Source organism: Achromobacter sp. NCFB-sbj8-Ac1-l (assembly GCF_052695805.1).
Genome location: NZ_CP199812.1, coordinates 1,300,230 through 1,415,572, shown reverse-complemented (window position 1 = coordinate 1,415,572; position 115,343 = coordinate 1,300,230). Strand labels below are relative to the sequence as shown.

Below are 115,343 nucleotides of genomic sequence, written 5' to 3'. Positions count from 1 at the left end.
ACCAGACCCAGGCCATGAAGTGCATGGCCCCATAGAAAAATGCGAACAGTCCGCACATGCGGCGCAGGCGCACCAGCGCCGGCTGGCCGCTCAAGCGGCGCAAGGGCGTGATGGCCAGCGTGACGAGCAGGCAGACCAGCGTCCAGGTGCCCGACGATCGGGTCAGGAACTCCACCGGATTGGCGGTCAGGCCGTTGTTGAACCCCAGCCAGATCCAACGGAGAAATGGCGCCAGCCCCAACAGGAACAGGAAGGGCTTGAACCGCCCCACGGCCCGGGCCGACCACTGCGGCTTGCGGGCGGCTGCCGTGCGGCTCACGTCGGTCATGGGCGGATCAGTAGTTGGCCTTCAGGTCCATGCCCTGGTAGAGCGAGGCGACCTGATCGGCATAGCCGTTGAACATCAAGGTCTTGCGCTTAGGCGAGAACAGGCCGTCTTCGCCGATGCGGCGCTCGGTTGCCTGGCTCCAGCGCGGATGGGGCACCGTGGGATTCACGTTGGCGTAGAAACCGTATTCCTGCGGCGCGGCCTTGATCCACGACGACACCGGCTGTTTTTCCACCAGGCGGATCTTGACCAGCGACTTGCCCGACTTGAAGCCGTATTTCCAGGGCACCGCCAGGCGCACGGGCGCACCGTTCTGGTTGGGCAGCACCTTGCCGTAGACGCCGAATACCAGCATCGCCAGCGGGTTCATGGCCTCGTCGATGCGCAGCCCCTCGACATAAGGCCAATCCAGGATCGCGGCGCGCACGCCCGGCATATTCTCGCGCTGCACCGCGGTGACAAATTCGACGTACTTCGCGTTGCCGGTGGGTTCGACCTGCTTGAGCAGCGCCGACAGCGAATAGCCGACCCAAGGGATCACCATCGACCAACCCTCGACGCAGCGCAACCGGTAGACACGCTCTTCCATCGGCGCCAGCTTGAGCAGCTCTTCGATGCCGAACGTGCGCGGCTTGCCGACCTCACCCTCGACGCTGACGGTCCAGGGACGGGTCTGCAGCTTGCCGGCATTGGCGGCGGGCTCGCCCTTGTCCACCCCGAATTCGTAGTAGTTGTTGTACGACGTCACATCCGCCAGCGACGTCTGCTTGTCCATGACGCTGAACGCGGCATTGGCCTGACCGGGCAACGCCCCGGCATCCTGCGCGAACGCGCTGCGGGTCGCCCACCCAGGCAGGCCCAACCCGGCCGCAGCCACGCCTGCGCGCAGGATCAGTTCGCGGCGCGAGCGCCACACCGTCTCGGGAGTAATGTCGGACGGAAGGATGTCATCGGGCTTGCGTATCAGCATCGGGGTCTCCTGGGGGGCCGGCACGGGCCGCTGCCGTTCCGCGCGCAAACCATGGACGTTGCGCGGCCCCATGATATTCCGCCGGCGCTGCCGGCGGGCATCTGGAATAGACCTGGACCCGACAAAGGCGTTCCCAGCCAGATGGGCAGCCCGCCCGCCTTCCGGCACGCGGCAAGCCCCGGTTCAGCGGCAAGGCCGCGTCAGGCAGCGGCCGCCAGGGTCCGGCTGAGCAGCCATTCGCGCACCCGGGGCACGCTTTCCAGCACGGCCTGCGGCGAGCAACCCTCAAGTTCTTTCAGGGTATGGGCGCCATAGGTCACCCCCAGCCCGTGCACACCGGCGTTGATCGCCATCTGCAGGTCATGCGAGGTATCGCCCACCATCACGACCCGAGTCGGGTCGACGTCCAGTTCCTGCATCAGCTCATGCAGCATGCCGGGGTGCGGCTTGCTGAAGGTTTCGTCAGCGGTACGGGTGGCATCGAACATCGGGCCCAGGCCGGTCGCGGCCAGGGCGCGGGTCAGGCCGACCCGGCTCTTGCCCGTCGCCACGGCCAGACGCACGTTCCGCCCGGCCAGTTCGGTCAGCAGTTCAGGAATGCCGTCGAACAAGCGCAGCTCAGGGTCACGCAGCAGGTAATGGGTGCGATAGCGCTCGAGAAAGCGCGGCAGCATCGCCTGGGTCAGCTCGGGCACGGCGCGGCGCAATGCGCTTTCCAGGGACAGACCAATGACCCAGCTGGCATCCGACGCCGACGGCACGGGCAGCTCCAGGTCGCGGCAGGCGCCCTGGATGGCGGCCACGATGCTGTGCGTGGAATCCATCAGGGTTCCGTCCCAGTCAAAAACGACCAGCGAATACGACATATCAGACCGACTCCAGTTGTTTCAGTATTTTCCGGCACGCGGGCGGCAATTCGGCCGTGAGCGTCATCGGTTCGCCCGTCAGGGGGTGGGCCAGGGTCAATTGATGGGCATGCAGGAACATCCGACCAAAGCCCATGCGCGAGAATTCGGCGCGCACCTCGTCATGGCCGTACTTGTCGTCACCCACGATAGGGAAGCCGCTGGCGGCCAGATGCACCCGGATCTGGTGGGTGCGGCCGGTTCGCAGCTCGGCGTCGACCAGGCTGTAGCGGCCGAAGCGCTGTTTCAGGGTGATGATGGTGTGGGCCGACTGGCCGTCAGGATCGACCTTGACCCGACGCTCACCCGACTGGGTGGTCCATTTGGACAGCCCCAGCTTGATGTGCTGGCGGTCATTGACCCAGTCGCCCTCGACCAGTGCAAAGTAGTGCTTGTCGCTGCGCCCTTCGCGCAGCATGGCATGCAAGGCCAGCAGCGCACTGCGCTTCTTGGCCACCATGAGCAGGCCGGAAGTCTCGCGGTCGAGCCGGTGCACCAGTTCCAGGAATTTGGCCTCGGGGCGCGCGGCGCGCAGTTGCTCGATGACGCCGAACGACACGCCGCTGCCCCCGTGGACGGCCACGCCGGCGGGCTTGTCCACCACCAGCATCGCGTCATCTTCGAACACCACGGGAAATTCCGCGGCCGGCACCGGTTTGGGCGTACCGGGATCCGGCAGCCGCAGCGGCGGGATGCGGACCATGTCGCCCTCCGCCACGCGGTAGTCGGCCGAGATGCGTCCCTTGTTTACCCGCACTTCGCCGCCACGGATGGCCTTGTAGATGTGGGTTTTGGGGACGCCCTTGCACAGGCGCATCAGGTAATTGTCCAGGCGCTGGCCGGCATGCTCGGCACCGACCTCCACCATGCGGACGGAAGGGGGTGCCATAGGGGAGGAAGTTTCTTTGCGCATTGCGGAAAGCGACATATAATCGGGACAGCCTTAAGGGGCTGAATCAGCCGCTGGCGTAGAGATGCAACTCAAGTACGCAACTCCGTCGAGCGCGTGGGCCGCCATTGTACTGCCTGCTCATTCAACCCCTGGGTCATTTGGTCGCCGGCGCAACCGCGCCCTGCCGGATAGTGGTGTGGCATTCATTTTGCCCGCTGTCCCAGCAGGTCCGTTGCATGCCGCAAGCGGCTTGAAGCACCGCAAGAATCGTCGCATATTTAAAGCACCAGCTGCGTGTAGGCAACCAATCCGACCGCAACTGCCGTTCACAGCACATTTCCGTCAAACCACATTCAGTGAAGCTGACCCTCCTGCTGAAAGAACCCCGTGCCCCACGGCACGACGTGCCCGCCTGACCCGCGGCGGATACGCCTGGGCGCCGCCCAGGTACGGTCCGCATCTTCTTGCCCGCTTCAGCCGCAGCCCGAGTGGCCCGAGGTCACGCGCCGATATCGGCGCGTCATGACAACGGAGAAACCCTCTCATGAAGCGCATGCTGTTCAATGCGACGCACCAGGAAGAATTACGCGTCGCTATCGTCGATGGGCAAAAACTCATCGACCTCGACATCGAGACTGCCGGCCGCGAACAACGCAAAGGCAACATCTACAAAGGTGTCATCACCCGGATCGAACCCGGCCTTGAAGCGTGCTTCGTCAACTACGGCGAAGACCGCCACGGCTTTCTTCCCTTCAAGGAAGTGGCCCGCAGCTTCTTCAAGGAAGGCGTCGACGTCCGCACCGCCCGCATCCAGGATGCCCTGCGCGAAGGCCAGGAACTGATCGTCCAGGTCGAAAAAGAAGAACGCGGCAACAAGGGCGCAGCCCTGACCACGTTCATCTCGCTGGCCGGCCGCTATCTGGTCCTGATGCCCAACAACCCCCGTGGCGGTGGCGTTTCGCGCCGCGTCGAGGGCGAAGACCGCCAGGAACTGCGCGACACGATGGAGCAGCTCGAGCTGCCCCAGGGCATGAGCATCATTGCCCGCACCGCCGGTATCGGCCGCAACGTCGAAGAGCTCCAGTGGGACTTGTCCTACCTGTTGCAACTCTGGACGGCCATCGACGGCGCCGCGCGCGACAATTCCGCACCCATCCTGATCTACCTGGAATCCAGCCTGGTCATCCGGGCCATCCGCGATTACTTCTCGCCCGAAATCGGCGAAATCCTGATCGACACGGACGAAATCGCCGACCAGGCGACCGCGTTCATGAGCGTCGTGATGCCGGACAACGTCCAGCGCGTCAAGCGCTACCGCGACGATATCCCGCTGTTCTCGCGCTTCCAGATCGAACACCAGATCGAAACGGCCTACTCGCGCACGGTCACGCTGCCCTCGGGCGGCGCCATCGTCATCGACCACACCGAAGCGCTGGTGTCCGTGGACGTCAACTCGGCCCGCTCCACCCGCGGCGCCGACATCGAGGAAACCGCCCTGCGGACCAACTCGGAAGCCGCCGACGAAGTGGCCCGCCAGTTGCGCTTGCGCGACCTGGGCGGCCTGATCGTCATCGACTTCATCGACATGGAAGACAGCAAGAACCAGCGCGCCGTCGAACAGCGCCTGCGTGATGCCCTCCATTTCGACCGCGCCCGCGTCCAGATGGGCAAGATCTCGCGCTTCGGCCTGATGGAACTGTCGCGCCAGCGCCTGCGTCCGGCCCTGAACGAAGGCTCGCACATCACCTGCCCGCGCTGCAACGGCACCGGCGTGATCCGCGACGCCGAGTCCAGCGCGCTGCACGTCCTGCGCCTGCTGCAGGAAGAAGCCATGAAGGAAAACACCGCGGCGGTCCACGCCCAGGTGCCGGTCGACGTGGCGACCTACCTGCTGAACGAAAAGCGCGCCGACATCACCAAGATGGAAGCCCGCCTGAAGGTCAACCTGATGCTGATCCCCAACAAGCATCTCGAGACCCCGCATCACCACATCGAGCGCCTGCGCCACGATGACCCGCGCCTGGAAGAAGTGAAGACCAGCTTCGAGCTGGTCGAAGCCCCGGCCACCGACGCCCCCTGGCAGCCGCGCGAAAGCGAAATCAAGGCTCGCCCCGAAGCGCTGGTCAAGGGCATCACGCCGTCGCAGCCCGCCCCCGTGTCCACGCCCGCGCCGGCGCCCGCCCCCGTGGCAGCCCAAGCACAGCCGGCCGGCCTCGGCGGCCTGTTCAAGCGCCTGGTCGGCTGGCTGACCGGCAACGCCGAACCCGCCAAGACGGCGCCTGCCGCCCAGGAAGACGCGAGCGCCAAGCGCGCCTCGTCGCCGTCGCGCGGCGGCAAGGGCCGTAGCGGCCACGATGGCCAGGAACGCCGTGGCGAACGTCATGGCTCCGACCGCAACCGCAACCGTCGCGGCGAAGCCCGCACGGAAGGCGCCGAGGGCAGCGAAGGCGGCCGCCACCACATCCGTGGCAACCGTCGCCCTGAAGGCGAACGCGGCGAGCGCCAGGAACGTGGCGAACGCAACAATCGCAACGAGCGTGGCGATCGCGCCGAACGCGACCAGGCCGTGCAGGCCGCGCAAGCATCGAACCGCCCTGACGTCGCCGTGGACGCCAACGGGGATGACGCCGGCGCCGGCCGCAACCGCCGCCGTGGCCGTGGCCGCAACCGCCGCGAAGAAGGCCAGTCCGACGCCCCGATGAGCGAACAGGAAAGCATGGTTGCCGCGCTGGCCCAGACGGTTGCCACCGCCCTGCCTGAAGCCAAGCCGCCCGTCGACGCGTCGGCCGAGCAAGCCGAGGCCGCCGAGCAATCCGCCGATGGCGTCCCCGTTTCCGCCGAAGGCGCCGAAGCCGGTGCCGATCCGGAACGCAAGCGCCGCCGCCGCCGCAGCCGTCGTGGCCGCCGCAGCCAAGAAGAATCTGGCGTGGCAGGCAGCGACGAGCAACTGGACGACGGTTCGGACGACGACGCTGGCGAACAGCCCGACCAAGTGACCGCCGCCCCCGCGCCGGTCGCCGCCCAGGCCGAAGCCCAACCGGCTCCCGTGTACACGCAAGCCGTGCAAGCCGACGCCCAGCCTGACGCCCAACCGGTTCAAGCCCGCCCGGCTGAAACCGCGGCGGTGGCCCAGGCGGAGCCGGCCGCAACGCCGGCCGCTCCGGTCGCCGAGCCTGTGGCCGAGCAGCCCGTGCAGACCACCGCTCCGGTGGTGACGGCGCCCGTGGCTGTCGAGCCTGCCAGCCAGGTTTCCGAAGCGGCAGCGCCCGTCGCTCCGGCCCCCATTGTGGAACCGGTCGTGACCCCGGCCCCTGTTGTGACCGCAGCGCCCGAGGCCGCTCCGGCCCCGGCCGTGGCCACGCCTGCTCCCGTGGCTGCCCCTGTGGCCGCCACGCCTGCGGCGCCGGTCAGCGCCCAACCCATCGTGGTGCCGGCAACCGCTCCGTCCGCCAAGGCCCAGGCCCTGCACGACGTGGTGAACGCCGCCGGCCTGCAATGGGTGGAAACCGACCCCGAGCGCCACGCTCAGACGCAAGTGCGCATCGCTGCCGCGCACACGCCGGTCCGCCTGGGCCGCGAGCGCAAGCCGGTGGCCGCCGTCTCGAACGAACCGCTGGTTCAGGTCGAAACCCGCCACTAAGCCGCCCCGCGCGAGCAAAAGCCCCCATCTTGCGATGGGGGCTTTTTTATGCGCCGCATTTTCAGGCGCCGATTCGGCGGGCCGAAAAAAAACCCTCGCTGCCGAGGGTTCTCTTGATGCCGATGGGGTAAGGATCAGAACTGGTAGGTGTAGGTCAGCTGAACCGTGTCCAGGCCCGGGTTCGGGCGCTTGATGCTGGCATTGGAGAAGTGCGAATAGCGCACGCCGATACGGTTGTTCGGGGTCAGGAGGAAACCCAGGCCGACGTGGTCGCCGAACTGGAAGGCCGTGCTGATGTTCTCGTTGGCAAAACGGGTGCTGGAGAACACCGTGGCGCCGATACCGGCTTCGAGGTAGAAGCGATCGCCGGTCCACCAGCGGAACATCGGGATGGCGTTCAGTTGCCAGACGTGGCCCGGCGAGCGGCCGCTATTGGCCCACCAGTACGACGCGCCGAATTCGGGGGTCAGGTCCAGACGCCCCCAGTTGCCGCCGAACTGGTACGTCCAGATCGACGGGGTTTCGTAGTTCAGGGTGAAACGTTGGTAGTGGTCACCAATGCCATAGTGGGCGCTTACGCCGCCCTGGGTACCCTCGGACGACTGCGCGCTGGCAAAGGTAGCGACGCCGGCCAGGGCCAAACCGACAAGGCGCGTGAGCATTTTCTTCTTCGTCGACTGCATTGGGAGGAACTCCGTATTTATTGGGACAAGACTCTCGGTCGAATCACGAGATTTTCCGGTACTTCACAACATAGCAAAAACCGGGCCAGAAGGCTCGCAATGTGTCGCAATATGGCAACAATCCGCGCGGAAAACACTGTTCCGCCAACGCGGTGAAATGAGGGCGTCACCCGCCCTCATCGCAGGCAAAGAAAACGCCGCTGGCACACGATGGCGCGAGCGGCGATTGGCAGCAGGCGCACCCAGGACGACAAGACCTGGGCGAGCCGGTGCGGCAGGTCAGGCGGCGGTGACGACGTCAGCCGGCTGGTTGGTCAGCAGCGCCAACAGGCGGGCAATTTCCTCACGCAACTGACGGCGGTCGATCACCATGTCGATGGCGCCCTTTTGCAGCAGGAACTCGGCGCGCTGGAACCCTTCGGGCAACTTTTCACGCACGGTCTGCTCGATCACGCGCGGGCCGGCAAAGCCGATCAGCGCCTTGGGTTCGGCGATGACCACGTCGCCCATGAAGGCGAAGCTGGCCGACACGCCGCCCATGGTGGGGTCGGTCAGGACGCTGATGAAAGGCAGGCCGGCGGCCGACAGGCGCGTCAGCATGGCATTGGTCTTGGCCATCTGCATCAGCGACAGCAGGCTTTCCTGCATGCGCGCCCCGCCCGAGGCGGCCACGCAGATGAAGGGCGTCTTGTTGTCCAGCGCAGCCTGGGCGCCACGCGCGAAGCGCTCGCCCACCACCGAGCCCATGGATCCGCCCATGAATTCGAATTCGAAGCAGGCCAGCGTGGCGGGCACGCCGCGGATCGAGCCGCTGACCACCACCAGCGCGTCGGTTTCACCGGTTTGCTTGACGGCTTCCTGCAGGCGCTCGGGGTACTTGCGGGTGTCTTTGAACTTCAGCGTGTCGACCGAGCGCGTGGTCTGGCCGATCTCGACCCGGCCTTCAAGGTCGAGCAGCGAATCGATACGGGCACGGGCCCCGATGCGCATGTGATGGTCGCACTTGGGGCAGACGTGCAGATTGGCAGCCAGGTCTTCGCTGTACAGCACCGTCTCGCATGACGGGCATTTCACCCACAGGCCTTCAGGCACGCGGCGGGCGCCGCTGTCGCTGGTCTTGTTGATGCGAGGAGGCAGGAGTTTTTCGATCCAGCTCATTGTTGTTTCATCCCGTTAGGAGGTCGCGCCAAGCCGCTCAGGCCGACGCGTTTTGTCGTTTTACTTGATCCAGCGCTTGCCGGATGGTGCGCAGCCAGCCGCTGGCGGCGGCGACTGCAGCGTCGGTTTGCTGGGCCGCGGGGACGTTGGCCACCGCCTGCTCCATGGTTTCAATCAGCTTGCTGCCGATGACGACAGCGTCGGCCACGCCTGCCACGCGCTGGGCGCTTTCGGCATCGCGGATGCCGAAGCCCACGCCGACCGGAATGTCGCGCACGTAGCGACGGATGACGGCCAGACGTTCAGCCACGCTGTCGGTGTTGAGCGAACCGGCACCCGTGACACCCTTGAGCGACACGTAGTAGACGTAACCGCGGGCGACCTTGGCGACGGCCTGGATGCGTTCGTCGGTGGACGTGGGGGCCAGCAGGAAGATCGGAGCGATGCCGTGGCGGCCGAGGACGTCGGCAAACTCCACGATCTCTTCGGGTGGATAGTCGACCACCAGGACACCGTCCACGCCCGCGGCTTCGGCGCGGCGGGCGAATTCGGCCTGGCCCATGCTTTCGATGGGATTGGCGTAGCCCATCAGCACCACGGGGGTGGCCGTGTCCTGCTGGCGGAAGTCGGCGACGAGCTCAAGCACACGAGCCAGGCCCACGCCCTGGGCAATGGCCCGGTCGGCGGCGCGTTGAATCACGGGGCCGTCGGCCATGGGATCGGAAAACGGCACGCCCAACTCAAGGACGTCGGCGCCGGCCTGGACCAGTGCGTGCATCAGCGGCACGGTGGCGGCGGGCGACGGATCGCCTGCCGCAATGTAGGGGATCAGCGCCGCGGCGCGGCCGGATTCGGCGGTGCGCGCAAAGGCGGCGGCGATGCGATCAGAGCGGGTTGTCGTCATGTTAGAGCTCGATACCGGCACGTTCGGCGACGGTATGCATGTCTTTGTCGCCACGGCCCGACAGGTTGACCAGGATGACGGCGTCGCGCGGCAGCGTGGCGGCCATTTTCACGGCCTGGGCAATGGCGTGGGAAGACTCCAGCGCCGGCATGATGCCTTCGATGCGGCAGCAGTCGTGGAAGGCCTTCAAGGCTTCGTCGTCGGTGATGCCGACGTACTCGGCGCGGCCGGAATCCTTGAGCCAGGCGTGCTCGGGGCCGACGCCGGGGTAATCCAGCCCGGCCGAGACCGAATGGGTTTCCTGGACCTGGCCGTCGGCATTCTGCATGACGTAGGTGCGGTTGCCGTGCAGCACGCCGACCTGGCCGGCAGCCAGGGAGGCCGCATGCTTGCCGCTTTCCATGCCCTCGCCCGCCGCCTCGACGCCGATCAGGCGCACGTTTTCGTAGGGGATGTAGGGGTGGAAGATGCCCATGGCGTTGGAACCGCCGCCCACCGCCGCCACGACGTAGTCGGGCTGGCGGCCGATGGCTTCGGGCATCTGCGTCAGGCATTCGTTGCCGATGACGGTCTGGAAGTCGCGCACCATGCGGGGATAGGGGTCAGGACCCGCCACCGTGCCGATGATGTAGAACGTGTTCTCGATGTTGGTGACCCAGTCGCGCATCGCTTCATTGAGCGCGTCTTTCAGGGTGCGCGAACCGGAAGTGACCGGCACGACCTTGGCGCCCAGCAGCTTCATGCGATAGACGTTGGAGGCCTGGCGGCGGATATCTTCGCTGCCCATGTAGACCACGCATTCCATGCCATAGCGGGCGGCCACGGTGGCCGAGGCCACGCCATGCTGGCCGGCGCCGGTTTCGGCGATGACGCGGGGCTTGCCCATGCGCTTGGCCAGCAAGGCCTGGCCGATGCAGTTGTTGACCTTGTGCGCGCCGGTGTGGTTCAGGTCTTCGCGCTTGAACCAGATCTGGGCGCCGCCAACCAGGTCCGACCAACGCCGGGCATGGTAGACGGGGCTGGGACGGCCCACGAAATGCTTGAGTTCGTAGTTGAACTCTTCCAGGAAGGCGGGATCGACACGGTAATGGTCATAGGCCGCACGCAGCTCGTCGAGCGCGTGCATCAGCGTTTCCGCCACGAAAACACCGCCATAAGGGCCGAAATGGCCCTGGGCATCCGGAAAGTCGTAAGGTTTCACCAAGCATCTCCCCCGGTATCGCGGCTGACCACTGCCAGCCGCAAATCCGGTTTGCAACCCGTCATTTTACCTGACGCGGGCGGTGGCGGGGACGCGCCCCGCCGCCGCCCGGCGCCTCAGAGCGACTGCCCCAGGCGGCGCAGGAAGGTTTCGCACGACGCCAGTTGATCCAGCGCGACGAACTCGTTGGGCTTGTGGGCCTGTTCGATATGGCCGGGGCCGCAGACCACCGTAGGAATGCCGATGCCCTGGAACAGGCCGGCTTCGGTGCCGTAGGCCACCTTGCGGGTGGCGCGGTCTTCGGTCAGGGCGCGCACCAGCTGGGTGATGGCAGCTTCCTCGGAAGCTTCCAGGGCGGGCGCGGCCGCGCCCGTCTCGATCTCGATGCTGGCGCCGTCGAATTCGGCCTTCATGCGCGGCAGGAGCTCATCACGCACGTATTTTTCGACTTCTGCCTGGATCTCGTCCGGCTGCATGCCCGGCAGGTTGCGGAATTCGTAGGTGAATTCGCACAGTTCGGGAATGGTGTTGACCGCGATGCCGCCGCGAATCTGGTTGGTGGTCATGGTGGAGAACGGCACGTCGTAGAACTGATCGTACGGGCCGTTGGCCTTGAAGCTGTCGGCCAGGTCGCGGATGCGGCAGATCAGGCGGGCGGCGTATTCGATGGCGTTGCAGCCGCGCGGGGTCAGCGACGAATGGGCCGCCTTGCCGTGCACTTTGCAGCGGAACAGGTTGATGCCCTTGTGCGCCACCACCACCTGCATGCCGGTGGGTTCACCCACCACGCAACCTTCGGGGCGGATACCGCGATCGTGCAGGTCGGCCAGCATGTAGGGCGCGCCGGCGCAGCCGACTTCTTCGTCGTACGAGAACGCCAGGTGGATGGGCTTTTTGCGCGGCATGGCCAGGAATTCCGGCACCAGCGCCAGCGAACCCGCGATGAAGCCCTTCATGTCGCAACTGCCGCGGCCATAGAGCAGGCCGTCCTTTTCGATCAGTTTGAAGGGGTCGGTGGCCCAGTCCTGGCCATCGACCGGCACCACGTCGGTGTGGCCCGACAGCACGATGCCGCCTTGCAGGCCGCCGTCTTGCGCCGGCAGCGTGGCGAACAGGTTGGCCTTGGTGCGCTCCGGATTGTGCGCCAGCCACGCATCGACACCCTGGCCCTTGAGCCAATCGCGGACGGTTTCGATGAGGGCAAGATTGGAATTGCGGCTGGTGGTGTCAAAACCAACCAGCGTCTCCAGCCAGGTGCGCGCGTTCATGTAGCAACTCTCTTGGGGAAAAAGAGAAGTGTAAAGCCAGGACGCCGCGGCGTCCTGGCCCCCATCGGCGAACCAGGGCATAGAATGTCGCCCGTCAAGCAAAAGCCCCCCAAGGAGAAACCGTGCAGCACAAAGCAGTTCCCACGCGCAATATCGTGGCGGCAGTCATCGGCAACGCCCTCGAATGGTATGACTTCCTGGTGTTCGCGTTCATGACGCCGATCATCTCGAAGCTGTTCTTCCCGACGGACCCCAGCGTGCCCGGCAGCGAGCTGAACGCGATCCTGATGACCACGGCGATCTTCGGCGTCGGCTTCTTCATGCGTCCGGTCGGCGGCATCATCCTTGGCATGTATGGCGACAAGAAGGGCCGCAAAGCCGCCATGGTGCTGGTGACCTCGCTGATGGCGGTGTCGATTGCGCTGATCACCGTAGCGCCCACCTACCACGCCGCCGGCATCCTGGCGCCCATCTTCATCCTGATCGCGCGACTGCTGCAGGGCTTTTCGGCCGGCGGTGAATTCGGCACCTCGACGGCCCTGCTGATCGAAATGGCGCCCAACGGCAAGCGCGGCTTCTATGGTTCGTGGCAGATGGCCGGCCAGATGCTGGCCCTGCTGATCGGCGCCGCCTGCGGCACGCTGATCACCGAGTTCTTCACCCAGGAACAGATCGCCGCGTGGGCCTGGCGCCTGCCGTTCGCGTTCGGCCTGGTGATTGTGCCGATCGCGATCTATATCCGCCGCAACATCGACGAAACCGACGCCTTCAAGCAAATGAAGGAAGAAGAGCGCCAGGCCGCCGCACGCGGCGAGGTGCAACGCCTGAGCCTGGTGGACATGGTGCGCACGCACACCCGCGAAACGCTGATCGGCGTGGGCCTGGTGGTGACGGCAACGGTGTCGATCTACATCACCTTCACGTACCTGGTGACCTATTCGACCCAGATCCTGAAACTGCCGCTGAACCAGACCTTCCTGGTGCAGATGGCCGGCGCCGCGCTGATGGTGCTGCTGACGCCGTTCATGGGCGCCTGGTCCGACCGCGTCGGCCGCCGCCCGATCGTGATCGGCTCGCTGATCGGCTACCTGGTGGTGCTGTACCCGCTGTACTACTGGCTGTCGGACGCCCCGTCGATCGCCCGCCTGCTGACGGTGCAGATCGTGGTGTGCTTCTTCGTGTCGGCCTTCTTCGGCGTGTTCAGCACGGTGATGGCCGAGCTGTTCCCGGCACGGGTGCGCTCGGTGGGCCTGTCGCTGGCCTATAACGTGGCTGTGATGATCTTCGGCGGCTTCGCGCAGTTCATCGTGACCTGGTTGATCAAGACCACCGGTTCGCCGATGGCCCCCGCCTACTACGTGATGTTCGGCGTGGCGCTGGGCCTGGTGGCATCGTTCTACATGCGCGACCGCGCGCACGAACGGTTGGATCATTGATACGGCGGCGGGCGCTTCGCAACCTGCGGGTTGCGGGGCGCTGCGACCGGCCAGGGCGATCGGCCTGGCCGGTTCCGACCCGCTAGCGGCGCACCGCCGACGACACGCCCGGCACCTCGGCCAGCGCATCCAGCGCGCGGGCCAGCGATTCGCCGCCGCGCACTTCCACCGTGAACACCATGTGGGCCAGCGACTGCCGGCTCTGCGTGTTCACGCCCACCACGTTCAGGCGCAAGCGCGCAAAGACTTCGGACAGGTCCCGCAAGAGGCCTGAGCGGTCGTGCGCGCGCACGCTGATATCGACGGGGTAGAACGTGTCCGCCGGGGTGTCACCCCATGCCACTTCGATCACCCGTTCGGGCTCGCGCGCGGCCAGCGCCAGGTAACTGTGGCAATCGCTGCGGTGGATCGACACGCCGCGACCGCGGGTGACGAAGCCGGCAATGGCATCGGGCGGCGCGGGGCGGCAGCAGCGCGCCAGCTGCGTGAGCAGCGAGCCCACGCCCACCACCAGCACGCCGCTCTTGCCGCTTTTCTCGGCACTGCCCGCGCTGGCGTGGCGCAAGGCTGCCGGCTGCGGCTCGACGACGGGGGCCGGCGCCTGGAACACGGCGTCGATCTGGCGCAGGCTGAACTCTTCCTTGGCGGCCGCGACGTACAGGTCATCCGCCCGGGCGAAGCCCAGGTTCTGCGCCAGCTGTTCCAGGTTGACGGCGGTCTTGCCCAGCCGTTGCAATTCCTTTTCGACCAGCGCCTGGCCCTGGGTGATGCGCTGCTGCAGTTCGATGGCGTTGAACCACATGCGCACCTTGGCGCGGGCGCGCGGACTGGCCAGGAAGCCCAGTTGCGGATTGAGCCAGTCGCGCGAGGGGCCGCCGGACTTGGCCGAGATGATCTCGACCGTCTGGCCGGTGGCCAGACGCGTCTGCAACGGCACCATCTGGCCGTCGACACGGGCGCCGCGGCAGCGGTGGCCCAGGTCGGTGTGCAAGTGGTAGGCGAAGTCGACCGGGGTGGCGCCGGCGGGCAGTTCGATCACGCGGGCCTGCGGGGTCAGCACGTAGATGCGCTCATCCGACGGCGCGGGCTCGGTGGCCGCATGGCGGCCCTTGCCGCCAGCGCCCCGGCCCGACGCCGGCTTGCCTGCGTCCGGCTTGGCGGCGTCGGCCTTGGCCGAGTCGGCGCCGTCAGCCGCCGGCGCATCGCCGGATTCGACATCGCTGTTCCAGGCGAGCAACTGGCGCATCCAGGCCAGTTGCCGATCGTATTCGCTGGACGCGGCCACCTGGCCGCCCTTGGCGCCGGCCTCTTTGTAGCGCCAGTGCGCAGCCATGCCGTATTCGGCAAACTGATGCATCTCGCGGGTGCGGATCTGCACCTCGAACGGGCGGCCGTCGTCGTCGGCCACCACGGTATGCAGCGACCGGTAGCCGTTGGGCTTGGGCCGCGAAATGTAGTCGTCGAATTCGTTGGACAGCGGCGTCCACATCTCGTGCACCATGCCCAGCGCCGTGTAGCAGGCGCGCACGTCGTCCACGATGATGCGCAGCGCGCGCAGGTCGTACATCTGCGCAAAGTCCAGCCGCTTGACCCGCATCTTGTTCCAGATGCTGTAGATGTGCTTGGGCCGGCCGCTGACTTCGGCCTCGATGCCATGCCTGGCCAGGGCGGCTTGCAGGCGTTCGATGGCGCCGGCAATGAAGGCCTCGCGTTCGACACGCTTTTCTTCGAGCAGGCGCGCGATCTGCTTGTACTTGTCCGGCTGGAGGAAGCGGAACGCAAGGTCTTCCATTTCCCACTTGATCTGCCAGATGCCCAGCCGGTTGGCCAGGGGCGCGTACAGGTCCAGGGTCTCGCGGGCGAAGGCGGTCGAGCACGGGGTCTTGCTTTCGGCGTGCCAGCGCAGGGTCTGCAAGCGGGACGCCAGGCGCATCAGCACGATGCGCAGGTCGGCCGCCATGGCCAGCAGCATCTTGCGCTGCATCTCTTTCTGGCTGCCGCTTTCGGCTTCGGCATCGCTGGCCTGGCGGGCCACCACGCCCAGGCGCAGCAGGGCGCGGGTACCCTGTACCAGCCGGGCGACTTCGGCGCCAAAGGCGGCCGCGACCGGATCGTTGCGCAAGGGGGGCGCCGGCACGGTCAAGTCGGTGGGCAAGGCGGCCAGCAAGGCCGCGGCGCGGGTCGCCGCGTCGGTATGCAGGGCCGCCAGGATGCGCACGACGCCGGCGCCGTGCGAGGCCAGCGGCTCGCCCGTCAGGGCCTGCTGCCCCTCGAAGCGGGGAACCGACCAGGCCACCGCCTGGTCGATAAGCGCAAGGCCGTCGGCGTCGAGGCCTGAACCCGCCTCCTGTCGCCAGGCAGCGTCGAAAGGCAAAGGCGCGTCGGGTACAGGCGGGGTGGACATCGCGGACGTATTGCGGGGCGGGAATGGAAGATTCCGACACTCTACACTAGGGCCTGCTAACACTAAAAGGATCCTCGCATGAGTACCCACATGAGTGGCTATCAAGGCGCGAAGCGCAGTCGTGGCGGCACCACGGCGAGCATTCGCAACGCTGAGAGGCACTCATTTGGGTACTCACCCTTCGGGCAGGCCAGTAATCGGTCGCCAGGCGTCGTTGCGCTCACCTTGCGTGGCACAGCCACGCGGCGGCGACCGCGCCTAGCCTGGCGACCGATTACTGGCCTGTGCGAGGCTCCTTTTAGTGTTAGCAGGCCCTCGGAAACAAGTACGGAAACTCCGGCGGTGCCCGGACATATATAGAAGGAACCCAAGCTTATGTTGCGTTGGCTCAAGGGCCGGGGAGCAAACCCGTCGAAGGTGGCGGAAATGCAGGCCCGGATCGCACCCGACCTCTGGCGGCAGGTGCTGGAAACCCACCCGTTCCTGGCGGCGCTGGATGCCGACGAGACCGCCCAGTTGCTGGCCCGGTCGGCATGGCTGCTAGCCAGCAAGACCCTCAACGGCGCGCAGGGCCTGGAAGTCACCGACTTCATGCGCCTGTCGATCGCGGCCCAGGCCAGCCTGCCGATCCTGAACCTGACGCCCAAGCTGTACGAAGGCTGGGACGAGATCATCGTCTACCCCGCCGGGTTCCGCATCCCGCGCAAGCGCCTGGACGAAGACGGCGTGATGCACGAATACGTCGAGGACGCGGCCGGCGAGGCCTGGGAAGGCGGCCCGCTGGTGCTGTCCTGGGAAGACTCGCAGTTGTCCGAGGGCGGCTTCAATGTGGTGATCCACGAATTCGCGCACAAGCTGGACCTGCAATCGGGCTTTGCCGACGGCATGCCGTCGCTGGCGGCGCACGGCGACCTGAACGCACGTGACTGGCGCCGCATCCTGGACGACAGCCTGGACCGCTTCATTGCCGCGGTGGACGCCGTGGAGGCAGCCATCCCGCACGACGTGGACCCCGAAAGCGAGGCGGCCGACGCCTGGTACGGGCAACTGCCGCTGGACCCGTATGCCGCCACCGACGAGGCCGAATTCTTCGCGGTCAGTTCCGAACATTTCTTCGTCGACCCCTACCCCATGTCCGAAGCCCTGCCCGAGTGGTTCGGCCTGCTGCAGGCCTACTACCGCCAGGACACCTTGAGGCGCTACCCGTGAAGCAGCTGCTGATCGTCTGGCATTCGCGCACCGGCGCGGCCCGGCAGATGGCTGAAGCCGCCGCCCGGGGCGCTGCGGCCGCGGCCACGCTGCTGGAGCAGCCGGACGACCTGGCCGTGATCCTGCGACCCGCGCGCGATGCCACGGTGGACGAGGTGCTGGCCAGCGACGGCTTGCTGTTCTGCGCCCCCGAGAACCTGGCCAGCCTGAGCGGCGAGATGAAGGAATTCTTCGACCGCTGTTACTACGGGGTGCTGGACCGCATTGCGGGCCGGCCGTACGCCTGCCTGGTCAGCGCCGGCAGCGACGGCTCGGGCGCCGCCCGCCAGGTCGAGCGCATCTGCACGGGCTGGCGCTTGCGGGCGGTGGCGGCGCCCCTGATCGTCAACCTGGGCGCACAGACGCCGCAGCAGATATCGGCCCCCAAGACGGTGCCGCAGCCCGACCTGGCGCGCTGCGAAGAGGCCGGCGGCCTCCTGGCCGGCTTGCTGCTGACCGCGGGCTAGCCCCTTGATGGCGCGACCGCTGCGGCCCGCACCGATGCCGCCACCCGCGATGCGCCTGGCGCGGAAACGAAAAAGCCCTCCGGCGCGCCGGAGGGCTTTCGACATGATGCGAGCGCGGTCTTAAGCGACTGCGGCCGTCACGACGATCTCGACCTTGAAGTCGGGATTGGCGAGGCGGGCCTCGACCGTGGCGCGCGGGGGCGAGTTGCCATCGGCAACCCAGGCGTCCCAGGCCTTGTTCATGCCATCGAATTCCTTCATGTTGGCCACGTAGATCTGGGCCATCAGGATCTTGGTCTTGTCGGTGCCGGCTTCGGCCAGCAGGCGGTCGATGGTCGCGAGCACTTGCTCGGTCTGGCCGGTGATGTCCAGCTTGGCATCGTCCGGCACCTGGCCTGCCAGGTACGCGACGCCGTTGTAAACGGCCATGTCCGACAGGCGCTTGGCGACGTGGAAGCGCTTGATGCTGCTCATGAATATTCCCCTAGTGACGAGTTGACGGGTTGGAACAATGCGAATGCCGAACTTTACCCTGCCGCGGCCTCAGGCGGGCGGCAGCTGGAAGACCTGGCGCAGATAGGCCAGGTAGGCCGGATCGTCGCACATGGTCTTTTCGGGCGCGTCGGACACCTTGGCTACCGGTTGGCCGTTGCAGCGGACCATCTTCATGACGATCTGCAGTGGTTCGTGGCCCAGGTCGTTGGTGAGGTTGGTGCCGATGCCGAACGACACCTTGCAGCGGCCGGCGAACTGCCGGGCCAGTTCGATGGCGCGCGGGAAGGTCAGCGAGTCGGAGAACACCAGCGTCTTGGCGCGCGGGTCGACCCGATTCTTGCGGTAGTGCTCGAGCAGCCTTTCGCCCCAGATGAAGGGATCGCCGGAATCGTGGCGCGCGCCGTCGAACAGCTTGCAGAAGTACATGTCGAAATCGCGCAGGAAGGCGTCCATGCCGTAGACGTCGGACAGCGCGATACCCAGGTCGCCGCGGTATTCCTTGGCCCACACCTCCAGGGCGAAGACCTGGGAATCGCGCAGCCGCGGCCCCAGCGCCTGGCAGGCCTGCAGGTATTCGTGGCCCATAGTGCCCAGCGGCAGCACTTCATGCTGCTTGGCCAGGAGCACGTTGCTGGTGCCGGCGAAGTGCGGCCCCATCTGGGCCTTCATGGTGGACACGATTTCCTCGTGCCAGACCTTGGAGAAACGGCGGCGGGTGCCGTATTCGGCCACGCGGAAATCGGCCAGCGCGGGGTCGTCCAGCACCAGGTGCATCTTGGACTGCAGGCGCTTGCGGCCCTCTTCCCAGTCGGGATGCTTGCGGGTGTTGCGGAAATAGACCTCGTTGACGATGGCCAGCACCGGGATCTCGAACAGGATCGTGTGCAGCCACGGCCCCTTGACCTCGATGCTGATCTCGCCGGGCGCATCGCCTTCGGTGATGTGGATGCAGCGTTCCGGCAGGTGGAACAGTTCGAGGAAGTCGACGAAGTCGCTTTTGATAAAGCGCAAATCGCCCAGATATTTAAGTTCGTCGGCGGTGAAGCGCAGCTGGCACAGCTGGTGCACTTCTTCGCGGATTTCGTCCAGATAGGGACGCAGGTTGACGCCCTGCGTGCGGCATTTGTAACGGTACTCGACCTGGGCAGCGGGGAACTGATGCAGCACCACTTGCATCATGCTGAATTTGTACAGATCGGTGTCGAGCAGCGAAGTGATTATCATGGTTGCGCGTATCGTTTCGCGACACCATAGCACGAAGGGACGGCCCGTTCCCCCAATGTGCCACGATGTCAACACGGGTATTCACGGCGGTTTGGCGCCGCATTGGGTAAAATCGGCCCAACAAAACACAAATGCCGCCCGCCCGGAGTTCCTGAATGACCCACGTCGTCACCGAAAACTGTATCAAGTGCAAGTACACCGATTGCGTAGATGTGTGCCCGGTGGACTGTTTTCGTGAGGGTCCCAACTTCCTGGTGATCGACCCCGACGAATGCATCGATTGCGCCGTCTGCATCCCGGAATGCCCGGCCAATGCGATCTACGCCGAAGAAGACGTGCCGCAGGACCAGCTGAACTTCATCGCCCTGAACGCCGAGCTCTCCCCCGAGTTCGCCAGCATCAGCCGCGCCAAGAAGCCGCTGCCCGACGCCGACGAATGGAACGGCAAGCAGGACAAGCTGCAATACCTGGAAAAATAATCCGCGAGCGCGTGGCCCCGCCCGGCCCGCGACGCGTGATGCCCCGATGACCGACGATTCCAAATACACGCGCCAGACCGTCACCCACGTCCACACCTGGGTGCCCGACAAGCTCTTCTCCGTGCGCGTCACGCGCGACGACGCGTATTCCTTCCAGCCGGGCCAGTTCGCCCGGGTCGGCCTGCCCGGCGCTGACGAGCCCGACGGCCCGCCCACCTTGTGGCGCGCCTATTCGATGGTGTCGGCGCCGCAGCAGCCGTGGCTGGAGTTCTATTCCATCGTGGTGCCCGAAGGCCTGTTCAGCCCGCGCATGGCGCGGCTGCAGCCAGGCGACGCGCTGTACGTCGAAAAAGCGCCCTACGGCTTTTTGACGCTGGAACGCTTCGCCCCCGGCGGCGATCTCTGGCTGCTGGCGTCGGGCACCGGCCTGTCGGCCTACCTATCGATCCTGCGCGACCCGGCCGTCTGGCGCGACTATCGCCGCATCATCCTGGTGCATGGCGTGCGCACCGCCGCAGAGCTCGCGTACCGCGACGAAATCGAAGGCTGGCGCCGCGATCCGGCCCTGGCCGAGCAATTCGCCGCCGACCCGCAAAAGCTGGTCTACCTGCCGATCGCCACCCGCGAGGCCCTGCCCGGCATGCCGCAGGCGCGCCTGACCACGCTGATCGCCGACGGCGGCCTGGAACAGCTGGCAGCCCTGCCGCTGGACCCGGAGCACGCCAAGATCATGCTTTGCGGCAACCCAGACATGCTGGCCGACGCCCGCAAGCTGCTGGGCGAGCGCGGCTTCAAGCCGGGCCGCCGTGGCATCCCCGGCAACCTGGCGGTGGAAAACTACTGGTGACTTCCCGCCCGGCCCGGATGCTGGCCTGACCCGTCCGGCCTAGGCCGAAATTCCCCCTTTTGGGGCGATTGCCACCGTCTGGTTCCGCCCTAAACTGGTGCACAAGGGATGACGGGTCGCATTTTTGCAACACAAATGCCGATTTTCGGACGCTTTCGTCAGACGAATTGGAAATACCGTTACTCCCCGGCGCAATAATCGGGGCACACGCACGACCCAGAAGGACTTCCCCAAATGCTGTACCAATTGCACGAAATGCAGCGCGCCTTCCTGACTCCGTTCGCTGCTTTCACGGATGCCGGTTCCCAGCTGTTCTCCAGTCCCTACAGTCCCCTTGCCTACACCCCGATCTCGCGCCAAATGGCCGCGGGGTACGAGCTGATGACGCGCATCGGCAAGGAATACCAGAAACCTGCCTGGAACCTGCCCGCCACCGAGATCAACGGCAAGTCCGTCCGGGTGACCGAATCGGTCGTGCTCGACAAGCCCTTCTGCCGCCTGGTGCACTTTCACCGCGACGTCCGCCAGGCCTCGCAGGCCGACCCGAAGGTGCTGCTGGTGGCGCCCATGTCGGGCCACCACGCCACGCTGCTGCGCGATACCGTGCGCGCCCTGCTGCCGAATCACGACATCTATGTCACCGACTGGATCGACGCCCGCATGGTGCCCCTGTCGGCCGGTCCGTTCCACCTGAACGACTACGTCCGCTACGTGCAGGATTTCATCCGGCACCTGGGCCCCGACGTGCACGTGATCTCGGTCTGCCAGCCCACCGTGCCGGTGCTGGCCGCCGTGTCGCTGATGGCGTCCGCCAATGACCCCTGCCAGCCGCGCAGCATGGTCATGATGGGCGGCCCCATCGATCCGCGCCAGTCGCCCACGCAAGTGAACCGCCTGGCCACCACCAAGCCGTACTCGTGGTTCGAGAACCAGGTCATCCACCCGGTGCCGCCGCGCTACCCGGGGTCGGGCCGCAAGGTCTACCCGGGCTTTCTGCAACACGCCGGATTCATGGCCATGAATCCCGACCGCCACATGAAGTCGCACTACGAGTTCTACCTGGACCTGCTGCGCGGCGACGACAACGACGCCGAAGCGCATCGCCGCTTCTACGACGAATACAACGCGGTGCTGGACATGCCGGCCGAGTTCTACCTGGACACGATCCGCATGGTGTTCCAGGAATTCGCGCTGCCCGGCGGCACCTGGGAGGTCGACGGCCAGCTGGTGCGTCCGGCCGACATCAAGAAGGTCGCGTTGTTCACCATCGAAGGCGAACTGGACGACATCTCCGGCCAGGGCCAGACCCGCGCGGCCATCAAGCTGTGCAAGAACATCCCGGCCGAGCGCAAGTCGCACTACACCGCGCCCAACTGCGGCCACTACGGGATCTTCTCGGGCCGCCGGTGGCGCGAAATGATCTGTCCTAAAATCGCGGAATTCATCCGGCAATCTGCCTGACCGCCTCCGCGCGCCGTATTCCCACGGGGCCCGAGCGGCCCCTTTTCTTTTCATCGCCCGCCATGTCCTGTCGCTCATTAGCCGACCGCATCGATGCCTTGCTGCCTCAGACGCAATGCACCAAGTGCGGTTTTGACGGCTGCCGGCCCTATGCCGACGCCATCGCCCAGGGCACCGCCCCCATCAACCGCTGCCCACCGGGCGGCGACGAAGGCATCGCCGCGCTGGCCGCCCTGCTGGATACGCCGCTGCTGCCGCTGGACCTGACCCGGGGCGAGCCAGGGCCACTGCTGGTCGCCCGCATCGACGAAGCGCACTGCATCGGCTGTACGTTGTGCATCCAGGCCTGTCCGGTCGACGCCATCGTCGGCGCCAACAAGCACATGCACACGGTGCTGGCGGACTGGTGCACGGGCTGCGACCTGTGCGTGGCCCCCTGTCCGGTCGATTGCATCGAGATGGTGCCCGCGGGCCGTGCGTGGACCGCCGAAGACGCCGCCGCCGGCCGTCAACGCCATCGGCACCACCAGGCACGCATCGAGCGCCTGGCCGCCGACAACGCCCGCCTGATGGCCCCGGAGCCGACCCAAGCGCCGGCGCCCGCCGCCGATGCCGCCCAGGACGACGAGCGCAAGCGCGCCGCCATTGAATCCGCGCTGGCCCGCGCCCGGGCCCGCCGCAACGCCCCGCGCCCATGAACGCCGCCAAACGCCGAGAGATCTTCGCCCGCCTGCAGGCGGCCAATCCCCACCCCACCACCGAACTGGAATACGACACGCCGTTCCAGCTGCTGATCGCGGTGCTGCTGTCGGCCCAGGCCACCGACAAGTCGGTGAACCTCGCCACGCGCAAATTCTTCCCGCGCTACGGCACGCCGCAAGCCTTGCTGGCGCTGGGCGAGGAAGGGCTGTCGGACTACATCAAGACGATCGGCCTGTTCCGCACCAAGGCCAAGAATGCGATCGCCACCTGCCGCATCCTGATCGAGCAGCACGGTGGCGAGGTGCCGCAGACGCGAGAGGCGCTCGAGGCCCTGCCGGGCGTGGGCCGCAAGACGGCCAACGTGGTGCTCAATACCGCCTTCGGCCAACCCACCATGGCGGTGGACACGCACATTTTCCGGGTGTCGAACCGCACCGGCATCGCGCCCGGCAAGAACGTGCTGGAAGTCGAGCTCAAGCTCGAGAAATTCGTGCCCCGCGAATATATGCAGGACGCCCATCACTGGCTGATCCTGCAAGGCCGGTACGTCTGCGTGGCGCGCAAACCGAAGTGCCCTCAATGCGGTATTTCCGACCTGTGCGAATTCAAGGCCAAGACACCGGCCTGATCCGGGTATCCGTCAAACGCCGGGCAATATGCGCCCGCACTGCGCTGGGGGCAAAACCGGGTTTTCCCCGATGCGCGCGGTGATGACGGATTGATGACGATCAATGCGAATTTGCTGCAACGCATTGCGTCCGCATACAGGGTTTTCGCCCAATGGATTCGGTAATTGTCCACCACCCGACAATTCACCTTTCCGCACTGCAAAACCTATGACAAACCCTCATGGAATTTTGATCCGGAGGTGCGCATACTCGCCGGCAACTCTTGTAGAAAACCGCGTGAATATGCGGTTTTCAAAACCCCTCGGGGGTCCTGCGCACGACGCCGGGCAGAGTCCACATATAAATACAACGCCGGTGCAGCGGACATGGACGACACGATCCTGGAGACAAAAGGCCTCACCAAGGAATTCCGCGGTTTTGTCGCGGTCAATGGGGTCGATTTGCGTATCAAGCGAGGCGAGATTCATGCCTTGATCGGGCCGAATGGCGCGGGCAAGACCACATGCTTCAACCTGCTGACCAAATTCCTTGCCCCCACCTCGGGGACCATCAAGTTCAACGGCATCGACATCACCGGTGAACGCCCGGCGCAGATCGCGCGGCGCGGGGTGATCCGCTCGTTCCAGATTTCCGCGGTGTTCCCGCACCTGACCGTGCTTGAGAACGTGCGCATCGGGCTGCAGCGCAAGACCGGCCTGTCGTTCCACTTCTGGCGCAGCGACAAGCGGCTGGCCGACCTGAACGAACCGGCACGCGAACTGCTCGAGCAGGTCGACCTGGGCGCGTTTGCCAACGAGACCACGGTGAACCTGCCTTACGGCCGCAAGCGTGCGCTTGAAATCGCCACCACGCTGGCGATGGAACCCGAGCTGATGCTGCTGGACGAACCCACGCAAGGCATGGGCCACGAAGACGTCGACCGCGTCACGCAACTGATCAAGCGCGTCAGCGCCGGCCGCACCATCCTGATGGTCGAACACAACATGAATGTCGTGTCGTCCATCGCCAATACCATTACCGTGCTGGCGCGCGGCGCCGTGCTGGCCGAGGGTTCCTATGCCGAAGTCTCGCGCCATCCGGCCGTGATGCAAGCCTACATGGGCACCACCGACGGCGAACTCCAAGGAGCGCATGCATGAGCACCCCGGCACTGGAAATCTCGGGCCTGCAGGCCTGGTACGGGGAATCGCATATCCTGCACGGCGTGGATATGCGGGTGGGGCAAGGCGAGGTCGTGACGCTGCTGGGCCGCAATGGCGCCGGCCGCACCACCACGCTGCGCGCCATCCTCGGTCTGACCGGTTCCCGCAAGGGCTCGGTGCGCATCCACGGCACCGAAGCCATCGACCTGCCCACCTACAAGATCGCCCACCTGGGCGTGGGTTATTGCCCGGAAGAACGCGGTATCTTCGCCAGCCTGTCCTGCGAAGAAAACCTGCTGCTGCCCCCCGTGGTGGGTTCGCTGGGCGGCGGCATGTCGCTGGCCGAAATCTACGACATGTTCCCCAACCTGCAGGAACGCCGGCATTCGCCCGGCACGCGCCTGTCGGGCGGTGAACAACAGATGCTGGCGGTGGCGCGCATCCTGCGCACCGGCGCCAACCTCTTGCTGCTGGACGAAATCTCGGAAGGCCTGGCCCCCGTCATCGTCCAGGCGCTGGCCCGCATGATCACCGCGCTCAAGCAGCGCGGCTACACCATCGTCATGGTCGAGCAGAATTTCCGCTTCGCGGCGCCGCTGGCCGATCGCTTCTACGTCATGGAGCACGGCCAGATCGTCGAGCATTTCGAGGCGTCGGAACTTTCAGAAAAACAGGACACGCTCAACGAGTTGCTGGGCGTCTAGGGCCTACCGGCCTACATAACCTGTGTCACCCGCCGGGCATCCCGGCACACACACCGAAGGGAAGAGGAGTCATCCCATGAAGCTGCACACCATCACTGCTGCACTGGCCATGGCGGGCCTGGGATTTGCCGCGGTACCCGCCGCGGCGCAAGGCATCTCCGACGATGTCATCCGCATCGGCTTCATCACTGACATGTCGGGCGTGTATTCCGACATCGACGGCAAGGCCGGCCTGGACGCCGTCCGCATGGCCATCGAGGATTTCGGCGGCTCGGTCAACGGCAAGAAGATCGAAGTGCTGTCGGCAGACCACCAGAACAAGGCGGACGTGGCTTCGGCCCGTGCGCGTGAGTGGTTCGACCAGCAGAAGGTCGACGTGATCATCGCCGGCACGAACTCCGCAACCAGCCTGGCAATGGCTGCCGTGGCGGCCGAGAAGAAAAAGCCCTTCATCGCCATCGGCGCCGGCGCGTCCGACCTGACCAACGCGCAATGCTCGCCCTACACCGTGCACTATGCCTACGACACCGTGGCGCTGGCGCGCGGCACCGGTTCGGCGGTGGTGAAGGACGGCGGCAAGAGCTGGTTCTTCCTGACGGCCGACTACGCTTTCGGCCACGCGCTCGAACGCGACACGATGGCGGTGGTGAAAGCCGCCGGCGGCGAGATCAAGGGCCAGGTGCGCGCACCGCTGGGCGCCTCCGACTTCTCGTCGTTCCTGCTGCAGGCGCAAGCGTCCAAGGCGCAGATCCTGGGCATGGCCAACGCGGGCGGCGACACCATCAACACCATCAAGGCCGCCAATGAATTCGGCGTGACCAAGACGATGAAGATGGCCGGCCTGCTGGTGTTCATCAACGATGTGCACTCGCTGGGCCTGGAAGCCACCAAAGGCATGTACCTGACCGACGGCTGGTACTGGGACCAATCCGACGCCTCGCGCGCCTGGGCCAAGAAGTTCGAAGCCAAGGTCGGCCGCAAGCCTTCCATGCTGCAGGCAGGCGACTACTCGTCGGTCACCTTCTACCTGAACGGCGTGAAGGCCACCGGCACCGACGACGCCGACACCCTGATGAAGTGGATGAAGTCCAACAAGATCAACGACTTCTTCACCCAGGGCGGCTACGTGCGCGAAGACGGCCGCATGATTCACGACATGTACCTGATGCAGGTGAAGACGCCGGCCGAATCGAAGGGCCCGTGGGACTACTACAAGGTCGTCGCCACGCTGCCGGGCGACGAGGTCTACACCAAGCTGTCCGAGTCGACCTGCAAGCTGGTCAAGAAGTAAACCCCACTCATGTGACCCCGTGATGCGATCCGGCCCACCCGGCCGGGTCGCGTCTTGAATTTGCCCGCTTACCCCCGTACGCGCAGGATTTTCACAAGATGACTGATATTTTCGGCATCCCCATACAGGCCTTGTTCGGACAGCTGTTGCTGGGCCTGGTCAATGGTTCCTTCTATGCCATGCTGTCGCTCGGCCTGGCCGTTATCTTCGGACTGCTGAACGTCATCAACTTCGCGCACGGTGCGCTCTACATGCTGGGTGCCTTCCTGGCCTGGATGGGGCTGTCGTACCTGGGGTTGAATTACTGGGTCATGCTGGTCCTGGCGCCGCTGGTCGTCGGGCTGTTCGGCATCCTGATAGAAAAGCTGCTGCTCAAGCACCTGTACAAGCTGGACCACCTGTACGGCCTGTTGCTGACCTTCGGCCTGACGCTGCTGATCGAGGGGCTGTTCCGCAGCTTCTACGGCGTATCGGGCCAGCCCTACCCCACGCCTGACGCGCTGCGCGGCGCCACCAACCTGGGCTTCATGGTGCTGCCCAACTACCGCGGCTGGGTCGTGGCGGCGTCGGTGGTGGTCTGCCTGGCAACCTGGTTCGTGATCGAACGCACCCGCCTGGGCGCCCTGCTGCGCGCCGGCACCGAAAACCCGCGGCTGGTCGAAGCCTTTGGCGTGAACGTGCCGCGCATGATCACGCTGACCTACGGCTTCGGCGTGGCGCTGGCGGGCTTTGCCGGCGTGCTGGCCGCGCCGGTGCTGCAGATCTCCCCGCTGATGGGGTCGAACCTCATCATTGTCGTATTCGCAGTGGTCGTGATCGGCGGCATGGGGTCCATCATGGGCGCCATCGTCACCGGGCTGGGCCTGGGCGTGATCGAAGGCCTGACCAAAGTGTTCTGGCCTGAGGCGTCCAGCACGGTCGTGTTCATCATCATGGCCATTGTTCTGTTGATTCGCCCGGCCGGGCTGTTCGGAAAAGAGAAATGAACCGTCAATTCCTGGGCTATGCGGTCCTGGCCGTCGTGGTGGCCATTCTTCCTTTCGTCGGGGTGTATCCGATCTTCGCCATGAAGATCATGTGCTACGCCCTGTTCGCCTGCGCCTTCAACCTGCTGCTGGGCTTCACGGGGCTGCTGTCGTTCGGCCACGCCGCCTTCCTGGGCAGCGCCGCCTACGCCACCGGCCATGCGCTGAAGGTCTGGGGCGTGCCCACCGAGATCGGCCTGCTGTTCGGCGTGGCGGTGGCCGCGTTGCTGGGCCTGGCGATGGGTGCGCTGGCCATCCGCCGCAGCGGTATCTACTTCGCGATGATCACGCTGGCGCTGGCGCAGATGGTGTTCTTCTTCTTCCTGCAGGCCAAGTTCACCGGCGGCGAAGACGGGCTGCAAAGCGTGCCGCGCGGCACCCTGCTGGGGCTGATCGACCTGTCCAAGGACCTGAACCTGTACTACCTGGTGATGGGCGTGTTCATCATCGGCTACTTCATCATCTGGCGCACGGTGCATTCGCCGTTCGGCCAGGTGCTGCAGGCGCTGCGCGAGAACGAGCCGCGCGCCGTCTCGCTGGGCTACGACGTGGACCGCTTCAAGCTGCTGGCCTTCGTGCTGTCGGCCGCCATTGCGGGCCTGGCCGGCGCCACCAAGACGCTGGTGTTCGTGTCCGCCACCCTGTCGGACGCGACCTGGCAGATGTCCGGCCTGGTCATCCTGATGACGCTGATCGGCGGCCTCGGCACGCTGACGGGACCCATCCTGGGCGCCTTCATCGTGGTGCTGCTGGAAAACAAGGTGGGTGACTTCGGCCAGTTCATGGCCAACCTGACCGGCGTGGACTGGTTCCTGCGCCTGGGCGAATCAGTGACCATCGTGATCGGCCTGATCTTCGTCATCTGCGTGCTGGCGTTCCGCCGCGGCATCGTCGGCGAGATCAGCGCGTTCGTCGAGAAACGGCGCGCCGCCCGCGCCTGACCCGTCGCACCGACAGACCCACGGGGCCGCTGGATGCGGCCCCGTTGTCATGGGGCCTGCGCCATGCGTGTTTACAATGGCCGGCACGCAACCCGAAAGGTGCTCCACCATGCGCACGAAGCCTTTGCTTGCCGCCGTCCATGGCGCCCTGGCGCTGACCGCCACCCTGTTGATGTCCGCCCCGGCCCAGGCCGCCGGCCCCACCTGCGAGGTCAACCGCCCGGTGCGGTTCAGCGGCCTGAACTGGGAATCCAACCTGGTGCTGGCCAACATCGAACGCTATGTGATGGAACATGGCTACGGCTGCAAGACGTCGGTCGAGATCGGCGAAACCCTGCCGATGCTGGCGGCGCTGCAACGCGGCGACGTGGACGTCACCCCCGAGGTCTGGCCGGGCCAGATCGAAGGCGCCTGGAAGAAAGCGCTGGCCAGCGGCCGCGTGCTGGGTCTGGGCCATGTCTATGACGCGGGCGAAGGCTGGTACGTGCCGCGCTACACCGTGCAGCGTCATCCCGACCTGAAATCGGCCGCCGACCTGGCGCGCTTCAAAGAAGTGTTCGCCGACCCCGAAGACCCCGGTCGCGGCCGCATCTACGGCTGCCCCGCCGGTTGGGCCTGTGGCACGCTGAACGACAACCTGCTGCGCGCGCTGGGGCTGGACCGCGACTACAGCCTGTTCGCGCCCGGCTCGGGCGCCGCGCAGAAGGCCGCCATCATGTCCGCCTACAAGCGCAAGCGCGACATCGTCTTCTACTACTGGACGCCCACCGCGCTGGTCGGCGCGCTGGACCTGGTCAAGCTGGAACTGCCCGCCTTCGACCAGACGGCCTATACCTGTCTGACGGACCCCAAGTGCGCCAAGCCGGTTGCCACCGAATTCAAGCCCAACCCCGTGGTGACCGGCGTGAACGCCGCCTTCGCCAAGGAGGCCCCGCAGCTGGCCGCATTCCTGGCCAAGCTCACGATACCGGGCGATGCCATCGACGCCACCCTGGGCTGGCTCGAAACCGAAGGCAAGGAGCCCGAGGAAGCCGCGCGCTATTTCCTCAAGCAATACGGCCCGGTCTGGCGCCAGTGGATGCCGCAGGACACGGCGCAGCGGGTGCAGGCGGCGCTCGACAAGGAATGAGTCAGCGCGCTCATGTATCCTGACGTTTCGGCGCGCAGACAGCGCCACGACGAGACACGCAAAGGAAGCACACCATGGACGCCCTGTTCTGGCACAACGGTCACTGGACCACCGAAAACCCCAAACTGCTCGGCCCCGCCGACCACGCCTTCTGGATGGCCAGCATGGTCTTCGACGGCGCGCGCGCGTTTCGCGGCCTGACGCCCGACCTGGACCTGCACTGCCAGCGCGTCATCCGCTCGGCCGAGAAGATGCTGATGAAGCCGCAGCTGGGCTGGCAGGAAATCCAGGCGCTGTGCCTGCAGGCCGTGGCCAAGTTCCCCGAAGGCACCGAGCTCTACATCAAGCCCATGTTCTTCTGCGCCGACGGCTTTTTGCTGCCCGATGCGGACAAGACCCAATTCGTGCTGCACGTGTTCAAGGTGCCGATGCCGGGCGACCAGGGCTTTGCCGCCTGCTTCTCCAGCTTTGCGCGGTCGTGGCCCAACATGGCGCCCACCGACGCCAAGGCCTCGTGCCTGTACCCCAACGGCCAGCGCGCCATCCGCGAAGCGATGGACAAGGGCTTTGACAACGCCATCATGCTGGACGGCGACGGCAACGTGGCCGAGTTCGCATCCAGCAACCTCTGGATCGCCAAGGACGGCGTGGTGTCCACCCCCGTGGACAACGGCACCTTCCTGAACGGCATCACCCGCCGCCGCGTGCTGGCCCTGCTGAAGGCCGATGGCGTGGACGTGCAGGAACGCAGCCTGACGCGCGCCGACATCGAAGCGGCCGACGAAGTGTTCTCGTCCGGCAACTACGGCAAGGTGGTGCACGTGAACCGCGTGCAAGACCGCAAGCTGGAATACGGCCCGATGGCCCGCCGCGCCCACAAGCTGTACATGGACTACGCGGAAAGCACCCGCGGCAAGTAAGCCGCGACGCTTTCCCGGATCCGCCCCTGCTGCCCGCCCCGTGCGGGCAGCGCCGCATGGAACACAAACCGTAGCACCAAGGAAATTTCCGCATGCAATCCCGACGCGAGTTCCTGCGCGGCAGCGCCGCGGTCGCCGGCGCCGGCAGCGCCCTGGCGCTGCTGCCCGCCTCCATTCGCCGTGCGCTGGCCATCCCTGCGAACCGCCGCAAGGGCACGATCGAAGACGTCGAGCACATCGTCATCTTCATGCAGGAAAACCGATCGTTCGACCACTACTTCGGCGCACTGGCGGGCGTGCGCGGCTTTGGCGACCGCTTTCCGATTCCGGTGCCGGCCAGCCCCGATTTCCAGCACCGCACCGTCTGGGCCCAGTACAACGGCCGGCCCGACGAAGGCGCGCCGCGCAGCGTGCTGCCGTTTCACCTGGACACCGCCGAGGCCTACGAGACCATGCGGGTGGCCAGCACCCCGCACACCTGGTCCAATGCCCAGGATGCCTGGGACGCCGGCCGCATGGGCCAGTGGCCGGCCGCCAAGAAGAACCATTCGATGGCGTACTTCACGGAAAGCGACATGCCTTTCCAGTACGCCATGGCGCGGGCCTTCACCGTGTGCGACGCCTATCACTGTTCGTTCACCGGCGGCACCAACACCAACCGGCTGTTCGTCTGGAGCGGCACCAACGACGGTCTGGGCCGGGGCAACGGCCCGGCGCTGGGCAATCTGTACAACAAGCTGGGCGGCGGCGATCCGGCCGGCGCCTACACCTGGACGACCTACCCCGAACGCCTGGAGCGCGCCGGCATCAGTTGGCGCATCTACCAGAACATGGCGGACAACTATTCGCTCAACCCCACCGCCGGTTTCAAGGCCTATCGCGACGCCCACCAGGGCCTGCCGGGGTCGCTGGCAGCCTTGAAGGACAAGGCGCTGACCACCCGCAACCTGGACCTGCTGCGCCAGGACGTGCTGGACGGTACGCTACCCCAGGTGTCGTGGATCTGCGCCACCAAGGCCGGCTCGGAACACCCCAGCCCGTCAAGCCCGGCCCAGGGGGCCGACTACACCGCGCACGTACTGGATGCGCTGACCGCCAATCCCGAGGTCTGGAGCAAGACCGTCCTGTTGCTGATGTTCGACGAGAACGATGGCTTCTTCGATCACATGCCGCCACCCGCGCCGCCCACGCGCCGTGCCGACGGCACGCTGGCCGGCGCATCCACCGTGGACACGGTGGGCGAATACCACGAGATCGTGACGGGGGTCGAAAAAGACGACACCCCCGCCCACCTGCACGGCACCTACGGCCTGGGGCCGCGCGTGCCGATGTACGTGCTGTCGCCCTGGACCAAGGGCGGCTGGGTCAATTCGGAAGTGTTCGACCATACCTCGGTGCTGCGCTTCGTCGAGCGGCGCTTCGGCGTGGCCGAAACCAATATCTCGTCCTGGCGCCGGGCGGTGTGCGGCGACCTGACATCGATCTTCGACTTCGCCACGCCCGACGACGCCGATCGGTTGCGCGGCCTGCCGGCCACCGCCGACCGCGCGGCCCAGGCCGCGGCGCTGCCCGGCACCATCACGCCGCCCGCGCCCGACAAGCCCGGGCTGGCGCGCCAACAGGCCGGCACGCGGCCCTCGCGCCCCCTGCCCTACGCGCTGTCGGTGCAGGAACGTATCGACGGCGACGGCATCGTGCTGCGTTTCGACAATACCGGCACGGCCGGCGCGGTACTGCACGTCTACGACCGGCTGCACCTGGAGGCCGGTCCGCGCCGCTACACCGTGGAAGCCGGCAAGCAGCTCGAAGGCATCTGGCCGACCACCGCCGACCAGGGGCGCTATGACCTGTGGGTGCTGGGTCCCAACGGCTTTCACCGCCACATCGCCGGCCGCTTGCAGGCGGGCACGGTACCGCTGGCGGTCGCAGCCCTGTGCGAGGCGGCCGGCCCGCGGTTGCACCTGACGCTGCGCAACCCGGGTGGCCAGGCCCGCGTGGTGCGCATCGAGGCCAATGCCTACGGCTATCCTGGACGTGCCGACGCCGCACTGCCCGCCGGCGCCGAGACCCGGGTGGACTGGGACCTGGCGCGCAGCGGCGGTTGGTACGACTTCAGCGTGCATGCCGACGACGAACCCGGTTTCGTGCGTCGCGTGGCCGGGCGCATCGAGACCGGCGCCCCCTCAATCTCGGACCCCGCAATGGGACAGGAACTGATACTGCAATGGACACCGCCCGCGTGAAACCACCCGCCCCCTACGAAAACGCCGTGACCTTCCAGTTCGGCGATTCGCCTGAACTGGCCGACGAACTGCTGGCGCTGGTGCTGTCAGGCGCCAAGACGGCGACCTGCGGCGCACTGCGAGACTTCAACGAGCAAGAGCCGGTGCCCGAGGCGGGCCGGCGCGACGTAGTGCTGGACGGCCGCGGCCGCCCGGCCTGCGTCATCGAAACCACCAGCGTCCTGATGCAGCGCTTCGACCAGGTGGACGAGGCGTTTGCGCTGGCCGAAGGCGAAGGCCCGTACGCGGTATGGCGGGCCGAGCACATCGCGTACTTCGACCGCAATGGCGGCTATGCACCCGACATGATGCTGGTGTGCGAGCGCTTTCGCGTAGTGGAGGTGTTCGAACGCGGGACGGACTGAACGCCCGTCCCGCCAGGGGGCCGCGGCGCCCGCAGGCGCCTGCCCCCATCAGGCCGCTTCCTGCTCCGCGGCCTTGCCCAGGCCCAGGTAGCTTTCGATGACCTTGGGATCGCCGGCCAGCTCGCGGGCCGGGCCGTGCAGGATGACCTCGCCGGTTTCCAGCACGTAGCCGTAGTCGGCCACCTGCAAGGCCGCACGGGCGTTCTGTTCGACCAGCAGGATCGCCACGCCGGTTTCGCGCAGCCGCGCGATGATGTGGAAGATCTCGCGCACGATGCGCGGCGCCAGACCCAGGCTGGGCTCGTCCAGCATCAGCAAGGTGGGCTTGGCCATCAGCGCGCGCCCCACCGCCAGCATCTGGCGTTCGCCGCCCGACAGCGTGCCGGCCTGCTGGGCGCGGCGTTCGCGCAGCCGCGGAAACAGGTCGAAGACCTCGTTCAGCGTGTCACGCCAGCCGCTTTCGCGCGCCCGGTAACGGCGAAAACCACCGAGCAGCAGATTGTCTTCGACCGACATGGTGCCGAACAGCTCGCGCCGCTCGGGCACCAGCGACATGCCGGCGGCCACGCGACGCTCGACCTGCCAGCCGGACACGTCGGTGCCGGCGTACTGCACGGTGCCGGCCGCATGGCCGGTCTGGGGCAAGGACCCCATCACGGCATTCAGCATGGTGGACTTGCCGGCGCCGTTGGCGCCGATCACGGTGACGATGCTGCCTGCCGGCACGGTCAGGGTGGCGCCGGCCAGCGCGCCGACCTTGCCGTAGCGGGCCGACAGATTGCTGACTTCAAGTACGGGTTTGGACGCGGTCATTGCACGCCTCCTGCGGTGACGGGCTTGGCCTGGTCGGCTTCGGGCAGATCGTCGTCGATGCCGCCCAGGTAGGCTTCCAGCACCGCCGGGTTCTGTTGCACCTCGGCCGGCACGCCTTCGGCCAGCTTGGTGCCAAAGTCCATCACCACCAGGTGGTTGGTCAGGCGCATCACAAAATCCATGTCGTGTTCCACCAGCAGAATGCTCATGCCCTCGGCGCGCAGTTGTTCCAGCACACGGGCCAGGTCTTGCTTTTCCTTGTAGCGCAGGCCGGCGGCCGGCTCGTCCAGCAACAGCAGCACCGGGTCGCTGGCCAGGGCCCGCGCGATTTCCAGGATGCGTTGCTGGCCCAGCGCCAGGTTGCCCGCCTGTTCGTACAGGTATTCGCCCAGGCCGACGCGCTTGATCTGCTCGGCGGCTTCGTGCAGCAGCTGCGCTTCGCGGGCACGGTCGGCATGCAGGGCACCCGCCCACACCCCCACGTCGGAACGCAGGTGCGCGCCCAGCGCCACGTTTTCCAGCACCGTCATGCCCGGCAGCAATTGCACGTGCTGGAAGGTGCGGCCCACGCCCAGCCTGGCGATCTCGCGGGCCGAACGGTTGTCGATACGCTCGCCCATGAACGTGACCTTGCCGCGCGTCACCGGCAGCACGCCGCTGATCAGGTTGAAGGTCGTGCTCTTGCCGGCGCCGTTGGGGCCGATCAGGCCCATGATCTCGCCCGAGCGGACCTTGAAGGTGATGTCGTTGACGGCGACCAGGCCGCCGAATTCCTTGCGGATGGCATCCACTTCCAGCACCACCTGCCCCGCCTGCGGACGCGGACGCAGCGGCAGGGCCGGCGCCGGTGCGGGCGGCGCCAGGTTGCGGCGCGAACCGTCGGCGCCCGTCAGGCTGCCCCACCAGCCCGCCAGGATCGGCCACAGGCCGTTGCGGGCGTATTGCAGCATCAGGATCAGCAGCACGCCAAAGACGATCATCTCGAAGTTGGCATTGGTGTCCAGCAGCTTGGGCAGGAGGTTCTGCAGCTGGTCTTTCAGCACCAGGATGACGCTGGAGCCCAGCAAGGCACCCCAGACGTAGCCCGCGCCGCCGACCACCGCCATGAACAGGTATTCGATGCCGTAGTTGATGCCGAACGGGCTGGGGCTGACCGCGCGCTGCATGTGGGCATAGAGCCAACCCGACACGCACGCCAGCAAGGCGGCCCAGACGAAGATCACGACTTTGTACGCGGCCGTGTTCACGCCCATCGACTCGGCCATGCCGGCACCGCTCTTGAGCGCGCGGATGGCGCGGCCCGGCCTGGAGTTCAACAGGTTGCGGGTTGCCCACAGCGCCAGCAGCACGAACACCCAGATCAGGTAATAGATGTGACGACCGCTGGCCAGCGACATGCCGAACAGGCTGATGGGCTCGATGCCGGCGATGCCGTCATGCTTGCCCAGCGCATCCAGGTTGCCGAACAGGAAGAACAAGGACAGGCCCCAGGCAATGGTGCCCAGCGGCAGGTAGTGGCCCGACAGGCGCAGCGTGATCGCGCCGAGCAGATAGGCCACCACGGCGGTCAGGATCAGGCCGGCGGGCAGCGCCAGCCAGGGCGACACGTCGTATTGCGTGGTCAGGTAGGCGGTGGTGTAGGCGCCCAGGCCGACGAACGCAGCCTGGCCGAACGAGGTCAGGCCGCCCACGCCGGTCAGCAGCACCAGGCCCAGCACGACCAGGCTGGCCAGGCCGATGTAGTTCAGCTGCGTCACCCAGAATTCGGGCGTGGCCGGCAACAGCGGCAGGCCGGCCAGGACGACGATGAAGACAGCAAGCAAAATGCGGTTCATGACGTTTATTCCTCTTCGTCCACGTGATGGGTGCTGAACGAACGCCAGACCAGAACCGGGATAATCAAGGTGAAGACGATCACTTCCTTGTAGGCGCTGGCCCAGAAGGACGAGAACGATTCCAGCACACCCACCAGCAGCGAGCCGGCGGCCGCCACGGGGTAGCTGGCCAGGCCGCCGATGATGGCGCCGACGAAGCCCTTCAGGCCGATCAGGAAGCCCGTGTCGTAGTAGACCGTGGTGATGGGCGCGATCAGCATGCCGGACATGGCGCCGATGGCCACCGCCAGCGTGAACGTCAGGCTGCCGGACATGGTGGTGCTGATGCCCACCAGGCGAGCGCCGCGACGGTTGACGGCGGTGGCGCGCAGCGCGCGGCCGTACAGCGTCTTGCCGAAGAACAGCCACAGCGCAATGATCAAGAGCGCGCAGGTCGCCACCACGAACAGGCTTTGCGCCGACCACGTCATGAAGCCCAGGTCGACCTGGCCGCTCACGAACGCCGGCGTGCGCCAGCCTTCGGCGCCGAAGAACACCAGCGCCAGGCCGGTCAGCGCGAAGTGCACCGCCACGGACACGATCAGCAGCACCAGCACGGTGGCTTCGGCCAGCGGCTGGTAGACGATGCGATAGACCATGGGGCCCATCGGAATGACCAGCAGCAGCGTCAGCAGCATGTTCAGCCACAGCGAATTGCCGGCGGCGGTATACGTGACGGTCAGCCAGAGCAGCGCAAGCGGCAGGACGACACAGGTCAGCACCGCGCGAACCAATCCGGCCGCGTTGCGGGTGCGCAGTGCGCGCAGCAGTTCAAGCGCCAGGCAGACCACGCCCAGCAGCGGCAGCAGGTAGGCGGTGCCGGGCACCTTGCCATCCACCAGCATCGCCAGGGTCAGGGCGCCGAACGCCACGAACTCGCCCTGGGGAATGAAAATGACGCGCGTAACGGCGAATACCAGCACCAGAGCCATGCCCAGGAGGGCATAGATGGCGCCGTTGACGACACCGTCTTGCAGCAGGATCAGCGCAATTGAGGAATCCATCTAACAACCTATTTAGTTCTTGGTGCACCGGCCGCGCCCGGGACACTTGATACGACGCACCGGCCGGAGAGGCCGGTGCGAAGCATTGCTGGGGCGCCCAGGCGGGCGCCCCTGGATCGGGCAATCCGCGGGGATTACAGGCCGGGCTGGTAGACCCACTTGCCGCCTTCGACCTTGACGATGACGCGCGAACGCTCGTCAAAGCCGGCGTGGTCGGTCGGTGACATGTTGAACACGCCTTGCGAGACCGCCAGGTCCTTGACGTTTTCCAGGGCATCGCGCATGGCCACGCGGAATTCCGGCGTACCCGGCTTGGCGCCGGACTTCAGCGCCACGGGCAAGGCTGCCACGACCAGTTGGCCGGCATCCCACATATGGCCGCCGAAGGTGTTGGTCGAGCCGGCGCCGTTGGCCTTTTCATAGGTTTCGACGTAGGCCAGGGCCGACTTCTTGACCGGGTTGCTGTCGGGCAGTTGCGCCGCGACCAGCAGCGGGCCGGCCGGCAGGAACATGCCGTCGCAATCCTTGCCGCAGACACGCAGCACGTCGTTGTTGGCTGCGCCGTGGGTCTGGTAGATGGTGCCGCCGTAGTTGCGGGCCTTCAGTTCCTTCTGCGGCAGCGCAGACGGGGTGCCGGCGCCGGCGATCAGGATGGCGTCGGGCTTGGCGCCGACCAGCTTGAGCACCTGGCCCGTCACGCTGGTATCGGTGCGGCTGTATTTTTCGATGGCGACGATCTCGATGCCCTTGGCCTTGGCGGCCTTTTGCATCACGTCCAGCCAGCCGTCGCCGTAGGCGTCGGCAAAGCCGATGAAGCCCAACGTCTTGACCTTGGACTTGGACATCGCGTCAGCCAGCGCGCCGGCCATCAGGGCGTCGTTCTGCGGGGTCTTGAAGACCCAGCGGCGCTTGTCGTCCACGGGTTCGACGATCTTGGCGCTGGCGGCCACGCTGATCATCGGCACCTTGGCTTCGGCGGCCACGTCCACCATGGCCAGCGAGCCCGGCGTGACCGACGTGCCGATCAGCACGTCGACCTTGTCGTCGGAAGCCAGTTTGCGCGAGTTCTTGACGGCTTGCGTCGTGTCGGTGGCGTCGTCCAGCACGATCCATTCGATCTTCTGGCCGGCCACTTCCTTGGGCAGCAGCGCCACGGTGTTGCGCTCGGGGATGCCCAGCGAGGCGGCGGGGCCGGTGCTGGACACCGTGACACCCACTTTGACCTGGGCGCTGGCCAGCAGCGGCAGGGTCAGGGCAACGGCGGCGGCGGCCGCGGACAAGCCGAAGTGCTTGCGCATGTTTTTGTCTCCTGTGGTGGCTCTTTTGTTGCCCCGGTCGAGGCGGAAGCGAGCCTAGTTAAAGTTATACAGAAAAAAATATTATAGGGTTAAAAGAGTATCAAATGACTTCGCACAACTACGGTAAATCCCTGATGTGCTACGGAAACCCAGTTCAGCAAACGCATTCGTTAATGGCGAACTTGTACTTGAAAGCCCTGCGGGCGTCAGTTGGGGGATTCCCTTGTGCGGCGCACCCCGCCACCGCATTCAACGCCCCAGCATCGGCCACACCCGCTCGACCCTTGCGGCGACCCATGCGGCCAGCGCCGCCTTGATCAGATCGCCGGGCACGAACACCGCCACGGCCATCGCGGCCTTGGCCAAACCCATCTTGGTGACCGTCGCCAGCCACGGCACGCCGAACGCGTAGACCACCACGATGCCGCCCACCACGCAGGCGAAGGCATAGCCGGCCAGGGCCGGCCAGAAGCGCTCGGCCCGGCCCGCCAGACGGCGTGCCAGCAAGCCGGTGACCCAGGCCCCCGCCACCAGCCCGACCAGGAAGCCCCCCGTGGGGCCGAAGAACGCGCCCATGCCGCCCCGCCCGCCCGGCAGCACCGGCAGCCCGATGGCCGCCAGCACCAGATACAAGAGGCAGGCCAAGGCGCCGCGCCCGGGCCCCAGCATCGCGCCGGCCAGCATGGCCCCCAGCGTCTGCAAGGTGATCGGCACCGGAATGCCGGGCAGCGGCACCGGCGGAATCAGGCTCATCACGACGATCAGCGCGGCGAACAGGGCCACCAGCACAGTGTTGTTGGATTTCATGGCAGTGCCTTTTCTATCAAGACGAGCGTTCAGAGACTGCGGGCGTCGATGGCCTCGGCCACTTCCTGGGCCCGCTTCAGGGTCAGCACCACCAGGGGCACGATCAGCGCGGCCGGGTTTGCGCCCAGTCCTCGTGCCGCCTGCGCCTCGCGGATTTCATGGAAATTGCGCCATATCTCGGGCACGAAGCGCAAGGCCAGGGCCAGCGCCAACGCCACCTTGCCGGCGTCGACCAGCCCGATCCGCTGCAGCGGCATCAGCACGCGCTCGCACACGGCGATCAGGTCGGACGTACGGGTCGACAAGGTGACGGCCAAGGCCAGGCCCACCATCGCGGCAATGCGCAGCACCACGGCCAGCGCCTCCTGCCAGCCCTGGAAACAGCCCGTGAACAAGGCCACGGCCAGCAGCACCCAGGCCAGCCCGCGCACCTGCGTCCAGACGCCCGCCACCGTGGCCCCGGCCAGGCGCAGCAGCAGTGCCGCCACCAGGCACGCCAGCGCCAGCCCGCGCGGATCGTGCAAAAGAAACAGGCCCGCGCCCGCCGCGGCCAGCGCCAGCAGCTTGAGCCACGCGGGCAGTCGGTGCAGCGGCGAATCGCCGGGTATATATAGGGGTTCGATCACGCGCAGTGGTTCCGGTACCAGCGCAGCGCCGCTGCGGGCGTGTCGTCGGCAGCAATGGCGCCGTCCCGCACCACCACCACGCGCTCGAAGTCGTCGAGCAGGTCCAGGTCGTGGCTGACCACGATGGCGTCCTGCGGCAAGGCGGCAATGGCGTCGCGCACCCGGTTGCGGTTGCGCAGGTCCAGCTGGGTGGTGGGCTCGTCGAACACCACCAGCGCAGGGCGCATGACCAGCACGGCGGCCAAGGCCACCAACTGGCGCTCACCGCCCGACAGGGTGTGGCTGGTGCGGTCCGCCAGGTGCGCCACGCCCAGGGCGGCCAGTTGGGCCTCGATACGGGCCTCGCGCTGGCCACGGTCGGGTTCCAGGTGCTTCAGGCCAAACGCCAGGTCTTCGCGCACGATGGGAAAGACAATCTGGTTTTCGGGGTTCTGGAACACGAAACCGACCTGCCGGCGCACGGCTTTGAGGTCCTGACGGGTGTCCAGTCCACCGACCCGCACGCGGCCCGAGGTAGGCAGCACCAGGCCATTGACCAGCCGCGCCAGCGTGCTCTTGCCGGCGCCGTTCGGGCCGACGATGCCAACCCGGCGGCCGGCAAGCCGAAGGCTCACCCCGCGCAACACTTCCGCCTGGGGCGTCGATACAATCGCCTGGTCAAACTCGATTAACATGGGGCGGGATTATGCCCGAACCATTTCGGGCATCGGGACTCCAAGAGCTGATATGGACAAAGTACGCAAAACCGACGCCGAATGGCGGGCCCAGCTGTCCCCGGAAGAATACGTCGTCACCCGCGAAAAGGGTACCGAACGCGCATTCACCGGGCGCTACTGGAATACCTTCACCCCTGGCATCTACCGCTGCGTGGGCTGCGGCACCGCGCTGTTCGCATCCGACACCAAGTTCGACGCGGGCTGTGGCTGGCCCAGCTACTTCCAGGCGCTGGATCCGGAACTGGTGCGCGAAGAACGCGACACCAGCCACGGCATGGTGCGCACGGAAGTGCTCTGCAACGTCTGTGACGCGCACCTGGGCCACGTCTTTCCCGACGGCCCCGAACCCACCGGCCTGCGCTACTGCATCAATTCCCTGTCGATGACGTTCGAACCCATAGAAGACTGAATGAAGAAGTTCCTGTTCGACCTCTTTCCGCTGTTCCTGTTCTTCCTGGCCTACCGGTTCACGGACATCTTCATCGCGACCGGCGTGGCCATGGCGGCGGCGGTGCTGCAGATCGTCTGGCTCAAGGCCACCGGCCGCGCCACCGAAGCCATGCACTGGATCAACCTGACCGTCATCCTGGTGTTCGGCGGCGCCACCATCTGGCTGCACAGCGATGTCTTCATCAAATGGAAGCCCACGGTGCTGTATTGGCTGTTCGGTGGCGCGCTGGTGTTTGCCCGCCTGCTGTTCGGCCGCAACCTGATCCGCCGCCTGATGGAAAAGCAGATCCAGCTGCCGGACGCCGCCTGGGAAAAGCTCAACCTGGTGTGGGCCGGCTTCTTCCTGGTCGCGGGCGCCCTCAACCTGTACGTGGCGTTTTCGGGGCATTTCACCGAATCGCAGTGGGTCAGCTTCAAGGCCTTTGGCCTGATGGGCCTGATGATCGTGTTCGTCATCGGCCAATCGCTCTGGCTGGGCAAGCACATCCAGACCGAAGACAACGCTGCGCCGGGCTCCAGCACCCCGCCCAAGCCCTGAGGCCGCCCGGCCGGGCCCGCGCGCCCGGCCCGTCGCCCTTCCCCCACGGCGCGCCCGACGCGCCGGAACTTTACGATTGACGCCATGTCAGAAACCACCGATCGCATCGCCCTGATCCGGGAGCGCCTGGCCGTCCTGGAACCGCTTTCCCTGGACATCCAGGACGACTCCCATTTGCATGCCGGCCACGAAGGCAGTAAAAACGGCGCCGGCCATTATCGTGTGCACATCGTTGCGTCCTGCTTTGCGGGGCTCTCCGCCGTGGCACGGCATCGGCTGGTGTATCATCATTTGCAAGATTTGATCCCCTATCCGATTCATGCGCTTGCGCTAGACGCCCAGGCTCCCAAATAGTTAGTAAAAGGATATTCATGAAACGCATCGTCATGCTGGCCGCCGCCTGCGTCATCGCTGTGCCCGCTTTTGCCCAGAACGTGGCCACTGTCAACGGCAAGGCCATTCCGCAAAAGAGCCTGGATCAATTCGTCAAGCTGCTGGTCAGCCAGGGCGCCACCGATTCGCCCCAGCTGCGCGAACAGGTCAAGCAAGAAATGATCAACCGCCAGGTCTTCGTGCAAGCCGCTGAATCCACCGGCATCGCCAAGCAGGCCGACGTCCAGACCGAAATCGAACTGGCCCGCCAAGGCATCCTGGTTCGCGCCCTGATGGCCGACTACCTGGCCAAGCACCCGGTGTCGGATGCCAAGGTCACGGCCGAATACGACAAGATCAAGAAAGAACAGGCCGGCAAGATGGAATACAAGGTCCGTCACATCCTGGTCGAAGACGAAAAGACCGCCAACGACCTGCTGGCCCAGCTGAAGAGCAACAAGGGCAAGTTCGACGACCTGGCCAAGAAGAACTCGAAAGACCCTGGCAGCGCCGAAAAGGGTGGCGACCTGGGTTGGGCTCCCCCGACCAACTACGTCCAGCCGTTCGCGCAAGCCGTGACCCAGCTCAAGAAGGGCCAACTGGTCGACAAGCCGGTCCAGACCCAATTCGGCTGGCACATCATCATGGTCGACGACACCCGCCCGGTCGAATTCCCGCCGCTGGACCAAGTGCGTCCGCAACTGGAAGAAATGCTGCGCCAGCAAACCCTGGCCGACTACCAGAAGGAACTGCGCGAAAAGGCCAAGATTCAGTAAGCCTGTCGCCTTCCCAAAAAAACTGCCCGCAAACAGCGGGCAGTTTTTTTTGTGCCGGCGTTTCCCGGCAATACATCCTAGGACGCCTAGGACAGGCCCAACAGCGCCTTCAGCGCGTCTTCGTCCAGCACCGTCACGCCCAGCTCCCGGGCCTTGGTGAGCTTGCTGCCGGCGTCTTCGCCGGCCACCAGGTAGGCTGTCTTCTTGGAGACCGACCCGCTGACCTTGCCGCCGGCCGCCTGGATGCGCATCGAGGCTTCTTCGCGGGTCCAATTGGGCAGCGTGCCGGTCAGGACAAAGGTCTTGCCCGCCAGGGTAGTGTCTTCGGGCACGGCCTCGGCCACCGGCTGCACACCCTGCGCCTTCAATTGGTCGATGACGTCGCGGTTATGCTGCTCGGCGAAAAAGCGGCGGATGGAGCCTGCCACGACGGGCCCCACGTCGGGCACGGACGACAGGGCATCTTCGTCCGCATCCATGATGGCCTCGATGCTGCCGAAATGGCGCGCCACGTCGCGGGCGGTCGTCTCGCCCACGTGTCTGATGCCCAGGGCAAACAACAGGCGCCCCAGCGCCGGAGCCCGCGCCTTGTCGATGGCCTCGACCAGGTTGTCGGCCGATTTCTGGCCCATGCGGTCCAGGCCCACCAGCTCAAGCGGGCGCAGGCTGAACAGGTCGGCCAGCGACTTGACCCGACCGCTGTCCACCAGTTGCTCGACCAGTTTCTCGCCCAGGCCTTCGATATCCAGCGCCTTGCGGCTGGCCGCGTGCCAGAGCGTCTGCTTGCGCTGGGCGGCGCAGAACAGGCCGCCGGTGCAACGGGCGATGGTTTCGTCTTCCAGGCGCTCGATCGCGGAACCGCAGACCGGGCATTGCTTGGGCATGACGAATTCGCGCGCATCATCGGGCCGCTTCTCGAGCACGGCGCCCACGACCTCGGGAATCACGTCGCCCGCGCGCCGCACGATGACCGTGTCGCCGATGCGCACGTCCTTGCGGCGGATTTCATCTTCGTTGTGCAGCGTGGCGTTGGTGACCGTCACGCCGCCCACGAACACCGGCTTGAGCCGGGCGACGGGGGTGATGGCGCCGGTGCGGCCCACCTGCACCTCGATGTCCAGCAGCGTGGTGGTGGCTTCTTCGGCGGGAAACTTGTGCGCCAGCGCGAAGCGCGGCGCGCGCGCCACGAAGCCCAGCAGTTTCTGGGCCGGCAGCGAATCCACCTTGTAGACCACGCCGTCGATGTCGTAGGGCAAGGCAGCGCGCAGCGCGCCGACCTTGGCGTAGAACGCCATCAGGCCTTCGGCGCCAGTGGCGCGCAGGTTGTGCTTGACGTTGACGGGCAGGCCCAGCGAGGCCAGCCAGTCCAGCATCGCGCCGTGGGACTTCTCGGGCAGCGGCGAGGCCTCGGCGGCGCCCGCCGGCGCCTCGTCGAACAGGCCACTCTGCCCGCCCGGCAGGCCCTGGACCTCGCCCCAGCCATAAGCGAAAAAGCGCAGCGGCCGCTTGGCGGTGATGCGCGGATCCAGCTGCCGCAGGCTGCCGGCGGCCGCGTTGCGCGGATTGACGAAGACCTTTTCGTCGCGCTTGGCCTGGGCCGCGTTGAGTTTTTCGAAGTCGGCGCGATTCATCAGGACTTCGCCGCGCACTTCCAGCACCTTGGGTGCGGGGCCGGTCAGTTGCAGCGGAATCGCCTTGATGGTGCGGATGTTGGACGTCACGTCTTCGCCCGTCTGGCCGTCGCCGCGGGTGGCGGCCTGCACCAGGCGGCCGTCTTCGTAGCGCAGGCTGATCGCCAGGCCGTCCAGCTTGAGTTCACAGAAGTATTCGGCCTGCTGGGCCGGGCCCAGCAGCCCCGCGCCACGCAGGGTGTCGGTGACCCGGCGGTCGAATGCCACGACGTCTTCTTCGTCGAAGGCGTTGCCCAGCGACAGCATGGGCACCGCGTGGCGCACGCTGCCGAAGGCCGACACCGGCGCCGCCCCCACGCGCTGCGTGGGCGATTCGGGCGACACCAGCTCGGGGTGGGCGGCTTCCAGGTCCTGAAGCTCGCGCATCAGGCGGTCGTAGTCGGCATCCGAGATCGACGGGTCGTCGTAGACGTAATAGCGGACGTTGTGCTGCTCGATCTCCGCGCGCAGGCGAGCCGCGGTTTCCGCCGCAGGGGTCCCTCCGGCCTTGCTCATTACGCAAACACCCGTTGAGCGCGCTCGCTGCCCGCCGGCAAACCGGCTTGTTCGAGCTGACCGAACAGCACTTGCAGGCGTTCGTCGATGACCGTTTCAGAGCCGTCGGCCAGGGGCTTGCCCTGGTCGTCGACCAGATCGGCACGCAAACGGGTGGCCAATTCGCGGCCCACGTCGACCATGCGGCCGAAGGCACGGCTGTCCGCCGGGCTGCACGGCACGTCCAGCAGCAGGTACAGGCGTTCGATGCCGCCCATGCCGGCGTCGAAGGCAGCGCCATCGGCGCGCGCCAGCGTGAAGCGGGCCACGCCGTTCTCGGCAGGCCAGGCCAGGCGGTTGCCATCGGCCACGAAGCCGGCATCGCGCGCCACGTTCAGGACTTCAGCGGCCGGTTGGGCGGCACCCAGCAGCAGCGTCAGGCCGACCTGGGTGTCCAGCGCGGCGCAGGTGTCGTCCAGGCGAGCCGCTTGTTCCAGCACGGCCTGTTGGTCGGGGCCTTCGATGAGCGCATCGAAGCGTTCGGCCATGTCCTGGGCGCGGGCCCAGGCCTGCGACCATTCGATGGCGGTCAGGGGGCCGCTGCGGTTGGCCAGCAGCACGGCCAGCTGCATGGACGCATAGGATTCGCCGGCATGCACGCGCGCGCGGTGACGGCGCTGGTCGGTTTCGGCGAACACGCGCATAGGCTTGCGGCCCACGTGGCGCAGGCTTTGCATGTAGGGCAACAGGTCGGCGCCGCGCACGGGCTCGGCGAAGTTGATCTCGATGACCACTTCGCACGCGGGATCGGGCTCTTCGGCGTCGTCGGCATCGCTGCCCGGATCGACCGGCTTGGGTTGCTCGGGGTGTGCCTTGGGGGCATCGCCCATGCCCGGCTCGCGCCGCATGGCCGCGCCGCCCGCGGCGGTTGCGCCCGCAGCCGCATTTGCACCCGCCCCCAGCAGGGGATCCTGCTCGGAGGTGGGAAAATGGCTTTGCATCTTGCGGCGGACGCGGCGGTCTTGCCACCAATTGAAGCCCAGCACCAGCAGTATCAGCAAGACGCCCAGGGCAATCAGCCCGATCTGCAAATCACTCATGTGTAAATCCCGCGCCAGGAAGCCGGCGCCATTCTGAATATTGGTTTATGCCGCTTCGGAGGCCATCATCTGGACGGCCGAATCTATATCTACCGCAACGATACGCGAAACCCCCTGCTCTTGCATGGTGACGCCGATCAGCTGCTTGGCCATCTGCATCGCGATCTTGTTGTGCGAGATGAACAGGAACTGGGTCTGCTCGCTCATGTTGGCGACCAGGTTGGCGTAGCGTTCGGTGTTGGCGTCGTCCAGCGGCGCGTCCACCTCGTCCAGCAGGCAGAACGGCGCGGGGTTCAGCTTGAACAGCGCGAACACCAGCGCGGTCGCGGTCAGGGCCTTTTCGCCGCCGGACAACAGGTGGATGGTGCTGTTGCGCTTGCCCGGGGGCTGTGCCATCACCTGCACGCCGGCGTCGAGGATTTCTTCGCCGGTCATGGTCAGCTTGGCTTCGCCCCCGCCGAACAGCTTGGGGAAGAGCTCGCCAAAGTGGCCATTGACCACGTTGAAGGTCTCTTGCAGCAGTTCGCGGGTTTCGCGGTCGATCTTGCGGATGGCGTCTTCGAGGGTATCGATGGCGGTCATCAGGTCCTGGTGCTGCGCATCCAGGAAGCCCTTGCGCTCGCGCGAGGTGTTCAGTTCGTCCAGCGCGGCCAGGTTGACCGATCCCAGGGACTCGATCTGGCGTGAAATACGCGTGACTTCCGATTGCAGCCAGTTGGCACGGCGCCATTCGTCGGGCTGGTTGGCCAGGTCCTGGGCCAGGGCCTCGCGGTCGACTTCACGCGCGTTCAGCTGCTCGGTGAATTGTTCTTCGGCCAGCCGGGCGGCCTGCTCCTGCAACTGCAGTTCGGTGATGCGGGCGCGGCGCGGCTCGAGGGTGCGCTCTTGCTGCATGCGGTCTTCGTCGGCGCCGCGCAAGAGGGCCGACAGGTTTTCCATTTCCTGGCGCGCGCGCGACAGCGCGTCTTCGCGCTCGGCGCGCAATTCCAGGGCGTCCTGCAAGCCGGCCTGCGACGCCGAGGCGTCCAGGTCGACCAGGTCGGCCTGCAGTTGTTCGAGTTCGACACTGGCGCGCTGGCTCTGGTCGGCCGCCAATTGCTGGTTGCGCTGCAGGTCGGTGATGCGGACCTGGATACTGCGCTCGGCGAATTCGGCTTCCTGGGCGGCGCGTTCCAGTTCGCGCAGACGCGTACGGGCGGCCTCGGCCTGGGCGGCCAGGGTTTCGCCGTCCATCTCTGCATCGGCGAACCTGGACTGATGTTCGGCCAGTTCCTCGTCCAGGGCCTCGAAGCGGGCTTCGGCCTCTTCGCGGGTGGCGCGCAGGTCTTCTTCGTGGGCGGAGATTTCTTCCAGGTCCTGGCGCAGGCGCGAGGCGCGCTCGCCGGACTGCTCGGCCTGCTGTTGCAGGCGCGAGTGTTCAAGCTGGATGTCATGCACCCGGCGGGTCACTTCGGCCACGCGCTGGCGCGCCGGCGCGATGGCCTGGCTGACCTGCTGCCAGGCGACCTCGGCGCGGGCCACCGCGGCGCGAGCCTGGTCGGTGATCAGTTGCTGGGCCTTGATCTCGCGTTGCAGGTTTTCGATTTCCTGCTGACGGGCCAACAGGCCGGCCTGTTCGGAATCCGGGGCGTAGAAGCGCACGCTGTGCGCATCCACCAGGTGGCCGGCCTTGACCACGCAGGCCGAACCGGCCGGCAGCGTGGCGCGCATCGCCAGGGCCTGGGTCAGGTCGGTGGCGGTGTAGATGCCGCCCAGCCACTCGTTGAGCAGCGTACGCAGGTCAGGATCGGTGATGCGCAGCAGGCTGGCCAGCGACGTCATGCCGGCCGGCGCGGCCGGGGCGGGCGCCGCCGGCGGCAATTGATAGAAAGCCAGGCGGGCGGGCGGCGCATCGTCCGAGAACGCGCGGGCCCAGTCCAGGTTGCGCACTTCCAGCGAGGCCATGCGCTCGCGCAGCGCGGCTTCCAGGGCGGTTTCCCAGCCGGGCTCCACGTGCAGCTTCTGCCACAGGCGCGCCAGGCCGGCCAGCTCGTGCTTGGCCAGCCAGGGTTCCAGGGCGCCCTGCTTCTGGACGTCTTCCTGCAGCTTGACCAGCGCCGACAGGCGGGCCTCAAGGCGGGCCAGGTTCTGGGCGTCGGTCTGGGCGGCGGCCTGGGCGCGGCTGCGTTCGGCGTCGGCTTCGGGCACCCGGCCTTCCAGGGTGGCCAGTTCTTCCTGGGCTTCTTCAAGCTGGTCTTCGCCTGCCGCGCGGTCGCCAGCCAGTTGCTCCAGGCGAGCCGGGTCGGGGCTGTGCAATTCGCGCAGTTCCTGTTGCAGACGCTCGCGGCGCTGCTCCAGGGCCTGCATCTGGCGGTCGGCGTCGCGCTGGGTCTGCGCCACCAGGGCCAGGTTCTGCTCCACCCGGGCCAGGGCGGCGCGCATCTCGTCGCGGCCGGAGGCGGCTTCGCGCACCCGCTGCTCGACCGCCGGCAAGGCCGCCTGGGCGTCTTCGGCGGTGGCGCGGGCCTCTTCGGTACGAGCGGCGCCGGCGGCCAGGTCTTCTTCCGCCTGCGCGATCTGCTCGGTGCAATGCTCGCGCTGGGTGGTCCATTCGGCGATCTGCTGCTGCAACTGGTCGCGACGCGCCTGCAGGCGGTTGCGGGAATCCACCACGTGGCGGATCTCGGCCTCGAGGCGACTCACCTGGGCATTGGCTTCGTACAGCGCGCCCTGGGCCGTATGGACGGCATCGCTGGCGGCGTAGTGGGCCTGGCGGCGGGATTCCAGCGCGGCCTCACCGGCCCGCAGGCCGGCAATGGCGGCCTCGAGCTCGTTCTGGGCCTGCGCCATTTCCTGGGCTTTCCTGGCCCGCTCTTCGCGGGCGCCGGTTTCCTTCAGGAACCACAGGGCATGCTGCTTCTTTTCGCCGTCGGCCTGCAACTCGCGGTAACGGGTGGCGACCTCGGCCTGGGCTTCCAGCTTTTCCAGCTGACTGTTCAGTTCGCGCAGGATGTCTTCGACGCGGGTCAGGTTCTCGCGCGTGTCGGACAGGCGGTTTTCGGTTTCGCGGCGGCGCTCTTTGTAGCGCGACACGCCCGCGGCCTCTTCCAGGAACACCCGCAATTCCTCGGGGCGCGCCTCGATCAGGCGGTTGATCATGCCCTGGCCGATGATCGCGTAGCCCCGCGCGCCCAGGCCGGTGCCCAGGAAAATGTCGTGGATGTCGCGGCGGCGGACCTGCTGGTTATTGACGAAATAGCTGCTGGCGCCGTCGCGGGTCAGGACGCGGCGCACGGCGATTTCGGCGTAGGTGCTCCATTGCCCCGCGGCGCGGCCCTCGCTGTTGTCGAACACCATTTCGACCGACGCCCGGGCCGCCGGCTTGCGGTTGCCCGAGCCGTTGAAAATGACGTCCTGCATGGACTCGCCGCGCAGCTCCGAGGCCTTGGCCTCGCCGAGCACCCAGCGCACCGCGTCAATGATGTTCGATTTGCCGCAGCCATTGGGACCCACCACGCCCACCAGCTGGCTGGGCACGGGAATCACGGTGGGATCGACGAAAGACTTGAAGCCGGCGAGTTTTAGCTGAGTGAGACGCACAGTACGATGACGACGGGGTGGGTTGAACGAAAGGCGTTAACGGACCTGCCGCACACATTGCAAACCGGCCCCAGGGGGGCCGGCTCACGTATGGGTCGTATGATACCGCAGGCAGTCTGTCCCCAAACGTGAACAACGGTCAAGCCGGGGGCTGCCCGCATCCTGACCCCCCTCGGGCTGACCTGCCGCAACCCGCGGGCAAACGCTGAATAGCCCTACCCGCGCCACGGGCTATACTCGCTGACACTTTTTCGCAAGTCACATAAATTTTCACGCAGACTGACCGGGCTCAGGTCAAAGAACGGGGACATTCTTGAAACGAGGTTTCTATCTGGTCATGGCCGCGCAGGCCTTCTCATCATTGGCGGACAACGCGCTGTTCATCGCAGCCATCGCCTTGATACAGGAACTGCACGGCCCCGACTGGTTGGCGCCCTTGATGAAATGGTCCTTCGCGCTGGCCTACGTGGTGCTGGCGGCCTTTGTCGGCGCCCTGGCGGACTCGTTCCCCAAGGGCCGCGTCATGTTCTCGACCAACGCCCTGAAAGTCGCCGGCTGCCTGCTGATGTTCTCGTACGCCAGCGTCGGCGTCGCCCCTGAATACCAGACCTATCTCGTCTGCGCCGCCTATGCGGTCGTGGGCATCGGCGCCGCCGCCTACTCCCCCGCCAAATACGGCATCGTCACCGAGATGCTGCCCCCGACCATGCTGGTCAAGGGCAACAGCTGGATCGAAGGCCTGACTGTCTTCTCCATCATCCTGGGCACGGTGCTGGGCGGGCTGCTGATCTCCACCACGGTGTCCACCGCGCTGCTGAACCACTCGTTCATCGGCAAGCTGGTGCACACGCCGGCCGAGGCCGCCATCCTGGTCATCGCCTTCGTCTACCTGCTGGCAGCGCTGTGCAACCTGCTGATTCCGCGCACCCACGTGCGCTATCCGCCGCAGCAGAAGAACCCGGTCAAGCTCATCCGCACGTTCTGGGGTTATGTCTGCGTGCTGTGGCGCGACAAGCTGGGCCAGATCTCCCTCGCGGTCACCACGCTGTTCTGGGGCGCGGGCGCGACTTTGCAACTGATTGTCATCGAATGGGGCCGCAGCCACCTGGGCTACCAGCTCGACAAGGCGTCGATGCTGATGGGCGTGGCCGCCCTGGGCACGGTCGTCGGTTCCATCCTGGCGGGCCGCATTCCGCTGCGTCGCGCGCTGGCGGTGCTGCCCGTGGGCGCCGCGATGGGCCTGGTCGTGCTGCTGATGCCGCTGGTGTATTCGCCCTGGAGCGTCTACCTGCTGTTGCTGCTGACCGGTGGCCTGGCAGGGTTCTTCGTGGTGCCCATGAATGCCCTGCTGCAACATCGTGGCCACGTGCTGCTGTCCGCCGGCCACTCCATCGCCGTGCAGAACTTCAACGAGCAGCTCAACATCCTGCTGATGGTGGCGATGTACACCCTGCTGCTGTGGCTGCAACTGCCCATCAACGTCATCATCGTGATCTTCGGCACCGTGGTCGCCGTGCTGATGGTGGTGTTCATGCGCTGGAGCAAGCGCAACCTGGCCAACGACCCCGATCTGCACGACCAGATCGGCCAGGAAGGCCACGGCCACGCGCTGGACTCGACCAAGGGCCACTGACGCCCGCCCCCAACAAACAGAAAGGCCGGCGGTCCATCACGGATGCCGGCCTTTTTTTTGCCTGTGCCCCGGGCAACGTGGACCCGGTTCGGCCCTGCCCGCCTACACCCTGCCTACCTACATACGGGCCGCCAGTTTCAAATCCTGCCAGGCGCGCGCCTTCTCGGCCGGACTGCGCAGCAGATAAGCCGGGTGGTAGCTCACGATCACCGGAATCTCGCGTCCTTCGTCCGTCTTCATCTGGTGGATGCGGCCACGCAGGCTGCCGATGGTGGCATCGGTGCCCAGCAGCGCCTGAGCGGCGAACCGCCCCAGCACCAGGATGCGCTCGGGCTTGAGCAGCGCGATCTGGCGCATCAGGTAAGGACTGCAGGCGGCAATTTCCTCGGGCTTGGGATTGCGGTTGCCCGGGGGCCGGCACTTGATGACGTTGGCGATGAACACGTCGCGCTCGCGGCTCATGCCCACCGCAGACAGCATGGCATCCAGCAATTGGCCGGAGCGGCCCACGAAGGGTTGGCCCTGGCGGTCTTCCTGTTCGCCCGGGGCCTCGCCCACCACCAGCCAGCGCGTGGGCTGGCCGCCGTGCCCGAACACCGCGTGGCGGCGCCCCTCGCACAGGCCGCAGGCCGTGCAGGCCACGACTTGTTCCCGCAGTTCGTCCAGGTTGGCGTGCTTGACGGCCTCGGCCACCGGGATGCGCACCGGCGCGGCGTCAGGCGCAGCATCGGCCTTGGCCGCGGGACGCGGCGGCGGCCCATTGCGCACGGCTGCAGCGGGACCGCCCGTGCGCGGTGACGACACAGGGGGCATCCCCGCTTGGGGCATACCCGCTTGGGGCATACCCGCTTGGGGCGTACCCGCCTGGGGCGTACCCGCTATGGGCATATCCGCCTGGGACGCCCCCCCTGCGGCAGGCGCACCGGGCGCGGCCAGGGACGGCACGACGATGGAAGCGGCGCCTTGCGCCCCCGCGCCGGGCGTCGGAGACGCCGCCGCGCCCACTTGCCCGGCCGGGGATGAATCTGTTTTTGAAACAAGGACTTGCGCCACCGGCGCAGCGGCCGGACGCAGCCACAGGCGCTCCATGCCCAGCTCGCGCAGCCACAGGCGCTGCAGCGGATTGACGCGAGGCGCGGACGAGGCCGGCGCGGCGGTCGGGGCCGTCATGCCGCCACTCCTTGGGGCGCGGCAAGCGCATCAAAGCGCTTCTGCATCACCAGGGCGTCTTCGCGCCCGCCCTTCTCGGCAGGGTAATAGCCCCGTCGCAGACCGATCTGCAGATAACCGCGGGCCTGGTAGAACGCCAGGGCTGACACATTGGACGGCCGCACTTCCAGCAGCACGCCCTCCAGGCCGCGCTCGCGCGCCTGCTGCTCGCACCAGTCGAGCAGCACGCTGCCCAGCCCCTGGCGGTGCAGGCTGCGAGCCACGGCGATCACCAGCACGTGGGCCACGTCGGGCGCGAACATCACGATACAGAAACCCGCCACCCGCCCCTCGCGCCGCAGCGTCCAGGCGCCATAACCGGCCGCCAGCGCATCGACGAAATTGCCGCGGGTCCAGGGAAAGGACTGCACGTTGGCCTCGATCGCGACGACGTCGTCGAGATCGGCATCGGTCAGCGGTTGCGGGCACACGGGCGCCAGGGTCGAGGGCGCCTTCGGGTTGCCGCCCTCGCCGCGTTGGCGCTCGGCCGTGGTAAACGCCACCTTGTCGCGCACATACAGCGGTGCCGCCTGTTCCGGGGGCACGGCGTCGCCCCGCAGCCAGCCCTGGCGCGCCAGGCGGGCCACGCTGGCGGCTTCGGGCCGCAGGGCCTCGCTGGCGCGGCGCCAGGCATCGGGCGCGGCCATGTCGGCGGCGTAGGCATCCCAGGCATCGCCCGCCAGCACCACGGCCAGGGGCCGCCCGGCGCTGCGCGACCAGCCAGGCAGATGATGCGCCGTCCAGGGCACGACTTCGGCGGCCGCGATCAGCAGCGGTGCCTGCAGGGTTTCCCAGGCCGGCTCGCCGCCCGCCGGGCCGGCCTGACGGTAAACCGCCAGATAGACTTCATTCATGCGAGCGTCCAGCGCCACCACGATGGCCTCGTCCGCCCCGCCGACGGCCTGGGCGGCCACGGCCTGGTGCGACACAATGGGCAACACCGGAATGCCCAGCCCCATGCCCATGCCCTGGGCCACGCCGCAGGCCACCCGCAAGCCGGTAAAGCCGCCCGGCCCCTGGCCGAACGCCACCGCGTGCAAGGCGCCAGGGGGCAATCCGGCCTGGGCCAACAACTCGTTCGCCATGGGCAAGAGGCGTTCCGCGTGCTCCTGGGACCCCTCATGCTCGCGGACGCTGACCTCCAGCCGGTCGCCGGACGCGCGCAAAAGGGCCACGCCGCAGCGCGACGAAGAAGTTTCCAGAGCCAGCAGGTTTAGTTCCATAGGAGCAGATTGTACGAAATACCGGGCCGTTCCCCCGTATGTAAGGGGGATTTCAACCATGGTTCGCAATGTGTAATATCTTGTGAACGCCCACTAGCCGCTGGTTCTTGTCACTGTTACATTTCCGGCCATGAATACGCAAAACACCACCCCCACCCGAAAAATCCTCGTCGTTGACGATGATCCGCGCTTGCGCGATTTGCTGCGTCGGTATTTGTCCGAGCAGGGATTCAACGTTTTCGTTGCCGAAGACGCCAAAGAGATGGGCAAACTCTGGCAACGCGAGCACTTCGACCTGCTCGTGCTGGATCTGATGCTGCCCGGCGAAGATGGTCTGTCCATTTGCCGCCGGCTGCGCGGTGGCCACGACAACACGCCCATCATCATGCTGACGGCCAAAGCGGAAGAAATCGACCGCATCGTCGGCCTGGAGATGGGCGCGGACGACTATCTGTCCAAACCGTTCAACCCCCGGGAACTGCTGGCTCGGATCAACGCGATCCTGCGCCGCCGCGGCACCGAGGAACATCCCGGCGCCCCCAGCCAGGAAAACGAATCCATCGCCTTCGGCCCCTACGTGCTGAACCTGTCCACCCGTACGCTCACGCGCAACGGCGAACAGGTGCCCATCACCACGGGTGAATTCTCGGTGCTCAAGGTCTTTGCGCGCCATCCGAAGATCCCCCTGTCCCGCGACAAGCTCATGGAACTGGCGCGCGGCCGCGAATACGAAGCCTTCGACCGCAGTCTCGACGTGCAGATCTCGCGCCTGCGCAAGCTGATCGAACCGAATCCGTCCAAGCCCGTATTCATCCAGACCGTCTGGGGTCTCGGATACGTGTTTGTGCCGGACGGTGGTAGCTGACCGACACGCCCGCCCCGGGCAGGAGCGCAGCCTCGTGCCCCGCTTGCGCAGAACCTTCAGGAACCTGACTTCACGTTTGCGGCTCGGCTTGTTCGGCCGCACGTTCCTGCTGCTGGCCGCGCTGATGCTGGTCAGCCTGGGGGCGTGGCTACAAGTCTTCTTCAGCATGGAGCTGGGACCGCGCGCCAATCAAATGGCGCAGCGGGTGATCACGGCCGTCAATATCACGCGCACCGCGCTGATCTATTCGCACAACGGCGAACGCAGCAAGCTCCTGCTCGACCTGGCCACCAACGAAGGCATCCAGGTCTATCCGCGCGAGGTCACCGACTTCGCCGAAGCCCTGCCCGACGACGACTACTGGCAACGCGTTGCCCAGCACATCCGTACCCGCTTCGGCCCCGAAACGCAGATCGCCTGGGGAGTGAACCAGGTACCTGGCTTCTGGGTCAGTTTCCAGATCGAAAAAGACCTGTACTGGCTGGTGTTCGAACGCGAACAGATCGGCCTGACCGGGGGCATCGAATGGCTGGGCTGGGGTGCCACGGCGCTGCTGCTGTCCCTGGTGGGCGCGGCGGTCAGCGTAGGCTTCGTCAACCGACCGCTGTCGCGCCTGGCGCGCGCGGCCCAGGTGCTGTCGCGCGGGGAAACACCTGCGCCCCTGCCCGAGCAGGGGCCGCTGGAAATCCGCGACCTCAACGCCTCGTTCAACCGCATGGCCAAAGACCTGCGGCAGGCCGAGGCCGACCGGGAACTGATGCTGGCGGGGATTTCACACGACCTGCGAACGCCGCTGGCACGCATGCGCCTGGAAATCGAGCTGAGCGGCGTGTCCGAAGACGCCCGCCAGGCCATCGACGAAGACCTTGGCCAGATCGACCACAGTATCGGCCAGCTGATGGAATATGCCCGCCCGGCGGGCACCCTGCCCCAGCTGGCGACCGACATCTCGGCGGTGCTGGCCGAGCTGTACGAGCGCGAGCGCAGCCATACCTCGTCGCTGGGCGGCGACCTGGAAGCTTCACTCGAACCCGGCCTGCGCGCCCGCATCACGGCACTGGACCTCAAGCGCATCGTCAGCAACCTGATCGAGAACGCGCGCCGCTACGGTCGTTCCAGCGACGGCCAGGCTCATCTGGTCATGACACTGCAAGCTGAGGGCGGCATGATCGTCATCGAGGTATCGGACCGCGGGCCCGGCATCGCCCCCGAAGACGTCGACCGCCTGTTGCGGCCGTTCTCGCGCGGCGAGGCCGCCCGCACCGGCGTCAGCGGCGCGGGCCTGGGCCTGGCGATCGTCGAGCGCCTGCTCAAGCACGTGGGCGGCGCCCTGCGCATGCTGCCCCGCGAGGGCGGCGGCCTGGTCGCCCGGATAGAGTTGCCCAAAGCTAAATTTAGGAATTATCAATTAGACAACGATAATCCATAGCGTAGAATTTATGGTTTGAGGCACAGCCTTAATTCCACCAACAACGACTGGGAGTAAACATGAAAACTGTTGGCGACAAACTCGAGCCCTTCAAGGTTACCGGCGTCAAGCCCGGCTTCAACCAGCACGAAGAAAACGGCGTGTCCGCATTCGAAGACATCACCGAAAGCTCGTTCCCCGGCAAGTGGAAGGTGATCTACTTCTACCCGAAAGACTTCACGTTTGTTTGCCCGACCGAAATCGTCGGCTTCAACAAGCTGGCCAAGGATTTCGAAGACCGCGACGCCGTCCTGCTGGGTGGCTCGAGCGACAACGAATTCGTCAAGCTGGCCTGGCGCCGTGAGCACCCGGACCTGAACAAGCTGGGTCACTATCAGTTCGGCGACACCACCGGCGCCCTGATCGACCAGCTGGGCGTGCGTGAAAAGGGTGCTGGCGTTGCCCTGCGCGCCACCTTCATCGTTGACCCGGACAACACGATCCAGCACGTTTCGGTGAACAACCTGAACGTCGGCCGTAACCCGGAAGAAGTTCTGCGTCTGCTCGACGGCCTGCAAACCGACGAGCTGTGCCCGTGCAACCGTACGGTTGGCGGCGCCACGCTGTAATTTCCAGCCCGGCCGGGGACCTGCTTGCGGGTCCTTCGCTGGGCTTTAACTGCTCTAGATTATAGGTAAAAACTATGGAATTTCTTACGACCATTAAGGAACAGCTGCCGGATTGGGCCAAGGACATCCGCCTGAATCTGGACGCCGTGATCGCCCGCTCGACGCTGGCCCCGGAAGATGCCGTCGGCGCTGCCCTGTCGGCCGCCTACGCCGCCCGCAGCCCGGTGCTGGTCGAGGCCTTCAAGAGCGGCCTGTCCGAAACCGACGCCAACGCCGCACTGACCGCGTCCGCGCTCATGGGCATGAACAACACCTGGTACCCGTATGTGGAAATGACCGGCGATGCCCAGTTGAAGAGCCTGCCGGCCCAACTGCGCATGAACGCCTACGCCACCCATGGCGGCGTGGACAAAAAGCGCTTCGAGCTGTTTGCGCTGGTGGCCTCCATCATCGGCAAGTGCCACTTCTGCGTGGCTTCGCACTACGAGAACCTGAAGAAAGACGGCCTGTCGACGGAACAGCTGCGTGACGCCGGCCGCATCGCCTCCGTGGTCAACGCCGCCGCCCTGGCGCTGGCCGCTCAAGGCAAGTAATTCCGCATTGCGCCGCGACAAAAAAAAGCCCGCCTGTGCGAACAGGCGGGCTTTTTTGCCGGGCGGGCGATCGCCGGCCGTCATGCCAGCGGCGGCGCAGTGAGGGTCAGTTGCCCTGGGAGGCCTTGACCTGTACGGTCGGCAGGCCGTTGGCGACCCAGGCCTCGATGCCGCCGCGGTACCAGTAGACCGGCCAGCCCAGCGTGCCGGCGCGCAGCGCGGCGTTATAGGAAGAGCGGTCATTCATGCTGCCACCGATGAACACCAGCGGCACATTGTGTTCTTTCTCGGTGCCCGTCTTCTTGTGCAGCCAGCCGTCGAATGCGTTCTGCATCTGGTCGGTGACGCTGCCGTCCTGGCCCGCATCGATCAGCGGGTAGGCGTCCGGCACCGTTTCGCGCAGGCCGCTGGTATCGATCATCAAGAGATTCTTCTCGTTCTTGAGCAGATAGACCAGATCCTTGGTGGTGATCACCTTGGCGCGAGGATGGCTGGCGGGCGTCGGGCCTTTGTAGGGCGCCGAGAACAGCAGGGTGGTCGGCGGCACGCCGGTCTCCTGCAGTTCGTCGAAGCCGCCGGCCGGCGCGCGCGGCGGCTGGCCGCCCGACGGTTGCTGGCGCGGCTGCTGTTGCGGCTGCCCGGGCTGTTGTTGGGGGGCGCCCCCGCCTTGCTTGATCTCGCCCCCGACCGTGCCCATTTCGATGTCGGAAATCATCACCGCGATGTTCTCGATCAGCTCGTAGCACATCGTGATGGTGCCTTCGCGCGGGCTGTACCAGGCGTTGAGCTTGCCGCAGTCCTTGAAGGTCACGTTCACCGGTCGCGGCAGCACGTAGGTCTTGCCGAGCAGCTTGATGTTGTCGCCGATGGCCTGCGAGAGGTTGTTGGCGAACAGGTTGCCGATGCGGCGCGACGACGGTTCGAAGGTGACGTTCACCGGTGCGCCGGGCGCGTTTGCCGGCTGCTGCCCGTCCGGCGTCCAGGCGCCGACGCGGGTGTACGGCGCCAGGATCCGGCGCCAGGCGCGGTTCTGCTTGGTGAATTCATCGCCGCAGCGCGCCTTGGTGCGGTCTTCGAAGCCGACCTCCTGGACCAGCGACTCGAACACGGCCGGGTTGCCGCCGTACATGATGCACAGCATGTTGCGGAACCGCTTGAGATCGCCCGTGTGCTCGTCCTGCCAGGGCGAGTTGCCCGCGCCCTTGGCTTCGGCCAGCTTGCCGTTGTAGTACCACTGCAGGGCCGCGTACTTGGCCGCGCCCTGCACCATGGCGTTGGTGTCCTTGTTATCGGACGGGTACATGGTCGGTTCGACCACGTGCAGCGCCGAGTAGATATCGACCGCGTCTTCTTCGGCGCCGGTCGACGGCAGTTCCAGTTCGCCGATCAGGGCATGGCCGAACTCGTGCAGGAAAATGCTGCGCATGATCCCGACATAGACCGCCACGATGCGGGTGGAGTCGCCGCCAAAGCGCGGATAGGGGCCGGTGCCCGGCAAGCCGCTGTTGTCGCTGGACGCAGGCGTGCGAGCCGGCGCCGTCTGCTGGCCCCCACCGCCCCCCCCGCCGCTGCGGGCCGGCAAACCGCCCGATTGCCCGTTGCCGCCACCGGACTGGGCGGGCGCCAGGTTGGAATTGACCGTGAAGTCGGCGATGCCGAACGTGCCGACGTCATACGCCATGATGCCGACCTCGGAACCGAGCGCGGCCGCGTCTTCGACGTCGCCGATCTTCTGGCCGTTCACGATGAATCGTGCGGCGCCCGGCACTTCCACCACCTTGATGCGGTCGGAACCATCGAGCTTGGCCAGGTTGGGCACCGATGCGATGTCGCGACGGTTCTGCCCATCCAGGCAGAACAGCTGCGTGTTCTTGTCGGCGGTAATTTCGATCAGGCACAGGCCCTTGCGCGCGCGGTTGGTCAGCGCGACGCCGATGGAGGCCTTGGGTTTCTGCGAATTCAGGACGACGTTCACGTCGATGATGCGGCCCGTTTCCGGTGCCGGCCCGAGATTCAGGTACAGCGTCTGTTCGCTGCCGCTGGTCTCTTTGTTGCGCAGGGTGAACCAGCCGTCCTGGACCCCTGCGGTCCAACCTTGCAGCATTTGCTGCCGTACCGCGCCGGCCAGCGGGCCGAGTTGCTGCTCGAATTCAGCATGTGCTGGCGAACCAAATGCGACGAGGGCCAAAAACAGGGCAACGCCACGTACATGCATCCTAGTGTCCCTAATATTCAGGCGAGAATAGCGGAGAATATTCCAGTTCAAACCCGGTCGCAAGGCGAAAACAGGCTGTGTTTTCGGCCGTCGGGCTCAAACCGCGCGGGACTTGCGCCGAGCCGCAGGAAGGACGCCACTCGCGCCCATTTTTTCCGTTTGTTAATTAGTTATATACATGTATCTGCGTATATAAAAAAACAACGGTCAGGCGCGGGCCAGCAGCGCCACCACGGTCGCCGAGATGCCTTCTTTACGGCCCAGATAACCCAGGCCTTCGTTGGTCTTGGCCTTGATGTTGACCTCGGTCTCGGCCAGGCCGGTGTCCGCCGCGATGTGCCTGACCATGGCGGGCGCGTGCGGGCCGATCTTGGGCGCCTGCGCGTGCACGGTGGCGTCGATGTTGACGGGCACCCAGCCGGCGGCGCGCACGCGCGCCATGGCTTCGCGCAGCAGCACCCGGCTGTCCGCACCCTTGAAGGCGGGGTCGGTGTCCGGGAAGTGGCGGCCGATGTCGCCCAGGCCGGCGGCGCCCAGCAGCGCGTCGGTGATGGCATGCAGCAGCACATCCGCATCGGAATGGCCCAGCAGGCCGTGCGTATGGGGGATGGTCACGCCGCCGATGATCAGCGGGCGGCCCTCGACCAGCGCGTGTACGTCAAAACCTTGTCCGACGCGGAAGGGAATACTCATAGCCATTTTTCCATCAGTTCGAAATCGTCCGGCCAGGTCACTTTGAAATTGCGCATCGCGCCCGGCACCAGCAGGGGGGCATAGCCCGCGGCCTCCAGGGCCGAGGCCTCGTCGGTGACCGCGACACCGTTCACGGCAGCGGCCGTCAGCGCATCGCGCAGCGCGCCCGCACGGAACATCTGCGGGGTCTGCGCCAGCCACAGGCCGTTGCGGTCCAGCGTGCGCTCGACGCGTTCGTGGCCGCCCTTGACGGTGTCGGCCACCGGCAGCGCCAGCAGGCCGCCCACGGGATCTTGCAGGCAGGCGTCGATCAGGCGGGCCAGCGCGGCAGCGGGCAAGCCCGGCCGAGCCGCATCATGCACCAGTACCCAGGTGTCGTCGGCCACGCCGCTGTCGGCCAGGGCCCCGGCCACGGTATCGGCGCGGGTGGTGCCGCCGCAGGCCCGCCAGACGGTGCGCGGCAGGCCGGTCAGGGCCTGGTCGACCCAGCCGTCGCCCGGCGTCACGGCCACCCGCACCTGCGACACGCGGTCGTCGGCCAGCAGCGCCAGGACCGCATGGCGCAACATGGGCTGTCCGGCCAGCGGACGGTACTGTTTCGGCACGGCCTGGGCGCCGGGCCGGCTGGCGCGGGCGCCGACGCCCGCGGCGGGCACGATCGCAATGATTGAGTCAGACATGGTTCGGTGATTTTATAATCTTCCGCTTGATGCCTGCTCCCAGCCTGATGCCCGCCCCCACCTCCTCCGCCACGGCAGCGCCGCCCGTCCCTGCGACCGCCCCCACTCTTGCCGCGCTGAAAGCCGGCGCGCGCTACGCCCAGCCCCGTCCGCCGGGGTCCGGCGACGCCTGGCTGCTGGCCGACCTGGCCCGGCAGGCGGCCGCGCCCCTGGTCGTGCTGACGGCCGAGCCACTCGAAGCGCAGCGCCTGGCCGAGGAAATCGCCCTTTTCGCCCCCGGGCTGCGGGTACGCCAGCTGCCCGACTGGGAAACGCTGCCCTACGACGCGTTTTCGCCCCACCAGGATCTGATCTCCGAACGCCTGCACACGCTGCATTCGCTGATGACCAAGTCGGTGGACGTGCTGACGGTGCCGGTGACCACGGCGCTGTACCGCCTGGCCCCCCCCTCGTTCCTGGCGGCCTACACGTTTTCGTTCCGCCAGAAAGACAAGCTGAACGAAGCCGCGCTGCGGGCGCAACTGACGCTGGCCAACTACAACCACGTCACCCAGGTCACCGCGCCGGGGGAATTCTGCCTGCGCGGCGGCCTGATCGACCTGTTCCCGATGGGCTCGGCATTGCCCTACCGGCTGGACCTGTTCGACGACGAGATCGAGACCATCCGCAGCTTTGACGTGGACACCCAGCGCAGCCTGTACCCGGTGCGCGAGGTGCAACTGCTGCCCGGCCGCGAATTCCCCATGGACGAGGATTCGCGCAACCGCTTCCGTGCGCGTTTCCGCGAGGTCTTCGAAGGCGACCCGTCGCGCGCCCTGCCCTACAAAGACATCGGCAACGGCATTCCGTTTGCCGGGGTCGAGTACTACCTGCCGCTGTTCTTCGAAGAAACCGCCACGCTGTTCGACTACCTGACCGAAGGCACCATCACGGTCACGGTCGGCGACATCGACGACGCCATGATGCGGTTCAGCCAGGACACCGGCAGCCGCTACAACTTCCTCAAGAGCGACCGCGAGCGACCGGTGCTGCCGCCGTCGGCCCTGTTCCTGGACGAACAGGCGCTGTACGCCCACTTGAAGGCGTTCCGCCGCCTGTCGCTGGCCGCAGGCCAGCCGCACCCCGATTTCCGCGCCGCGCCCGACGTCAGCGTGGCGCGCCGGTCCGACGACCCGATCGCCAAGCTGCGCACGCTGGTGGGCAAGCATCAGGGCCGGGTGTTGCTGTGCGCCGATTCGGCCGGGCGGCGCGAGACGCTGGTGCAGATGCTGAACGAATTCGGCGTCACGCCGGACGCCCAGCCGGACACGGTCGAGGCCTTCCTGGCGTCAGATGCCCATTTCGGCATCGTGGCCGCGCCCTTGGCCACGGGCTTCGAGCTGCCGCAGGCAAACCTGGCCTTCCTGACCGAGAATGACCTGTATCCCGGGCTGGCCAGCACCGGCCGGCGCGGCAAGCGCGACCAGGAACGCGCCAGCAACGTCGAAGCCATGGTGCGCGATCTGTCCGAGCTGCGCGCCGGCGATCCTGTCGTGCATGCGCAGCACGGCATCGGCCGCTACCACGGCCTGGTCAACATGGACATGGGCGAAGGCGAGATGGAATTCCTGCATCTCGAGTACGCCAACGGCAGCACGCTGTACGTGCCGGTGTCGCAGCTGCACGTGATTGCCCGCTACAGCGGCGCCGATCCCGAAGCCGCACCGCTGCACCAGCTGGGTTCGGGCCAATGGGACAAGGCACGCCGCAAGGCCGCCAAGCAGGTGCGCGACACCGCCGCCGAACTGCTCGCGCTGTACGCCCAACGCGCCGCGCGCGAGGGCTTTGCCTTCAACCTGCCGCTGAACGACTACCAGGCCTTTGCCGAAGGCTTCGGCTTCGAGGAAACCGCCGACCAGGCCGCCGCCATCGAGGCCGTCCTGGCCGACATGACCTCGGGCCGGCCGATGGACCGCCTGGTCTGCGGCGACGTCGGCTTCGGCAAGACCGAGGTCGCCCTGCGCGCCGCCTTCCTGGCCGTGGCCAACGGCAAGCAGGTCGCCCTGCTCTGCCCCACCACGCTCTTGGCTGAACAGCACGCGCAGACATTCTCAGACCGCTTTGCCGACTGGCCCGTGCGGGTGGTGGAACTGTCGCGCTTCCGGTCACCCAAGGAGGTGGCAGCCGCCGTCGAAGGCATCAACGACGGCCGAGTCGACATCGTCATCGGCACCCACAAGATCCTGTCCAAGGACGTGAAGTTCAAGCGCCTGGGCCTGGTCATCATCGACGAAGAGCACCGTTTCGGCGTGCGCCAGAAAGAGGCGCTGAAGGCGCTGCGCGCCGAGGTCGACGTGCTGACCCTGACGGCCACGCCAATTCCGCGCACGCTGGGCATGTCGCTGGAAGGCATCCGCGACTTTTCCGTCATCGCCACCGCGCCGCAAAAGCGCCTGGCCATCAAGACGTTCGTGCGGCGCGAAGACGGCAGCACGCTGCGCGAGGCGCTGCTGCGCGAACTCAAGCGCGGCGGCCAGTGCTACTTCCTGCACAACGAGGTCGAGACCATCCACAACCGCCGTGCCCGCCTGGAAGAACTGGTGCCCGAGGCCCGCATCGCGGTGGCCCACGGTCAGATGCCCGAGCGCGAACTGGAACAGGTGATGAAGGGCTTCTACCAGCAACGCTACAACGTGCTGCTGTGCACCACCATCATCGAGACCGGCATCGACGTGCCCAGCGCGAACACCATCGTGATCCACCGCGCCGATCGCTTCGGCCTGGCACAGTTGCACCAGTTGCGCGGCCGGGTCGGCCGTTCGCACCACCAGGCCTATGCGTACCTGCTGACACCGGGCGAAGACGCCATCACCAGCAACGCCAAGAAGCGGCTGGAGGCCATCCAGGCCATGGAAGAACTGGGTTCGGGCTTCTACCTGGCCATGCACGACCTGGAGATCCGCGGCACCGGCGAAGTGCTCGGCGACTCGCAGTCGGGCAACATCCAGGAAGTCGGCTTCTCGATGTACAACGAGATGCTCAACGAGGCCGTGCGCGCCCTGCGGGCCGGTGAAGAACCCGACCTGGACGCGCCCTTCAACCTGGCCTGCGAAGTCAACCTGCATGCGCCGGCGCTGCTGCCGTCCGATTATTGCGCCGACGTGCACGCACGCCTGGGCGTCTACAAGCGCCTGGCTCATGCCGCCGACGAAGACGACCTGATCCACATCCAGGAAGAGCTGATCGACCGCTTCGGCAAACTGCCTGAGGCCGCCCAGACCTTGCTCACCACGCACCGCCTGCGCCTGGCCGCGCAACCGCTGGGCATCGTCAAGATCGACGCCAGCGAGACCCAGGCGCTGCTGCAGTTCGGCCCCAAGACCAGCGTCGATCCTGCCAAAATCATCGAGCTGGTGCAGCGCCAACGCCACATCAAACTCGCCGGACAGGATAAATTGCGGGTTGAGATCAAGGCTGCGCAAATCCCCGCCCGCGCCGACGCGGTGCGTGCCGTGCTGCGCGCCCTGAAGTAACCCGCCCCGACATTCGCATCTTTATGACTATCCATCACCTTGTCGTTCAATCCCCCGGCCTGACGGTCGAACACGCCGAGCAGATCGCCGCGCTGGCCCAGGCCCAGGGCGTGGCGCGCATCAGCGCCACCGCCGCCCGACTGCTGGACGTGCAATACGACGACGCCACGCGCGCCGAGGCAACGGGCTGGGCCGAACGCCACGGCATCGACGTCGCCTTCCTGCCGGCCGGCCTGAAGCTGTCGCACTGCAAGGTGCTGGCCATGGACATGGATTCGACGCTGATCAACATCGAGTGCATCGACGAGATCGCGGGCGTGGCCGGCGTGAAGGACAAGGTGTCCGAAATCACCGAAGCCGCAATGCGCGGCGAAATCAAGGACTTCTCCGAAAGCCTGCGCCGCCGCGTCGCGCTGCTCAAGGACGTGCCCGCCGAAGCCCTGGAACAGGTCTACACCGAAAAACTGCGCCTGAACCCTGGCGCCGAACGTCTCATCACCACCGCGCAGGCGGCAGGCATCAAGGTGCTGCTGGTGTCGGGCGGTTTCACCTTCTTCACCGACCGCCTGCGCGAGCGCCTGAAACTGGACAGCGCGCACGCGAACACGCTGGAAATCGACAACGGCGTACTGACCGGCCGCGTGCTGGGCGACATCCTGGACGCCGATGCCAAGGCCGTCTATCTGCGCGAATTCGCCCGCGCGCATGGCGCCACCAAAGAGCAGATCATCGCCATGGGCGATGGCGCCAACGACCTGAAGATGCTGGGCGCCGCCGGCTTCCCCGTGGCCTATCACGCCAAGCCGCTGGTGCGCCAGCAGACGCGCTATGCGTTGAACGTGTCGGGCCTGGACGGCGTGCTGAACTGGTTCGAAAGCTGATCCCCGCCAAACGCGGGGCGAAAAAAAGCCACCTTCAGTGAAGGTGGCTTTTTGTTGGAGCGCCCGTTATCAGTAGCGGACCTTCAGGGACAGCAGCGCCGCCCGGCCCGTACCCAGAGCCGCATAGTGCGCGGCGTAGGCCTTGGTGTAGTAGGTTTCGTCAAACAGGTTCAGCACATTCAACTGCGCCGAGATGTGGTCGTTGAACTCGTACGCCGCCATCGCATCGAAGCGCCAGTAGGACGGCACCCAACGCGCCTTGGGCGTACCGTCGGCATTCCTGGTGGCGTCGGAATTGCCGTACACCTTGTCGACGTAATACGCACCACCGCCCACGGTCAGCTTGGGCAGCACCTTGTAGGTGGTCCACAGGCTGAAGGCGTTGCGCGGCGTGTTGGGCAGGTCCTGGCCGACGGCGCCGCTGTTGTAGGCGCCCTTGGTCATTTCGCTGTTCATGAAGGTGTAGCCGCCGAACACATTCCACTTGGGCGTGATGCTGCCGGAGAAACCCAGCTCGATGCCGCGCACCTTGGCCTCGCCCACCTGCGCCACTTCGGTGGCCGACACCGCGACGCTGGTGTTCTTGCGGATGTCCTGGAACACCGCGCCGGACAGCGTCAGGCGGTCGTCGAACACCTGCCACTTGGTGCCCAGTTCAACCGAGCGGCTCTTTTCGGGTTCGAGCGACTGGTTGGTCACGGAAACCGCGTCCGAAATGGCGCTGCCTGCCAGGGCCGACGGCGTCGACGACGTGCCGTAGGTCGCGTAAATCGTGCCGTTGGGCAAGGGTTTGTAGGCCAGACCCAACTGGTAGTTGAACAGGTTGTCTTCGCGGCTGGTGCTGTAGAACGCCGGCGTGGTGGCCGGATCGCTGCGGCCCTTGGCGATGTTGCTGCCGCTGGTGCGGTAGTTGTCCCAGCGCAGGCCGACGCTGGCTTGCCATTGCTCGTTGAACTTGATGGTGTCAAAGCCGTACAACGCCACGGTATCCGTGTTGTAGCGGGCCGGGTTGCCGTTGCGCGTCAGGGTGCCGGGGTAGGACGTGCCGGGGTCCGGATTCCACAGCGGCGCGCAAAGCGCCGGATTGGCGTAGATGGGCTTGTTCTTGGCGTCCGTACCGGTGACGCAACCGCTGGTGCCCGCGGGCACGCCGGATTCGGTATAGCTGTCCTTGTCCTGCTTGACGTTGCTGTATTCAAAGCCCAGGTCGAAGGTGTGCTTGAGGCTGCCGGTCTCGAATTCGCCCGTCAGGTCGGTCTGGTTCGCGAACGTCTTGGTGACGTAGTAGCCCGACTTGAGGGCCCGATAGACCAGGCCGTTGGGCACGTTGCCCTTGCTGTCATCAGGGTTCGTCGCGGCGAAGTCGGTGGTGCCGCGGCCATAGCGCAGCACGTTGCGCAATTGCAGCTTGTCGGAAAAATCGTGCTGGAAGTCGACGGTGGCCACGTCATCGCGCGTTTTCATGAAGTCGCGATCTTTCAGGCCGTAGAAGGTCTTGCGGCTGACGCCCCGGGTCTCGGTCACCGGCTGGCCCGTCTTCGGGTCATACGGAATCGAGTAATCCGGCATGCTGTCGTCTTGGTAGTGGTAGTAGCTGAGCGTGATGCGGGTGGGTGTGCCCACGCCCAGCATCAACGACGGCGCCACGCCCCAGCGTTCGAAATTGACCGCGTCATCGCGCCCCGGCACGTCGCCCTTGTTGCCCATGACGTTCAGGCGGAACGCCGCCTTGTCGGCCAGGCGCCAATTGCTGTCGATGGTCGCGCGGTAGTTGCTGTCGGTGCCGATCTGGGCGGTGGCTTCCGTGAAGTCCGTTGCCTTGGGCGCCTTGCTCACCATGTTGATGCTGCCGCCCGCGCCGCCGCGTCCGGAATAGACCGAATCAGGCCCCTTGATGACCTCGACCTGCTCCAGGTTGAAGGTGTCGCGCACCTGGGTGCTGGCGTCGCGCACCCCATCCAGGAAGATACTGCCCGCCGAATTCTGCCCCCGGATGATGGGCAGGTCGCCGCCCGGCCGGCCACCTTCGCCTGCACCGAAGGTGATGCCCGGCGAATTGCGCAGCACATCCTGCAACGTGCTCGCGGCCTGGTCCTGGATGACCTGCTTGGGCACGACCTGTACTGTCCGGGGCGTATCCAGCAGCGGCGCCGTCATTTTCGGCGACTGCGCCGTGGAGGTTTGATAGGACGAGCCCTCGCCCTCGACCCGCACCGGCGAAAGCTGCGTCACGCCGGCATCAGCGGATTGCGCCGACGCCCAGGAGCCGACGAACAGGGCCGGCACCGCGATCGCGGCGGCCAGGGACGAGGTAAGCGTATTCATCGAATACGAGTCTTGGGGCTTCAAATCAGCTTCTCCTGAACATGAATGACAACGATTCTTGTTTTTTTACAGGTTGCGATTCTGAGGGGTCCTGCTGAAAGATTCCTGAAAGCCCGCCGAAATAGGACTAAAAGATGAAAAAACAACACGCGCTGAGGAAATTTCCTCAGTAAACAGCACCTCATGACGCGGGTTTTCCCGAGTCAGACTCAGGGCAAAACGAGCGATACGACAGCAGGAATGCGTGCGCCCCGTAGAACAGCGCCTGACGCATCGGCTACCCCCCTCCCCACCCAGGGTGCCGCCACAATGAAAAACGCCCCTGGCGGGGCGTTCTGGCACTTCCTGGGCCTGTCCGTGAGCGTACGCTCAGGTCCGCAGACGCGGATGGCGCTTGAACAGGTAGCGGTACACGAATCCGGGATAGGCCAGCACCAGATACAGGCTCAGGGTGATGGCGTAGAACTCCCAGGTCTGGGCAAAACGATTGCCCAGCACGGACTCGAAGGTAAAACCCAGGGCGCCTACGATCAGGTAGAACACCAGCACTTCAACGAGGCGCATCCAGAACGGCTTGACGGCTTCGGCGCCCCCCTGCTTCCAGGGCAGCACGGCGAACACGCGCTCGGTCAGGAAAGGCAGGTTCGCGCTGACGAGCGCCAGCGCGATCAGGAGCCATACCGCCAAGGTCTGGTTCATGGCCCGGTCTGCTTACAGGCTGAGCGAGCTGCGGATGGCCTGCACGCACAGGGCCATCAGGCCACCCGGCAACAGGCCCAGCACCAGGATCAACAGGCCGTTGACCGACAGCACGCCGCGCTGGCCGCAGGTGGCCGCCATCGGGGCGGCATCGGCCGCAGGTTCGTCGAAGTACACGACCTTGACCACGCGCAGGTAGTAGAACGCGCCGATCAGCGAGAACATCACCGCAACCACGGCCAGCGTGACGTGACCGGCGCTGATCAGGGCCTGCAGCACGGCCAGCTTGGCGTAGAAGCCCACCAGCGGCGGAATGCCGGCCAGCGAGAACATCAGCAGCAGCACGATGGCGGCGTGCCACGGGCTGCGACGGTTCAGGCCCTTCAGGTCGTCGATGTGCTCGCACTCGAAACCCTGGCGCGACAGCAGCAGCACGATGCCGAAGCTGGCCAGCGTGGTCATCACGTAGGTCAGCATGTAGAACAGCGACGCGCCGTAGGCGGACGAGGCCAGTTCCGGCTTGCCCACCACCGAGCCCGACATCAGGCCCAAGAGCACGAAGCCCATGTGCGAGATGGTCGAGTAGGCCAGCATGCGCTTGAAATTGGTCTGCGCGATAGCGGTCAGGTTGCCGATGGCCAGCGACAGCACGGCCAGGATCATCAGCATCGGCTGCCAATCGGCGGCCAGGCCATGCAGGCCGTCCACGAGCAGCCGCAGCGTGATGGCGAAGGCCGCCAGCTTGGGCGCCCCGCCCAGGATCAGGGTGACCGCGGTGGGCGAACCCTGGTAGACGTCCGGCACCCACATGTGGAACGGCACGGCGCCCAGCTTGAATGCCAGGCCCGACACCAGGAACACGATGCCGAACACCAGGGCCAGCTTCTCGGCCTTGCCGGCGGCGATGACCTTCGAGACTTCAGCCAGGTCCAGGTGACCCGTGGCGCCGTAGACCATCGACATGCCATACAGCAGGAAGCCCGAGGCCAGCGCACCCAGCACGAAGTACTTCATGGCGGCTTCGGTGGCCACGACGTTGTCGCGGCGCAGGGCGATCAGCGCGTACAGCGCCAGGGACATCAGTTCCAGGCCCAGGTAGATCGAGATCAGGTTGCCCGACGAGATCATGACCATCTGGCCAAGCAGCGCGAACAGCGTCAGGACGTAGAGCTCGCCGCCACGCATCATGTCGCGCAGTTGGGCGTAGACACGGCCGTAGACCAGCGTGACCGCCACCGCGATGTACGAGGCGATCTTGAGCAGGTGCGACAGTTCGTCGGTGACGTACAGGCCGTTGAAGGTCGAACCCGCAACGCCGTTCTTCCACTGCAGCGCCGACACCACGGTCAGCACGCCCAGTGCAAGCATGGTCAGCAGGAACGTCGGCTTGCGCTCGGGGTGATTGCTGACCGCGTCGACGAGCAGGATAGCCAGGCCGAAAACCAGCAGGAGGATTTCCGGTGTCGCCAGGGCGAAATCGATTTGGGATTGCATCATTGTCTTGTCTTACAGTTTCGAGACGGCAACGTGTTGCAGCAGGGCCTCGACCGACACGTGCATGACGTCGGTGAAGGGCTTGGGATAGATCCCCATGTACAGCACGGCGATCGCCATCACGCCAAGAATCACGAATTCGCGGCGGTTGATATCGGTCAGCTCACGGACGTGATCGTTGGCAATGTCGCCCAGCACCACGCGCTTGACCATCCACAGCGAATACGACGCGCCCAGGATCAGCGCGGTGGCTGCCAGGAGGCCGATCCAGAAGTTGTGCTCGACCGCACCCATGATCACCATGAACTCACCAACGAAACCGCTGGTGGCCGGCAGGCCGCTGTTGGCCATCGAGAACAGGATGAAGAACGTGGCGAAACGCGGCATCACGTTGACCACGCCACCGTAGTCGGCGATGCGGCGCGAGTGCATGCGGTCGTAGAGCACACCAATACACATGAACATGGCGCCCGACACGAAACCGTGCGAGATCATCTGCACGATGGCGCCTTCGACGCCGGCCGTGTTGAAGATGAAGAAGCCGAGCGTCACGAAGCCCATGTGGGCAACGGACGAATAGGCCACCAGTTTCTTCATGTCGTCCTGGACGATCGCGACCAGGCCGATGTAGATGACGGCGATCAGCGACAGCGTGATCATCATGCCGGCCAGGCTGTGCGAAGCGTCGGGGGCGATCGGCAGCGAGAAGCGCAGGAAACCGTAGGCGCCCAGCTTCAGCATGATCGCGGCCAGCACGATGGAGCCGCCCGTGGGGGCTTCGACGTGGGCGTCAGGCAACCACGTGTGCACCGGCCACATCGGGACCTTGACCGCAAAGGCCGCCAGCAACGCCACGAAGATCAGGATCTGCGGGGTGTAGCCCAGCTTGGTCTGCTGCCAGGTCAGGATGTCGAACGAACCGCCCGAGGCGTGCCACAGGTAGATGAACGCGACCAGCGTCAGCAGCGAACCCATCAGGGTGTAGAGGAAGAACTTGAATGCCGCATACACGCGGTTCGGTCCGCCCCAGACGCCGATGATGATGTACATCGGGATCAGCGTGGCTTCGAAGAACACGTAGAACAGCATGCCGTCCAGCGCGGCGAACACGCCCACCATCAGACCCGACAGGATCAGGAAGGCGGCCATGTACTGCGCCACGCGGCTGGTGATGACTTCCCAGCCGGCCAGCACCACGATGATGGTGATGAAGGCGGTCAGGAGCACGAACCACAGCGAAATGCCGTCGATGCCCAGGTGGTAATTGACGTTGAAGGCTTCGATCCAGGAGGCCTTCTCGACGAACTGCATGGCAGCCGTCTTGGAGTCGAACCCGGTGTACAGCGGGATCGTGACGAGGAAGCCGGCGATCGAGCCGATCAGCGACAGGCCGCGCGTCAGGCCGGGACGGTCGTCTCGGCCCACCGCCAGCACCAGCAGGCCGAATACGATCGGGACAAAGATCGCAAGCGTGAGCCAGGGGAAAGTGTTGGATGCCATCTCGCTTGCCATCATTGGGGAATCAGCACAAAGAAAGTCACCAGCGCCATGATGCCGATGATCATTGCGAACGCGTAGTGATAGATGAAGCCGGACTGCAGGTGACGGCTGATCGCAGCCACCCAGCCCACCACGCGGGCGCTACCGTTGATCAGGAAGCCATCGATGATGCCGCGGTCGCCGGTCTGCCACAGGCCACGGCCCAGGCAGCGCAGGCCGCGCGCGATGATCTGTTCGTTGACCCAGTCGACGTAGTACTTGTTTTCAAGCACCTTGTTCACGCCCGACAGGCTCGACTTGATCGCGGCCGGAACCTTCGGATTGATCAGGTAGCAGTACCAGGCGATGACCGCACCGGCCACGACCAGCCAGAACGGCAGGGTCTGGAAGGCGTGCAGGCCGAAAGCCACCCAACCGTGCCATTCTTCGTGCAGCTCGTGCATGGCCGGATGCTGCGGCAGCACCGTGATCACGCCGTTGAAGAACTTGCCGAACAGCATGGGATCGACCGCCCAGGCGCCCACCAGCACCGACGGGATCGCCAGCAGGATCAGCGGCAGGGTCACGACCCAGGGCGACTCATGCGGCTTGCCGCCGTGGTGGCCGTGGTCGTCATGACCGTGGTCATCGTGGCCGTGGGCATCATGGCCATGGCCATGGTCGCTGGTGTCGAAGCGTTCCTTGCCGTGGAAGACCAGGAAGTACACGCGGAACGAGTACAGCGAGGTCACGAACACGCCGATCAGCGTGGCGTAGTAAGCGAAGCTTGCGCCCCAGACGTGGGCGGCGCCGGCGGCTTCGATGATGTGTTCCTTCGAGTAGAAACCCGAGAAGAACGGCGTGCCGACCAGGGCCAGCGTGCCCAGCAGGAACGTGATCCAGGTGATGGGCATGTACTTGCGCAGGCCGCCCATGTTGCGGATGTCCTGGTCGTGGTGCATGCCGATGATGACCGAACCGGCGCCCAGGAACAGCAGCGCCTTGAAGAACGCGTGCGTCATCAGGTGGAAGATCGCCACCGAGTAGGCCGAGGCGCCCAGCGCGACGGTCATGTAGCCCAGTTGCGACAACGTGGAATACGCGACCACGCGCTTGATGTCGGTCTGGATGATGCCCAGGATGCCCAGGAACAGCGCGCCGATGGCGCCGATGACGATGATGAACGACAGCGCCACGTCCGACAGTTCGAACAGCGGCGAGAAACGCGCCACCATGAAGATGCCGGCCGTCACCATGGTGGCGGCGTGGATCAGTGCGGAGATCGGGGTCGGGCCTTCCATCGAGTCAGGCAGCCAGGCGTGCAGGGGAACCTGCGCCGACTTGCCCATGGCGCCGATGAACAGGCAGATGCAGGCCACGGTCAGCAGCATCCAGTCCGAGCCGGGCAGCGTCAGGGTGGCCAGCTTGTCGGCCTGGGCGAAGACTTCGCCGTAGTGCATGGTGCCGGCATAGGCGAACAACAGGCCGATGCCCAGCACGAAGCCGAAGTCGCCGACGCGGTTGATCAGGAATGCCTTCATGTTGGCGAAGATGGCCGTGGGGCGGGTGTACCAGAAGCCGATCAGCAGGTACGACACCAGGCCCACCGCTTCCCAGCCGAAGAACAGCTGCACCATGTTGTTCGACATCACCAGCATCAGCATGGAGAACGTGAACAGCGAGATGTACGAGAAGAAGCGCTGGTAGCCAGGATCGTCGGCCATGTAGCCGATGGTGTAGATGTGCACCATCAGCGACACCGAGGTCACCACGACCATCATCATGGCCGACAGCGGGTCGATCAGGAAGCCGATTTCCAGCTTGGTCTGGCCGATCAGGCTCCAGGTGTAGACCGCGCCGTCAAAGCGCAGGCCGTTGAGCACGTCGCCCAGCACCACCACCGAACCGATGGCGGAAATGAGCACGCCCAGGATGGTGATGACGTGCGAGGCGCGGCGGCCGATGGGACGGCCCAGGAAGCCGGTGCCGAAAAGGCCCGCGAGAATTGCTCCGGCCAGCGGCGCCAGCGCGATGAGCAGGTAGAGATTGGGTGAGCTAGACATTTTCTTCCAATACCCCGTCAGCCCTTCAGGCGATCGAGTTCGTCAACGTTGATCGTGTTCAGGTTGCGGAACAGCAGCACCAGGATGGCCAGGCCGATCGCCGCTTCAGCGGCGGCCACGGTCAGGATGAAGAACACGAACACCTGGCCGGCGGTGTCGCCGAACCAGCTGGAGAACGCCACGAAGTTCATGTTGACGGCCAGGAGCACGAGCTCGATGGACATCAGGAGAATGATCAGGTTGCGGCGGTTCAGGAAGATACCGAAGATCCCGATGGCGAACAGGATCGCCCCGAGGATCAGATAGTGGGCCAGCGTCAGCGTCATTGTTTTTCTCCTTGGGGCGCGGCGGCGGCGGGCGCCGAGGCGCCGTTCCTAGCCTGGGCGCGCTCGCTCTGGGCGGGCATGCTCACCATGCGGAAGCGATCCTTCGAGCGCACGCGGACGGCGGCAACCGGGTCGTTGTACTTGACGTCGCGACGGCGGCGCAGGGTCAGTGCGATGGCGGCAACCATGCCGACCAGCAGCAGCGCGGCGCCGACTTCGATGGCGTAGATGTACTGCGTGTACATCACTTCACCGAGGGCACGGGCGTTGTTGTAGTCGCCGGCGACCGGGGCTTGGGGGCCCGCGCCGTACCAGGTCGAACCCAGCACGAAGGCCATTTCCACCACCATGACCAGGCCGATGATCAGGCCCAGCGGCAGGTAGGTCTTCATGCCCTGGCGCAGCGCATCCATGCGGATGTCCAGCATCATGACGACGAACAGGAAGAGCACCATCACGGCGCCCACGTACACCAGCACCAGCAGCAGCGCGAGGAACTCGGCGCCCAGCAGCATCCAGAGCATGGCCGCGTTGGTGAAGGCCAGGATCAGGTGCAGGACGGCGGTGACCGGGCTGCGCGCGGTGATCACGCGGAACGCCGCGATCACCAGCACGGCGGCCAGTATGTAAAACAGGACAGTGGTAAAAGTCATGGATCAGGACCCTGGGCTCAACGGTAGGGAGCGTCTTCGGCCCGGCGGCGGGCGATGTCGGCTTCGTAGCGGTCGCCCACGGCGAGCAGCATGTCTTTGGTGAAATACAGGTCGCCGCGCTTTTCACCGTGGTATTCGTGGATATGGGTTTCCACGATCGAGTCCACGGGGCAGCTTTCCTCACAGAAGCCGCAGAAAATGCACTTGGTCAGGTCGATGTCGTAACGCGTGGTGCGGCGGGTGCCGTCATCGCGCTGGTCCGACTCGATGGTGATGGCCAGCGCGGGGCACACGGCTTCACACAGTTTGCATGCGATGCAGCGCTCTTCCCCGTTGGGGTAGCGGCGCAGCGCGTGCAGCCCGCGGAAGCGCGCCGAGGTCGGCGTCTTTTCCTGCGGGTAGCGCAAGGTGACCTTGCGCTTGAAGAAATACTTGCCCGTCAGGCGCATGCCCTTGAGCAGTTCGGCCAGCATCAAGCTGCCGAAGAAATCTTTGATCGCTTCCATATCCTGCCTCTGCCTGGCGGCTTAGCGCCAAATGTTCCAGGGCGTCTGCATCCAGATCGCCACCACGACCAGCCAAACGCCGGTCAGCGGGATGAAGATTTTCCAACCCAAACGCATGATCTGGTCGTAGCGGTAGCGCGGGAAAGAAGCGCGGAACCACACGAACAACGAGACCACGACGAACGTCTTGAGACCCAGCCAGATCCAACCCGGAATCCAGGTCAGCGGCGCGATATCGATGGGCGATGCCCAGCCGCCCAGGAACATGATCGACGCCATGCAGGACAGCAGGATCATGTTGGCGTATTCGCCCAGGAAGAACAGGGCGAAGGCCATACCCGAGTATTCGACCATGTGGCCGGCCACGATTTCGGATTCGCCTTCCACCACGTCGAACGGGTGGCGGTTGGTTTCAGCCACGGCCGAGATCACGTAGATCACGAACAGCGGCAACAGCGGCAGCCAGTTCCAGGACAGGAACGTCAGGCCCTTGTCGGCGAACCAGCCGCGGTTCTGCACATGCACGATTTCCGACATGTTCAGGCTGCCGGACACCAGCAGCACCGTCACCAGCACGAAACCGATGGCCAATTCGTACGACAGCATCTGGGCCGAGGCGCGCAGCGCGCCCAGGAACGCGTACTTGGAGTTCGAGGCCCAACCGGCGACGATCACGCCGTACACGCCGACCGACGTGATGGCCATGATGTACAGCAGGCCGGCGTTGACGTTGGCCAGCACGACGTCGGGGCCGAAGGGCACCACGGCCCAGGCCGCCAGCGCCGGCATCAGCGTGACCACGGGGGCCACGATGAACAACACCTTGTTGGCCTGGCTGGGGACCACGACTTCCTTGGTCAGCAGCTTGAAGACGTCGGCGAAAGGCTGCAGCAGCCCCTTGAAGCCGACGCGGTTCGGACCCATGCGCACGTGCATGGCGCCGATCATCTTGCGTTCCCAGTACGTCAGGTAGGCGACGCACAGGATGATCGGCACGGCGATGACGACAATCTTGATGAGGGTCCAGAGCACCATCCAGACCGTCGGGCCCAGCAGCGCCGTACCCTGGCTTTCAAGAACATTGAGCCATTCCATCAGGCACGCTCCACGCTGAGTTGACCAAATGCGCCACCCAGGGCTGCGGTATTTTCAAAGGCTGCGGAAATGCGCACGGCGCGATCGGCCACGGCATCATCCTGCACGGTTTCGAGCTCGACGGCGCCCTGCCCGCCCGTCACGCGCACCGTGACGCCGGCGGTCAGGCCGAGGCTGGTGAGCGTGCGGCCGTTCATGCGCGCGGCGGGCTTCTTCGAGGCCGGCGCGGCTTGCAGCGGTTCCGAGCGGCGCACCATGGCGTCGCTGCGGTAGATCGGCACGTCGGCAACGCGCTCCAGGCCGGCCACGGCCTGGCCCAGGCCCAGCGGCGCCTTGATGTCGTTGGACAGGCGACCTTCGATGCCACCGGCCAGCGCGGCGTCGCGCACGGATTCGGAGGTTTCGTCGTCGAAGCCGGCCAGGTGCAGGACGTTGCCCAGCACGCGCAGGACCTTCCAGGCCGGACGGGTCTGGCCGAACGGCGCGACCGTGCCCTTGAAGCTCTGGGCCAGGCCCTGGGCGTTGACGAACGTGCCCGAGGTTTCGGTGAACGGGGCCACCGGCAGCATGACGTCGGCCCATTCGGCGGCGGCCGAACGGTAAGGCGTCAGGGCCACGGCGAACTGCGCACCGCGCAGCGCGGCGATCGCTTGCTGGCCGTTGTCGGCATCCAGCAGCGGTTCGGCGTGCAGCACGACGTAGGCCTTGAGCGGCTCGGCCAGCATGGCGGCGGCATTCTTGCCGCCCTTGCCCGGCACGGCACCGGCCAGGTAACCGCCAACGGTGTTACCGCCGGAGGTCAGGAAGCCGAACTTGCCGCCGGCCAGATCAGCCACGGCGCGGCCGTTGGCGGCCAGGGTCGAGGCCTGGGCGCTGGCCACGGCCATATTGCCCAGCAGCACGGCGGTGTTGGCACCGGAAGCCAGGCTGGCGGCGATGATCTTGGCGTTTTCGCCCGGGGTGACCGAGGCGAATTCGGCGGGCACCGCGGCTTCCTTGGCTTGCGCCAGGGCCACGGCGACTTCGGCCAGGGCACGCGGCAGCTCGGACGGCGCAACCGTGATGCGACCGGCGACGGGCATCAGGGGATCGTCGGCGGCGCTGTCGACCATCAGGATCTGCGTGCCGCGCTTGGCGGCCTGGCGCAGGCGCTGGGCCATCAGCGGGTGATCCTTGCGCAGGAACGAGCCGACGACCAGGACGCGGTCCAGGTTGTCGAGTTCGGCGATGGGCATGCCCAGCCACGGCGCGCCGGTCAGGGCGGCGTCGAAGGCGGCGTCGGTCTGGCGCAGGCGGAAGTCGATGTTTTCCGACCCCAGCGCGCGCACCAGACGGCCCAGCAGTGCGTATTCTTCGGTGGTGGCGTATTCGGACGCCAGCGCGCCGATCTGGCCGGCGCCAAAGCTGTCGCGAACCCGCGACAGGCCCTGCGCCACGGCGGCCAGGGCGTCGGCCCAGGAGGCTTCCTGCCACTTGCCGTCGGTGCCCTTGATCATCGGGGCGGACAGGCGGTCGTCGCTGTTCAGGCCTTCGTACGAGAAACGGTCGCGGTCGCTGATCCAGCATTCGTTGACGGCTTCGTCTTCGAACGGGACCACGCGCATCACGCGATCGCCCTTGACCTGGACGACCAGGTTGGCGCCCAGGCTGTCATGCGGGCTGACCGAACGGCGGCGCGCCAGTTCCCAGGTGCGGGCGCTGTAGCGGAAGGGCTTGGAGGTCAGCGCGCCCACCGGACAGATGTCGATCATGTTGCCCGAGAGCTCGGACTCGATCGAGCGGCCCACGAACGACGTGATTTCGGAGTGTTCGCCACGGCCCAGCATGCCCAGTTCCATGACGCCGGCGATTTCCTGGCCGAAGCGCACGCAGCGGGTGCAGTGGATGCAGCGGCTCATTTCCTCGGCGGAAACCAGCGGACCGAGGTCCTTGTGGAACACCACGCGCTTTTCTTCCTGGTAGCGCGAGGCGGAGCCGCCATAACCCACGGCCAGGTCTTGCAGCTGGCATTCGCCGCCCTGATCGCAGATCGGGCAGTCGAGCGGGTGATTGATGAGCAAGAATTCCATCACCGACTTCTGAGCGGCGCGAGCCTTCTCGGAGCAGGTGTGCACGACCATGCCGTTCGTCACGGGGGTGGCGCAGGCGGGCAGCGCCTTGGGCGCTTTTTCCACTTCGACCAGGCACATGCGGCAGTTGGCCGCGATGGACAGTTTCTTGTGGTAGCAGAAATGCGGCACGTAAAGCCCGACTTTCTGGGCCGCATGCATCACCATGCTGCCCTCGGGCACTTCTACCGTATTGCCGTCGACGGTTAGTTCAACCATTGCTGTTCCTGAGACCTACAGATATTGCGGAACCACACAAGACTTATGCTCGATGTGGTGCGCGAATTCGTCGCGAAAATGCTTGAGGAAGCCACGGACGGGCATGGCGGCGGCGTCACCCAGGGCGCAGATGGTGCGGCCCATGATGTTGCCTGCCACGTTGTCCAGCATGTCCAGATCTTCCGGACGGCCGTGACCGTTTTCGATGCGGTGCACCATGCGGTAGAGCCAGCCGGTGCCTTCGCGGCACGGCGTGCACTGGCCGCAGCTTTCCTCGAAATAGAAGTACGACAGACGCAGCAGCGACTTCACCATGCAGCGCGTTTCGTCCATGACGATCACGGCGCCCGAACCCAGCATGGAACCCGCCTTGGCGATGGCGTCGTAGTCCATCGTGGTTTCCATCATGATGTCGGCCGGCAGCACCGGAGCGCTGGAGCCGCCGGGAATCACGGCCTTGAGCTTCTTGCCGCCGCGCATGCCGCCTGCCAGTTCCAGCAACGTCGAGAACGGGGTGCCCAGCGGGATCTCGTAGTTGCCGGGACGTTCGACGTCGCCGGTGATCGAGAACAGCTTGGTGCCGCCGTTGTTGGGCTTGCCGACTTCGAGGTAGGCCTGGCCGCTGTTGCGGATGATCCAGGGCACCGCCGCGAAGGTTTCGGTGTTGTTGATGGTGGTGGGCTTGCCGTACAGGCCGAAGCTGGCGGGGAAAGGCGGCTTGAAGCGCGGCTGGCCTTTCTTGCCTTCCAGCGATTCGAGCAGCGCGGTTTCTTCGCCGCAGATGTAGGCGCCGTAGCCGTGGAAGGCGTGCAGCTGGAAGCTGAATTCCGAACCCAGGATCTTGTCGCCCAGGAAGCCGGCGGCGCGCGCCTCTTCGAGGGCCTCTTCGAAGCGCTCGTAGACTTCGAAGATTTCACCGTGGATGTAGTTGTAGCCGACGCTGATGCCCATGGCGTAGGCGGCGATCGCCATGCCTTCGATCACGATGTGCGGGTTGAAGCGCAGGATGTCGCGATCCTTGAACGTGCCCGGCTCGCCTTCGTCGGAGTTGCAGACGAGGTACTTCTGGCCCGGGAAGGCGCGCGGCATGAAGCTCCACTTCAGGCCGGTCGGGAAGCCCGCGCCGCCACGGCCGCGCAGGCCCGAGGCCTTGACTTCGGCGATCACGTCTTCCGGCTTCATGCCGGTGGTGAGGATCTTGCGCAGGGCTTCGTAGCCGCCGCGCTTGACGTAGTCGGCCAGGCGCCAGTTGGCACCGTCGACGTCGGCCATGATCTGCGGCTTGATGTGCCGGCCGTGCAGGCACATCGAATTGGACAGGTCGTTCAGCGGGTTGGGCTCGAGCCCTTGCGCGAACTGCTTGTAGATGTCGGGCGCGTTCATGCCGACTCTCCTTGCGCCTTGAGGGTCGCGACCAGCGCGTCCAGCTTCTCTTCGGTCATGCGCACGCACATATGCTTGTTGTTCACGATCAGCACGGGGGAATCGCCGCAAGCGCCCATGCATTCGCCCTCGACCAGGGTGAACTGGCCGTCGGCGGTGGTTTCGCGATAGTCCACGCCCAGCTTGCGCTTGAGGTAGTCGCCGGCGCGTTCGCCGTCGCGCAAGGCACAGGGCAAGTTCGTGCAGACGGCGATCTTGTTCTTGCCGACGGGCTTGACGTCGAACATGTTGTAGAAGGTGGCGACTTCCTGGACCGCGATGGGCGGGACGCCGATGTAGTTGGCCACATCTTCAATAATGTCGGTAGCCAACCAGCCCTTCTCTTCTTGCGCGATCGCAAGAGAGGCCATGATGGCGGACTGCCGCTGGTCGGCCGGGAACTTCGCGAGTTCTCGGTCGATTTTCTGGTAGGCCTGTTCGGAAAGCAGCATAGTTTGAATCCGGGTTATGCGGGCGTGCTCGTGACTGTCTGGATCAGCGATCGATTTCGCCGAAAACGATGTCTTGCGTACCAATGATGGTGACGGCGTCGGCGATCATGTGACCGCGCGACATTTCATCCAGCGACTGCAGGTGGACGAAGCCGGGGGCCCGAATCTTCAGGCGGTAAGGCTTGTTGGCGCCATCCGACACCAGGTAGATGCCGAACTCGCCCTTCGGGTGTTCCACCGAGGCGAACGCTTCACCGGGAGGCACGTGGAAACCTTCAGTGAAGAGCTTGAAGTGATGGATCAGCTCTTCCATGTTGGTCTTCATGGCGGTGCGCTTGGGCGGGGCGATCTTGTGGTTCTCGATCATGACCGGGCCCGGGTTGTTGCGCAGCCATTCCACGCACTGGCGGATGATGCGGTTGCTTTCACGCATTTCGGCGATACGGACCAGGTAGCGGTCGTAGCAGTCGCCGTTGACCCCCACGGGGATGTCGAAATCGAGCAGGTCGTAGACTTCGTAGGGCTGCATCTTGCGCAGGTCCCAGGCCACGCCGGAACCGCGCAGCATCGGGCCGGTGAAGCCCAGCGCCTTGGCGCGTTCGGGATCGACCACGCCGATGCCCACCAGGCGCTGCTTCCAGATGCGGTTGTCGGTGAGCAGGGTTTCGTACTCGTCGACGCAGGCGGGGAAGCGGTTGGTGAAGTCTTCGATGAAGTCCAGCAGCGAACCGGAACGGGCGTCGTTCATGACGCGCATTTCCTTTTCGCCGCGGTATTTGCTGGTGTCGCCGTACTGGGGCATCGTGTCCGGCAGGTCACGGTAGACGCCGCCCGGGCGGTAGTAGGCCGCGTGCATGCGCGCGCCCGAAACCGCTTCGTAGCAGTCCATCAGGTCTTCGCGTTCACGGAAGGCGTACAGGAACACCGCCATGGCGCCCACGTCCAGCGCGTGCGAGCCCAGCGACATCAGGTGGTTCAGCAGACGGGTGATCTCGTCGAACATCACGCGGATGTACTGCGCGCGCAGCGGGGCTTCGACGCCCAGCAGCTTTTCGATGGCCATGACGTAGGCGTGCTCATTGCACATCATGGACACGTAGTCCAGGCGGTCCATGTAGGGCAGCGCCTGGATGTAGGTCTTGTGCTCGGCCAGTTTTTCGGTGGCGCGGTGCAGCAGGCCGATGTGCGGGTCGGCACGCTGGATGACTTCGCCGTCCAGTTCGAGCACCAGGCGCAGCACACCGTGCGCAGCCGGGTGCTGCGGGCCGAAGTTAAGCGTGTAGTTCTTGATTTCTGCCATGATTTAACGCCCCAAGCCGTAGGTGTCTTCGCGGACCACGCGCGGCGTGATCTCGCGCGGATCGATCGTGACGGGCTGGTAGATGACGCGCTTCTGTTCCGGGTCGTAGCGCATTTCGACGGTGCCGGACAGCGGGAAGTCCTTGCGGAACGGGTGGCCGATGAAGCCGTAGTCGGTGAGGATGCGGCGCAGGTCGGGGTGGCCTTCGAAGACGATGCCGTACAGGTCGAAGGCTTCGCGCTCGAACCAGCCCACGGCCGGCCAGCATTCCATCAGCGAGGCAACGATGGGGAATTCATCGTCGGCGGCCCAGGTGCGCACGCGCAGGCGCCAGTTGTTCTCGATGGACAGGAGGTGCACGACGACCGCGAAACGGGCGCGGTGGACCTTGGCGTTGGCTTCCTCGGGCAGCTCGCGCGTGCCGTTGCCCCACGTCAGGTAGTCGACGCCACAGAGGTCGATACAGGTTTCAAAGCGCAGGCCGGCTTCGGTGCGCAGCTTGTTGCAGACCGCGAACCATTGTTCCGCCGGCACTTCGAGCGTCAGCTCGCCCAGCGCCTCGGTCAGCGCGATATCGGCGCCGAGGGTGGTCTGCAAATTGTTTTTCAGGGTTTCGAGCCTGGTCATCATCTTGTACGCTTAGGTGAACCGATACGCTGTTTCGAAGGGGCCTGCGGCGGCCTTGTGGCGGCCGCGGACCGGTACGAAGAATCAGCGCGCAATCGTGTTGGTCAGACGGATCTTGTTCTGCATCTGCAGCAAGCCGTAGACCAGCGCCTCGGCCGTGGGCGGGCAGCCCGGCACGTAGACGTCTACCGGTACGATGCGATCGCAGCCGCGCACCACGGAATACGAGTAGTGGTAGTAACCACCGCCATTGGCACAGGAGCCCATGGACACCACCCAGCGCGGCTCGGGCATCTGGTCATAGACCTTGCGCAGCGCCGGCGCCATCTTGTTGCACAGCGTGCCGGCGACGATCATCAGATCGGACTGGCGCGGGCTGGGGCGGAAGATGATGCCGAACTGGTCCAGGTCGTAGCGGGCCGCGCCCGCGTGCATCATCTCGACCGCGCAACAGGCCAGGCCGAAGGTCATGGGCCACATGGAGCCCGTCTTCGCCCAGTTAAGGAACTTGTCGGCGCTGGTAGTGATGAACCCTTGCTTGAGAATGCCGTCTATAGCCATATTCGTCTCTGATAGCGTGCAGTGAAATGCAGTGAACAACCCGGCGGCGGGTCATTCCCAGTCCAGCGCGCCCTTTTTCCATTCGTAGATGAAGCCGACGGTCAACACGGCGAGGAAAACCATGACCGTCCAGAAGCCGACGAGCCCGACCGTGCCTTGGGCGATGGCCCAGGGGAACAGGAACGCGATTTCCAGGTCGAAAAGAATGAACAGGATCGCCACCAGGTAGTAGCGCACGTCAAACTTCATGCGAGCGTCTTCGAAGGCTTCGAAGCCGCACTCATAGGGTGATAGCTTCTCGGCGTAAGGACGCCGCGGGCCAAGGAGGGAGCCGGCCGTCAGAAGCGCGAACCCGATAAGGGTGGCCACTACGATAAACAGCAGGACGGGGAAATACTGTTGCAGGTTCATTCAGGCGTCCGTCAAATGCGCAAACCTTAGGATTGTAGCATTCGCGCGGTTACTTCTGGCTGAACTCTGTAGCGGGAACAGCGGGTGAAAGACTGCATTCCTCTAGTGGAACAATGGCAGTTCTTGGCGGAAGAAAACAAGCTTAACGCAAGGCGCGCCCATACCGCCCGCGGGCACCACAAAACGCCCGCACAGTGGCCGCTACACACTCTTTTGGAAATAAAAAAAGCCACCCCGAAAGGTGGCTTCATATGAGCGGGCCGAAGCCCGCTCATGCACTGCGAATCGAGGCAGGACTTGCGCCCTGCTTTCGATTAGAAGCGGTGACGGATGCCGACGCCGACGGCGGTCGACTTCAGGTCGTCCACGAAGGCGTAGTTCTTGGCGTACGAACCGTAAGCGTACAGGTTGGTGCGCTTGGACAGGTCGTAGGTGTAGCCCAGGTTGAACACGTTCATGTTCGCGTCGTCGCCGGTCAGCTTGTCGTTGCCCGGCTTGACCATTTGCCACGAACCGAACAGGCTCGAAGCGCCGCCGATCGGGGCGGACAGGCCGACCATGAACGAGTTGGCCTTGAAGCCGTCAGCGAAGGCGTTCGAACCGAAGCCGATCGTGCCGGCCGAGGTCTTGACGTCTTGGCTACCGAACCAGCCGTCGGTCGTGCGAGCGTAGGCCAGAGCCAGCTTCACGACTTCGAAGTCGTACGAACCGCCGATGGTGTATTGACGCGGGGTGGCGTCAACTTGACCTTGGGTCAGCTTGTTCGAAGCGTTCAGTTGGTCGAACGTCAGAGCGGCGTTCAGGGGACCATTGACGTAACGCAGGCCGGTCGTGATGGCGCGGGTGTTGTCGGCGGTACGGAAGCCGGTTTGGGCGGTGTTGGTGTCGTTCGCGTTGAACGAGTAGCCGACGCCGAACTGGAAGCCGCTGAACGACGGGGTCTGGTACATGACCATGTTGTCGTAGCGGACGGTGTTCGTGGCGCTCAGGCCCATACCGATGTTAGCTTGGCCGAAACCAGCGCCGAACGGGTCGATCGAGCCGAAGTACTTCGACGCGATGTTGGTTTGGCGACCGAAGTCCAGTTGACCCCAGCTGTCGCTGGCCAGACCGACGGTGGCTTGACGACCGAACAGGCGGCCACCTTGGGCCGACGTGCCGTTACCCGAATCAAAGCCCGATTCCAGTTGGAAAACAGCGCGCAGGCCGTCACCCAGATCTTCCGAACCACGCAGACCCCAGCGCGAACCGTTCTGGACGCCGTTGATCATGCCGAACTTGCTACCGTTCTGAGCGTCGGTACCACCGCTGATCTTGTTGTAGCCGAGGCCCGTGTCGATGATGCCGTACAGGGTGACAGACGTTTCTGCCTGGGCGACACCGGCGAAACCGGCGAGCAGGGCGGCAGCGAGCAGAGTCTTTTTCATTTAAGAAATCTCCGTTGATTTGAGTGACAAGAGCAGCAATCCAGCAAACCAGCCTGCCGCCCCCCTAACTCCGCGAAGGGAAGTTGACGCTATTGCATCAAAAATCAGGGGGGCTGGCTATGGTCGGCGTCAGAAAAGTGCAGGTTTGCGACAGCCCTGTTGGGATATTGCAACATCGCGCCAATGGCACCGGGGCTAACCCGGCGTTTTGCAAACGACCACGTATCCATGCGACTTTCAGCCCTGGCCCTAATAATTCAAGGGGGCCACGGCCGTTTCTTTCAGGCGCCTTTCCGAGTCCGATGGGGTCGTTTTACCGCTTTTGCCCCTGCAGGCCTGCGGGGCCCGGTCCAATCTGGTGCGTCAAGCTGGATAACGTTGTTATATAAATAAATCATCGATATTATTCAAGAACACACCAACACCCTGGCGCCCGCCATCCCGCCCCCCATGCCCACGCCGACCCAACGCGCCGACCGCAATGAACGACTGAGCGCACTGCGCCGCCAGATGATCCTGGACGCCGCTCAGCGCGTATTCGAGCGCGACGGCCTGGAGAAGACCACGTTGCGTGCCATCGCCAAGGAGGCCGGCTGCACGACGGGGGCCATCTACCCCTGGTTCGCCGGCAAGGAGATCCTGTACGGCGCCCTGCTGGACGAATCGCTGCAGCGCCTGCACGCGCATCTGGTGACGGCCACCGCGCAAGGAGAGCCGGCCTCGGCCGCGCGGCGGGCCATCCAGGCCTTCTTTGACTACTACGCGGCCCGCCGCACCGATTTTTCACTGGGGCTGTACCTGTTCCAGGGGCTGGGGCCGCGCGGCCTGGGCCGCGAGATGGATGAACAGCTCAACGGCCGCCTGCGGCAATGCGTGGATCTTCTCGGTGTGGGCCTGGGGCGCACCAAGGCCTGGCCGGCCGACACGGTGCGGACAGAGCAGATGAACATCTTCACGTATCTCATCGGCCTGTTGCTGCTGCTGCATACCCATCGCCTGAAATCCCTGGGCCAGCAGGCTGACGTCCTGCTGGATCACTACTGCACCGCGCTGGAACAACGATGACCGCGACCGCCCTGCCCTGCGCCGACGCCCAGGCGCCCCTGATCAGCCTGGCGGACTTCCGCCTGCTGCTCGCCGAACAACACCCCTTTTCGCTGCTGCTGGGCATCGAGGTGCACCACATCGGCCGGGGCACCGCGCGGGCCGTCCTGCCGGCCCGCGACAGCCACCAGCGGCTGGGCGGCATCGTCGCCGGCCCGATGCTGATGGGCCTGGCGGACCTGGCCATGTACGCCGCGGTGGTGGGCGCCACCGGGCAGGCCCACGCCGTGACGGCCAGCCTGACCATCAATTTCCTGCGCAAGAGTCCGGCCGGGGCGATACATGCCGAGGCACGGCTGCTGAAGGTGGGCCGGCTGTCGGCGGGCGAGGTCATCCTGACCGGCGCCGGGTCGGACGAGCCGCTGGCGCACATCGTCAGCACCTGGTCGGTGCCCAAGCCATGAGCCCGCGCATCAGCATCGTGGGCATGGGGCGCACGGGCACGCTGGCGGCGCGGCGGCTGCTGGCGGCCGAACCCGACATTGCCCTGACGATCTATGACATCGACCCGGACCGCTGCGAGGACTTCCGCGGCAGCGCCACGCTGGCGACCTCGGCCCGCGAGGCGCTGGCCGAATCCGACACCATCGTGCTGGCCTTGCCCCGCGAACGGGAGATCGACCGCACGCTGGAGCGCTTCAGTGACGGCGAGGTGACCGCGCACGTGGCGGGCAAGCTGATCGTGGACCTGGAGCCCCCGCCGCCCGAGCGGGCGCGCCGGCTGGATCTGGCGATCGCCACGGCCGGCGGGCGCTATGCCTGCGCGCCGCTGCGCCCGGCCTCTGCCGGCGAGCCGCACGCGCGGTTACTGAATGCCTTGATCCTGCCGCGCTGAGCGGGCCAGGCGCTCGGCGGCGGCCGCGCAGAGGGCCAGCCAGGCGAAGCTGATGGCAAAGCCGGCGACGACGTCGCTGGCGAAATGCACCTGCAGCAGGATGCGGCTGAGCCCGATCGCCATCACCAATGCCGCCGCCAGGGCCACGCCGGGCAAACGCCAAGACGGGGGCGCCAGGCGCCAGGCCAGATAGCAGGCCGCGCCATACACCGCCATGGCGGCCGATGCATGACCGCTGGGAAAGCTCCAGCCCACCGCCGTCGCAAAGCCATGGTCGTGCTCGGGCCGGACGCGTTCGAAGCCATGCTTGAGCAACCTGTTGAGCGCCCCGCCCCCGCCCGTGGCCGCCGCGCAGAATCCGGCGAGCAGCCATTGCCGCCGCCACAGCAGCCCGACGGTCATGCCGACGGCGATGAGCGTCAGGAAATTGCGGTCGCCCAGCGTGGTGAACCACGACAGCAGCCACAAGAGCGAATCGGACAACGACATACTGAGCGCGTCCGCCAGGGCGCTATCGAATTCGACCACGCCCCCTGGCCGGCTCACCGCGGCCGCCAGCGACAGGAACGCCGCGCAGGCCAGGCCGACCATGCCGGCAAAGCCGGCCAGCCGCGCCGGGGGCCGGGCCTGCACGTAGGCGCGGGCAAGCCCCACCGCCAGGACTGCGGCGGCCAGCGGCAGCAGGATCAGCAGGAGCAGTGCATGGGCCGCCACCCATTGCGCATAGGCGCTGTTCATTGCGGGCCTCCTGGCGAGCCGGGTGCGACCATCGCGCCCGCCCTCTGTGCCGCAAGGCTTGCCGCCCGGAGACGCCGCGTCATGGTGCGCCTCAACCGGACACCAGGGTCTTGTCGACCGGGGCGAAAGCGTGCGTGGCCGCGGCGTAGTCCCAACGTTCGACGTGGCAGACCTGTCCCTCGCCAGAGGCTTGCCGGGTGATGAGGTTGACCGAATTGGGAATGCTGCCGCGCACCCGCCGCGAGCAGGTGGTGCCGGCCTGCACGACCCAGCCTGCCGCCAGCGCGGGATCGGCGCTGGCCGGCAACACGTAGGGCAGGTGGATGTGGCCGCCCAGGATCAGGTCGATACCGGCCTGGGCCCAGGCCGCCAGCGCGCGTTCACGGCCGAACAGCAGGTTGTGGCGGTCGGACTCGACCTTGGCGCGCACCGGATGGTGCGCCACCACGACCCGCAGCTGGCCCGGCTTGGCCTGGCGCAGACGCTGCGCCACCCGGGCGATCTGCGCATCGGAGATTTCGCCGTCCTTGTGGCGCCGCGGCCGGGTGGTGTTGACGCCGATGGCCAGCAGCCCGGCGTTCTCGAAGACCGGTTCGAGCACGGCGCCCAGCGCCCGTTTGTAGTTGCCGTAGGGATTGAGCGCCCGCGCGAAGATGTTGTAGAGCGGAATGTCGTGGTTGCCCGGCACGGCCAGCACCGGCAGCGACAGGCGTTCGATGAACTTGCGGGCGGCGGCGAACTGGCCGCGGCGGGCGCGCTGGGTGATGTCGCCGCTGATGACGACCAGGTCCGGGGCCACGGAACGGGCCAGGTCCAACGCCGCCTCGACGACGGGTTTGCGCTCGGTGCCGAAGTGGGTATCGGAAAACTGCAGGATGCGCGTCATGGGCGCCCCTGGGGGTCCGCGTCCGCGGGCACCACCAGCGGCAGGGGATGCTCGGACACCTTGAATTCGAGCGGCGTGTCCATCCAGGAGATTTCACCGTCCATCGCGACCTTGACCCGGTGCCGTCCGCGGATGGCCACGGTCAGGCGGTCGAAGGCGAAGCTGATGACGTGCTCGGCGTCGCCCAGGCGGCTGAACAGGCCGCGCAGCAGCAGGCCGTACAGCGCCAGCGTGCCCACCGGGCGCGCAGCCATGGCGACCAGGCGGTTGCGGTCAAGTTCGGTGGGGTCGATGCCGATGTGTTCGAGTTGCAGGCGGTTGTTGCCCACCACCAGCGTCGGCGAGCGCAGATCGCGGGTCCGGCCTTCGTATTCAAGCCGCAGGCTGAGCTGCCGCGGGGCGCGCAGCAGGGTCACCACGCCGGACCACAGCGCCACCAGGCGGCTGCGGCCAAAGCGCTGCTTGTAGGCCTCGCGATCTTCGAGCAGTTGCGGATACAGGCCCAGGCTGGCGTTGACCAGGAACAGGCGGCCGTTGAGCATGCCCACCTGCACCGGCCGCAGTTCGCCGGCCAACAGGCTGCGCAACGCGGGCTCGGTATCTTGCGAGATGCCGTAGCGGCGGCCGAAGTAGTTGAAAGTGCCCTGCGGCAAGATGCCAAAAGGCACGCCCTGCCCTACCACCTGGCTGGCGACGGCGTTGAGGGTGCCATCGCCGCCGGCGGCCACCACGATGCCTTGCCCCTTGCGGGCGTTGGCCACCGCCGCCTGCGCGGTCTCGGTCAGCCGCGACGGATCGTCGACGGGCATCAATTGGTAGGAGCGGCCGGCCTCGTCGAGGACGCGGCGGATGGTGTCCTGCAGCACCTGCGCGTCGCCGCGCCCGGAGCCGGTGTTCAGGACGATGAAGAGAGGTTCTTGTCCCGTCAGGGGACGAGCCCCTGCCATCGGACTCTGCTGGATTGGCGTCATGGGCAAAAGATAGCCCATGGCGGCAAATCACCGCAACCGCGGCGGCTCGCGTCGCGGCGCGAGCCGCCGCGTGGCCTAGCGGCCGACGGCGTAGGCCTGCATCAGGCGCGGGGTGGCCGCGGCGTGCAGCAGGCCGTCGGCGTCGCGCGAGGCAGCGGTCAGGCGGCCGACCGACCATTGCGGCACTTCCTCGATCTGGTGCCCGCGCGCGCGCAGGGCCTCGATGGTGTCGACGCCGAAGCCGCTTTCGACGGCCAGGTGGCCCGGCTTGCGGTCGCGCGGATAGAACGACGACGGGAAGTGCATGGTGTGCGACATCGGCAGGTCGATGGCTTCCTGCAGGTTCAGGCCGTGATGCACGTGGCGCAGGAAGAACAGCAGTTGCCATTGTTCCTGCTGGTCGCCGCCCGGCGTGCCGAACGCCAGGTACGGCCGGCCGTCGCGCAAGGCCAGGGACGGAGTGAGCGTGGTGCGCGGGCGCTTGCCGGGCGCCAGCGTGCCGGGCAGGCCTTCTTCCAGCCAGAACATCTGGGCACGGGTGTTCAGGCCGAAACCCAGTTCCGGGATGACCGGCGACGACTGGAACCAGCCGCCCGACGGCGTGGCCGAGATCATGTTGCCCCAGCGGTCGATGACGTCCACGTGGGTGGTGTCGCCACGTTTGACCGAGGCGCGCATGTCGGCCAGGGTCGGTTCGTTGGTGACGCTGCCGGGCGCCGACACTTTGGACAGGCGCTGCAGGGTGTCCATGACGCGGGAGACCTGGGCCTCGAAGCCGGGAATCAGGCCGGGCTGCAGTTCGTGCGAGGCCTGCTCGCCGATCAGGGCGCGGCGCGCGGCGTTGTAGTCGTCGGACAGCAAGGAGTCCAGCGGCACGTCGACGAAGGCCGGATCGCCGTAGTAGGCCTCGCGGTCGGCGAAGGCCAGCTTCATGGCTTCGGTGACGCGATGCACGAATTCGGCGCTGCTGGGCCCGACGCCGGCCAGGTCCATGTCTTTGAGTAGCGCCAGCGTCTGCAGGAAGACCGGCCCCTGGCTCCAGGCCCCGGCTTTGGCGACGGTGTAGCCGTGGTAATCGTAGGTGGCGGGCTTGTCGTAGCTGGCCGACCAGCCGGCCAGATCGTCGGCGGTGATGACGCCGCGGTGGCGTTCGCCGCTTTCGTCCATGACCTCGTTGCCGCGGGCGAACCGGTCGATGGCCTCGGCCACGAAGCCGCGGTAGAAGGCATCGCGGGCGGCTTCGATCTGGCGCTCGCGGTCGCCACCGGCCTGCTCGGCGGCCTGCAGCACCCGGGTCCAGGTGCGGGCCAGCGCGGGGTTGCGGAACAGCTTGCGGGCTTCGGGCACATTGCCGCCGGGCACGTAGATCTCGGCGGTGGTGGGCCAGTGGGTCTGGAAGAAATCCTTCAGGCCGGCAATGGTGTTGGAGATGCGCGGCATCAGCGCATGGCCGTGCTCGGCGTAATAGATGGCGGGTTCGAGCACGTCGCGCACCCGCATCGTGCCGTGGTCGCGCAGCAGTTGCATCCAGGCGTCGAACGCGCCGGGAATGACGGTGGCCAGCAGGCCGTTGCCGGGGATGAGTTTCAGGCCTTCGGCGCGGTAGCGGTCCAGCGTGGCGCCGGCCGGGGTGGTGCCCTGGCCGCACAGCACTTCCAGCTTGCGGGTGCGGGCGGAATAGAACACCGCGGGCACTTCGCCGGCCGGGCCGACCAGGTGAGGTTCCACCACTTGCAGCACGAAGGCCGAGGCGACACAGGCATCGAAGGCGTTGCCGCCGCGTTCCAGCAGCGACATGCCGGCCGAGCTGGCCAGCCAGTGGGTGGAGGTCACGACACCGAAGGTGCCGAGGATTTCCGGGCGAGTCGTAAACATGGTGCGATCCTGTTGCGGACGGCGGGAAGCCGGTGGCCGCAGCAATAAGTAAAAACGGGACCCGTTTGCCGGGTCCCGCGATCAGGGTTTATTTCTTGGCGAGGCTGACGCCCTTCAGGCGGATCAGGCCATCGGGGTACGGCACGAAGCCGTCCAGCTTCTTCTGGGCGCCGAAGGTCCAGGGCAGGTAGAACAGGTAGACGATGGGACGCTGGTCCTGCATGACCGACAGCACCTTGTCGTACATGGCGCGGCGCTTGGCCGTGTCGGGTTCGGCGCGGGCGTCATTGAGCAGCTTGTCGGTGTCGGCGTCGCAGAACTTGCCGTCGTTCAGGTTGCCCTTGCAGCTGACGTACTGGTGGATGTTGCCGCTGGGATCGACCCGGCCGGACCAGCCGCTCTGGCCCACTTCGAAGTCGCCGCGGGCCAGCGACGATTGCAGCGAGGCGAATTCGACCGGACGCAGGGTGATGTCGAAGCCGGCTTCGGCACCCATGGCCTGAACCAGTTCGAACACCTGCTGCATGGTGGTGTTGTTGCCGAAGGTGATCTCGAACTTGACGCGATCAAAGCCCGCTTCCTTCAAGAGCGCCTGCGCCTTCTTGGGATCGCGGCCGCTGTGCTCGAACGACTTGTTGTACGCGAAGCTGGCCGGCGGGAACGGCTGGTAGGCGGGCTGGTACTGGCCTTCGCCGATGACCTGGTTGAGCACGTCGCGGTCGATGGCCAGGTCCAGCGCCTGGCGCACGCGCTTGTCTTTGGCCAGCGGGTTGTTGGCGCGCGCGCCGTTGCCCAGGTTGACGGAAATCGACTGGAAGCCCAGGCCCGTCACCGGCGCCAGGCGCAGGTTGGGATCGTCCTTGACGGCCTTGGCGTCGCTGGGAGCCACGCGCTCGATGATGTCCAGGTCGCCGGCGCGCAGGTTGTTCAGGCGCACGGTGTTGTCGGGAATCGGCGTGAAGACGACGCGGTCGAAGTGATAGTTGCCGGCGTCCCAGTACTTGGGAAATTTCTCGAGCACGATGCGGTCGTTCTGGACCCGTTCCTTGAACTGGTAGGGGCCCGAGCACACGGGCTTGCCGCCCGGGTCTTTGTCGAACGAGGCCGGCGAGATCATCATGCCGGCGCGGTCCGACAGCTGCGACAGCAGCGAAGCGTCGGGTTCGGCCAGGTGCAGCACCACGGTCTCGGCGTCCGGCGCATCGACACTGGCCACGGTGGCCAGTTCGCTCTTGCGGTTGCTGTCGGGCAGCGTGCGGGCGCGATCCAGGTTGGCCTTGACCGCGGCGGCGTTGACCGGGGTGCCGTCATGGAACACGGCGTCGGTGCGCAGCTTGAAGGTCAGCGTCTTGTTGTCGGGGCTGGTGGACCAGGACTGCGCCAGCTGCGGCACGAACTTCAGGTCCGGTGTGATGTCGACCAGCTTGTCGCACAGCGAGGCGAATACGATGCGGCCCACGAAAGTGCGGGCGCGCACCGGGTCGAGCACGTCCGGATCGTCTTGCAGGCCGATACGCAGGGTGGACTGGGCGTGCGCCAATCCGCTGGCCAGCATTCCCGCCATGGCCATGGCGAGGCAAAGTTTACGCATGAATGATCTCCGTCGATTCAGGGGGTCGGCTTCCCTGCCCGCCAGCGGCGCGCCGCCCGGCGATGAGGGAACAGACCCTGAGCCGTGCTGCATCGCCGGGCCCATCCCCCCGTTGCGCACGTTCTTGTTGGATTCTGCGCCAGGCGCGCGGCGATTGTATAGAGCGGGGCCTGTCGCAGGCCTAAATGGGCGCCGGCCGACCGCCTTGCGGACGATTGACGGGGCACGCGCCTGGCGCAGGGGTCCGCCCGGGCCTTCCTTGCGCCGTCAGCCGTCGCAGCGGCGGCCCCGCCCCGCCACCGTCACGGCAGGCGGCAAGGCGCCGAGAAATCCACGGCCGTCAGCACCGATTCCCGCAGCCGGGCGACCAGCGGACGGGTATCGTCGCGCCGGTGCTGGAAGGAATAGGGCAGCGCGGCCGGCTCCGGGTCGCCTTGCAGCACCTTGAGGCTGCCTTCGGCCTGCAATGCCTGGGCCCAATGGCTGGGCAGCAGCCCGACGCCCGTGCCCTCGATCAGGAGACCCGCGATGGCCCCCCAGTTGTTGCACGCGAGCCGCTGGCCGGCGATGTCGCGCCCGGCCAGCCAGTCGTCGATGATGCGGGTGGTGCCGGCGCCTTCGGGCAGCGTCACCAGCGGCAGCCGCGCCAGCAGCGCCGGCGACATGCGGGTTTCGCCGTCCAGCACCGTCGGCGCGGCGACCCAGGAGAACGCGGCCTGGCCGATGGGCGAGGACGCGATATTGGGACGCGACGAGCGACCGGCGATGACCGCGAAGTCCAGTTCGCCGTCGGCGACCCGCTGTTCCAGCACCTGGCCGATGTCCACGTAGGGTTCCAGCACCAGGTCGGGGTAGGCGGCGCGCACGACGCCGATCAGACGCGGCAGCCAGGTCAGCGCGGTCAATTCGCCGACGCCGAAGCGGCAGCGGCCGCGCAGGCCGGGGGTTTCGGCCAGCGAGGCGCGGATCTGGTCCGCGGCGGCCAGCAGTTCGCGTGCCTGCGGCACCAGCCGCTGGCCGGCGTCGGTGAGCACGGCCTTGTGGCCGCTGCGGTCGAACAGCGGTTGACCCAGCGCGTCTTCAAGCTCGGTGATGCGCTTGGACAGCGACGACACCGACAGGTGCAGGCGCTCGGCCGCCACGGCGAAACTGGCGCAGGTGGCGGCCCAATAGAAGGCTTCGAGTTGCTTGAGGGTCATGCCCGGATTGTAGGGGCGCGGCCCGGCGCCGGGCGATCCCGGCGCGGTGGGTGACCTGGGGCGGTCAGGCGCCCTGCTGCAGCCGCAGTTGCGGCGACAGGCGCAGGGTGTCGATGGCGGCGCGGAGCATGCGCTCGACGCGCGGCCAGATATCGCCCTTGAGGCGGTCGGACCAACAGATGGTGCCGAACACCCCTTCGATGAGGGAATGCAGGTAGACGTTGGACAGGCGCACGTCCAGGGCGCGCGGCAGATCGTCGCGGCTGACGGCGGCGCGCAGCAGTTTTTCGGACGTGCGCAGGGCGTGGCGTTCCCACAGGTCGCGGCGTCGCAGCAGCGGCGCGTTCTCGTCGCTGCGCTCGCACTTCAGATACAGGATTTCCAGCACGCGCTGCACCGAACCTTCCTCGGCGTAGATCTGCACGTACTGGCGCATGGAGGTATAGAGCGATTCCAGGGCCTCGCCCTCGGTCGACACGCGGGTCATGGTGACGGCTTCGCCCAGCGCGCGGTCGCACATGGCGATGCAGACATCGATCTTGTTCTTGTAATGGCCGTAGACGGCGCCCCGGGACACGCCCGCGTAATCCGCGATGTCGCTCATGGTGGTGCTGGCGACGCCTTTGGACAGGAACACGTGTTCGGCGGCGTCCAGGATGCGGTCGCGGGTGCGTTGGGATTCTTCTTTCGTCTTGCGGGCCATACAGAGATCTCCTTGTGAAGTGGGTTGAGGGGGGAAAGCAGACAAACAAATGGCGGCCCGAGGCCGCCGTTTGCGCACTGTAAATATGTATGCAGACACCAGCATACTTTCGAACAAAACAATTAATCAAGCATGACGGATTAAATGATAGACTGCGATCCCCACAGGGAAAACCCGCGCAATTCCCTTTATTGCCCCTTGCGGGCGCACCACAATAATTTTTAGAAAATGACGCACCGAGTCCCCCTGAGAACGCTCGCTCTCGCATCCGTACTGGTTCTTGTTTCTGCCTGCTCGCCCAAGGACGCCCCGGACGCCGCCCAGGCGCCCGCCGAGGTCGGCATCATCGTGGCCAGGCCCACCCCCACGGCCGTCGCCAGCGAGCTGCCCGGCCGCCTCGAGCCCTATCGCGAGGCCGAGGTCCGCGCCCGCGTGGCCGGCATCGTGATCCGCCGCCTGTATGAAGAAGGCCAGGAAGTCGCGCGCGGCGCGCCGCTGTTCCAGATCGACCCGGCACCGCTGCAGGCCGCCTACGATTCCGAGGCCGCCTCGCTGGCCCGCGCCCAGGCCAATCTGTCGGCCGCGGCCGACAAGCTGCGCCGCTACGCCGACCTGGTGTCGGACCGCGCCATCAGCGAACGCGACCACGCCGAAAGCGTGGCCCAGGAACGCCAGGCCCGCGCCGAGGTGGCGCTGGCCCGCGCCAACCTGCAAAGCGCCAAGCTGCGGCTGGACTACGCCCGCGTGACCTCGCCGATCGACGGGCGCGCCCGCCGGGCGCTGGTGACCGAAGGCGCGCTGGTGGGCGAAGGCCAGGCCACGCCGCTGACGGTGGTGCAGCAGCTGGACCCGATCTACGTCAACTTCTCGCAACCGGCGGCCGAGGTCATGCAGTTGCAGAAGCAGATCCGCGCGGGCGCCGTGCAGGGTGTTGCGCCCGACCAGGTGCGGGTGCGGCTGGTGCTGCCCGACGGGTCCGAATACGGGCGCGGCGGCACGCTGTCGTTCTCGGACCTGGCGGTGGACCCCGGCACCGACAACATCACCCTGCGCGCGGTGTTCGACAACCCCGAGCGCGAACTGCTGCCCGGCATGTACGTACGGGTGCGGCTGGAGCAGGCCGTCAACCGCGATACCTACTTGGTGCCGCGCAACGCCCTGCTGCGGGGCGCCAATGGCGCCCACCTGCTGGTGGCGAGTGACGACGGCGCGTTGCGCAGCATTGCCGTGACGGCACATCGCCTGCTGGGCCCGAACTGGGTCATCACGCAGGGGCTGTCGGGCGGTGAACGCGTGGTGGTCGAGAACGTCACGCAGTTGGCCCCCGGCCAGACGATCAAACCGGTCGAGCGAGCGGCGCCCACGGCGCCCGCCCCGGCCGCAGGAAACCAGAACAAAGGGTAACCGCCATGGCGCGTTTCTTTATTGATCGCCCCGTATTCGCGTGGGTGATCTCGCTGCTGATCGCGTTGGTCGGCCTATTGTCGATCCGCGCGCTGCCGGTGGCGCAGTATCCGGACATCGCTCCGCCCGTCGTGAACATCGGCGCCAGCTACCCGGGCGCCTCGGCCAAGGTGGTCGAAGAGGCCGTCACCGCCATCATCGAACGCGAGATGAACGGCGCCCCGGGCCTGATGTACACCTCGTCCAGCAGCGATTCGACCGGCTGGGCCAGCATCAACCTGACTTTCAAGCAGGGCACCAACCCCGACATCGCGGCGGTGGAAGTGCAGAACCGTCTGAAGGCGGTCGAGCCGCGCCTGCCCGAATCCGTGCGCCGCGACGGCGTGCGGGTGGAAAAGGCCGCCGACAACATCCAGCTGGTGGTGTCGCTGAAATCCGACGGCAGCCTGGACGACATGCAGCTGGGCGAACTGGCCGCGTCCAACGTGTTGCAGGCGTTGCGGCGCGTGGAAGGCGTGGGCAAGGTGCAGTCGTTCGGCGCGGAAGCGGCGATGCGCATCTGGCCGGACCCGGCCAAGCTGACCGCGCTGTCGCTGACGCCGGGCGACATCGTGACGGCGCTGCGCAGCCACAACGCCCGCGTCACCATCGGCGAACTGGGCAACCAGGCCGTGCCGAAAGACGCGCCGCTGAACGCCAGCATCGTGGCCGGCGAATCCCTGCACACGCCCGAACAGTTCGGCAATATCCCGCTGCGGGCGCAACCGGGCGGCGCCACCCTGCGCCTGAAGGACGTGGCGCGGGTGGAGCTGGGCGGCACCGACTATATGTACCTGTCGCGCGTGAACGGCCTGACCGGCACCGGCCTGGGCATCAAGCTGGCGCCGGGGTCGAACGCGGTCGAGACCACCCGCCGCATCCGCGACACGATGCGCGAGCTGGCGCAGTACTTCCCGCCCGGCGTCACCTGGGATATTCCTTACGAGACCTCGACGTTCGTCGAGATCTCGATCCAGAAGGTGCTGATGACGCTGCTGGAAGCCGTGGCGCTGGTGTTCTGCGTGATGTACCTGTTCATGCAGAACCTGCGCGCCACGCTGATTCCGACGCTGGTGGTACCGGTGGCGCTGCTGGGCACGCTGGGCGTGATGCTGGCGCTGGGCTATTCCATCAACGTGCTGACCATGTTCGGCATGGTGCTGGCCATCGGCATCCTGGTGGACGACGCCATCGTGGTGGTCGAGAACGTCGAACGCATCATGGCCGAAGAAGGCCTGTCGCCGCACGATGCCACGGTCAAGGCGATGGGCCAGATCAGCGGCGCCATCGTCGGCATCACGGTGGTGCTGGTGTCGGTATTCGTGCCGATGGCGTTCTTTGACGGCGCGGTGGGCAACATCTACCGCCAGTTCGCCGTGACGCTCGCCGTGTCGATCGCCTTTTCGGCCTTCCTGGCGCTGTCGCTGACGCCGGCGCTGTGCGCCAGCCTGCTCAAGCCGATTCCCGCCGGCCACCACGAAAAGCGCGGTTTCTTCGGCTGGTTCAACCGCGCCTTCGCGCGCCTGACGGTGCGCTACACGGCACGGGTGTCGGGCGTGCTGGCGCGGCCGGTGCGCTTCGGCCTGGCCTACCTGCTGGTGATCGGCGTGGCCGCGCTGCTGTTCGCGCGGCTGCCGTCGTCATTCCTGCCGGACGAGGACCAAGGCAGCTTCATGGCCATGGTGATCCTGCCGCAAGGTTCGCCCCAGGCCGAGACCATGGCCGTGGTGAAGGACGTGGAACGCTACATGATGGAGCACGAGCCGGTGCAGTACGTGTATTCGGTCAACGGCTTCAGCCAGTACGGCAGCGGCCCGAATTCGGCCATGTTCTTCGTGACGCTGAAGGACTGGAAGGAACGCCGCGACGCGGCGCTGCACGTCGACGCGGTGGTCAAGCGCATCAACGAGGCGTTTGCCGGGCGCAAGAACGTGATGGTGTTCGCGTTGAACTCGCCCCCGCTGCCCGATCTGGGATCGACGTCGGGTTTTGACTTCCGGCTGCAGGACCGCGGCGGCCTGGGCTACCAGGCCCTGACCGAGGCGCGCCAGAAATTGCTGGCGGCCGCCGCCAGGCATCCGGCGCTGACCGAAGTGGTATTCGCCGGCCAGGAAGAGGCGCCGCAGCTGCAACTGCGCGTGGACCGCGACAAGGCGCAGGCCATGGGCGTGCCGATCGACGAGATCAACACCGCGCTGGCGGTGATGTATGGGTCGGACTATATCGGCGACTTCATGCTGAACGGCCAGGTGCGGCGCGTGATGGTGCAGGCCGATGGCAAGCGCCGCGTCGACGTCGACGACATTTCGCGCCTGCACGTGCGCAACCTGCAAGGCCAGATGGTGCCGCTGTCGGCGTTCGCCACGCTGAAATGGGACATGGGGCCGCCGCAACTGAACCGCTACAACGGCTTTCCGTCGTTCACCCTGAACGGGTCGGCGGCGCCGGGCCACAGCAGCGGCGAGGCCATGCGGGCGATGGAATCGCTGGCGGCCGAACTGCCGCGCGGCATCGGCTTTGACTGGTCCGGGCAATCGTACGAAGAACGGTTGTCCGGCAACCAGGCGCCGGTGCTGTTCGCGCTGTCGGTGCTGATCGTGTTCCTGGCCCTGGCCGCGCTGTACGAAAGCTGGTCCATCCCGCTGGCCGTGATTCTGGTGGTGCCGCTGGGCGTCATTGGCGCGCTGCTGGGCGTGACGGTGCGCGGCATGCCCAACGACATCTACTTCAAGGTCGGCCTGATCGCCACCATCGGCCTGTCGGCCAAGAACGCGATCCTGATCGTGGAAGTGGCCAAGGACCTGGTGCGCGATGGCCAGGGCATTCTGTCGGCCACGCTGGAAGCGGCGCGGCTGCGGTTGCGCCCCATCGTGATGACCTCGCTGGCGTTCGGCGTGGGCGTGCTGCCGCTGGCGCTGGCCACCGGCGCCGCGTCCGGCGCGCAGGCGGCCATCGGCACCGGCGTGCTGGGCGGGATCATCACGGCCACCGTGCTGGCGGTGTTCCTGGTGCCGCTGTTCTTTCTTATCGTGGGGCGCATGGTTGGCATGCGCGCCCGCCCCGCGCGGCCCCAGGCCCGCGAATCGCTGGAGACCACGCCATGAAGCCCATGGCCATGACCCTGCTGGCGCTGGCCTTGTCCGGCTGCTCGCTGGCGCCGACGCATGAGCGCCCCGCGGCGCCCGTGCCGGCGCAGTACGACACGCCGGCGCAAGCCGGCCAGGCCGCGCCGCCGCAAGACTGGCGCGCCTATTTCAACGACCCCGCGCTGCAAGCCTGGATCGAGGCCGCGCTGGCCAACAACCGCGACCTGCGCGTGGCGGCGCTGCGCATCGAAGAGGCGCGCGCGCTGTATGGCGTGCAGCAGTCGGAACGCCTGCCGGCCATCGACGGCAGCGGCGAATTCAGCCGCGGCCGCACCGTGGAACCCGGCCAGCCGCGCATGCCGGTCGCCAACCGCTACCGCGCCGCCGTGGGCATCACGGCTTTCGAGCTGGATTTCTTCGGCCGCGTGAAAAGCCTGTCCGACGCGGCGCTGTCGCGTTACCTGGCCAGCGCCGAGGCGCATCGCGCCGCCACGCTGGCGCTGGTGGCCGAGACCGCCACGGCCTACTTCAACCAGCGGTCGCTGGCCGAACAACTGCGACTGACGGACAGCACACTGGCGCTGCGCGAGACGACGCTGAAGCTGACTCGGCGCCGCTACGAGGCCGGGCTGGAAACCGCCATTGGCCTGCGCACCGCTGAAATGCTGGTGGAAACCTCGCGCGCCACCCGCGCCGAGCTGACCCGCGAGGCCAGCCTGGCGCGACACGCGCTGGGCCTGCTGGCGGGAGATTTCTCGCTGGCGGCGGGCATCGACCCGGCGCCGCTGGAAAGCCAGCGCCTGACGCCGCTGGCGGCCGGCCTGCCGTCGGACCTGCTGATGCGCCGCCCCGACCTGCGCCAGGCCGAGAATATGCTGCGGGCCGCCAACGCCGACATCGGCGCGGCGCGCGCGGCCTTTTTCCCGTCGGTGCAACTGACGACCGACATCGGCACCACCGCCGGCAGCTTTTCGGATCTGTTCAGCGGGGGCACCGGCAACTGGACCTTCGCGCCGCGCCTGACGCTGCCGATCTTCAACGCCGGCCGCAACCGGGCCAACCTGTCGCTGGCCGAAACGCGCCAGCACATTGCCGTGGCGCAATACGAAGGCAGCGTGCAGGCCGCGTTCCGCGACGTGGCCGACGCCCTGTCAGCCCGCGACGCGTTGCGCGACCAGATCGAGGCCCAGCGCAAAGTGCGCGACGCCGACCGCGAACGCCAGCGGCTGGCCGAGCGCCGTTACGCCCGCGGCGTGGCCGACTACCTGGAAATGCTGGAAGCCCAGCGCAGCCTGTTCGATTCGGAACAGGAATACATCCGGCTGCAACAGCGCCGCCTGGTCAATGCGGTGGATCTGTACAAGGCCCTGGGCGGCTGGGATGACGGCCGCGATCCGGCGTCGTAGCGCCGCCGGCCGTCAGGGGCGCGCGCTGACGCGGTAGGCGCAGCGGCGTGCGCCCAGCAGGATGTGTTCTTCACGTTCGATGCGCACGCCCTCGCCCAGCGCCTGGCGGAACAGTTCCAGTTCGCTGCGGCAAAAGCCCATACAGGCCTGGGCCGCCGCACAGATGGGACAGTGGTTTTCGATGAACAGGAAATCATCGCCGTCGCGGCGCATTTCGGCCATGTAGCCTTCGGCAGAACGCTGCTGCACCAGCCGCTGCAACTGATCTTCGAGCGTGGCGGCGCCGGCCAGCGCCTGCCGGTAGCTGGCCAGCATGGCGGTTTCACGCACGGATATCAGCTTGTCCACGCCGTCTTCGCCGAACACCTGGCGCACGGCATTGATCATCTGCACCGTCATGTCGGCGTGGGTGTCGGGAAAGCGGCGGTGGCCGGCGTCGGTCAGGAACCAGATCTGGGTCGGCCGCCCGCGCCCGGCGCTGCGGCTTTCCGAGTCGACCAGGCCGTCGGCATGCAGCCGCGTCATCTGCTGGCGCACGGCTTCGGCCGTGACCTCCAACTGGCGCGCGATGGCCGCAACCGACTGCGGACCGCGCGTCTTCAGCGTCATGAGCACGCGGTCCGCAGGCTGGTGCGGCTGCCAGGCAATGGGTTTGGACAGATCGTCGGACATGGAATAACGGTTAGGCGCCAAGCCCCTATGGTGCCACGAACCGCTCCCCCGGGTCAGCTGGCGGGGACCGACTGGGCGTCGTCCGCCCCGGCGGGTGCCTCCCAGCCTCCGCCCAGCGCCTTGTACAGCGCCACCAGGCTGGTGTAGGACGCCGTCTCGGCCACTGCCACGGCGTCCTGGGCGCGCAGCAAGGTACGCTGTGCGTCCAGCACCGTCAGGTACGACGTGCTGCCTTCGCGGTAGCGCAGTCTTGCCAGGTCTGCTGCGCGGCGGCTGTGCGCGGCGGCCTCGGCCAGGTTGCCCAGACGCTGCTGGGTCTGGCCGTACTGCGTCAGCGCCCCTTCCAGTTCCTCGACCGCCTGCAATACCGTCTGTTCGTAGCGCGCCGCCTCGCCTTGTGAACGCGCCTGCGCCGCGCGCTTGCGGGCCTGGGCCGTGGGCAGGTTGAACGCCGGCCAGTTCACGCCCGGCGTCACGCTGAAGGCCCGGCTCGCCGCCGAACCGAGATCGCCGCCGCGTAGCGCCACGAAGCCCAGGAAGCCGCCCAGGTCGATGCGCGGATACAGCTCGGCAGTCGCCACGCCCACGTCGGCATTGGCGGCGGCACGGTTGCGCTCGGCGGCCGCCACGTCGGGCCGGCGGGCCAGCAAGGCGCCGACATCGCCGATGGGCAGGCGCGCCGCCAGCGGCGCTTGCGGGGTGGACGTGTCCAACTCGCCCAGTTCCACCGGCCGCAGGCCCGCCAGCACCGCCAGGCGGTAACGCGCCAGGCGCCGGGCGGTTTCCTGTACCGGCACGCTGGCCTGGACCGTTTCCAGTTCGGCGCGAGCGCTGGCCAGGTCGCCTTCGTCGCCGCGGCCGGCCGACACCATCGCCTGGATCACGCGCAGGCTGTCGCGCTGGCTGTCCAGGTTGGCGCGCGCCACCGCCAGGCGCTGTTCGGCGCCGCGCAGCTCGAAGTAGTTGCGCGCCACCTCCGCCGCCACCACGATGCGCGCCTGCGCCAAATCGGCGGCCTGGGCCTCGCTGCGCGCCGCGGCACCTTCGGCCGCTCGCCGCAGGCGGCCGAACAGGTCGATTTCCCAGGTGGCATCGAAGCCGGCGCGGTAGCTCTCGGCCAGGTTGCGCCGCCCCGTCACGCCCGGGTTGGCCTGCGACAGGCTGCGCTCGAAACTCCCGCCCAGCGTCACCGTGGGCAGCTGGTCCAGTTGTTTCTCGTCTAGCACGGCGCGCGATTCGGCCAGACGGGCCTGGGCGATGCGGATGTCGTGGTTGCGCTGCAGCGCCAGGGCGATCAGGCGGTCCAGTTGCGGGTCCTGCAACTGCTTCCACCAGTCCGCCTGCACGCGATCGCTGGAAAACAGCGCCTGTTCCGGGCTGGCCAGCGTCACCGGCGCGTCTTGCGGCTTCTGGTAATCGGGACCGACGGCGCAGCCGGCGGCGGCCAGCGCGGCCAGCAGCGTCACGACGCCGCGACGCAAGCGCAGGGGTAGTTCGGGATGTTTCATGGTCGTTTCCTCAATGCAGCACAAGCGGCGGCGGTGGCGGCGCATCTTCGGCCTGCGCCTGGGCCAATTCACGGGCACGCGGCGTGTCGCTGGCGGCGCGGTGGTCGCGGGCCAGCACGGTGTAGACGGTGGGCAGCACGAACAGCGTGAACAGCGTGCCCACCAGCATGCCCACCACGATCACCAGGCCCAGGCTGTAGCGGCTGTGGGCGCCGGCCCCGCTGGCGAACAGCAGCGGGATCAGGCCCACCACCATGGCGGCGGTGGTCATCAGGATGGGGCGCAGGCGGATGCGGGCGGCCTGCTCCATGGCGCTGCGGCGATCCAGCCCGTGGCTGACCTGCATCTCGTTGGCGAATTCCACCATCAGGATGCCGTGCTTGCTGATCAGCCCGATCAGCGTCACCAGCCCGATCTGCGTATAGATATTGATGGTGGCCATGCCCAGCGCCAGCGGAATCAGCGCACCGCAGATGGACAACGGCACGCTCACCAGGATGATGAACGGGTCGCGCAGGCTTTCGTACTGCGCCGCCAGCACGAGGTAGATGACGATGATGGCAAAGATGAAGGTGATCATCAGCGCCGAGCCTTCCTGGCTGAACTGGCGGGCATCCGACTGCCAGTCGTAGCTGAAGCCGGCCGGCAGCGCCTGGGCCTGGCGCGTCAGGAACTGCACCGCGTCGCCCATGGTCACGCCCGGCATCGGAATGGCCTGGAAGGTGGCCGCGTTGAGCTGGTTGAACTGGGTCAGCTTGTTGGGTTCGACGCCCATCGACACCGACACGATGGTGGACAGCGGCACCTGCGCGCCGCTGGCGCTCTTGACGTAGTACTGCGCCAGCGATTCCGGCGAGATGCGCTGCTGCCGCAGGCTTTGCGCAATCACGTCGTACGAGCGGCCATCCATGCCGAAGCGGTTGACGTAGTTTTCCCCCACCAGTACGGCCAGCGTATCGCCCACGGCCTTCATGGTGACGCCCAGGCTGTTGGCCTTGGCGCGGTCCACCTTCAGCTGCACCACGGGGTTGTTGTAGTCCAGGTCGCTGTCGACCACCATGAACAGGCCGCTTTCACGGGCCGCCTTCTTCAGGGTTTCCATGGCCTCGTACACCACGGGATAGTCGGACGCGCTCATGATGACCATCTGCACCGGCAGGCCCCCGGTCGACCCCGGCAGCGGCGGCAGCTGGAAGGCGAAGATGTTGCTGCCTTCGATCTGGTTCACCCGGGCCTGCATGTCGGCCTGGATCTGGTCGGCCGAACGCTTGCGGTCCTGCCAGTCCACAAAGTCGACACCGCCGATGCTGTTGGCCACGCCGTCCGAGCCATTGATCAGCCAGCGACCCTTTTGCTCGGGCAACGTGGCCATGACGTCGTCCCACTTCTTGCCGAACTTCTCGACGTAGTCGATGTTGGCCTGCTGCGGCGACTTGATGGCCGTGAGCACGGTGGACTGGTCTTCGACCGGCGCCAGTTCGCGCTGGGCGGCGTTGTACAGGAACGGCAGGCTGATCAGCACCGCCGCAGCCACCAGGCCCGTCACCCAGCGGTGGTGCAGCGACACGTCCAGCAGGCGGCCGTATGCGTCGCCCAGCCGGTTGAAGAAGCGCTCGGCGCGGCGCGCCATCCAGCCTTCGGACACGTGGCTGTTGAGCATGAACGAGCTCATCACGGGCGACAGCGTCAGCGCGATCACGCCCGACACCACCACGGCGCCCGCCAGGGTAAAGGCGAACTCCTTGAACAGCGACCCCGTCAGCCCGCCCATCAGGCCGATGGGCGCATACACCGCCGCCAGCGTGATGGTCATCGCGATCACGGGGCCCGCCACTTCCCGCGCCCCGATCAGCGCGGCGCGCACCGGGGATTTGCCTTCTTCGATGTGGCGGTGCACGTTCTCGACCACCACGATGGCGTCGTCCACCACCAGGCCGATGGCCAGCACCATGGCCAGCAGCGTCAACAGGTTCACGCTGAAGCCGAACAGCGCCATGATGGCGGCGCCGCCCAGCATCGACAGCGGAATCGTCACCACCGGAATCAACACGGCGCGCAACGACCCCAGGCAGAGGAAGATCACCGCCACCACGATAATGATGGCTTCCATCAGCGTATGCACCACGCCGTCGATCGATGCGCTGATGAAACGCGCCAGCTCGAACGGCACCTGCACGCTGGTGCCCGGCGGCAGGTTCCGCTTGATGTTGGGCAGCAGTTCATTGAGCCGCTTGACGATCACCAGCGGGTTGCCGACCGGCGTGGCATTCAGGCCGAAGTACACCGCCGGCTCGCCGTCCATCAGGCCGCTGGAATCGGTCGAGGCCGCGCCCAGTTCCACGGTCGCCACGTCGCCCAGGCGCACGATCGCGTCGCCGTCGCGCTTGACGACCATGTCGCGAAACTCCGCCACGTTGACCAGATCGGTGTTGACCTTGATGTTGGACGCCACGTACAGGCCTTTGACCTGGCCGGGCGCGGCCTGCACGTTGTTCTGGCGCAGGGCCCCGTCCAGCTCGCCGGCCGAGATGCCGCGCGCCGCCAGGCGGTTGGGGTCCAGCCAGATCCGCATCGCCAGCTTCTGGCCGCCGTAGAGTTCCACGCTGGCTACCCCTTCGATGGACGACAGCTGCGGCTGCACCACGCGCGACAGGTAGTCGGTCAGGGCTGGCAGCGCCATGGTGGTGCTGGAAAAGCCCACGTAGGCCACGGCCGTGGCTTCGCCGGCCGACTTGACCAGCACGGGGTCGTAGGCATCCTGCGGCAGGCGGTATTTGACTTCGTTGACCTTGGCCATGACCTCGGTCATGGCCTTGTTGGAATCGGCGTTCAGTTTCATGCGCACGGTGATCACGCTGCGCCCCTGGATCGATGACGACGACAGGTAGTCGATGCCTTCGACCGTGGCGACGGACTGCGCGATGGGCTGCGTGACGAAGCCCTGCATCAGGTCGGGCGAGGCGCCCGGGTATTGCGTAGTGATGGTGATGGTGGTGCTTTCGGTCAGCGGATACTGGCGTATCGGCAGGCCGCTCAGGGCACGCAGCCCCATCAGCAGGAGCAGCGTGCTGACCACCAGCGCCAGCACGGGCCGACGGACGAACAGATCGGTGAATGTCATGTCAGGCTCCGTGCGCTCACCGGGCTTGCGCCACGGATTGGGGCGCGGCGCCGGCATCCAGCGCCACGGTGTCCTGGGCGCTGATCTCGACGGCCGCGCCGTTGTGCAGGCGCAGTTGGCCCGAGGTCACGACCCGGTCGCCGGGCTTCAGGCCCTTGGTCACCACCACCCGCCCCTGGGCACGTTCGGCGGTCTGCACATAGGCCTGGGCCACGGTCGGCGGCGCCGAGGCGTCGCCCGCCTTGGGCGGCAACACGACATAGACCGAATCGCCGTAGGCGCTGTAGCTGACGGCGGTTTCCGGCACGGTGATCACGCCCGGGCGCGGCGGCAGCACCACCTTGCCATGGGCAAACATGCCGGCGGCCAGTGCGCCGTCGGCATTGGCCAGGGTGGCCTGCACGCGCACGGTGCGCGAACCGGGATCGATCTGCGGCTCGATGGTGGTGACGGCGCCTTCGAACACGCGGTCGGGGTGGGCATCGACCGTCACCGCCACCGGCTGGCCGGCCCGCAGCGCCCCCAGGGCCTGCTCGGGCAACGTGATGTTGGCGTAGACGCTGGCCGCGTCGGTCAGCGACACCAGCGGGTCGCCGGCGCGCGCAAACTGGCCCAGGTTCACGCGGCGCACGCCCAGCACGCCGTCAAACGGCGCCTTGATGCGCTTTTGCTCGATCAGCGCCTGGATGCGCTTGATGTCCCCGGCGGCCTGGTCGTAGTCGGCCTGGGCCTGGTCCAGTTGCTCGCGGGTGGCGGCCTGCAGCGGCACCAGGCGGCGGGTGCGGTCCAGCAGGGCCCGCGCGTTCCTGGCCTGGGCCTGCAGCCGGGCCAGCTCGCCTTGTTCGGGCGCGTCGTTCAGTTGCACCAGCAGCTGGCCGGCGCGCACCCGCTCGCCGGCGGTGAACAGAATCTGCGCCACCCGGCCGTCCACTTCGGCGGGCACCAGCACCTGGCGGGTCGCCTCCAGCGAGGCGATGCCCGACAGCGCCACCGGGAAATCCGCCTGGATGGCGGGGGCCACCGCGACCTTGGCCGGCGCCATGGCCCAGCCGCCCTTGTGCGACGCCCCGCCGAACTTCCAATACAGGCCGCCGCCCGCCACCACCGCCACGACCAGGATGCCGGCCGCCCATGCGCCAGATGTTGCCTTCATGATTCGCTCGCTATTTATCAAAGGAATGACTTGGATAATCCGCGAAATCACGCAGGAAGTCAAAATACCTAAAGTAATGTTGAGGATTAATGAATCCTATCGACGAAAAAAAGCCGCCGGCGCGAGGCCGGCGGCGGGAGATCGGGAAGTGGGGGAAAAGGCGGCCTGGCCGGCAGTGGGACCGACCGGGCGTCCCAAGCGTCTAGGTGCGCACCATGTGCAGGTAATGGCGGTGGCGTTCGTACTGGTCCAGGATGTCGCCGATGACCGCATCGCGGCTCCAGCCCATGATGTCGTAGTCCTGACCGCCTTCGCGCAGGTGGACCTCGGCGCGGAAATACTTGCGTTCTTCCTCGTCGGCCGCCTCTTCGGGGGTCAGGCTGGGGCGCACGAAGGCCCGCGGCTGCACCGAATAGAAGAAGTCCAGGTGTTCGCCGTGGTTCACTTCCAGCACCGCGCTGCCCTGGTCGGCGTCTTCCTTGACCGCGACGTCGTAGCCCTGCTTGCGCAATTCGTCGGCCACGTCCTCCAGCGCGGGCGTCACCACGTCGGACACGAAACGCACCACGTGGGCGCGCCGCGGCATCATGACCATGTTGCGCAGCCGCCGTTCCCACGACTGACCGCCGCGCGTCGGCCGCGACAGGGTCAGCGACTGGTAGCGGATGCCGCGCTTGGTGGCGTCCAGCTTCAGCGCCTTGAACAGCCCCCACAGCGACAGCAGCAGAATGATCGAGAACGGCAGCGCACTGGCGATGGTGGCCGTCTGCAACGCCGTCAGGCCGTCGGCCAGCAGCAGCGCAATGGCCACCGCGCCCATCGACAGCGACCAGAAGATGCGCTGCCACACCGGCGTGCGGTCGGCGCCGCCGGAGGCCAGCAGGTCGACCACCAGCGCGCCGGAGTCGGCCGAGGTGACGAAGAACACGGCCACCATGGCGATGGCGAAAATCGACATGATGCTGCTGAAGGGCAGCAATTCAAAGAAGGCGAACAGCGCCAGGGCGTTGTCGTCCTTGACCGTTTCGGCGAAGCCCTTGACCCCGTCGACCAGGATGAAGTGGATGGCGGTGTCGCCAAACACCGTCATCCAGAACAGCGTAAAGCCGGCCGGCACCAGCAGCACGCCGCTGACGAATTCACGGATGGTGCGGCCGCGCGAGATGCGGGCGATGAACAGCCCCACGAACGGCGACCACGCAATCCACCAGCCCCAGTAGAACAGCGTCCAGCCGCCGATCCAGTCGGACGGCTCGTAGGCATACAGGTTGAAGGTCTTGTTGACGATGTCGGACAGGTAGGCGCCGGTGTTCTGCACGAAGGTCTGCAGCAGGAACACGGTGGGACCGGCCACCAGCACGAACAGCAGCAGGATCACCGCCAGCACCATGTTGGCCTCGGACAGGATGCGGATGCCCTTGTCCAGCCCGCTGGCCACCGACAGGGTCGCCAGGCCGCAGGTGATGAGGATCAGGATGATCTGCGGAATCACGCCCACCGGAATGCCGAACAGGTGGTTCAGGCCGCTGTTCATCTGCGCCACGCCCAGGCCCAGCGACGTGGCCACGCCCAGCACCGTGCCGATGATGGCGAAGACGTCGACCGCATGGCCGATGGGGCCGTGGATGCGGTTGCCGATCAGCGGGTACAGGGCCGAACGCAGGGTCAGCGGCAGCCCGTGGCGAAAGCTGAAGAATGCCAGCGTCAACGCCACCACCGCGTAGATGGCCCAGGCGTGCAGGCCCCAGTGGAAGAACGTGATCTTCATGGCCTCGCGCGCCGCGGCGGCGGTTGCGCCCTCGCCCACCGGCGGCGACATGAAGTGCATGACCGGCTCGGCCACGCCGAAGAACATCAGCCCGATGCCCATGCCGGCCGAGAACAGCATGGCGAACCAGGTGAAATTGCGATAGTCGGGCTCGCTGTGGTCGGGCCCCAGCTTGATGTCGCCATAGCGGCTGATGGCCAGGAAGGCCACCGACAGCAGGATGATGGCGACCACCAGGATGTAGAACCAGCTGGCATTGCCCAGGATCCAGCGCTGGATGGTGTCGAACAGGTTCTGCGCGGTCTTGGGCGCCGTGATGGCAAAGCCCACCAGCAACAGGGTGAACAACGCGGCCGAGAAGAATACCGGTCGGTTGATGGTGGATGGTCGGGTTTCTGAAGACATGCTGCCGCTCCTTTCGCCCGAGGGATGCGTGGCTGCGGCGCTGGCCCCCTCAGTCCAGCCGGCGCGCCGCCGCTATTACTATCATGCCGCGCCCCCGTCTGACAACGCGGCGGGCGGGTGGCCGGCCCCTAGCCGGGGTCGCGCTCGCCGAACACGACCCGGCGGAAAAACCCCGCCAGCACCGCTTCGGTGGTTTCCGGGGGCACCCCTTGCGGGTCGAACGCGGCGCTGAACTGCATGCCGTCGGACAGGGCCAACAGGCCGATGGCCAGTTCGCGGGCCGGCAGCGGCAACGGCGTGCCGACGCGTTCGGAGAACTGGCTGACGTATTCGGTGGTGGCTTCACGCAATTCGCGCAGACAGGCGGTGAACCCGACGCGGAATTCAGGGTCCCGGGCGGCCTGCAGCTTGGCTTCCATCCAGAGCAGGAAGCACTCGTTGTCGCGAAAATGGGTGCTGTAGTACTGCAGCACGCTGGCTTCCATCTGCTCGCGGGTTTCGCCGGCTTCGAAGATGGCGCGCATGTCGGCCATCACGTTTTCGTGGTCGCGCTTGAGCAGTTGCAGGAACAGTTCGGATTTGCTGCCGAAATTGGAATAGAACGCGCCGCGCGTGTAACCGGCAAGCTCGGCGATGTCTTCGACGCTGGCGGCGACGAAACCCTTGGACAGGAAGATCGATTGCGCGGCATCGAACAGGCGCTGGCGCGTCTGGTCGCGGCTTTGCTCTCGGGTAAGGCGGACTTTTGACATGGGGCGATTCTAGCACCGCCTCGCATTTCAGATTCACACTTGTATTTGAATACATTGCTGCATTAGAATCCATGCCGTATCGGATTGCCAGCGCGTCTCGACAGCCTGTGAAGGCCGCCTCGCACCCGTCTCTCTTCCTGCCCGCGTCGCGAGGTGTTTCGTGAATTTCCCTGTCCCTGGCGCGCTTGCCGCGCTGACTCTGGCAGTGGCCCTGACCGGCTGCGGCAGCAAAGAACCCGAGGCGCCCGCGCCGCGGCCTGTCGTGGCCATGCCCGCCAAGGCCGACGCCACCCTGCCCGCCTGGACCCTGCCCGGCGAAGTGCAGGCACGCTACAGCACGCCCCTGTCGTTCCGCGTGGGCGGCAAGATCGTCGAACGCCTGGTGCGCCTGGGCGACACGGTCAAACCCGGCCAGGTGGTCGCCAGGCTGGACCCGGCCGACGCCACCAAGAACGCCGCCAGCGCGCGCGCCCAGTTGTCGGCCGCCCAGCACCAGCTGGACTACGCCAAGCAGCAGCTGGACCGCGACCGCGCCCAGGCCAAGGAAAACCTGATCGCCGCGAACCAGCTGGAACAGACCCGCAACGCCTACGCCTCGGCCCTGGCGCAGCGCGACCAGGCGCAGCAGCAGGCCGCCCTGTCGGCGGACCAGCTCAAGTACACGACGTTGCAGGCCGACCACGCCGGCGTGATTACCGCCGAGCAGGCCGACACCGGCCAGAACGTCAGCGCCGGCCAGGCGGTCTACAACCTGGCCTGGTCCGGCGATGTCGACGCCCTGTGCGACGTGCCCGAAAGCGTGCTGGCCGGATTGACCATCGGCCAGCGTGCCACCGTCACGCTGGCGCCGTTGCCCGGCAAGACCTTCAACGCCGTGCTGCGCGAGATCGCGCCGGCGGCCGACCCGCAAAGCCGCACCTACCGCGCCAAGCTGACCCTCGAATCGCCCCCGCCCGAGGTGCGGCTGGGCATGACGGCCAACATCAGCTTCGACAACCGCCAGGCCAACGGCGCCGTCACCTACACCGTGCCGGCCACCGCACTGTTCCATGACGGCACCGAACCCGCCGTCTGGGTGGTCAAGCCGCAGGAAGACACGCTGGAACTGCGCCGCGTGCAGGTGCTGCGCTACGACGCGCGCACCGTCACGCTGTCGCAAGGCGTGCAGGCCGGAGAACGGGTGGTCTGGCAAGGCGTGCACGCCGTGTCGGCGGGCCAGAAAGTCCAGGCGGTGCCGCCGCTGCACCCCGAGGACTTCGCATCATGAGCGCGCCGGTTCCCGAACATCCCGACGCGCATCGCCACGAAGAAGGCAAGTTCAACCTGTCGGCCTGGGCCCTGCGGCACCAGCCGCTGGTGATCTTCCTCATCACCCTGGTGACGCTGTTCGGCGTGCTGTCGTATTCGCGGCTGGCGCAGTCCGAAGACCCGCCCTTCACGTTCCGCGTGATGGTCATCAAGACCCTGTGGCCCGGCGCCACCGCGCAGCAGGTACAGGAACAGGTCACCGACCGCATCGCCAAGAAGCTGCAGGAAACGCCGTCCACGGACTTCATGCGCAGCTATTCGCGCCCGGGCGAATCGCTGATCTTCTTCACCATGAAAGACTCGGCGCCGGCCAGCGAGGTCGCCAATGAGTGGTACCAGGTGCGCAAGAAGGTCGGCGACATCGGCGCCACGCTGCCGCAAGGCGTGCAAGGGCCGTTCTTCAATGATGAATTCGGCGACGTCTACACCAACATCTACACGCTGGCGGGCGACGGCTTTTCGCCGGCCCAGCTGCGCGACTACGCCGACAACCTGCGCACGGTGCTGTTGCGCGTGCCGGGCGTGGCCAAGGTGGATTACTTCGGCGACCAGCCCGAGCACGTCTACATCGAGATCAGCAATACCCAGCTGACACGCCTGGGCGTGTCGCCGCAACAGATCGCCGAGGCCATCAACAGCCAGAACGCGGTGGCCAGCGCCGGCACGCTCACGACCGCCGACGACCGCATCTTCGTGCGGCCCAGCGGCCAGTTCAGCGATACCCGCGCCCTGGCCGAAACGCTGATCCGCGTGAACGGCAAGTCGATCCGGCTCGGTGACATCGCCACCATCCATCGCGGCTACGACGACCCGCCGACCGAGCAGATGCGTACCGGCGGCCAGCCGGTGCTGGGCATCGGCATCACGATGCAGCCGGGGCAGGACGTGGTGCACCTGGGCCGTGCGCTGGACGCCAAGTTCGGCGAATTGAAGGCCCGGCTGCCTGCCGGCCTGACGCTGACCGAAGTGTCGAGCATGCCCAAGGCCGTGTCGTTCTCGGTCGATGAATTCCTGCGTTCGGTGGCCGAGGCCGTCGCCATCGTGCTGATCGTCAGCCTGGTGTCGCTGGGTCTGCGCACCGGCATGGTGGTGGTGATTTCCATTCCCGTGGTGCTGGCCATCACGGCGCTGTTCATGGATGTATTCGGCATCGGCCTGCACAAGGTGTCGCTGGGCACGCTGGTGCTGGCGCTGGGCCTGCTGGTGGACGACGCCATCATTGCGGTCGAGATGATGGCGGTGAAGCTGGAACAGGGCTGGAGCCGCGCGCGCGCCGCCGCCTATGCCTACACCAGCACCGCCTTCCCGATGCTGACCGGCACGCTGGTGACGGTGGCGGGCTTTCTGCCGATCGCGCTGGCCAAGTCCAGCACCGGCGAGTACACCCGTTCCATCTTCCAGGTGTCGGCGATTGCGCTGATCACCTCGTGGTTCGCGGCCGTGGTGCTGATTCCGCTGCTGGGCTATCGCATGCTGCCCGAACGCAAGCGCGAGGCCCACCTGCCCGATGACCACGAGCACGACATCTACAACACCCGCTTCTACCAGCGCCTGCGCGGCTGGGTGGCGTGGTGCGTGGATCGCCGCTGGCGCGTGCTGCTGGCCACCATCGTGATCTTCGTCGTGTCGATGGCTGGCTTCGGCCTGGTGCCGCAGCAGTTCTTCCCCAGTTCGGACCGTACCGAGCTGCTGGTGGACGTACGGCTGCAGGAGGGCGCGTCGTTCGCCGCCACGCTGCGCCAGGTGGAACGGCTGGAAAAGGCGCTGGACGGCCGTCCCGAGATCGCCCATTCGGTGAGCTTCGTGGGCACCGGCGCGCCGCGCTTCTACCTGCCGCTGGACCAGCAGCTGGCCACGCCCAATTTCGCCCAGATCGTCATTACCGCGAACTCGGTGGAAGAACGCGAAAAGCTGGCCCGCTGGCTCGAACCCATGCTGCACGAGCAGTTCCCGGCGATCCGCAGCCGCCTGTCGCGGCTGGAGAACGGCCCGCCCGTGGGCTTTCAGGTGCAGTTCCGTGTCAGCGGCGACAAGATTGCCGACGTGCGCCAGGTGGCCGAGAAGGTGGCCGCCGAGGTCCGCGCGGACAGCCGCTCGGTCAACACGCAGTTCGACTGGGACGAGCCATCCGAACGCTCGGTGCGGTTCGACATCGATCAGCAGAAAGCGCGCGAGGTCGGCGTCACGTCGAACGACATTTCCAGCTTCCTGGCCATGACGCTGTCGGGCTACACGGTGACGCAATACCGCGAACGCGACAAGCTCATCAACGTCAGCCTGCGCGCGCCCAACGACGAACGCATCGACCCCGCCCGGCTGGCCACCCTGGCCATGCCCACGCCCAACGGCCCGGTGCCGCTGGGCAGCCTGGGCCACGTGCGCTACGGCCTGGAATACGGCGTGATCTGGGAACGCGACCGCCAACCCACCATTACCGTGCAGGCCGACGTCAAGAGCGGCGCCCAGGGCATCGACGTCACCCACGCCATCGACAAGAAGCTGAACGCGTTGCGGGCCGAACTGCCCGTGGGCTATCGCATCGAGGTCGGCGGCCCGGTCGAGGAAAGCGCCAAGGGCCAGTCGTCCATCAATGCGCAGATGCCGATCATGGTCGTGGCGGTGCTGACCCTGCTGATGGTGCAGCTGCAAAGCTTCGCCCGCGTGCTGATGGTGGTGCTGACCGCGCCGCTGGGCCTGATCGGCGTGGTGGCGGCGCTGCTGCTGTTCGGCAAGCCCTTCGGCTTCGTGGCGATGCTGGGGGTGATCGCGATGTTCGGCATCATCATGCGCAACTCGGTGATCCTGGTGGACCAGATCGAGCAGGACATCCGCGCCGGCCACAAGCGGGTGGATGCGATCGTCGGGGCGACGGTGCGGCGTTTCCGCCCCATCACCCTGACCGCCGCGGCCGCTGTGCTGGCGCTGATTCCGCTGTTGCGCAGCAACTTCTTCGGCCCCATGGCCACCGCCCTGATGGGCGGCATCACCAGCGCCACCGTGCTGACGCTGTTCTTCCTGCCCGCCTTGTACGCGGCCTGGTTCCGCGTGCGCCACGACGAACGCGATGAACCCGAAGGCGTGCCGCCCGGCGCCAATGCCGGCGATACCGCCGTACGAGGAGCCTGACGATGCAACCCCGTCACCCCGCCCCCGCCTGGCGCCTGGCCGCGCTGCCCCTGGTGCTGGCGCTGGGCGCCTGCGCCTTCGCCCCCGACAGCAAGCCGCCGGCGCTGGCCGCGCCCACGCACTATGGCGTAGAGGCCCTGCCCGCCGCCGGCGCCCCCGCCCAGGGCGTGGCGCAGCGCTACGAGCAAGGCGCGCGCCCGGTGCCCGAATGGTGGAAACGCTATGGCTCGGACGCGCTGAACGCCATGGTCGAGGAAGGCCTGGCCAACAGCCCCGACCTGGCTGCCGCCGAACGCAACCTGGCCGGCGCCCGCGAACAACTGCGCGGACAGGTCAATTCGTCGCTGCTGCCGTCCATCGACGCGGGCACCGACGTCACGCGCAAACGTGCGCTGACCATGCCCAACCTGGCCGAACCCACTGCGCTCTACAACGTCTTCACCGGCCAGATCCAGGCCAAATACGACCTGGACCTGTTCGGCGCGGCGCGCTTTGAAAACGCATCGCGCGCGGCCAAGGTCGAGCAGCAGGCGTTCCAGCTGGAATCGGCGCGCCGTTCGCTGGCCGGCAACATCGTCACCGGCGCCATCACGTCGGCGTCGCTGGCCGAACGCGTCGCGTTGACCGAAAAGCAGGTCGTGCTGTCGCGCCAGGTGGCGCGCGACACGCAGCGCCGCTACGAACTGGGATCGGCCTCGCAGAACGATGCCTTGCAGGCCGACCAGGATGCCGCCACGCTGGAAGCGTCCCTGCCCGGCCTGCGGGCGCAATGGCAGACCACGCGCCACGCGCTGGCCGTGCTGATGGGCCGCAGCCCCGACCAGGCGCCGCCCGATCTGGCCTTCGGCATGCTGGCCGTGCCGCCTGAAGTGCCGGTGCTGGTGCCATCCGAACTGCTGGCCGCCCGGCCTGACATCCACATCGCCGAAGCCGTGCTGCAAGCCGCCGCCGCCGACGTCGGCGTAGCCACCGCGCAGCTGTTCCCCAGCCTGTCGCTGTCGGCCTCCATGGGCAAGGGCGGCTTCAGCTGGCCTGCCGCGCTGTCCGGCGCGGGGTCGATCTGGGCGGTGGGCGCGTCGCTGACGCAACCGATCTTCCATGGCGGCGCGCTGCTGGCCGAACGCAGCGCGGCCAAGGAACGTTACGAAGCCTCGGTGCTGCAATACAAGCAGACCGTGCTGACGGCGTTCCGCGACGTGGCGGACACGCTGGCGCGGCTGGACGCCGACGGGCAGGCGCTGGCCTCGGCCGAAGCGTCGCGCCGGGCGGCCGAGCAATCGCACCGCAACACCGCCAGCCAGGTCCGCCTGGGCGCGCTGGCGCCGTACACGGCCTACGCCAGCGAGCAGCATTACGTCGCCGCGCGGGTGCGCGAAGTGGAATACGCCAGCGCCCGGCTGACGGAAACGGCGGCGCTGTTCCAGGCCATGGGCTCGCCCCTGCGGGCGCCGCAGGCGACGGCCCAGGCCGGCACGGCGCCGGCGGACGGCACGGCCAATTCGACCGCGACCGTGCCGCCCTCGCAGCAGCAGCAGCAGCAGCAGCAGCAGCAGCAGTAAATCCCCGCCAAGCCCCGCGCTGACACGCGGCGCCAAGGCTGCCCCGCACAGGCCCCCGACGCTTCCAGCGCGGGGGCCTGTGCCTTGATGCGCAACGCCTGCGCCAGCCGATTCGATCGCCGCGCCGCCTGTGGCAGCGCGGTGGGCTGGTCCTGCACGATGGCGTTC

The 115,343-nt window shown here is 66.4% G+C and carries 95 protein-coding genes (1 of these 95 only partly in view); 38 read left to right on the top strand and 57 right to left on the bottom strand.

The genetic code is table 11. The features are described from left to right. From msrQ to ACUDP5_RS06505, 4 genes are all read right to left on the bottom strand, one after another. Positions 1–328, bottom strand: partial view of a protein-methionine-sulfoxide reductase heme-binding subunit MsrQ gene (gene msrQ, locus ACUDP5_RS06520; protein ID WP_263910486.1) — the 5' portion only. Its footprint begins 314 nt before the window's first position; only the first 328 of its 642 coding nucleotides appear in the window; it begins with the start codon at positions 326–328; the stop codon falls past the left edge of the window. A gap of 7 nt (positions 329–335) precedes the next feature. Continuing rightward, the gene (gene msrP, locus ACUDP5_RS06515; RefSeq protein WP_263910485.1) at positions 336–1,298 is read right to left on the bottom strand and encodes a protein-methionine-sulfoxide reductase catalytic subunit MsrP; all 963 of its coding nucleotides are present in this window, start codon (positions 1,296–1,298) and stop codon (positions 336–338) included. A 200-nt stretch (positions 1,299–1,498) separates the two neighbouring features. Beyond that, positions 1,499–2,164 carry an HAD family hydrolase gene (locus ACUDP5_RS06510; RefSeq protein WP_263910484.1) on the bottom strand — a complete coding sequence of 222 codons (666 nt, stop codon included), beginning with the start codon at positions 2,162–2,164 and terminating at the stop codon, positions 1,499–1,501. 1 nt (position 2,165) lies between these two features. Further along, complete coding sequence (locus ACUDP5_RS06505; protein ID WP_263910483.1) at positions 2,166–3,131, bottom strand: RluA family pseudouridine synthase; 966 nt, start codon at positions 3,129–3,131, stop codon at positions 2,166–2,168. Positions 3,132–3,639: 508 nt separating this feature from the next. Here ACUDP5_RS06505 and ACUDP5_RS06500 point away from each other — a divergent pair. After that, positions 3,640–6,735 carry an Rne/Rng family ribonuclease gene (locus ACUDP5_RS06500; RefSeq protein WP_263910482.1) on the top strand — a complete coding sequence of 1,032 codons (3,096 nt, stop codon included), beginning with the start codon at positions 3,640–3,642 and terminating at the stop codon, positions 6,733–6,735. 134 nt (positions 6,736–6,869) lie between these two features. Here the strand turns inward: ACUDP5_RS06500 and ACUDP5_RS06495 are convergent, their stop codons facing one another. The 5 genes from ACUDP5_RS06495 to argE form a co-directional block, all read right to left on the bottom strand. After that, positions 6,870–7,418 (bottom strand): acyloxyacyl hydrolase, encoded by a 549-nt coding sequence (locus ACUDP5_RS06495; RefSeq protein WP_263910481.1) that lies wholly within the window; start codon positions 7,416–7,418, stop codon positions 6,870–6,872. Between the two features lie 279 nt (positions 7,419–7,697). Next, entirely contained in the window at positions 7,698–8,576 is an 879-nt protein-coding gene (gene accD, locus ACUDP5_RS06490; RefSeq protein WP_445658412.1) for an acetyl-CoA carboxylase, carboxyltransferase subunit beta, read from the bottom strand. A 37-nt stretch (positions 8,577–8,613) separates the two neighbouring features. After that, positions 8,614–9,480, bottom strand: a complete 867-nt coding sequence (gene trpA, locus ACUDP5_RS06485) for a tryptophan synthase subunit alpha (RefSeq protein ID WP_263910479.1) — start codon at positions 9,478–9,480, stop codon at positions 8,614–8,616. A gap of 1 nt (position 9,481) precedes the next feature. Beyond that, the gene (gene trpB, locus ACUDP5_RS06480; protein WP_263910478.1) at positions 9,482–10,681 is read right to left on the bottom strand and encodes a tryptophan synthase subunit beta; all 1,200 of its coding nucleotides are present in this window, start codon (positions 10,679–10,681) and stop codon (positions 9,482–9,484) included. A gap of 116 nt (positions 10,682–10,797) precedes the next feature. Continuing rightward, positions 10,798–11,949, bottom strand: coding sequence for an acetylornithine deacetylase (argE, locus tag ACUDP5_RS06475; protein WP_445658411.1), 1,152 nt, complete (start codon positions 11,947–11,949; stop codon positions 10,798–10,800). 122 nt (positions 11,950–12,071) lie between these two features. Here argE and ACUDP5_RS06470 point away from each other — a divergent pair, with 122 nt between their 5' ends. Beyond that, complete coding sequence (locus ACUDP5_RS06470; RefSeq protein WP_025137112.1) at positions 12,072–13,385, top strand: MFS transporter; 1,314 nt, start codon at positions 12,072–12,074, stop codon at positions 13,383–13,385. 82 nt (positions 13,386–13,467) lie between these two features. Here ACUDP5_RS06470 and ACUDP5_RS06465 read toward each other — a convergent pair whose 3' ends face one another. Continuing rightward, on the bottom strand, positions 13,468–15,789 hold the full coding sequence (locus ACUDP5_RS06465; protein WP_445658410.1) for a RelA/SpoT family protein: 2,322 nt from the start codon (positions 15,787–15,789) through the stop codon (positions 13,468–13,470). 375 nt (positions 15,790–16,164) lie between these two features. Between ACUDP5_RS06465 and ACUDP5_RS06460 the strand changes: the two genes are divergently transcribed. After that, on the top strand, positions 16,165–16,998 hold the full coding sequence (locus ACUDP5_RS06460) for a M90 family metallopeptidase (protein ID WP_445658409.1): 834 nt from the start codon (positions 16,165–16,167) through the stop codon (positions 16,996–16,998). Then, the gene (locus tag ACUDP5_RS06455; protein WP_445658408.1) at positions 16,995–17,504 is read left to right on the top strand and encodes a flavodoxin family protein; all 510 of its coding nucleotides are present in this window, start codon (positions 16,995–16,997) and stop codon (positions 17,502–17,504) included. The genes ACUDP5_RS06460 and ACUDP5_RS06455 overlap by 4 nt, the downstream gene beginning before the upstream one ends. A gap of 120 nt (positions 17,505–17,624) precedes the next feature. On the opposite strand, the gene ACUDP5_RS06450 is transcribed toward ACUDP5_RS06455, so the two are convergent. Together ACUDP5_RS06450 and pncB are read right to left on the bottom strand one after the other, a co-directional pair. Then, positions 17,625–17,978, bottom strand: a complete 354-nt coding sequence (locus ACUDP5_RS06450) for a RidA family protein (protein WP_025137108.1) — start codon at positions 17,976–17,978, stop codon at positions 17,625–17,627. Between the two features lie 69 nt (positions 17,979–18,047). Further along, positions 18,048–19,223 (bottom strand): nicotinate phosphoribosyltransferase, encoded by a 1,176-nt coding sequence (gene pncB, locus ACUDP5_RS06445; protein WP_445658407.1) that lies wholly within the window; start codon positions 19,221–19,223, stop codon positions 18,048–18,050. A gap of 155 nt (positions 19,224–19,378) precedes the next feature. On the opposite strand from pncB, the gene fdxA reads away from it, so the two are divergent. The 14 genes from fdxA to ACUDP5_RS06375 all read left to right on the top strand — a co-directional run bounded on the left by fdxA (position 19,379) and on the right by ACUDP5_RS06375 (position 33,140). After that, positions 19,379–19,702, top strand: a complete 324-nt coding sequence (fdxA, locus tag ACUDP5_RS06440; RefSeq protein ID WP_006389264.1) for a ferredoxin FdxA — start codon at positions 19,379–19,381, stop codon at positions 19,700–19,702. A gap of 46 nt (positions 19,703–19,748) precedes the next feature. Then, positions 19,749–20,549, top strand: a complete 801-nt coding sequence (locus tag ACUDP5_RS06435) for a ferredoxin--NADP reductase (RefSeq protein WP_445658406.1) — start codon at positions 19,749–19,751, stop codon at positions 20,547–20,549. A gap of 234 nt (positions 20,550–20,783) precedes the next feature. Continuing rightward, positions 20,784–22,010, top strand: a complete 1,227-nt coding sequence (locus ACUDP5_RS06430) for a polyhydroxyalkanoate depolymerase (protein WP_263910469.1) — start codon at positions 20,784–20,786, stop codon at positions 22,008–22,010. A 62-nt stretch (positions 22,011–22,072) separates the two neighbouring features. Then, on the top strand, positions 22,073–22,708 hold the full coding sequence (gene rsxB / locus ACUDP5_RS06425; RefSeq protein WP_263910468.1) for an electron transport complex subunit RsxB: 636 nt from the start codon (positions 22,073–22,075) through the stop codon (positions 22,706–22,708). Then, positions 22,705–23,340: an endonuclease III gene (gene nth / locus ACUDP5_RS06420; protein ID WP_445658405.1), complete on the top strand. Its 636-nt coding sequence runs from the start codon at positions 22,705–22,707 to the stop codon at positions 23,338–23,340. The genes rsxB and nth overlap by 4 nt, the downstream gene beginning before the upstream one ends. A gap of 366 nt (positions 23,341–23,706) precedes the next feature. Further along, a complete protein-coding gene (locus ACUDP5_RS06415; protein ID WP_263910465.1) occupies positions 23,707–24,480 on the top strand; it encodes an ABC transporter ATP-binding protein in 774 nt (257 codons plus the stop codon). Further along, positions 24,477–25,187, top strand: a complete 711-nt coding sequence (locus ACUDP5_RS06410; protein ID WP_054501577.1) for an ABC transporter ATP-binding protein — start codon at positions 24,477–24,479, stop codon at positions 25,185–25,187. The genes ACUDP5_RS06415 and ACUDP5_RS06410 overlap by 4 nt, the downstream gene beginning before the upstream one ends. Positions 25,188–25,263: 76 nt before the next feature. Then, on the top strand, positions 25,264–26,478 hold the full coding sequence (locus ACUDP5_RS06405) for an ABC transporter substrate-binding protein (RefSeq protein ID WP_445658404.1): 1,215 nt from the start codon (positions 25,264–25,266) through the stop codon (positions 26,476–26,478). Between the two features lie 98 nt (positions 26,479–26,576). After that, a complete protein-coding gene (locus ACUDP5_RS06400; RefSeq protein WP_445658403.1) occupies positions 26,577–27,464 on the top strand; it encodes a branched-chain amino acid ABC transporter permease in 888 nt (295 codons plus the stop codon). Continuing rightward, positions 27,461–28,444, top strand: a complete 984-nt coding sequence (locus ACUDP5_RS06395; RefSeq protein WP_263910460.1) for a branched-chain amino acid ABC transporter permease — start codon at positions 27,461–27,463, stop codon at positions 28,442–28,444. The genes ACUDP5_RS06400 and ACUDP5_RS06395 overlap by 4 nt, the downstream gene beginning before the upstream one ends. Before the next feature lie 109 nt (positions 28,445–28,553). Then, positions 28,554–29,573: an ABC transporter substrate-binding protein gene (locus ACUDP5_RS06390; protein WP_263910459.1), complete on the top strand. Its 1,020-nt coding sequence runs from the start codon at positions 28,554–28,556 to the stop codon at positions 29,571–29,573. Positions 29,574–29,647: 74 nt separating this feature from the next. Next, a complete protein-coding gene (locus ACUDP5_RS06385) occupies positions 29,648–30,493 on the top strand; it encodes a branched-chain amino acid aminotransferase (protein WP_263910458.1) in 846 nt (281 codons plus the stop codon). A gap of 92 nt (positions 30,494–30,585) precedes the next feature. Next, the gene (locus tag ACUDP5_RS06380) at positions 30,586–32,736 is read left to right on the top strand and encodes a phosphocholine-specific phospholipase C (RefSeq protein WP_445658402.1); all 2,151 of its coding nucleotides are present in this window, start codon (positions 30,586–30,588) and stop codon (positions 32,734–32,736) included. Then, positions 32,718–33,140 carry an ASCH domain-containing protein gene (locus tag ACUDP5_RS06375; protein WP_263910456.1) on the top strand — a complete coding sequence of 141 codons (423 nt, stop codon included), beginning with the start codon at positions 32,718–32,720 and terminating at the stop codon, positions 33,138–33,140. Before ACUDP5_RS06380 ends, ACUDP5_RS06375 begins: the two co-directional genes overlap by 19 nt. Before the next feature lie 48 nt (positions 33,141–33,188). Here ACUDP5_RS06375 and ACUDP5_RS06370 read toward each other — a convergent pair whose 3' ends face one another. The 7 genes from ACUDP5_RS06370 to ACUDP5_RS06340 all read right to left on the bottom strand — a co-directional run bounded on the left by ACUDP5_RS06370 (position 33,189) and on the right by ACUDP5_RS06340 (position 40,236). Continuing rightward, complete coding sequence (locus tag ACUDP5_RS06370; protein WP_025137093.1) at positions 33,189–33,953, bottom strand: ABC transporter ATP-binding protein; 765 nt, start codon at positions 33,951–33,953, stop codon at positions 33,189–33,191. Continuing rightward, positions 33,950–35,788 (bottom strand): branched-chain amino acid ABC transporter ATP-binding protein/permease, encoded by a 1,839-nt coding sequence (locus ACUDP5_RS06365; protein WP_263910455.1) that lies wholly within the window; start codon positions 35,786–35,788, stop codon positions 33,950–33,952. Before ACUDP5_RS06365 ends, ACUDP5_RS06370 begins: the two co-directional genes overlap by 4 nt. Positions 35,789–35,793: 5 nt before the next feature. Beyond that, the gene (locus ACUDP5_RS06360) at positions 35,794–36,831 is read right to left on the bottom strand and encodes a branched-chain amino acid ABC transporter permease (protein WP_263910454.1); all 1,038 of its coding nucleotides are present in this window, start codon (positions 36,829–36,831) and stop codon (positions 35,794–35,796) included. A gap of 134 nt (positions 36,832–36,965) precedes the next feature. Beyond that, the gene (locus ACUDP5_RS06355) at positions 36,966–38,129 is read right to left on the bottom strand and encodes an ABC transporter substrate-binding protein (protein ID WP_263910452.1); all 1,164 of its coding nucleotides are present in this window, start codon (positions 38,127–38,129) and stop codon (positions 36,966–36,968) included. 249 nt (positions 38,130–38,378) lie between these two features. Further along, positions 38,379–38,936 carry a biotin transporter BioY gene (locus ACUDP5_RS06350; protein WP_263910450.1) on the bottom strand — a complete coding sequence of 186 codons (558 nt, stop codon included), beginning with the start codon at positions 38,934–38,936 and terminating at the stop codon, positions 38,379–38,381. Between the two features lie 29 nt (positions 38,937–38,965). Further along, the gene (locus ACUDP5_RS06345) at positions 38,966–39,562 is read right to left on the bottom strand and encodes an energy-coupling factor transporter transmembrane component T (RefSeq protein ID WP_445658401.1); all 597 of its coding nucleotides are present in this window, start codon (positions 39,560–39,562) and stop codon (positions 38,966–38,968) included. Beyond that, entirely contained in the window at positions 39,559–40,236 is a 678-nt protein-coding gene (locus ACUDP5_RS06340) for an energy-coupling factor ABC transporter ATP-binding protein (protein WP_263910446.1), read from the bottom strand. Before ACUDP5_RS06340 ends, ACUDP5_RS06345 begins: the two co-directional genes overlap by 4 nt. A 52-nt stretch (positions 40,237–40,288) precedes the next feature. Here ACUDP5_RS06340 and msrB point away from each other — a divergent pair, with 52 nt between their 5' ends. From msrB to ACUDP5_RS06320, 4 genes are all read left to right on the top strand, one after another. Beyond that, positions 40,289–40,687: a peptide-methionine (R)-S-oxide reductase MsrB gene (gene msrB / locus ACUDP5_RS06335; protein WP_263910445.1), complete on the top strand. Its 399-nt coding sequence runs from the start codon at positions 40,289–40,291 to the stop codon at positions 40,685–40,687. Further along, the gene (locus ACUDP5_RS06330; protein ID WP_263910444.1) at positions 40,688–41,266 is read left to right on the top strand and encodes a septation protein A; all 579 of its coding nucleotides are present in this window, start codon (positions 40,688–40,690) and stop codon (positions 41,264–41,266) included. An 84-nt stretch (positions 41,267–41,350) separates the two neighbouring features. After that, entirely contained in the window at positions 41,351–41,620 is a 270-nt protein-coding gene (locus ACUDP5_RS06325; RefSeq protein ID WP_263910443.1) for a BolA family protein, read from the top strand. A 17-nt stretch (positions 41,621–41,637) separates the two neighbouring features. Next, entirely contained in the window at positions 41,638–42,414 is a 777-nt protein-coding gene (locus ACUDP5_RS06320; protein WP_025137083.1) for a peptidylprolyl isomerase, read from the top strand. Between the two features lie 86 nt (positions 42,415–42,500). On the opposite strand, the gene ligA is transcribed toward ACUDP5_RS06320, so the two are convergent. Genes ligA through smc form a run of 3 tightly spaced genes read right to left on the bottom strand, consistent with a single transcriptional unit; the run spans position 42,501 to position 49,258 of the window. Beyond that, entirely contained in the window at positions 42,501–44,600 is a 2,100-nt protein-coding gene (gene ligA, locus ACUDP5_RS06315; protein WP_263910442.1) for an NAD-dependent DNA ligase LigA, read from the bottom strand. Further along, positions 44,600–45,679, bottom strand: a complete 1,080-nt coding sequence (locus ACUDP5_RS06310) for a cell division protein ZipA C-terminal FtsZ-binding domain-containing protein (RefSeq protein WP_263910441.1) — start codon at positions 45,677–45,679, stop codon at positions 44,600–44,602. Before ACUDP5_RS06310 ends, ligA begins: the two co-directional genes overlap by 1 nt. Before the next feature lie 45 nt (positions 45,680–45,724). Then, entirely contained in the window at positions 45,725–49,258 is a 3,534-nt protein-coding gene (smc, locus tag ACUDP5_RS06305; RefSeq protein WP_445658400.1) for a chromosome segregation protein SMC, read from the bottom strand. A 313-nt stretch (positions 49,259–49,571) separates the two neighbouring features. Here smc and lplT point away from each other — a divergent pair, with 313 nt between their 5' ends. After that, positions 49,572–50,891, top strand: coding sequence for a lysophospholipid transporter LplT (lplT, locus tag ACUDP5_RS06300; RefSeq protein ID WP_445658399.1), 1,320 nt, complete (start codon positions 49,572–49,574; stop codon positions 50,889–50,891). A gap of 117 nt (positions 50,892–51,008) precedes the next feature. On the opposite strand, the gene ACUDP5_RS06295 is transcribed toward lplT, so the two are convergent. Both ACUDP5_RS06295 and tsaB read right to left on the bottom strand, forming a co-directional pair. Continuing rightward, a complete protein-coding gene (locus ACUDP5_RS06295) occupies positions 51,009–52,061 on the bottom strand; it encodes a uracil-DNA glycosylase (RefSeq protein WP_445658398.1) in 1,053 nt (350 codons plus the stop codon). Next, positions 52,058–53,323, bottom strand: a complete 1,266-nt coding sequence (gene tsaB, locus ACUDP5_RS06290; RefSeq protein ID WP_445658397.1) for a tRNA (adenosine(37)-N6)-threonylcarbamoyltransferase complex dimerization subunit type 1 TsaB — start codon at positions 53,321–53,323, stop codon at positions 52,058–52,060. Before tsaB ends, ACUDP5_RS06295 begins: the two co-directional genes overlap by 4 nt. A 130-nt stretch (positions 53,324–53,453) precedes the next feature. Here tsaB and risA point away from each other — a divergent pair, with 130 nt between their 5' ends. From risA to ACUDP5_RS06270, 4 genes are all read left to right on the top strand, one after another. Then, positions 53,454–54,188: a response regulator transcription factor RisA gene (risA, locus tag ACUDP5_RS06285; protein ID WP_003813882.1), complete on the top strand. Its 735-nt coding sequence runs from the start codon at positions 53,454–53,456 to the stop codon at positions 54,186–54,188. A gap of 34 nt (positions 54,189–54,222) precedes the next feature. Then, complete coding sequence (gene risS / locus ACUDP5_RS06280; RefSeq protein ID WP_175190987.1) at positions 54,223–55,617, top strand: sensor histidine kinase RisS; 1,395 nt, start codon at positions 54,223–54,225, stop codon at positions 55,615–55,617. 59 nt (positions 55,618–55,676) lie between these two features. Further along, complete coding sequence (locus ACUDP5_RS06275) at positions 55,677–56,225, top strand: peroxiredoxin (protein ID WP_006389231.1); 549 nt, start codon at positions 55,677–55,679, stop codon at positions 56,223–56,225. 74 nt (positions 56,226–56,299) lie between these two features. Further along, positions 56,300–56,818 carry a carboxymuconolactone decarboxylase family protein gene (locus tag ACUDP5_RS06270; RefSeq protein WP_199167074.1) on the top strand — a complete coding sequence of 173 codons (519 nt, stop codon included), beginning with the start codon at positions 56,300–56,302 and terminating at the stop codon, positions 56,816–56,818. 106 nt (positions 56,819–56,924) lie between these two features. Here ACUDP5_RS06270 and ACUDP5_RS06265 read toward each other — a convergent pair whose 3' ends face one another. The 3 genes from ACUDP5_RS06265 to ispD all read right to left on the bottom strand — a co-directional run bounded on the left by ACUDP5_RS06265 (position 56,925) and on the right by ispD (position 60,406). After that, the gene (locus ACUDP5_RS06265) at positions 56,925–58,922 is read right to left on the bottom strand and encodes a DUF4344 domain-containing metallopeptidase (RefSeq protein WP_445658396.1); all 1,998 of its coding nucleotides are present in this window, start codon (positions 58,920–58,922) and stop codon (positions 56,925–56,927) included. A gap of 318 nt (positions 58,923–59,240) precedes the next feature. Beyond that, a complete protein-coding gene (ispF, locus tag ACUDP5_RS06260; RefSeq protein WP_263910429.1) occupies positions 59,241–59,726 on the bottom strand; it encodes a 2-C-methyl-D-erythritol 2,4-cyclodiphosphate synthase in 486 nt (161 codons plus the stop codon). Continuing rightward, a complete protein-coding gene (gene ispD / locus ACUDP5_RS06255) occupies positions 59,723–60,406 on the bottom strand; it encodes a 2-C-methyl-D-erythritol 4-phosphate cytidylyltransferase (RefSeq protein WP_263910428.1) in 684 nt (227 codons plus the stop codon). The genes ispF and ispD overlap by 4 nt, the downstream gene beginning before the upstream one ends. A gap of 29 nt (positions 60,407–60,435) precedes the next feature. Here ispD and mfd point away from each other — a divergent pair, with 29 nt between their 5' ends. After that, positions 60,436–63,918: a transcription-repair coupling factor gene (mfd, locus tag ACUDP5_RS06250; protein ID WP_445658395.1), complete on the top strand. Its 3,483-nt coding sequence runs from the start codon at positions 60,436–60,438 to the stop codon at positions 63,916–63,918. Between the two features lie 23 nt (positions 63,919–63,941). After that, positions 63,942–64,799 carry a phosphoserine phosphatase SerB gene (serB, locus tag ACUDP5_RS06245; protein WP_263910427.1) on the top strand — a complete coding sequence of 286 codons (858 nt, stop codon included), beginning with the start codon at positions 63,942–63,944 and terminating at the stop codon, positions 64,797–64,799. 69 nt (positions 64,800–64,868) lie between these two features. On the opposite strand, the gene ACUDP5_RS06240 is transcribed toward serB, so the two are convergent. The 17 genes from ACUDP5_RS06240 to ACUDP5_RS06160 form a co-directional block, all read right to left on the bottom strand. Then, on the bottom strand, positions 64,869–67,124 hold the full coding sequence (locus tag ACUDP5_RS06240) for a TonB-dependent receptor (RefSeq protein WP_445659136.1): 2,256 nt from the start codon (positions 67,122–67,124) through the stop codon (positions 64,869–64,871). A 369-nt stretch (positions 67,125–67,493) separates the two neighbouring features. Beyond that, a complete protein-coding gene (locus ACUDP5_RS06235) occupies positions 67,494–67,823 on the bottom strand; it encodes a DUF2818 family protein (protein WP_024068076.1) in 330 nt (109 codons plus the stop codon). A 12-nt stretch (positions 67,824–67,835) separates the two neighbouring features. Beyond that, positions 67,836–69,320 carry an NADH-quinone oxidoreductase subunit NuoN gene (gene nuoN, locus ACUDP5_RS06230; RefSeq protein WP_445658394.1) on the bottom strand — a complete coding sequence of 495 codons (1,485 nt, stop codon included), beginning with the start codon at positions 69,318–69,320 and terminating at the stop codon, positions 67,836–67,838. A 9-nt stretch (positions 69,321–69,329) separates the two neighbouring features. Continuing rightward, a complete protein-coding gene (locus tag ACUDP5_RS06225; protein ID WP_263910425.1) occupies positions 69,330–70,832 on the bottom strand; it encodes an NADH-quinone oxidoreductase subunit M in 1,503 nt (500 codons plus the stop codon). After that, positions 70,829–72,859 carry an NADH-quinone oxidoreductase subunit L gene (nuoL, locus tag ACUDP5_RS06220; protein WP_263910424.1) on the bottom strand — a complete coding sequence of 677 codons (2,031 nt, stop codon included), beginning with the start codon at positions 72,857–72,859 and terminating at the stop codon, positions 70,829–70,831. The genes ACUDP5_RS06225 and nuoL overlap by 4 nt, the downstream gene beginning before the upstream one ends. Before the next feature lie 17 nt (positions 72,860–72,876). After that, on the bottom strand, positions 72,877–73,185 hold the full coding sequence (nuoK, locus tag ACUDP5_RS06215; RefSeq protein WP_006217969.1) for an NADH-quinone oxidoreductase subunit NuoK: 309 nt from the start codon (positions 73,183–73,185) through the stop codon (positions 72,877–72,879). Beyond that, positions 73,182–73,838: an NADH-quinone oxidoreductase subunit J gene (locus tag ACUDP5_RS06210; protein WP_445658393.1), complete on the bottom strand. Its 657-nt coding sequence runs from the start codon at positions 73,836–73,838 to the stop codon at positions 73,182–73,184. The genes nuoK and ACUDP5_RS06210 overlap by 4 nt, the downstream gene beginning before the upstream one ends. A 17-nt stretch (positions 73,839–73,855) precedes the next feature. Continuing rightward, complete coding sequence (gene nuoI, locus ACUDP5_RS06205) at positions 73,856–74,344, bottom strand: NADH-quinone oxidoreductase subunit NuoI (RefSeq protein ID WP_025137063.1); 489 nt, start codon at positions 74,342–74,344, stop codon at positions 73,856–73,858. A gap of 21 nt (positions 74,345–74,365) precedes the next feature. After that, positions 74,366–75,439, bottom strand: a complete 1,074-nt coding sequence (gene nuoH / locus ACUDP5_RS06200) for an NADH-quinone oxidoreductase subunit NuoH (RefSeq protein ID WP_059374944.1) — start codon at positions 75,437–75,439, stop codon at positions 74,366–74,368. Continuing rightward, the gene (nuoG, locus tag ACUDP5_RS06195) at positions 75,439–77,766 is read right to left on the bottom strand and encodes an NADH-quinone oxidoreductase subunit NuoG (protein ID WP_445658392.1); all 2,328 of its coding nucleotides are present in this window, start codon (positions 77,764–77,766) and stop codon (positions 75,439–75,441) included. Before nuoG ends, nuoH begins: the two co-directional genes overlap by 1 nt. Positions 77,767–77,781: 15 nt before the next feature. Next, on the bottom strand, positions 77,782–79,149 hold the full coding sequence (nuoF, locus tag ACUDP5_RS06190) for an NADH-quinone oxidoreductase subunit NuoF (RefSeq protein ID WP_263910418.1): 1,368 nt from the start codon (positions 79,147–79,149) through the stop codon (positions 77,782–77,784). Next, a complete protein-coding gene (gene nuoE / locus ACUDP5_RS06185; RefSeq protein ID WP_025137059.1) occupies positions 79,146–79,640 on the bottom strand; it encodes an NADH-quinone oxidoreductase subunit NuoE in 495 nt (164 codons plus the stop codon). Before nuoE ends, nuoF begins: the two co-directional genes overlap by 4 nt. Positions 79,641–79,683: 43 nt before the next feature. Next, positions 79,684–80,940 carry an NADH-quinone oxidoreductase subunit D gene (locus ACUDP5_RS06180; protein ID WP_054429653.1) on the bottom strand — a complete coding sequence of 419 codons (1,257 nt, stop codon included), beginning with the start codon at positions 80,938–80,940 and terminating at the stop codon, positions 79,684–79,686. A 3-nt stretch (positions 80,941–80,943) separates the two neighbouring features. Beyond that, the gene (locus ACUDP5_RS06175) at positions 80,944–81,570 is read right to left on the bottom strand and encodes an NADH-quinone oxidoreductase subunit C (RefSeq protein WP_263910417.1); all 627 of its coding nucleotides are present in this window, start codon (positions 81,568–81,570) and stop codon (positions 80,944–80,946) included. 81 nt (positions 81,571–81,651) lie between these two features. Further along, positions 81,652–82,128, bottom strand: a complete 477-nt coding sequence (locus tag ACUDP5_RS06170; RefSeq protein WP_006217960.1) for a NuoB/complex I 20 kDa subunit family protein — start codon at positions 82,126–82,128, stop codon at positions 81,652–81,654. 51 nt (positions 82,129–82,179) lie between these two features. Beyond that, positions 82,180–82,539, bottom strand: coding sequence for an NADH-quinone oxidoreductase subunit A (locus ACUDP5_RS06165; RefSeq protein WP_006217959.1), 360 nt, complete (start codon positions 82,537–82,539; stop codon positions 82,180–82,182). 314 nt (positions 82,540–82,853) lie between these two features. Beyond that, entirely contained in the window at positions 82,854–83,966 is a 1,113-nt protein-coding gene (locus ACUDP5_RS06160; RefSeq protein ID WP_263910416.1) for a porin, read from the bottom strand. A gap of 450 nt (positions 83,967–84,416) precedes the next feature. Between ACUDP5_RS06160 and ACUDP5_RS06155 the strand changes: the two genes are divergently transcribed. The 3 genes from ACUDP5_RS06155 to ACUDP5_RS06145 are packed head-to-tail and all read left to right on the top strand — an operon-like array spanning position 84,417 to position 85,905. Next, a complete protein-coding gene (locus tag ACUDP5_RS06155; protein ID WP_263910415.1) occupies positions 84,417–85,031 on the top strand; it encodes a TetR/AcrR family transcriptional regulator in 615 nt (204 codons plus the stop codon). Continuing rightward, positions 85,028–85,474 carry a PaaI family thioesterase gene (locus ACUDP5_RS06150; RefSeq protein ID WP_445658391.1) on the top strand — a complete coding sequence of 149 codons (447 nt, stop codon included), beginning with the start codon at positions 85,028–85,030 and terminating at the stop codon, positions 85,472–85,474. The genes ACUDP5_RS06155 and ACUDP5_RS06150 overlap by 4 nt, the downstream gene beginning before the upstream one ends. Next, positions 85,471–85,905 (top strand): NAD(P)-binding domain-containing protein, encoded by a 435-nt coding sequence (locus tag ACUDP5_RS06145; protein ID WP_445658390.1) that lies wholly within the window; start codon positions 85,471–85,473, stop codon positions 85,903–85,905. The genes ACUDP5_RS06150 and ACUDP5_RS06145 overlap by 4 nt, the downstream gene beginning before the upstream one ends. On the opposite strand, the gene ACUDP5_RS06140 is transcribed toward ACUDP5_RS06145, so the two are convergent. From ACUDP5_RS06140 to axyZ, 7 genes are all read right to left on the bottom strand, one after another. Then, complete coding sequence (locus tag ACUDP5_RS06140; protein ID WP_445658389.1) at positions 85,876–86,643, bottom strand: phosphatase PAP2 family protein; 768 nt, start codon at positions 86,641–86,643, stop codon at positions 85,876–85,878. The genes ACUDP5_RS06145 and ACUDP5_RS06140 overlap by 30 nt on opposite strands. A 91-nt stretch (positions 86,644–86,734) precedes the next feature. Next, positions 86,735–87,529, bottom strand: coding sequence for a metallophosphoesterase family protein (locus ACUDP5_RS06135; protein ID WP_445658388.1), 795 nt, complete (start codon positions 87,527–87,529; stop codon positions 86,735–86,737). Then, complete coding sequence (locus tag ACUDP5_RS06130; protein ID WP_263910410.1) at positions 87,526–88,500, bottom strand: diacylglycerol/lipid kinase family protein; 975 nt, start codon at positions 88,498–88,500, stop codon at positions 87,526–87,528. The genes ACUDP5_RS06135 and ACUDP5_RS06130 overlap by 4 nt, the downstream gene beginning before the upstream one ends. Before the next feature lie 75 nt (positions 88,501–88,575). Then, a complete protein-coding gene (locus ACUDP5_RS06125; RefSeq protein WP_445658387.1) occupies positions 88,576–90,375 on the bottom strand; it encodes a gamma-glutamyltransferase family protein in 1,800 nt (599 codons plus the stop codon). Positions 90,376–90,463: 88 nt separating this feature from the next. Continuing rightward, a complete protein-coding gene (locus tag ACUDP5_RS06120) occupies positions 90,464–91,966 on the bottom strand; it encodes an ABC transporter substrate-binding protein (protein ID WP_445658386.1) in 1,503 nt (500 codons plus the stop codon). Between the two features lie 302 nt (positions 91,967–92,268). Continuing rightward, complete coding sequence (locus ACUDP5_RS06115; protein WP_263910407.1) at positions 92,269–93,165, bottom strand: LysR family transcriptional regulator; 897 nt, start codon at positions 93,163–93,165, stop codon at positions 92,269–92,271. A 64-nt stretch (positions 93,166–93,229) separates the two neighbouring features. Further along, positions 93,230–93,868: a multidrug efflux transcriptional repressor AxyZ gene (gene axyZ, locus ACUDP5_RS06110; protein ID WP_263910406.1), complete on the bottom strand. Its 639-nt coding sequence runs from the start codon at positions 93,866–93,868 to the stop codon at positions 93,230–93,232. Between the two features lie 228 nt (positions 93,869–94,096). Here axyZ and ACUDP5_RS06105 point away from each other — a divergent pair, with 228 nt between their 5' ends. Genes ACUDP5_RS06105 through oprZ form a run of 3 tightly spaced genes read left to right on the top strand, consistent with a single transcriptional unit; the run spans position 94,097 to position 99,803 of the window. Further along, positions 94,097–95,272: a MexX/AxyX family multidrug efflux RND transporter periplasmic adaptor subunit gene (locus ACUDP5_RS06105; protein ID WP_445658385.1), complete on the top strand. Its 1,176-nt coding sequence runs from the start codon at positions 94,097–94,099 to the stop codon at positions 95,270–95,272. 5 nt (positions 95,273–95,277) lie between these two features. Then, positions 95,278–98,415 carry a multidrug efflux RND transporter permease subunit AxyY gene (gene axyY / locus ACUDP5_RS06100; RefSeq protein ID WP_263910404.1) on the top strand — a complete coding sequence of 1,046 codons (3,138 nt, stop codon included), beginning with the start codon at positions 95,278–95,280 and terminating at the stop codon, positions 98,413–98,415. Continuing rightward, the gene (gene oprZ, locus ACUDP5_RS06095; RefSeq protein ID WP_445658384.1) at positions 98,412–99,803 is read left to right on the top strand and encodes a multidrug efflux RND transporter outer membrane subunit OprZ; all 1,392 of its coding nucleotides are present in this window, start codon (positions 98,412–98,414) and stop codon (positions 99,801–99,803) included. The genes axyY and oprZ overlap by 4 nt, the downstream gene beginning before the upstream one ends. A 12-nt stretch (positions 99,804–99,815) precedes the next feature. On the opposite strand, the gene ACUDP5_RS06090 is transcribed toward oprZ, so the two are convergent. From ACUDP5_RS06090 to ACUDP5_RS06065, 6 genes are all read right to left on the bottom strand, one after another. Continuing rightward, positions 99,816–100,475 (bottom strand): helix-turn-helix transcriptional regulator, encoded by a 660-nt coding sequence (locus ACUDP5_RS06090; RefSeq protein ID WP_445658383.1) that lies wholly within the window; start codon positions 100,473–100,475, stop codon positions 99,816–99,818. A gap of 53 nt (positions 100,476–100,528) precedes the next feature. Next, positions 100,529–101,983: an efflux transporter outer membrane subunit gene (locus ACUDP5_RS06085; protein WP_445658382.1), complete on the bottom strand. Its 1,455-nt coding sequence runs from the start codon at positions 101,981–101,983 to the stop codon at positions 100,529–100,531. A 10-nt stretch (positions 101,984–101,993) separates the two neighbouring features. Continuing rightward, positions 101,994–105,104, bottom strand: coding sequence for a MexW/MexI family multidrug efflux RND transporter permease subunit (locus ACUDP5_RS06080; protein WP_445658381.1), 3,111 nt, complete (start codon positions 105,102–105,104; stop codon positions 101,994–101,996). Between the two features lie 16 nt (positions 105,105–105,120). Beyond that, positions 105,121–106,257: an efflux RND transporter periplasmic adaptor subunit gene (locus tag ACUDP5_RS06075; protein WP_445658380.1), complete on the bottom strand. Its 1,137-nt coding sequence runs from the start codon at positions 106,255–106,257 to the stop codon at positions 105,121–105,123. Positions 106,258–106,459: 202 nt separating this feature from the next. Continuing rightward, the gene (locus tag ACUDP5_RS06070) at positions 106,460–108,430 is read right to left on the bottom strand and encodes a BCCT family transporter (protein WP_263910397.1); all 1,971 of its coding nucleotides are present in this window, start codon (positions 108,428–108,430) and stop codon (positions 106,460–106,462) included. 128 nt (positions 108,431–108,558) lie between these two features. After that, positions 108,559–109,182 carry a TetR/AcrR family transcriptional regulator gene (locus tag ACUDP5_RS06065; protein ID WP_263910396.1) on the bottom strand — a complete coding sequence of 208 codons (624 nt, stop codon included), beginning with the start codon at positions 109,180–109,182 and terminating at the stop codon, positions 108,559–108,561. Positions 109,183–109,342: 160 nt separating this feature from the next. On the opposite strand from ACUDP5_RS06065, the gene ACUDP5_RS06060 reads away from it, so the two are divergent. The 3 genes from ACUDP5_RS06060 to ACUDP5_RS06050 are packed head-to-tail and all read left to right on the top strand — an operon-like array spanning position 109,343 to position 115,175. Further along, on the top strand, positions 109,343–110,449 hold the full coding sequence (locus ACUDP5_RS06060; protein WP_445658379.1) for an efflux RND transporter periplasmic adaptor subunit: 1,107 nt from the start codon (positions 109,343–109,345) through the stop codon (positions 110,447–110,449). Beyond that, positions 110,446–113,616 carry an efflux RND transporter permease subunit gene (locus ACUDP5_RS06055; protein WP_445658378.1) on the top strand — a complete coding sequence of 1,057 codons (3,171 nt, stop codon included), beginning with the start codon at positions 110,446–110,448 and terminating at the stop codon, positions 113,614–113,616. The genes ACUDP5_RS06060 and ACUDP5_RS06055 overlap by 4 nt, the downstream gene beginning before the upstream one ends. Positions 113,617–113,618: 2 nt before the next feature. Then, positions 113,619–115,175, top strand: coding sequence for an efflux transporter outer membrane subunit (locus tag ACUDP5_RS06050; RefSeq protein ID WP_445658377.1), 1,557 nt, complete (start codon positions 113,619–113,621; stop codon positions 115,173–115,175). The last annotated feature ends 168 nt before the right edge of the window (positions 115,176–115,343 follow it).

Coding starts and splice junctions, on each gene's coding strand:
- ACUDP5_RS06350 (WP_263910450.1), bottom strand. CDS start 38,936: ATGAAATCCAACAACACTGTGCTGGTGGCCCTGTTCGCCGCGCTGATC.
- rsxB (WP_263910468.1), top strand. CDS start 22,073: ATGTCCTGTCGCTCATTAGCCGACCGCATCGATGCCTTGCTGCCTCAG.
- ACUDP5_RS06385 (WP_263910458.1), top strand. CDS start 29,648: ATGGACGCCCTGTTCTGGCACAACGGTCACTGGACCACCGAAAACCCC.
- ACUDP5_RS06465 (WP_445658410.1), bottom strand. CDS start 15,789: ATGTCCACCCCGCCTGTACCCGACGCGCCTTTGCCTTTCGACGCTGCC.
- ACUDP5_RS06435 (WP_445658406.1), top strand. CDS start 19,749: ATGACCGACGATTCCAAATACACGCGCCAGACCGTCACCCACGTCCAC.
- nuoG (WP_445658392.1), bottom strand. CDS start 77,766: ATGGTTGAACTAACCGTCGACGGCAATACGGTAGAAGTGCCCGAGGGC.
- ligA (WP_263910442.1), bottom strand. CDS start 44,600: ATGAGCAAGGCCGGAGGGACCCCTGCGGCGGAAACCGCGGCTCGCCTG.
- ACUDP5_RS06415 (WP_263910465.1), top strand. CDS start 23,707: ATGGACGACACGATCCTGGAGACAAAAGGCCTCACCAAGGAATTCCGC.
- ACUDP5_RS06310 (WP_263910441.1), bottom strand. CDS start 45,679: ATGAGTGATTTGCAGATCGGGCTGATTGCCCTGGGCGTCTTGCTGATA.
- ACUDP5_RS06170 (WP_006217960.1), bottom strand. CDS start 82,128: ATGGCTATAGACGGCATTCTCAAGCAAGGGTTCATCACTACCAGCGCC.
- ACUDP5_RS06090 (WP_445658383.1), bottom strand. CDS start 100,475: ATGTCCGACGATCTGTCCAAACCCATTGCCTGGCAGCCGCACCAGCCT.
- ACUDP5_RS06050 (WP_445658377.1), top strand. CDS start 113,619: ATGCAACCCCGTCACCCCGCCCCCGCCTGGCGCCTGGCCGCGCTGCCC.
- axyZ (WP_263910406.1), bottom strand. CDS start 93,868: ATGGCCCGCAAGACGAAAGAAGAATCCCAACGCACCCGCGACCGCATC.
- ACUDP5_RS06370 (WP_025137093.1), bottom strand. CDS start 33,953: ATGACCGCGTCCAAACCCGTACTTGAAGTCAGCAATCTGTCGGCCCGC.
- ACUDP5_RS06150 (WP_445658391.1), top strand. CDS start 85,028: ATGACCGCGACCGCCCTGCCCTGCGCCGACGCCCAGGCGCCCCTGATC.
- ACUDP5_RS06180 (WP_054429653.1), bottom strand. CDS start 80,940: ATGGCAGAAATCAAGAACTACACGCTTAACTTCGGCCCGCAGCACCCG.
- ACUDP5_RS06325 (WP_263910443.1), top strand. CDS start 41,351: ATGTCAGAAACCACCGATCGCATCGCCCTGATCCGGGAGCGCCTGGCC.
- ACUDP5_RS06085 (WP_445658382.1), bottom strand. CDS start 101,983: ATGAAACATCCCGAACTACCCCTGCGCTTGCGTCGCGGCGTCGTGACG.
- ACUDP5_RS06400 (WP_445658403.1), top strand. CDS start 26,577: ATGACTGATATTTTCGGCATCCCCATACAGGCCTTGTTCGGACAGCTG.
- fdxA (WP_006389264.1), top strand. CDS start 19,379: ATGACCCACGTCGTCACCGAAAACTGTATCAAGTGCAAGTACACCGAT.
- nuoN (WP_445658394.1), bottom strand. CDS start 69,320: ATGATGCAATCCCAAATCGATTTCGCCCTGGCGACACCGGAAATCCTC.
- ACUDP5_RS06125 (WP_445658387.1), bottom strand. CDS start 90,375: ATGTTTACGACTCGCCCGGAAATCCTCGGCACCTTCGGTGTCGTGACC.
- ACUDP5_RS06235 (WP_024068076.1), bottom strand. CDS start 67,823: ATGAACCAGACCTTGGCGGTATGGCTCCTGATCGCGCTGGCGCTCGTC.
- pncB (WP_445658407.1), bottom strand. CDS start 19,223: ATGATAATCACTTCGCTGCTCGACACCGATCTGTACAAATTCAGCATG.
- nth (WP_445658405.1), top strand. CDS start 22,705: ATGAACGCCGCCAAACGCCGAGAGATCTTCGCCCGCCTGCAGGCGGCC.
- accD (WP_445658412.1), bottom strand. CDS start 8,576: ATGAGCTGGATCGAAAAACTCCTGCCTCCTCGCATCAACAAGACCAGC.
- ACUDP5_RS06390 (WP_263910459.1), top strand. CDS start 28,554: ATGCGCACGAAGCCTTTGCTTGCCGCCGTCCATGGCGCCCTGGCGCTG.
- ACUDP5_RS06430 (WP_263910469.1), top strand. CDS start 20,784: ATGCTGTACCAATTGCACGAAATGCAGCGCGCCTTCCTGACTCCGTTC.
- ACUDP5_RS06115 (WP_263910407.1), bottom strand. CDS start 93,165: ATGACCCTCAAGCAACTCGAAGCCTTCTATTGGGCCGCCACCTGCGCC.
- serB (WP_263910427.1), top strand. CDS start 63,942: ATGACTATCCATCACCTTGTCGTTCAATCCCCCGGCCTGACGGTCGAA.
- tsaB (WP_445658397.1), bottom strand. CDS start 53,323: ATGGAACTAAACCTGCTGGCTCTGGAAACTTCTTCGTCGCGCTGCGGC.
- ACUDP5_RS06155 (WP_263910415.1), top strand. CDS start 84,417: ATGCCCACGCCGACCCAACGCGCCGACCGCAATGAACGACTGAGCGCA.
- oprZ (WP_445658384.1), top strand. CDS start 98,412: ATGAAGCCCATGGCCATGACCCTGCTGGCGCTGGCCTTGTCCGGCTGC.
- ispD (WP_263910428.1), bottom strand. CDS start 60,406: ATGTCTGACTCAATCATTGCGATCGTGCCCGCCGCGGGCGTCGGCGCC.
- nuoH (WP_059374944.1), bottom strand. CDS start 75,439: ATGGAATGGCTCAATGTTCTTGAAAGCCAGGGTACGGCGCTGCTGGGC.
- ACUDP5_RS06065 (WP_263910396.1), bottom strand. CDS start 109,182: ATGTCAAAAGTCCGCCTTACCCGAGAGCAAAGCCGCGACCAGACGCGC.
- argE (WP_445658411.1), bottom strand. CDS start 11,949: ATGAACGCGCGCACCTGGCTGGAGACGCTGGTTGGTTTTGACACCACC.
- ACUDP5_RS06225 (WP_263910425.1), bottom strand. CDS start 70,832: ATGATGGCAAGCGAGATGGCATCCAACACTTTCCCCTGGCTCACGCTT.
- ACUDP5_RS06210 (WP_445658393.1), bottom strand. CDS start 73,838: ATGACTTTTACCACTGTCCTGTTTTACATACTGGCCGCCGTGCTGGTG.
- ACUDP5_RS06240 (WP_445659136.1), bottom strand. CDS start 67,124: ATGAATACGCTTACCTCGTCCCTGGCCGCCGCGATCGCGGTGCCGGCC.
- ACUDP5_RS06340 (WP_263910446.1), bottom strand. CDS start 40,236: ATGTTAATCGAGTTTGACCAGGCGATTGTATCGACGCCCCAGGCGGAA.
- ACUDP5_RS06380 (WP_445658402.1), top strand. CDS start 30,586: ATGCAATCCCGACGCGAGTTCCTGCGCGGCAGCGCCGCGGTCGCCGGC.
- ACUDP5_RS06450 (WP_025137108.1), bottom strand. CDS start 17,978: ATGAGCAGCATCAAGCGCTTCCACGTCGCCAAGCGCCTGTCGGACATG.
- risA (WP_003813882.1), top strand. CDS start 53,454: ATGAATACGCAAAACACCACCCCCACCCGAAAAATCCTCGTCGTTGAC.
- mfd (WP_445658395.1), top strand. CDS start 60,436: ATGCCTGCTCCCAGCCTGATGCCCGCCCCCACCTCCTCCGCCACGGCA.
- ACUDP5_RS06275 (WP_006389231.1), top strand. CDS start 55,677: ATGAAAACTGTTGGCGACAAACTCGAGCCCTTCAAGGTTACCGGCGTC.
- ACUDP5_RS06105 (WP_445658385.1), top strand. CDS start 94,097: ATGACGCACCGAGTCCCCCTGAGAACGCTCGCTCTCGCATCCGTACTG.
- ACUDP5_RS06330 (WP_263910444.1), top strand. CDS start 40,688: ATGAAGAAGTTCCTGTTCGACCTCTTTCCGCTGTTCCTGTTCTTCCTG.
- ispF (WP_263910429.1), bottom strand. CDS start 59,726: ATGAGTATTCCCTTCCGCGTCGGACAAGGTTTTGACGTACACGCGCTG.
- ACUDP5_RS06135 (WP_445658388.1), bottom strand. CDS start 87,529: ATGACGCGCATCCTGCAGTTTTCCGATACCCACTTCGGCACCGAGCGC.
- nuoL (WP_263910424.1), bottom strand. CDS start 72,859: ATGTCTAGCTCACCCAATCTCTACCTGCTCATCGCGCTGGCGCCGCTG.
- ACUDP5_RS06360 (WP_263910454.1), bottom strand. CDS start 36,831: ATGGATTCCTCAATTGCGCTGATCCTGCTGCAAGACGGTGTCGTCAAC.
- ACUDP5_RS06500 (WP_263910482.1), top strand. CDS start 3,640: ATGAAGCGCATGCTGTTCAATGCGACGCACCAGGAAGAATTACGCGTC.
- ACUDP5_RS06130 (WP_263910410.1), bottom strand. CDS start 88,500: ATGACGCCAATCCAGCAGAGTCCGATGGCAGGGGCTCGTCCCCTGACG.
- ACUDP5_RS06145 (WP_445658390.1), top strand. CDS start 85,471: ATGAGCCCGCGCATCAGCATCGTGGGCATGGGGCGCACGGGCACGCTG.
- ACUDP5_RS06355 (WP_263910452.1), bottom strand. CDS start 38,129: ATGCGCAAGCACTTCGGCTTGTCCGCGGCCGCCGCCGCCGTTGCCCTG.
- nuoF (WP_263910418.1), bottom strand. CDS start 79,149: ATGAACGCGCCCGACATCTACAAGCAGTTCGCGCAAGGGCTCGAGCCC.
- ACUDP5_RS06070 (WP_263910397.1), bottom strand. CDS start 108,430: ATGTCTTCAGAAACCCGACCATCCACCATCAACCGACCGGTATTCTTC.
- ACUDP5_RS06160 (WP_263910416.1), bottom strand. CDS start 83,966: ATGAAAAAGACTCTGCTCGCTGCCGCCCTGCTCGCCGGTTTCGCCGGT.
- ACUDP5_RS06510 (WP_263910484.1), bottom strand. CDS start 2,164: ATGTCGTATTCGCTGGTCGTTTTTGACTGGGACGGAACCCTGATGGAT.
- nuoI (WP_025137063.1), bottom strand. CDS start 74,344: ATGGAAGCGATCAAAGATTTCTTCGGCAGCTTGATGCTGGCCGAACTG.
- ACUDP5_RS06165 (WP_006217959.1), bottom strand. CDS start 82,539: ATGAACCTGCAACAGTATTTCCCCGTCCTGCTGTTTATCGTAGTGGCC.
- nuoK (WP_006217969.1), bottom strand. CDS start 73,185: ATGACGCTGACGCTGGCCCACTATCTGATCCTCGGGGCGATCCTGTTC.
- ACUDP5_RS06080 (WP_445658381.1), bottom strand. CDS start 105,104: ATGACATTCACCGATCTGTTCGTCCGTCGGCCCGTGCTGGCGCTGGTG.
- ACUDP5_RS06295 (WP_445658398.1), bottom strand. CDS start 52,061: ATGACGGCCCCGACCGCCGCGCCGGCCTCGTCCGCGCCTCGCGTCAAT.
- ACUDP5_RS06140 (WP_445658389.1), bottom strand. CDS start 86,643: ATGAACAGCGCCTATGCGCAATGGGTGGCGGCCCATGCACTGCTCCTG.
- ACUDP5_RS06055 (WP_445658378.1), top strand. CDS start 110,446: ATGAGCGCGCCGGTTCCCGAACATCCCGACGCGCATCGCCACGAAGAA.
- ACUDP5_RS06395 (WP_263910460.1), top strand. CDS start 27,461: ATGAACCGTCAATTCCTGGGCTATGCGGTCCTGGCCGTCGTGGTGGCC.
- ACUDP5_RS06405 (WP_445658404.1), top strand. CDS start 25,264: ATGAAGCTGCACACCATCACTGCTGCACTGGCCATGGCGGGCCTGGGA.
- trpA (WP_263910479.1), bottom strand. CDS start 9,480: ATGACGACAACCCGCTCTGATCGCATCGCCGCCGCCTTTGCGCGCACC.
- axyY (WP_263910404.1), top strand. CDS start 95,278: ATGGCGCGTTTCTTTATTGATCGCCCCGTATTCGCGTGGGTGATCTCG.
- ACUDP5_RS06265 (WP_445658396.1), bottom strand. CDS start 58,922: ATGCTGCAAGGTTGGACCGCAGGGGTCCAGGACGGCTGGTTCACCCTG.
- ACUDP5_RS06175 (WP_263910417.1), bottom strand. CDS start 81,570: ATGATGACCAGGCTCGAAACCCTGAAAAACAATTTGCAGACCACCCTC.
- ACUDP5_RS06495 (WP_263910481.1), bottom strand. CDS start 7,418: ATGCAGTCGACGAAGAAGAAAATGCTCACGCGCCTTGTCGGTTTGGCC.
- msrP (WP_263910485.1), bottom strand. CDS start 1,298: ATGCTGATACGCAAGCCCGATGACATCCTTCCGTCCGACATTACTCCC.
- ACUDP5_RS06375 (WP_263910456.1), top strand. CDS start 32,718: ATGGACACCGCCCGCGTGAAACCACCCGCCCCCTACGAAAACGCCGTG.
- ACUDP5_RS06460 (WP_445658409.1), top strand. CDS start 16,165: ATGTTGCGTTGGCTCAAGGGCCGGGGAGCAAACCCGTCGAAGGTGGCG.
- ACUDP5_RS06120 (WP_445658386.1), bottom strand. CDS start 91,966: ATGCGTAAACTTTGCCTCGCCATGGCCATGGCGGGAATGCTGGCCAGC.
- msrB (WP_263910445.1), top strand. CDS start 40,289: ATGGACAAAGTACGCAAAACCGACGCCGAATGGCGGGCCCAGCTGTCC.
- ACUDP5_RS06505 (WP_263910483.1), bottom strand. CDS start 3,131: ATGTCGCTTTCCGCAATGCGCAAAGAAACTTCCTCCCCTATGGCACCC.
- ACUDP5_RS06075 (WP_445658380.1), bottom strand. CDS start 106,257: ATGAAGGCAACATCTGGCGCATGGGCGGCCGGCATCCTGGTCGTGGCG.
- ACUDP5_RS06410 (WP_054501577.1), top strand. CDS start 24,477: ATGAGCACCCCGGCACTGGAAATCTCGGGCCTGCAGGCCTGGTACGGG.
- ACUDP5_RS06365 (WP_263910455.1), bottom strand. CDS start 35,788: ATGAACCGCATTTTGCTTGCTGTCTTCATCGTCGTCCTGGCCGGCCTG.
- nuoE (WP_025137059.1), bottom strand. CDS start 79,640: ATGCTGCTTTCCGAACAGGCCTACCAGAAAATCGACCGAGAACTCGCG.
- ACUDP5_RS06320 (WP_025137083.1), top strand. CDS start 41,638: ATGAAACGCATCGTCATGCTGGCCGCCGCCTGCGTCATCGCTGTGCCC.
- ACUDP5_RS06270 (WP_199167074.1), top strand. CDS start 56,300: ATGGAATTTCTTACGACCATTAAGGAACAGCTGCCGGATTGGGCCAAG.